General features: G+C 71.9%; 94 protein-coding genes and 2 pseudogenes (1 of these 96 running past the window's edge). 39 read left to right on the plus strand and 57 right to left on the minus strand.

Annotated elements, in window-relative coordinates:
• Window positions 1-771: type VII secretion protein EccB (eccB, locus tag ACZ69Q_RS30670; protein WP_471047851.1), on the minus strand; the 771-nt coding region annotated here is incomplete at its 3' end.
• Window positions 772-811: 40 nt separating this feature from the next.
• On the minus strand, window positions 812-2218 hold the full coding sequence (gene eccD / locus ACZ69Q_RS30675) for a type VII secretion integral membrane protein EccD (protein WP_471047854.1): 1407 nt from the start codon (window positions 2216-2218) through the stop codon (window positions 812-814).
• A 454-nt stretch (window positions 2219-2672) separates the two neighbouring features.
• Here eccD and eccCa point away from each other — a divergent pair, with 454 nt between their 5' ends.
• Window positions 2673-6665 (plus strand): type VII secretion protein EccCa, encoded by a 3993-nt coding sequence (gene eccCa / locus ACZ69Q_RS30680; protein ID WP_471047857.1) that lies wholly within the window; start codon window positions 2673-2675, stop codon window positions 6663-6665.
• Between the two features lie 94 nt (window positions 6666-6759).
• Here the strand turns inward: eccCa and ACZ69Q_RS30685 are convergent, their stop codons facing one another.
• The 4 genes from ACZ69Q_RS30685 to ACZ69Q_RS30700 all read right to left on the minus strand — a co-directional run bounded on the left by ACZ69Q_RS30685 (window position 6760) and on the right by ACZ69Q_RS30700 (window position 13589).
• Entirely contained in the window at window positions 6760-7989 is a 1230-nt protein-coding gene (locus ACZ69Q_RS30685) for a S8 family serine peptidase (protein ID WP_471047860.1), read from the minus strand.
• Entirely contained in the window at window positions 7986-11300 is a 3315-nt protein-coding gene (locus tag ACZ69Q_RS30690; protein ID WP_471047863.1) for a right-handed parallel beta-helix repeat-containing protein, read from the minus strand. The genes ACZ69Q_RS30685 and ACZ69Q_RS30690 overlap by 4 nt, the downstream gene beginning before the upstream one ends.
• A 151-nt stretch (window positions 11301-11451) precedes the next feature.
• Window positions 11452-12306, minus strand: a complete 855-nt coding sequence (locus ACZ69Q_RS30695) for a ricin-type beta-trefoil lectin domain protein (RefSeq protein ID WP_471047866.1) — start codon at window positions 12304-12306, stop codon at window positions 11452-11454.
• A gap of 524 nt (window positions 12307-12830) precedes the next feature.
• Window positions 12831-13589, minus strand: a complete 759-nt coding sequence (locus tag ACZ69Q_RS30700; protein ID WP_471047869.1) for a type VII secretion system-associated protein — start codon at window positions 13587-13589, stop codon at window positions 12831-12833.
• Window positions 13590-14061: 472 nt separating this feature from the next.
• On the opposite strand from ACZ69Q_RS30700, the gene ACZ69Q_RS30705 reads away from it, so the two are divergent.
• The gene (locus ACZ69Q_RS30705) at window positions 14062-15252 is read left to right on the plus strand and encodes a mannose-binding protein (protein WP_471047872.1); all 1191 of its coding nucleotides are present in this window, start codon (window positions 14062-14064) and stop codon (window positions 15250-15252) included.
• A gap of 38 nt (window positions 15253-15290) precedes the next feature.
• On the opposite strand, the gene ACZ69Q_RS30710 is transcribed toward ACZ69Q_RS30705, so the two are convergent.
• The 3 genes from ACZ69Q_RS30710 to ACZ69Q_RS30720 are packed head-to-tail and all read right to left on the minus strand — an operon-like array spanning window position 15291 to window position 18096.
• Complete coding sequence (locus tag ACZ69Q_RS30710) at window positions 15291-16028, minus strand: ATP-binding cassette domain-containing protein (RefSeq protein ID WP_471047875.1); 738 nt, start codon at window positions 16026-16028, stop codon at window positions 15291-15293.
• Window positions 16025-16666 carry a hypothetical protein gene (locus ACZ69Q_RS30715; RefSeq protein WP_471047878.1) on the minus strand — a complete coding sequence of 214 codons (642 nt, stop codon included), beginning with the start codon at window positions 16664-16666 and terminating at the stop codon, window positions 16025-16027. The genes ACZ69Q_RS30710 and ACZ69Q_RS30715 overlap by 4 nt, the downstream gene beginning before the upstream one ends.
• A 50-nt stretch (window positions 16667-16716) precedes the next feature.
• Complete coding sequence (locus ACZ69Q_RS30720) at window positions 16717-18096, minus strand: hypothetical protein (RefSeq protein WP_471047881.1); 1380 nt, start codon at window positions 18094-18096, stop codon at window positions 16717-16719.
• A 247-nt stretch (window positions 18097-18343) separates the two neighbouring features.
• On the opposite strand from ACZ69Q_RS30720, the gene ACZ69Q_RS30725 reads away from it, so the two are divergent.
• From ACZ69Q_RS30725 to ACZ69Q_RS30745, 5 genes are read left to right on the plus strand one after another with little or no spacing between them, the layout of a single operon-like run.
• A complete protein-coding gene (locus ACZ69Q_RS30725; protein WP_471047884.1) occupies window positions 18344-18904 on the plus strand; it encodes an RNA polymerase sigma factor in 561 nt (186 codons plus the stop codon).
• Window positions 18901-19719 (plus strand): zf-HC2 domain-containing protein, encoded by an 819-nt coding sequence (locus tag ACZ69Q_RS30730; RefSeq protein ID WP_471047887.1) that lies wholly within the window; start codon window positions 18901-18903, stop codon window positions 19717-19719. The genes ACZ69Q_RS30725 and ACZ69Q_RS30730 overlap by 4 nt, the downstream gene beginning before the upstream one ends.
• On the plus strand, window positions 19716-20549 hold the full coding sequence (locus tag ACZ69Q_RS30735) for an ABC transporter ATP-binding protein (RefSeq protein WP_471047890.1): 834 nt from the start codon (window positions 19716-19718) through the stop codon (window positions 20547-20549). Before ACZ69Q_RS30730 ends, ACZ69Q_RS30735 begins: the two co-directional genes overlap by 4 nt.
• Window positions 20546-21937, plus strand: coding sequence for a hypothetical protein (locus tag ACZ69Q_RS30740; RefSeq protein ID WP_471047893.1), 1392 nt, complete (start codon window positions 20546-20548; stop codon window positions 21935-21937). Before ACZ69Q_RS30735 ends, ACZ69Q_RS30740 begins: the two co-directional genes overlap by 4 nt.
• On the plus strand, window positions 21934-22509 hold the full coding sequence (locus ACZ69Q_RS30745; RefSeq protein WP_471047896.1) for a hypothetical protein: 576 nt from the start codon (window positions 21934-21936) through the stop codon (window positions 22507-22509). The genes ACZ69Q_RS30740 and ACZ69Q_RS30745 overlap by 4 nt, the downstream gene beginning before the upstream one ends.
• Window positions 22510-22519: 10 nt before the next feature.
• On the opposite strand, the gene ACZ69Q_RS30750 is transcribed toward ACZ69Q_RS30745, so the two are convergent.
• The 8 genes from ACZ69Q_RS30750 to ACZ69Q_RS30785 all read right to left on the minus strand — a co-directional run bounded on the left by ACZ69Q_RS30750 (window position 22520) and on the right by ACZ69Q_RS30785 (window position 33065).
• Window positions 22520-22930, minus strand: coding sequence for a cupin domain-containing protein (locus ACZ69Q_RS30750; protein ID WP_471047898.1), 411 nt, complete (start codon window positions 22928-22930; stop codon window positions 22520-22522).
• Between the two features lie 105 nt (window positions 22931-23035).
• A complete protein-coding gene (locus ACZ69Q_RS30755; RefSeq protein WP_471047900.1) occupies window positions 23036-23722 on the minus strand; it encodes a TetR/AcrR family transcriptional regulator in 687 nt (228 codons plus the stop codon).
• 74 nt (window positions 23723-23796) lie between these two features.
• On the minus strand, window positions 23797-25476 hold the full coding sequence (locus tag ACZ69Q_RS30760; protein ID WP_471048256.1) for an allophanate hydrolase: 1680 nt from the start codon (window positions 25474-25476) through the stop codon (window positions 23797-23799).
• Between the two features lie 5 nt (window positions 25477-25481).
• Window positions 25482-29072 (minus strand): urea carboxylase, encoded by a 3591-nt coding sequence (gene uca / locus ACZ69Q_RS30765; protein WP_471047903.1) that lies wholly within the window; start codon window positions 29070-29072, stop codon window positions 25482-25484.
• Window positions 29069-29884, minus strand: coding sequence for an urea amidolyase associated protein UAAP2 (locus ACZ69Q_RS30770; RefSeq protein WP_471047906.1), 816 nt, complete (start codon window positions 29882-29884; stop codon window positions 29069-29071). Before ACZ69Q_RS30770 ends, uca begins: the two co-directional genes overlap by 4 nt.
• Before the next feature lies 1 nt (window position 29885).
• Window positions 29886-30821, minus strand: a complete 936-nt coding sequence (locus ACZ69Q_RS30775; RefSeq protein WP_471047909.1) for an urea amidolyase associated protein UAAP1 — start codon at window positions 30819-30821, stop codon at window positions 29886-29888.
• Between the two features lie 78 nt (window positions 30822-30899).
• Window positions 30900-32498 carry an amino acid permease gene (locus tag ACZ69Q_RS30780; RefSeq protein WP_471047913.1) on the minus strand — a complete coding sequence of 533 codons (1599 nt, stop codon included), beginning with the start codon at window positions 32496-32498 and terminating at the stop codon, window positions 30900-30902.
• Window positions 32499-32669: 171 nt separating this feature from the next.
• Window positions 32670-33065, minus strand: a complete 396-nt coding sequence (locus ACZ69Q_RS30785; protein WP_471048259.1) for a RidA family protein — start codon at window positions 33063-33065, stop codon at window positions 32670-32672.
• A gap of 136 nt (window positions 33066-33201) precedes the next feature.
• Between ACZ69Q_RS30785 and ACZ69Q_RS30790 the strand changes: the two genes are divergently transcribed.
• Window positions 33202-34179, plus strand: a complete 978-nt coding sequence (locus ACZ69Q_RS30790) for a helix-turn-helix transcriptional regulator (protein ID WP_471047915.1) — start codon at window positions 33202-33204, stop codon at window positions 34177-34179.
• Here the strand turns inward: ACZ69Q_RS30790 and ACZ69Q_RS30795 are convergent.
• The 3 genes from ACZ69Q_RS30795 to ACZ69Q_RS30805 form a co-directional block, all read right to left on the minus strand.
• Window positions 34158-34421, minus strand: a complete 264-nt coding sequence (locus ACZ69Q_RS30795) for an ATP-binding protein (protein WP_471047918.1) — start codon at window positions 34419-34421, stop codon at window positions 34158-34160. The genes ACZ69Q_RS30790 and ACZ69Q_RS30795 overlap by 22 nt on opposite strands.
• Before the next feature lie 287 nt (window positions 34422-34708).
• Window positions 34709-35854 (minus strand): FAD-dependent oxidoreductase, encoded by a 1146-nt coding sequence (locus ACZ69Q_RS30800; protein ID WP_471047920.1) that lies wholly within the window; start codon window positions 35852-35854, stop codon window positions 34709-34711.
• A 7-nt stretch (window positions 35855-35861) separates the two neighbouring features.
• Window positions 35862-36617: a TetR/AcrR family transcriptional regulator gene (locus ACZ69Q_RS30805; RefSeq protein ID WP_471047923.1), complete on the minus strand. Its 756-nt coding sequence runs from the start codon at window positions 36615-36617 to the stop codon at window positions 35862-35864.
• 211 nt (window positions 36618-36828) lie between these two features.
• On the opposite strand from ACZ69Q_RS30805, the gene ACZ69Q_RS30810 reads away from it, so the two are divergent.
• Window positions 36829-38154 (plus strand): ThuA domain-containing protein, encoded by a 1326-nt coding sequence (locus tag ACZ69Q_RS30810; RefSeq protein WP_471047925.1) that lies wholly within the window; start codon window positions 36829-36831, stop codon window positions 38152-38154.
• 34 nt (window positions 38155-38188) lie between these two features.
• Here the strand turns inward: ACZ69Q_RS30810 and ACZ69Q_RS30815 are convergent, their stop codons facing one another.
• The 3 genes from ACZ69Q_RS30815 to ACZ69Q_RS30825 are packed head-to-tail and all read right to left on the minus strand — an operon-like array spanning window position 38189 to window position 43308.
• Entirely contained in the window at window positions 38189-39391 is a 1203-nt protein-coding gene (locus tag ACZ69Q_RS30815; RefSeq protein WP_471047928.1) for a PP2C family protein-serine/threonine phosphatase, read from the minus strand.
• A gap of 9 nt (window positions 39392-39400) precedes the next feature.
• Window positions 39401-41626, minus strand: a complete 2226-nt coding sequence (locus ACZ69Q_RS30820; RefSeq protein ID WP_471047931.1) for an FUSC family protein — start codon at window positions 41624-41626, stop codon at window positions 39401-39403.
• Window positions 41623-43308, minus strand: a complete 1686-nt coding sequence (locus ACZ69Q_RS30825; RefSeq protein ID WP_471047933.1) for an MFS transporter — start codon at window positions 43306-43308, stop codon at window positions 41623-41625. The genes ACZ69Q_RS30820 and ACZ69Q_RS30825 overlap by 4 nt, the downstream gene beginning before the upstream one ends.
• Before the next feature lie 233 nt (window positions 43309-43541).
• Between ACZ69Q_RS30825 and ACZ69Q_RS30830 the strand changes: the two genes are divergently transcribed.
• On the plus strand, window positions 43542-44675 hold the full coding sequence (locus tag ACZ69Q_RS30830) for an AI-2E family transporter (protein WP_471047936.1): 1134 nt from the start codon (window positions 43542-43544) through the stop codon (window positions 44673-44675).
• A 19-nt stretch (window positions 44676-44694) separates the two neighbouring features.
• Here the strand turns inward: ACZ69Q_RS30830 and ACZ69Q_RS30835 are convergent, their stop codons facing one another.
• Entirely contained in the window at window positions 44695-46299 is a 1605-nt protein-coding gene (locus ACZ69Q_RS30835) for an FAD-binding oxidoreductase (RefSeq protein WP_471047938.1), read from the minus strand.
• A 69-nt stretch (window positions 46300-46368) separates the two neighbouring features.
• Here ACZ69Q_RS30835 and ACZ69Q_RS30840 point away from each other — a divergent pair, with 69 nt between their 5' ends.
• The gene (locus ACZ69Q_RS30840; protein ID WP_471047941.1) at window positions 46369-47007 is read left to right on the plus strand and encodes a TetR/AcrR family transcriptional regulator; all 639 of its coding nucleotides are present in this window, start codon (window positions 46369-46371) and stop codon (window positions 47005-47007) included.
• A gap of 68 nt (window positions 47008-47075) precedes the next feature.
• Here ACZ69Q_RS30840 and ACZ69Q_RS30845 read toward each other — a convergent pair whose 3' ends face one another.
• The 6 genes from ACZ69Q_RS30845 to ACZ69Q_RS30870 all read right to left on the minus strand — a co-directional run bounded on the left by ACZ69Q_RS30845 (window position 47076) and on the right by ACZ69Q_RS30870 (window position 53784).
• On the minus strand, window positions 47076-48371 hold the full coding sequence (locus ACZ69Q_RS30845; RefSeq protein WP_471047943.1) for an ABC transporter substrate-binding protein: 1296 nt from the start codon (window positions 48369-48371) through the stop codon (window positions 47076-47078).
• A complete protein-coding gene (locus ACZ69Q_RS30850) occupies window positions 48368-49477 on the minus strand; it encodes a branched-chain amino acid ABC transporter permease (protein ID WP_471048261.1) in 1110 nt (369 codons plus the stop codon). The genes ACZ69Q_RS30845 and ACZ69Q_RS30850 overlap by 4 nt, the downstream gene beginning before the upstream one ends.
• A gap of 22 nt (window positions 49478-49499) precedes the next feature.
• Complete coding sequence (locus ACZ69Q_RS30855) at window positions 49500-50399, minus strand: branched-chain amino acid ABC transporter permease (RefSeq protein ID WP_471047946.1); 900 nt, start codon at window positions 50397-50399, stop codon at window positions 49500-49502.
• The gene (locus ACZ69Q_RS30860) at window positions 50396-51196 is read right to left on the minus strand and encodes an ABC transporter ATP-binding protein (protein ID WP_471047950.1); all 801 of its coding nucleotides are present in this window, start codon (window positions 51194-51196) and stop codon (window positions 50396-50398) included. Before ACZ69Q_RS30860 ends, ACZ69Q_RS30855 begins: the two co-directional genes overlap by 4 nt.
• Window positions 51193-52101 carry an ABC transporter ATP-binding protein gene (locus ACZ69Q_RS30865; RefSeq protein WP_471047953.1) on the minus strand — a complete coding sequence of 303 codons (909 nt, stop codon included), beginning with the start codon at window positions 52099-52101 and terminating at the stop codon, window positions 51193-51195. Before ACZ69Q_RS30865 ends, ACZ69Q_RS30860 begins: the two co-directional genes overlap by 4 nt.
• A 390-nt stretch (window positions 52102-52491) precedes the next feature.
• A complete protein-coding gene (locus ACZ69Q_RS30870) occupies window positions 52492-53784 on the minus strand; it encodes an RsbRD N-terminal domain-containing protein (protein ID WP_471047956.1) in 1293 nt (430 codons plus the stop codon).
• 443 nt (window positions 53785-54227) lie between these two features.
• Between ACZ69Q_RS30870 and ACZ69Q_RS30875 the strand changes: the two genes are divergently transcribed.
• Complete coding sequence (locus ACZ69Q_RS30875) at window positions 54228-62126, plus strand: SDR family NAD(P)-dependent oxidoreductase (protein ID WP_471047958.1); 7899 nt, start codon at window positions 54228-54230, stop codon at window positions 62124-62126.
• A 62-nt stretch (window positions 62127-62188) separates the two neighbouring features.
• Window positions 62189-63661 carry a tryptophan 7-halogenase gene (locus ACZ69Q_RS30880; protein WP_471047961.1) on the plus strand — a complete coding sequence of 491 codons (1473 nt, stop codon included), beginning with the start codon at window positions 62189-62191 and terminating at the stop codon, window positions 63659-63661.
• A gap of 120 nt (window positions 63662-63781) precedes the next feature.
• Here ACZ69Q_RS30880 and ACZ69Q_RS30885 read toward each other — a convergent pair whose 3' ends face one another.
• A complete protein-coding gene (locus ACZ69Q_RS30885) occupies window positions 63782-64273 on the minus strand; it encodes a DUF6194 family protein (protein WP_471048263.1) in 492 nt (163 codons plus the stop codon).
• Window positions 64274-64320: 47 nt separating this feature from the next.
• Between ACZ69Q_RS30885 and ACZ69Q_RS30890 the strand changes: the two genes are divergently transcribed.
• Window positions 64321-65067, plus strand: a complete 747-nt coding sequence (locus tag ACZ69Q_RS30890) for a MerR family transcriptional regulator (protein ID WP_471047964.1) — start codon at window positions 64321-64323, stop codon at window positions 65065-65067.
• A gap of 17 nt (window positions 65068-65084) precedes the next feature.
• Here ACZ69Q_RS30890 and ACZ69Q_RS30895 read toward each other — a convergent pair whose 3' ends face one another.
• Window positions 65085-66491: an alpha/beta fold hydrolase gene (locus ACZ69Q_RS30895; RefSeq protein WP_471047967.1), complete on the minus strand. Its 1407-nt coding sequence runs from the start codon at window positions 66489-66491 to the stop codon at window positions 65085-65087.
• A 409-nt stretch (window positions 66492-66900) separates the two neighbouring features.
• Here ACZ69Q_RS30895 and ACZ69Q_RS30900 point away from each other — a divergent pair, with 409 nt between their 5' ends.
• Window positions 66901-67872 carry an NAD(P)-dependent alcohol dehydrogenase gene (locus ACZ69Q_RS30900; RefSeq protein ID WP_471047970.1) on the plus strand — a complete coding sequence of 324 codons (972 nt, stop codon included), beginning with the start codon at window positions 66901-66903 and terminating at the stop codon, window positions 67870-67872.
• 301 nt (window positions 67873-68173) lie between these two features.
• Here the strand turns inward: ACZ69Q_RS30900 and ACZ69Q_RS30905 are convergent, their stop codons facing one another.
• From ACZ69Q_RS30905 to ACZ69Q_RS30915, 3 genes are all read right to left on the minus strand, one after another.
• Window positions 68174-69571, minus strand: a complete 1398-nt coding sequence (locus ACZ69Q_RS30905) for an MFS transporter (protein WP_471047973.1) — start codon at window positions 69569-69571, stop codon at window positions 68174-68176.
• Between the two features lie 182 nt (window positions 69572-69753).
• Window positions 69754-69981, minus strand: a complete 228-nt coding sequence (locus ACZ69Q_RS30910; RefSeq protein ID WP_471047977.1) for an EF-hand domain-containing protein — start codon at window positions 69979-69981, stop codon at window positions 69754-69756.
• A 97-nt stretch (window positions 69982-70078) separates the two neighbouring features.
• A complete protein-coding gene (locus ACZ69Q_RS30915; RefSeq protein WP_471047980.1) occupies window positions 70079-71068 on the minus strand; it encodes an aminoglycoside phosphotransferase family protein in 990 nt (329 codons plus the stop codon).
• A 193-nt stretch (window positions 71069-71261) separates the two neighbouring features.
• Here ACZ69Q_RS30915 and ACZ69Q_RS30920 point away from each other — a divergent pair, with 193 nt between their 5' ends.
• From ACZ69Q_RS30920 to ACZ69Q_RS30950, 7 genes are all read left to right on the plus strand, one after another.
• Window positions 71262-71951 carry a GAF and ANTAR domain-containing protein gene (locus tag ACZ69Q_RS30920; RefSeq protein ID WP_471048267.1) on the plus strand — a complete coding sequence of 230 codons (690 nt, stop codon included), beginning with the start codon at window positions 71262-71264 and terminating at the stop codon, window positions 71949-71951.
• A 306-nt stretch (window positions 71952-72257) separates the two neighbouring features.
• Window positions 72258-73946, plus strand: a complete 1689-nt coding sequence (abc-f, locus tag ACZ69Q_RS30925) for a ribosomal protection-like ABC-F family protein (protein ID WP_471047982.1) — start codon at window positions 72258-72260, stop codon at window positions 73944-73946.
• Between the two features lie 118 nt (window positions 73947-74064).
• Window positions 74065-75402, plus strand: coding sequence for an MFS transporter (locus ACZ69Q_RS30930; RefSeq protein WP_471047985.1), 1338 nt, complete (start codon window positions 74065-74067; stop codon window positions 75400-75402).
• A gap of 17 nt (window positions 75403-75419) precedes the next feature.
• Complete coding sequence (locus tag ACZ69Q_RS30935) at window positions 75420-76088, plus strand: response regulator transcription factor (protein WP_471047988.1); 669 nt, start codon at window positions 75420-75422, stop codon at window positions 76086-76088.
• Between the two features lie 9 nt (window positions 76089-76097).
• Entirely contained in the window at window positions 76098-77519 is a 1422-nt protein-coding gene (locus tag ACZ69Q_RS30940; RefSeq protein WP_471047990.1) for a sensor histidine kinase, read from the plus strand.
• Window positions 77516-78508 carry a TAXI family TRAP transporter solute-binding subunit gene (locus ACZ69Q_RS30945; RefSeq protein ID WP_471047993.1) on the plus strand — a complete coding sequence of 331 codons (993 nt, stop codon included), beginning with the start codon at window positions 77516-77518 and terminating at the stop codon, window positions 78506-78508. The genes ACZ69Q_RS30940 and ACZ69Q_RS30945 overlap by 4 nt, the downstream gene beginning before the upstream one ends.
• 75 nt (window positions 78509-78583) lie before the next feature.
• Window positions 78584-78979: a TOBE domain-containing protein gene (locus ACZ69Q_RS30950; protein ID WP_030955054.1), complete on the plus strand. Its 396-nt coding sequence runs from the start codon at window positions 78584-78586 to the stop codon at window positions 78977-78979.
• Window positions 78980-79004: 25 nt separating this feature from the next.
• On the opposite strand, the gene ACZ69Q_RS30955 is transcribed toward ACZ69Q_RS30950, so the two are convergent.
• The 4 genes and pseudogenes from ACZ69Q_RS30955 to ACZ69Q_RS30970 form a co-directional block, all read right to left on the minus strand.
• Window positions 79005-80165, minus strand: coding sequence for an NAD-dependent formate dehydrogenase (locus tag ACZ69Q_RS30955; RefSeq protein WP_471047996.1), 1161 nt, complete (start codon window positions 80163-80165; stop codon window positions 79005-79007).
• 105 nt (window positions 80166-80270) lie between these two features.
• A pseudogene (locus tag ACZ69Q_RS30960) lies at window positions 80271-81206 on the minus strand (LysR family transcriptional regulator).
• Window positions 81207-81263: 57 nt separating this feature from the next.
• Window positions 81264-81413: pseudogene (locus ACZ69Q_RS30965) on the minus strand (helix-turn-helix domain-containing protein); the annotation flags it as partial.
• Between the two features lie 146 nt (window positions 81414-81559).
• Entirely contained in the window at window positions 81560-82042 is a 483-nt protein-coding gene (locus ACZ69Q_RS30970; protein ID WP_471047999.1) for a molybdopterin-dependent oxidoreductase, read from the minus strand.
• 138 nt (window positions 82043-82180) lie between these two features.
• Between ACZ69Q_RS30970 and ACZ69Q_RS30975 the strand changes: the two genes are divergently transcribed.
• The 5 genes from ACZ69Q_RS30975 to ACZ69Q_RS30995 all read left to right on the plus strand — a co-directional run bounded on the left by ACZ69Q_RS30975 (window position 82181) and on the right by ACZ69Q_RS30995 (window position 86024).
• A complete protein-coding gene (locus ACZ69Q_RS30975) occupies window positions 82181-82567 on the plus strand; it encodes a TOBE domain-containing protein (RefSeq protein ID WP_471048002.1) in 387 nt (128 codons plus the stop codon).
• A gap of 91 nt (window positions 82568-82658) precedes the next feature.
• Window positions 82659-83486, plus strand: coding sequence for a molybdate ABC transporter substrate-binding protein (gene modA, locus ACZ69Q_RS30980; protein WP_471048004.1), 828 nt, complete (start codon window positions 82659-82661; stop codon window positions 83484-83486).
• A gap of 11 nt (window positions 83487-83497) precedes the next feature.
• Window positions 83498-84370 carry a molybdate ABC transporter permease subunit gene (gene modB / locus ACZ69Q_RS30985; RefSeq protein WP_471048270.1) on the plus strand — a complete coding sequence of 291 codons (873 nt, stop codon included), beginning with the start codon at window positions 83498-83500 and terminating at the stop codon, window positions 84368-84370.
• A complete protein-coding gene (locus ACZ69Q_RS30990) occupies window positions 84367-85452 on the plus strand; it encodes an ABC transporter ATP-binding protein (RefSeq protein ID WP_471048007.1) in 1086 nt (361 codons plus the stop codon). The genes modB and ACZ69Q_RS30990 overlap by 4 nt, the downstream gene beginning before the upstream one ends.
• Before the next feature lie 152 nt (window positions 85453-85604).
• On the plus strand, window positions 85605-86024 hold the full coding sequence (locus tag ACZ69Q_RS30995; RefSeq protein ID WP_471048008.1) for a TOBE domain-containing protein: 420 nt from the start codon (window positions 85605-85607) through the stop codon (window positions 86022-86024).
• 8 nt (window positions 86025-86032) lie between these two features.
• Here the strand turns inward: ACZ69Q_RS30995 and ACZ69Q_RS31000 are convergent, their stop codons facing one another.
• Complete coding sequence (locus ACZ69Q_RS31000) at window positions 86033-86248, minus strand: tautomerase family protein (protein ID WP_471048010.1); 216 nt, start codon at window positions 86246-86248, stop codon at window positions 86033-86035.
• Window positions 86249-86391: 143 nt separating this feature from the next.
• On the opposite strand from ACZ69Q_RS31000, the gene ACZ69Q_RS31005 reads away from it, so the two are divergent.
• On the plus strand, window positions 86392-87261 hold the full coding sequence (locus ACZ69Q_RS31005) for an MmyB family transcriptional regulator (RefSeq protein ID WP_471048013.1): 870 nt from the start codon (window positions 86392-86394) through the stop codon (window positions 87259-87261).
• Window positions 87262-87418: 157 nt separating this feature from the next.
• Here the strand turns inward: ACZ69Q_RS31005 and ACZ69Q_RS31010 are convergent, their stop codons facing one another.
• Entirely contained in the window at window positions 87419-88726 is a 1308-nt protein-coding gene (locus tag ACZ69Q_RS31010) for a helix-turn-helix domain-containing protein (RefSeq protein WP_471048015.1), read from the minus strand.
• Between the two features lie 214 nt (window positions 88727-88940).
• Between ACZ69Q_RS31010 and ACZ69Q_RS31015 the strand changes: the two genes are divergently transcribed.
• From ACZ69Q_RS31015 to ACZ69Q_RS31025, 3 genes are all read left to right on the plus strand, one after another.
• Window positions 88941-89687: a DUF4232 domain-containing protein gene (locus ACZ69Q_RS31015; protein WP_471048017.1), complete on the plus strand. Its 747-nt coding sequence runs from the start codon at window positions 88941-88943 to the stop codon at window positions 89685-89687.
• A gap of 90 nt (window positions 89688-89777) precedes the next feature.
• Window positions 89778-89900, plus strand: a complete 123-nt coding sequence (locus ACZ69Q_RS31020; protein ID WP_471048019.1) for a hypothetical protein — start codon at window positions 89778-89780, stop codon at window positions 89898-89900.
• Window positions 89901-89957: 57 nt separating this feature from the next.
• Complete coding sequence (locus tag ACZ69Q_RS31025) at window positions 89958-90317, plus strand: VOC family protein (protein WP_471048020.1); 360 nt, start codon at window positions 89958-89960, stop codon at window positions 90315-90317.
• Window positions 90318-90340: 23 nt separating this feature from the next.
• Here the strand turns inward: ACZ69Q_RS31025 and ACZ69Q_RS31030 are convergent, their stop codons facing one another.
• From ACZ69Q_RS31030 to ACZ69Q_RS31040, 3 genes are all read right to left on the minus strand, one after another.
• Window positions 90341-91033, minus strand: a complete 693-nt coding sequence (locus tag ACZ69Q_RS31030; RefSeq protein WP_471048022.1) for a M24 family metallopeptidase — start codon at window positions 91031-91033, stop codon at window positions 90341-90343.
• Between the two features lie 117 nt (window positions 91034-91150).
• Window positions 91151-92110: a carbohydrate kinase family protein gene (locus tag ACZ69Q_RS31035; RefSeq protein ID WP_471048024.1), complete on the minus strand. Its 960-nt coding sequence runs from the start codon at window positions 92108-92110 to the stop codon at window positions 91151-91153.
• Window positions 92107-92793: a class II aldolase/adducin family protein gene (locus ACZ69Q_RS31040; protein ID WP_471048027.1), complete on the minus strand. Its 687-nt coding sequence runs from the start codon at window positions 92791-92793 to the stop codon at window positions 92107-92109. Before ACZ69Q_RS31040 ends, ACZ69Q_RS31035 begins: the two co-directional genes overlap by 4 nt.
• Window positions 92794-92850: 57 nt before the next feature.
• Between ACZ69Q_RS31040 and ACZ69Q_RS31045 the strand changes: the two genes are divergently transcribed.
• From ACZ69Q_RS31045 to ACZ69Q_RS31060, 4 genes are all read left to right on the plus strand, one after another.
• A complete protein-coding gene (locus ACZ69Q_RS31045) occupies window positions 92851-93501 on the plus strand; it encodes a TetR/AcrR family transcriptional regulator (protein WP_471048029.1) in 651 nt (216 codons plus the stop codon).
• Between the two features lie 46 nt (window positions 93502-93547).
• The gene (locus ACZ69Q_RS31050; protein ID WP_471048031.1) at window positions 93548-94309 is read left to right on the plus strand and encodes a YqjF family protein; all 762 of its coding nucleotides are present in this window, start codon (window positions 93548-93550) and stop codon (window positions 94307-94309) included.
• Window positions 94310-94418: 109 nt separating this feature from the next.
• On the plus strand, window positions 94419-95168 hold the full coding sequence (locus ACZ69Q_RS31055; RefSeq protein WP_471048032.1) for an SDR family NAD(P)-dependent oxidoreductase: 750 nt from the start codon (window positions 94419-94421) through the stop codon (window positions 95166-95168).
• Window positions 95169-95190: 22 nt separating this feature from the next.
• Window positions 95191-95970, plus strand: a complete 780-nt coding sequence (locus tag ACZ69Q_RS31060) for an aminotransferase class IV family protein (RefSeq protein WP_471048035.1) — start codon at window positions 95191-95193, stop codon at window positions 95968-95970.
• 117 nt (window positions 95971-96087) lie between these two features.
• Here the strand turns inward: ACZ69Q_RS31060 and ACZ69Q_RS31065 are convergent, their stop codons facing one another.
• The 3 genes from ACZ69Q_RS31065 to ACZ69Q_RS31075 all read right to left on the minus strand — a co-directional run bounded on the left by ACZ69Q_RS31065 (window position 96088) and on the right by ACZ69Q_RS31075 (window position 99510).
• Complete coding sequence (locus ACZ69Q_RS31065) at window positions 96088-98109, minus strand: DUF1996 domain-containing protein (protein ID WP_471048038.1); 2022 nt, start codon at window positions 98107-98109, stop codon at window positions 96088-96090.
• A 245-nt stretch (window positions 98110-98354) separates the two neighbouring features.
• Complete coding sequence (locus tag ACZ69Q_RS31070) at window positions 98355-98807, minus strand: flavodoxin family protein (protein WP_471048040.1); 453 nt, start codon at window positions 98805-98807, stop codon at window positions 98355-98357.
• A gap of 28 nt (window positions 98808-98835) precedes the next feature.
• Window positions 98836-99510, minus strand: a complete 675-nt coding sequence (locus tag ACZ69Q_RS31075) for an ANTAR domain-containing protein (protein ID WP_471048042.1) — start codon at window positions 99508-99510, stop codon at window positions 98836-98838.
• 127 nt (window positions 99511-99637) lie between these two features.
• On the opposite strand from ACZ69Q_RS31075, the gene ACZ69Q_RS31080 reads away from it, so the two are divergent.
• Window positions 99638-100003 carry a helix-turn-helix transcriptional regulator gene (locus ACZ69Q_RS31080; RefSeq protein WP_471048045.1) on the plus strand — a complete coding sequence of 122 codons (366 nt, stop codon included), beginning with the start codon at window positions 99638-99640 and terminating at the stop codon, window positions 100001-100003.
• Window positions 100004-100048: 45 nt separating this feature from the next.
• Here the strand turns inward: ACZ69Q_RS31080 and ACZ69Q_RS31085 are convergent, their stop codons facing one another.
• Both ACZ69Q_RS31085 and ACZ69Q_RS31090 read right to left on the minus strand, forming a co-directional pair.
• Window positions 100049-100930 (minus strand): diacylglycerol kinase family protein, encoded by an 882-nt coding sequence (locus tag ACZ69Q_RS31085; protein ID WP_471048048.1) that lies wholly within the window; start codon window positions 100928-100930, stop codon window positions 100049-100051.
• 342 nt (window positions 100931-101272) lie between these two features.
• Window positions 101273-102871, minus strand: a complete 1599-nt coding sequence (locus ACZ69Q_RS31090) for an FAD-binding oxidoreductase (RefSeq protein WP_471048051.1) — start codon at window positions 102869-102871, stop codon at window positions 101273-101275.
• A gap of 73 nt (window positions 102872-102944) precedes the next feature.
• On the opposite strand from ACZ69Q_RS31090, the gene ACZ69Q_RS31095 reads away from it, so the two are divergent.
• A complete protein-coding gene (locus ACZ69Q_RS31095; RefSeq protein ID WP_471048054.1) occupies window positions 102945-103544 on the plus strand; it encodes a TetR/AcrR family transcriptional regulator in 600 nt (199 codons plus the stop codon).
• Window positions 103541-105127, plus strand: coding sequence for a glycerol-3-phosphate dehydrogenase/oxidase (locus ACZ69Q_RS31100; protein WP_471048057.1), 1587 nt, complete (start codon window positions 103541-103543; stop codon window positions 105125-105127). Before ACZ69Q_RS31095 ends, ACZ69Q_RS31100 begins: the two co-directional genes overlap by 4 nt.
• 103 nt (window positions 105128-105230) lie before the next feature.
• Here ACZ69Q_RS31100 and ACZ69Q_RS31105 read toward each other — a convergent pair whose 3' ends face one another.
• Entirely contained in the window at window positions 105231-105869 is a 639-nt protein-coding gene (locus ACZ69Q_RS31105; RefSeq protein ID WP_471048060.1) for a class I SAM-dependent methyltransferase, read from the minus strand.
• A 246-nt stretch (window positions 105870-106115) separates the two neighbouring features.
• Window positions 106116-106907, minus strand: a complete 792-nt coding sequence (locus ACZ69Q_RS31110; RefSeq protein WP_471048063.1) for a maleylpyruvate isomerase N-terminal domain-containing protein — start codon at window positions 106905-106907, stop codon at window positions 106116-106118.
• Between the two features lie 93 nt (window positions 106908-107000).
• Here ACZ69Q_RS31110 and ACZ69Q_RS31115 point away from each other — a divergent pair, with 93 nt between their 5' ends.
• Window positions 107001-107699: a lipoprotein gene (locus ACZ69Q_RS31115; protein WP_471048066.1), complete on the plus strand. Its 699-nt coding sequence runs from the start codon at window positions 107001-107003 to the stop codon at window positions 107697-107699.
• A gap of 72 nt (window positions 107700-107771) precedes the next feature.
• On the opposite strand, the gene ACZ69Q_RS31120 is transcribed toward ACZ69Q_RS31115, so the two are convergent.
• From ACZ69Q_RS31120 to ACZ69Q_RS31145, 6 genes are all read right to left on the minus strand, one after another.
• Window positions 107772-109151 carry a glycoside hydrolase family 10 protein gene (locus ACZ69Q_RS31120; RefSeq protein ID WP_471048068.1) on the minus strand — a complete coding sequence of 460 codons (1380 nt, stop codon included), beginning with the start codon at window positions 109149-109151 and terminating at the stop codon, window positions 107772-107774.
• A 170-nt stretch (window positions 109152-109321) separates the two neighbouring features.
• Window positions 109322-109978 carry an SRPBCC domain-containing protein gene (locus tag ACZ69Q_RS31125; RefSeq protein ID WP_471048071.1) on the minus strand — a complete coding sequence of 219 codons (657 nt, stop codon included), beginning with the start codon at window positions 109976-109978 and terminating at the stop codon, window positions 109322-109324.
• Entirely contained in the window at window positions 109971-110333 is a 363-nt protein-coding gene (locus tag ACZ69Q_RS31130) for an ArsR/SmtB family transcription factor (protein WP_471048074.1), read from the minus strand. Before ACZ69Q_RS31130 ends, ACZ69Q_RS31125 begins: the two co-directional genes overlap by 8 nt.
• Window positions 110334-110414: 81 nt before the next feature.
• The gene (locus ACZ69Q_RS31135; RefSeq protein WP_471048076.1) at window positions 110415-111194 is read right to left on the minus strand and encodes an alpha/beta fold hydrolase; all 780 of its coding nucleotides are present in this window, start codon (window positions 111192-111194) and stop codon (window positions 110415-110417) included.
• A 64-nt stretch (window positions 111195-111258) separates the two neighbouring features.
• Window positions 111259-112398, minus strand: coding sequence for an alpha/beta hydrolase (locus tag ACZ69Q_RS31140; RefSeq protein WP_471048079.1), 1140 nt, complete (start codon window positions 112396-112398; stop codon window positions 111259-111261).
• On the minus strand, window positions 112395-114249 hold the 3' portion of the coding sequence (locus ACZ69Q_RS31145) for a thioester reductase domain-containing protein (protein WP_471048082.1). It continues 503 nt past the right edge of the window; only the last 1855 of its 2358 coding nucleotides appear in the window; its start codon lies off the right edge, out of view; its stop codon occupies window positions 112395-112397. The genes ACZ69Q_RS31140 and ACZ69Q_RS31145 overlap by 4 nt, the downstream gene beginning before the upstream one ends.

A 114249-nucleotide genomic window follows, 5' to 3' on the forward strand; every position in this document is an offset into this window, starting at 1 on the left:
GCGTTGACAACCGTCGCCTCGGCAGTGGCCGCAGAGCCGCGAAAGCGGCGGTGGGGGGGGGGGGGGGGGGGGGGGGGGGGAGGGAGGGGGGGGGGGGGGGGGGGAGGGGGGGGGGGGGGGCCCCCCCCCCCCCCCCCGCCACACCAGGTACTCGGTGTCGTCCGGCCCGACCACCAGCACGCCGCGGTCGCCGCCGATGCCGCTGGAGTCCAGTGGCGCGCCGGCCACCACGGTGGTCGCCCCGGGCTTGTCCACCCCGATGTCCGCCATGGCACCGGAGGTGTCCGGCAGTGCGCCGTCCGGACCGGTGACACACATGTGCCAGGCACCGTCGTCGAGTTGGCCGGGCTCGGGCACGGTGTCGGGGACCCCGGGGATGCCGGCCGGGGCACCCACCGGGACGTCCCGCAGCGAGGCGGTGGCGACGTCCACGGTCTCCAGGTCGGAGCCGCCGATCAGCCGCGCGGAGGCGTAGTTGCGCACCGGGTGCAGCACGCCGTCGGTGTTGGTCCACAGGTAGCGGGCACCGGTGTCGCGGTTGACCACCAGGTGCGCGTCGTCGCGCCAGGCGTCGTTCCCGCCGGGGCGCAGCAGGCCGTAGACGGTGGCGCCCGCACCCACCAGGACGGTGACCAGAACGCCGAAGACCACGCCGCGGGTGGTGCGCCCGAGCGGGCTCTCCGGGGCGTCCGGGTCGGCCATCAGCAGGCCGGAACTGAGCCTGCCCATCATGAAGCTGTGGGCGTGTACCTGGTCGCGTTTGGACTGCACGGCCTCTCCTAGTCGTTCTCTTGCCGCAGTGCGGGTGTACTCAGCCGAACAGGCCGCGCAGCCAGCCGAAGAGTCCCGCCACCCACAGGCTGAGCGGCAGCAGCGCCACGGCGATGCCGGTGTGCGCCACTTCGGCCGCCCGGCCCCAGTACGGCAGCATCCGGCGGCCGGGCACCGTCCAGGCGGCGATCACCAGCGCGGCCGCGGCGCCGAGCAGTACCGCGAAGACCACCAGCCGCCCGTCGCCGTCGCTGTCCTGCGCCCAGCTACGGGAGAGCAGCAGCAGCCCCCAGATCCCGGGCACCGCCAGGGTCAGCCGCTGGCCGATGTGCACCAGGCCCCGGGAGTGCAGAAGCAGCAGAAGGCTCAGCGCGAGCGCGGTCAGCACCTCGGGCAGGTTCGGGTGTTCGGCGAGGACGACCAGGGCGGCCGCGGCGATGACGCCGGTGACGGCGAAGAGGGCGGCGACCCAGCGCCCGGCCAGTTCGGTGCGCTCGGCGACCTCGCTGCCCGCGTAGGGCTCGATGCCTTCCTGGAGCTGGCCGGCGGAAGAGGGCAGGGCGGGCATGCGCATCCCGGCCAGCTTGAAGGCGAAGGGCGCCACGGTTCCGGCCGCGAGTACGAACACCGTCGCCACCAGCGCGACCGCCGCCGGCACGTCCAGATCGGTGTAGCCGATCAGGGCGCCGGCGATGGCGACGGCCACCGACACGACCGCGGTGCCCAGCAGGGCGGGGGCGCCGACCGCCGTGGCGGCAAGCGCGAGGACCGCGCCGCCGGCACCGGCCGCGCCCGCAGCGAGCAGCCGTGCGCCGGCGACCTGGGCCGCGTCCGGGCCGGTCAGATCACCGCCGGGCAGCACCCAGCCGGCGAGCGCCAGACAGGGCGCGACCAGCAGACCGAGCCCGGTCGCGGAGAGACGGTCGCCGACGGCGCGGCTGGCGGTGCCTGCGCCCGCGAGCAGCAGCAGTCCCGACACGGCGGCGCAGGCGGCTCGTACGGAGCCGGAGCCCGCCACCCCCGGCCAGAACACCAGCACCAGAGCGGCCACCACGGTCGCCACCGTGGCACCCACCAGCAGTCCGCGGGATGCCTCGGGGTGCCAGGTGTGCAGCCTTCGTGCGGCGGTCTCGGCTATCCCGTCCACGAGGTCGTCGAGCCGCGCCTCGGGCAGCGCCTCGGTGTGCGGACGCAGATAGAGCACGTCCCCGTCGGCGAGCCCGGCGCGCGCCAGGGTCGTCTCCTCGTCGAGCGGGGCGTCACCCAGCCGCTGCAGTACCCAGCCGGCGTGGTCGAGTCCGGCCTCCTCGGCCTCCTCGCCGACATAACGCAGCAGCGTGGGCAGCAGATCGGCGACCGGCACGTCGGCGGGCACGGCCAGATCGACGGAGACGCTCGGCGCGCGTACGGTCAGGCGGCACAGTTCGGCCACCGCACTGTCGGTCATCAGACTGAACTCTCGTCTTCCGTGGGGGTTTTGGCAGGAGGACTTCCCCGCGAGCGGGGCAGTGCGAAGAGTACGGAAGGTCCGCACGGGCCAGAACACGGGGGTCGCACGGGGGAATTGCGTCCCTGTGCCCGGTAACCACCTCTCCCGCGTGGACAGGTCGCGTCAGGTGAATGCAGACTACTGCCTACGCTCGCCGGAACGTGCTGGGGCCGGGCTCCTTGTCCGGTATGCAGTTGAATGGTGGGAGAGTTGGCCGTTCCCTGCTTTCCGCTCACAACATTCATCCGGCGTTCACCGCGTACCCGGGCTCCCGGAAAATGAGCGCGGTGCGGTCTTTCCGGCTACCGGGTGTCCCGGTATTCGGCGCGGGCCGGAAAGCCAGTGAAACCGGAGGTTCTGTTCCTTGAGTGTGGTGCTGTTTCGCCGGCCGGCCCGCAGGCGCGGACCGGAGATGCCCGAAGGGCAATTGACCCTCCAAGAGCCGCCGGTCCTCGCCGAGACGGTGCCCGACACCTCGGCGATATGGACCTATCTGCCGATGGCGCTGATGTCGGTGTCGATGATGCTGATGTTCCTGCGTCCGGGCGGTGGCAACGGCGTCTTCATCTACCTGGCGATGGGTGTCATGGCGCTGTCCGCCGGCGCGATGCTGCTTGGCCAGCTCATGCGCCGCTCCAGCGAGCGCAAGCAGCGCCTGAAGGGCGAACGCCGCGACTACCTCCGCTATCTGGCGCAGACCCGCAAGCGGGTCCGGTCCACCATCGTGGAGCAGCAGCGGGCGCTCGCCTGGCGCCATCCGGAGCCCTCGTCCCTGCGTTCGCTGGCCCGCACCTCACGGCTGTGGGAACGCCGCCCGGCCGACGAGGACTTCGGCGAGGTCCGGCTCGCGGTCGGCGAGCAGCAGCTCGCCCTCTCCCTCAACCCGGTGTCCACCCGCCCGGTGGAGGACCTCGAACCACTCTGCGCGCACGCCTTGCGCCGTTTCATCCGGGCCTACTCCACCATCCCCGAACAACCCCTCGGCCTCTACCTGCGCTCCTCGGCGCGGGTGATGCTCCGGCCCGAGGAGACACTGGGCGAGGAGCTCGCCGCATCGTCCGGGGAGCGTGAGGGAGCCGACGACGAAGCCGTACGCGCCCTGGTGCGTGCCGCTCTCGGTCAGCTCGCCGTGTTCCACGCGCCGGAGGAGCTGTGGATCGCCCTCTGCGTCAGCGACGAGCGGCGGGCCGACTGGGAGTGGGTCAAGTGGCTGCCGCACGCGCTGCATCCGCACGAGGAGGACGGCGCCGGCCAGGTCCGCCGGATCACCGCCGACCTCACCGAGCTGGACGACCTGCTCGGCGCCGAGTTCGCCGAACGCCCCGGCTTCGACCCGGATGCCCGTCCGGGCCGTGACGAGCCGTACACGGTCGTCGTCCTGGACGGCATCACCGTCCCCGAGGGTCACCGCTGGGAGGGCCACGGCTACCGCAACGCCGTGGTGCTGGACGTCTCGGGCGCGCTGCGCTGGCGGCCCGGCCGCAACACACTGCGGCTGACCGTGGGAGCGGACCAGGTGAGCCTGGTACGCACCGACCGCAGCCGCAAGGAACGCTCGGTGCCGCTCGGCCGGCCCGACCGGCTCGGCCCGCTCGGCGCGGAGTCGCTGGCCCGGCTGCTCGCCTCCCGCCGGATCAGCCTGGGCACCGACATCGCGCAGCCGCTGGACTCCGACGTGGAGCTGACCACCCTGCTCGGCATCCCCGATCTGCACCGGCACGACACCAAGGCCCTGTTCGCGCGGCACACCGGTTCCGCCCGGCTGCGGGTGCCGATCGCGGTCGGCGTGGACGGCCGCCCCGTGGAACTGGACATCAAGGAGTCCGCGCAGGGCGGCATGGGCCCGCACGGCATGCTCATCGGCGCCACCGGCTCCGGCAAGAGCGAACTCCTGCGCACCCTCGTCCTGGGCCTCGCCCTGACCAACTCCTCCGAGACCCTCAACTTCGTCCTGGTCGACTTCAAGGGCGGCGCCACCTTCCTCGGCCTGGAGGAACTGCCGCACACCTCCGCCGTCATCACCAACCTCGCCGACGAAGTGGCCCTGGTGGAACGCATGCAGGACGCCCTGCACGGCGAACTCATCCGCCGCCAGGAGCTGTTGCGCGCGGCAGGCAACTACACCTCCGCCCTGGAGTACGAGCGGGCCCGGGCCGGCGGGGCGGACCTGACCCCGCTGCCGAGCCTGTTCGTGGTGGTCGACGAGTTCAGCGAACTCCTCTCCGCACACCGCGAGTTCATGGACCTGTTCGTGATGATCGGCCGCCTCGGCCGCTCCCTCGGCGTGCACCTGCTGCTGGCCTCGCAGCGCCTGGACGAGGGCCGCATGCACCAGCTCGAGAGCCACCTGTCGTACCGCGTCGGACTGCGCACCTTCTCCGCCATGGAGAGCCGCGGCGTGCTCGGCGTGCCGGACGCCTACGAACTCCCCGCCCAGCCGGGCAGCGGCTATCTCAAGTCCGGCGTGGAAGCCCTGACCCGCTTCCGTGCCGCCTACTCCTCGGGTACGTACCGGCGCCGCACCGGCGCGGTCGTGCAGGCCCGCGTGGCCAGCCAGGTGGTGCCGTGGACCAGTGGCTGGGTGGTGCCGCGCACGCTGGACCCCACGCCCGCCCCGGAGCCGGAGACCGAGGAGACCGGCGACGAGGAGACCCTGCTCGACGTCGCCTTGGACCGGCTTCGCGACTCAGGCCCCGCCGCCCACCAGGTGTGGCTGCCGCCGCTGGACGAGCCGGCCCCGCTGGACGCCCTGCTGCCGGGCATCGCCCCCGACGCCGAACGCGGGCTCACGGCCACCGGCTGGTCCGGCACCGGCCGACTGCGCGTCCCGGTAGGCCTGGTGGACAAGCCCTTCGAACAGCGCCGCGACCCGTTGGTCGTGGACCTCTCGGGCGCCGGTGGCCATGTGGCCATCGCGGGCGGCTCACAGAGCGGCAAGTCCACCCTCGCCCGCACCCTGATCGCCGGCCTCGCCCTCACCCACACCCCCGCCGAGATCCAGTTCTACTGCCTCGACTTCGGCGGCGGCGGACTCTCCCAGTTCGCCGCGCTCCCCCACGTGGGCGGTGTCGCGGCGCGGCTGAACCCCGAGCGCGTGCACCGGGCCGTCGCCGAGGTGATGACGCTGCTCGCGCGCCGCGAGCAGTTCTTCGTGGACCACACCATCGACTCCATGCAGTCCTACCGCCGTCGCCGCGCCGCCGGGGAGTTCCCCGACGAGCCCTTCGGCGACGTGTTCATGGTGGTCGACGGCTGGTCCACGGTCCGTCAGGACTACGACGACCTGGTCCCGAAGTTCAACGAACTCGCCGCGCGCGGCCTGAACTACGGCATCCATCTGCTCATCACCACCACCCGCTGGGTGGAGCTGTCCGCGCAGGTCCGCGACCAGGCCGCGACCCGCCTGGAGCTGCGGATGGGTGATCCGATGGACTCGGAGATCGACACCCGCAAGGCCCGCTCTGTGCCGCGCAGCGGCGGCCGGGGCATCACCGCCGACAGCAAGATGCACTTCCTCGCCGGCCTGCCCCGCCTGGACGGCAGCGGCTCCCTGGAGGACCTCGGCGACGGCGTCGCCCACCTGGTCGGCGAGGTCGCCAAGCACTGGTCCGGCCCGGCCGCCCCGCAGGTCCGGATGCTCCCGCACCGGCTGCCGCTCGCCGAACTCCCCGCGCCCGAGCCCACCGAGGGCGGCGGCATGCGTCTCCCGCTCGGCATCGACCAGGACGCCCTGGAGCCGGTGTGGCACGACTTCAGCCGCACCCCGCACCTGATCGTGGTCGGCGACACGGAGAGCGGCAAGACCAACCTGCTGCGCCGCGTCACCGAGGGCATCACCGCCCGCTACGCCCCGCACGAGGCGAAGATCATCGCGGTGGACTACCGGCGCACGCTGGTGGACGGCATCCCCGAGGAGTACCGCATCGGGCACGTCATCTCCCTGGACAACCTGAAGGAGACGATCGACGGCGCGGCCCGCGCGATGAAGACCCGCGTCCCCGGCGCGGACATCGCCCCCGCCCGGATGCGCAAGTGCGACTGGTGGACCGGCCCGCGTCTGTTCATCCTGGTCGACGACTACGACATGGTCGCCAGTAACTCCTTCCAGAGCCCCTTCGAGCCGCTCTTCGAGCATCTGACCCTCGGCTTCGAGATGGGCCTGCACGTGATCGTCGCCCGCAGCGCCATGGGAGCGGGCCGGGGCCTGAGCGACGCCCTCATCCGCCGTATCGACGAGGCGAACAACCCGGCGATCCTGCTCTCCTGCCCGCCCACGGAGGGCCGCCTCTTCGGCAACGCCAAGCCCGTCAACCTCCCGCCCGGCCGAGCCCTCCACATCGCCCGCCGCAAGGCACGGTTGATGCAGACGGCACTGGTGGAGACGGCCGCCCAGCAGGAGGACTGAGACCGAAGGAGGACGGCGGGGGTCACCTGGTGACCCCCGCCGTCGTCGTTCCCGTAAGCACCGTCAGTGCGCTGCGCGCCCTCGGCGACCCGTGTCAGTCCTCTGCCGATCCCCCGGCCCGCGCCGGGCGCCAGCCCCGAGCGCGCGCCCGGGGCAGCGTGAAGGCGGCCCACAGGACGGTGAGTACGGCGGCGGAGCCGAGGATGACGAAGAGGGTGGCTCGGTCCGTGGCGGCGTCGGCGGCGGAGGTGTCGCGGACGGCGACGCGGTCCGCGGCGCGCCCGGTGCCGGCCGACGTATCCGAGTCGCCGAGGACCGTGGTCACAGCGGCGTACGCGTCCAACTGGGGGATGTCCGCGGGGTAGGCGGTGGCGATCAGGCGGTGTGTGACGGCGGCGGGCGAGTCGTCCGGGTGTGCGGCGCGGACCACGGCGGCCGCACCGGCGACGTAGGCGGCGGCCACCGAGGAGCCGGCGCCGAGGTAGTGGCCGACACCGCGCGGGCCCCCGGAGACCACGCCGGCCCCGGGTGCGGCCAGGTCGATGCCCGTGGTGGGCAGGGCGCCGTCCGGGCGCAGGCCGCCGGGGAGCATGTCGGCGACCGAGAGGACTCCGGGTTCCCCGGCCGGCCAGTACACGCGGGACGGGATGTCGTCGGCGCCGCCCCGCGTCGGCGGGTCGGGGGTGGCAGCGGCGACCACGGTCGCGCCCGCGCGGATGGCGTCGGCGACCGCTCGGGTCAGGTCCGCGTCCTGGCGCGGCAGGGCCACCGTGACCGCGATGACGTCGGCCCCGGCGTCGGTGGCCTCGCGTACCGCGGCGGCGACGAGTGCCGGGCTCGCTTCACCGCGTGTGTCCGTGCCGCGCAGGGCGAGGATCCGCGCGCCCGGGGCGACTCCGGTGAGACGGGCACCGGTCCCGGCGATCAGCCCGGCCAGGAAGGTGCCGTGCCCGACGCAGTCCTCGGCGGCCGAGCCGTCGGCGGTGACCCGGCCGTCGAGGCCGTCGGCGTCGGGGGCGACGCCGGTGTCGATCAGGGCGACGGTCACGCCCGCCCCGATGCCGTGCCCGTGCACCCGGTCCAGGTCGAGGCGCTGGCGTGACCAGTCCTGCTTCTTCGCCTTCTCCCGGGAGGCGGCGGTGCACTCGGCGTCCCCGTCGAGCGTGGAGGGCATCGCGGGAAGTTCCTGGCCCTTCTTCCCGTCGGCCGTCGGTATCCCCGAGTGGGGTGCCGTATGGGCCGGAACGGCAGTGGGCAGCAGCAGGGCGGCCGCGAGGCCGGCGCCGGACAGCAGACGGGCGGCCCCGTGGGCGGGCGGCTTCACAGTCCGGCCGCCTTCGGGGCCGCGGAAACGTCCTCGGCAAGGAGGATGCGCAGGTCGTCCAGGGTCGGCGCGGCCAGCGAACTGAGCCGCCCCGCCTGGCGGGTGACCATCGATTCGAGCACCTGCCGGGCCAGCCGGGCGTTGCCGAACGAGCGGTCCCGGGGCAGCGCCTCGAAGTACGACTTGAGCACCGGGCCGGTGCCGGGCCCGCACTCGTAGCCCATGGCCGCTGCCTGTGCGCGCACGATGGTGACCAGCTCCTCGGAGGAGTAGTCGGCGAAGGTGATCCGGCGCGGGAAGCGGGAGGACAGACCCGGGTTGGAGGACAGGAAGCGCTCCATCTCGCCGGTGTAGCCCGCGACGATGACGACCACCTCGTCGCGGTGGTCCTCCATCAGCTTCAGCAGGGTGTCCACCGCCTCCTGGCCGAAGTCGGCGCCGCCGCCCTGCGGGGTGAGGGTGTACGCCTCGTCGATGAACAGCACACCGCCACGGGCCCGTTCGAAGACCTCGCGGGTGAGCTGGGCGGTGTGGCCGATGTAGCGGCCGACCAGGTCGGCGCGGGCCGCCTCCACCAACTGGCCCCGCTCCAGGATGCCGAGCTGGGTCAGGATCTCGCCGTAGAGGCGGGCGACGGTGGTCTTGCCCGTGCCGGGCGGGCCGGTGAAGACGAGGTGGTGGCTGAGCGAGGGCACCGGCAGCCCGGCGGCGGCGCGGTGGCGGGCCGTGGTGATGAGGTTGACCAGGTCCGCGACGTCGCGCTTCACCTCGGCCAGGCCGATCATGTCGCCGAGGCGGGTCAGCGGGTCGTCCTGAGGCGCACCGGACTCGGCGGCCTTCGCGGCGGCCGTGGCGGACACGTCCTCCGGCAGCAGCAACCGTAGATCGTGCTCGCCGACCTGCGCCTGCGAGGCGAGCCGGACGGCCTGCCGGTCCACCATCTCCTCGAACACCCCGCGCGCGGCACGGCCGTTGCCGAATCCGGCGTCCCGGGGCATCGCCTCGAAGTGGGCCGCCAGCGCGGCCGCGGTGCCCTCGCCCAGTTCGTACTGGTGCTGGCCGCACATGTTCTCCATGATGGCGACCAGTTCGGGCACGGAGTAGTTCTCGAACTCGACGGTCCTGGAGAAGCGGGAGGCCAGGCCGGGGTTCGAGCCGAGGAAGGACTCCATCTCGCGCGAGTAGCCGGCCGCGACCACGACCACGTCGTCGCGGTGGTCCTCCATCAGCTTCAGCAGGGTGTCCACCGCCTCACGGCCGAAGTCGGCACCGCCGTTGCCGCTGTCCGCGGTGAGCGTGTACGCCTCGTCGATGAACAGCACGCCACCGAGGGCCCGTTGGAAGGTCTCGGTGGTCTTGATCGCGGTGCCGCCGACGACCTGTGCGACCAGGTCGGCGCGGGAGACCTCCACGAGGTGGCCGCTGCGCAGGGAGCCCAGTTCGGCCAGGATCGCCCCGTAGAGGCGGGCGACGGTGGTCTTACCGGTGCCCGGCGGGCCTGCGAAGATCAGATGTCTGCTCATCGGCGGTGCGGACATGCCGAGTTGCTCACGGCGCTGGGCGAGCTGGGTCAGGTTGACCAGGGTGCCGACCTGCTGCTTGACGTTCTCCAGGCCGATCAGCGCGTTGAGGGCGCCGAGCGGGCCGTCCACGCGGTCCGGCGGAGGCGCGTCCGCGGCGCCGGAGCCGGCCGGGTCGGTGTTCTCGGCGCTGCCGCTGCCCCAGGCGTCCCGCTTGCCGTTGCCGGTGCTCTTCAGGCCGTCCACGGCGAGCCGTTCGCCGGGCGTGGTCTGCACGAGGCCGCCGCCCTCGTTCTCCCGGGCCAGGCAGTTCACGAGCGAGACAGGGGCGGTGGACTCCACCCGGAAGCCGTCCTGGGCTCCGCCGGAGACCTCGCAGCCGCTGAGCGAGGCCAGCGCGCCCTCGCGGAGCAGGAAGCCGTGGCCCTGCGGGGCGTGCACCGTCGTGCGGTTGGCGGTCAGTTCGCCGCCCGCCGCGACCACGACGCCTTCCTCGCCGGATATCTCGACGCGGAAGTCGCGGACGGTGACGTTGCCGCCGTCCTCCACGACCAGGCCGCTGGTGGCGGTGTCCGAGACGCCGCCGCCGGCCAGGTAGAGGGTGCTGCCGGAGGCCACGCGCACGCCCGCGCCCTTGGGCCGGACGATCTCGCAGTCCTCGGCACGGCCGCGGGCGTCCTTGCCGGCCACGATGCCGTCGCCGGCGGGCTCCACGAGCCGGGCCCGTCGCAGCAGCGGGTTGGCGCCGCCGCGCACCGAGACCGCGGGCGAGCCGCCGATCACCTCCAGGCGGTCGAGCTCCGCCGCCGAGTCCTCCTCCAGGAGCAGGCCCGTCTGCTCGCAGTCCCGGACCGTCAGGCCGGTCAGCGCCGGGGAGGCGGCCCCCGCGACCCGGAGCGCCGCGCCCTGCGCGCCGTCCACCCAGCAGTCCTCGAAGGTGCCGCGCGCCCGGTCGGTGACCAGCACGCCGTGGCCCCGGGTGCGCGAGACGCGGCAGCGGCGCAGCACCGGGTCGGTGCCCCCGGCCAGCGCGATGCCGTTCCCGGAGGCTCCGGTGACGCGGACGTCCTCCAGCGTCGTACGGCCCGCGCTGCTCAGGTGCACTCCGGTGCTGGTGTCGTGCACCACGGTGCGCACCACCGTGAGGGAGCAGTTCTGCTCCAGGGCGATGGAGGGCTTGTCGGTGGATGAGATGTCGCAGTCCTCGACGCTGCCGGTGGCCTCGCCGTTGGCTAGCAGGCCGTTGCCGCGGGCGGCGCGCACCGTGCAGCCACGCAGCCGCGCTTCGCCCTGCTCGGAGATGACCAGACCGCTGGTGCCCAGGTGCTCGAAGGTGCACGACTCCACGGTGGTCGGCGTGGTCGAGGTGACGACGATGCCGGCGCCCTGGGGGTTGCTCACCCGGCAGTCCCGCAGCGCGAGGGAGCCGGTGCCTCCGGCCAGTACCGCGGTCCAGGCGGCGCCGACGATCTCGCAGCCGTCGAGCGCGGCCTGCCCACGGCGCACGTCCACGACGGGCAGTTCGGCGTCACCGCCGCGCAGGGTCAGCTCGGAGAGCATCACGGCGTCGGCGCGCAGGGCTAGCACGCTGCCCGAACGCGGCCGGATCTCGACGGTGCCCCGGCCCTCGGCGGCGGTGAGGGTGACCCGGGTGTGGATCACCAGGTTCTCCGCGTACGTCCCGGGCCGGACGCTGATGAGCGCGCCGGTACGGGCAGCCGAGAGTGCCTCACCGATCGTCCGGTAGCGATCCCGGTCCCCGGGACCGACCGTCAGTACCTGGCGCGACACGCACCAACCTCCTTGCTGGGGCAACGACTTCAGCGTGCCCCCGATCTCCGGGGGCCGGGTGTCGGCGAGCCGACGGTGCCATCATGCCCCGCTGCCGGGGCGGGCAGATGCCGGGAGCGATGCTCTCGGCCGGAAGGCGTCCGACGCGCGGTCAGACACTCCACTTCTGGTTGTCGGTGCCGGCACAGGTCCACAGTTGCAGCCAGGCACCGTTGCCCGTGTTGTTGTCCTTGATGTCTACGCACTTGCCGACGACGGTGTTGACCAGGTCGTGCCGCTCGTTCAGGACGAACTTCTGGGCGGCGTTGCCGCTGCACCGGGCGATCTGGATCGGGGTGCCGTCGTTGTAGTTCGCGTTGGCGACGTCCAGGCACAGGCCCTGGATGCGCATGGTGCCGTCGGAGGCGAACTGCCACTTCTGCGCCACGCCGTTGTTGCAGTCCCACACGAACAGCTTCTTGCCGTCGCCGAAGTCGGCGTTCGGTACGTCGAGGCAGCGGCCGGAGAGGTGGCTGCGCACGGAGACCGGGGCGCTGAACGTCACGCCGGAACCCGGGTTCGCGGGCTGGTTGTCGCCGCCCCCGGACGCCTTTCCGCCGCCCGACTTCGCGGGCTGGTCCTGCTGGCCCGCGTCCCCCTTGGGCTGCTCCTTCTGACCGCCGTCCTGCTTCGGCGTCTCCTTGCCCGAGCCCTTTGCCGCGCCGCCCCCGGGGGCGTGCTTCGCCGGCTTGTCGGGCTTGGCGGAGTTCTTCTCGCCGTCGTCCGGGGCGCCTGTGTCGGGTTTGGTCACCACGAAGTCGCCCGGCGCCTCCTGCCCGCCGCCACCCAGAACGGTTCCTCCCGCCGGGGCCGCCTTGGAGTCCTTGTCGTCGCCCCCGGTGAGCACGAGGAACGGCACCGACACGAGCAGCGCTCCGGCGACCGCGGCTCCGGCCAGCACGGCCTTGCCCGGCCGGCCCACGTGAGCGGTCTGCTGCTGCGGCCGGTCGATGGCGGTCGCGGTCATGGTCCGCACGAGCGCGGGCAGCCGGCTCTTGGCCGCCGCGGCCGCACCGGGGTCGGACTCGGAGTCGGAATGAGGTTCCGCTTCGGACTGGGACCGGCTGCCGGTGGCTGTAACGCTGTCAGGAGCGGCTTCGGACTCGGACCGGCTGCCGGGGGCTGTGGCGCTGTCGGGAGCGGCTTCGGACTCGGGCTCGGTGGTACGGCCCGCAGCGGCAGCTTCGGCCGCGGCTCCGGATGCTTCGACCTCGGCGGCCGTTCCCTCTGCCCCGGTCTTCGCTTGAATGGCCCCTGAGTTCGGTTGCGCGGCCTCGGGGTTCCTTTGCCCGGCCCCTGAGTTCGTTTGCGCGGCCCCTGAGTTCGGTTGCGCGGCCTCGGGGTTCGGTTGCCCGGCCCCGGAGTTCCGTTGCGCGGCCTCGGGCTCGATCTCGGGCCGAGTCTGCGCGACGGCGGTGGCCGGGGCCGTCTCCTCGCCGCCGGAGCCGGACTCCGGCCTCGGGGAGGTGGGGGTGTGGTGGGCCGAACGCGTCACGGGGTCCTCCCTGTGGGGTGGGGCCAGGGTTCAGAAGAGCTGTGGGTCCGGACCTCGGAGGGGGCCACGGGCTCCCGCTCGCCTTCCGGCTCGGGCAATGCGTCGAGGAGCCTGTCCGCCGGGACGAGCAGGGGAGCCACGGCACCGGCGTTGACCATCAGCAGCGCTCCGGAACCGCGCAGTGATCGTGCCAGCTCCTGTGCCGGAACCGTGTCATGTCGAAGTGCCGCGGACATGAACTCATGCGCCGGTGAGGTGAACGAAAGGATCACCGGCGCCCCGTCCAGTCCTGCGGCCGTGAGCGGCCCGCCGTCCGGTCCGCGCACCACAGTGATCTCCGCTTCCGCGAGCGCCGCGAACGCTTCGTCCACCGAGCCGTATCCCGTGGCGGCCCGCTGTGCCGCCGCGTCCACCGGGTCGGTGGGCTCGGGCCATCCGAGCACCCGGGGCGAGGGCCGGTAGGCGAGGTTGGGGCGGTAGTCCGCGACATCCCCGCTCTCGTCCGACCGCCACTCCCCCAACACCGCCCATTCCGGCGGCGTATGGTCCTGTGCCCACTCCGGGTCCACCATCCCGATCCAGTGGCCGGGCGCCCGGCGGGCGGCGTCCCGTACGGCCTCGGGTATCTCCGGAGTGTCGGTGGCCTCGGCGTCGTCGGAGCCGGGTGACTCCACGGTGGCTGGGCCGGGGCTGTCGGGCACCGCGGACGGGACGTCGTGCCCGCCCTCTTGCCGTTGTCCGGGCCGCATCTCCACCTGAACTCTTCGGTCAGTACGAACACTTGGGCGCCGGCGGCGTGCGCACGCGCCGACGATGATCAGATCGGGAGCCCCAGGATGCCACACGAGTACCGCCCGTTGCGGGGCGGGCGGGGTCCGAATGGCGCGTCCGCGTGCCCGTTTGCTGCCCGGTTCGGGGACTTTCCGGGAGCAGCGAGGCCTGAGTGGACAAAGCGCCGGGAGAGTTGAGGGAGGTGGTCGGCTGATCGTCCCCGGTACGGGCTAAGTTGGGCCGTACGGGAAGATCTCGTAGCTCGGCACGGGGTCGGACCTGCCTGCGGCCGCCACCGCGGCAGGTCAGTGCACCTCGACCACTACGAACGGGCCGAACCGTCCGTCCGGCGCGGCACCCGCTCAACGCCCGCCGGGATTCCCGGTGTTCGTCCAGCCGACCACTGCACGGGCCCCGGCCACAACCGACAGCTCCGCCACCGAGGAGGAGTACCGCATGTCTCCCCAGCACCCCACCCCCGACGCGAACGCGGAGGCGGCCGCCGCCCGCGCAGGGGAAACCGGCTTAGCGCCTTCACCCGCCGCACCGGACGAGCCGACGCCGAACCAAGCACCAGCTCCGGAGGCGGAGACGGAGCCCGAGTCCGGGAACACCGGGGCCACGGCGGCCCGCGCCGCAGGATCCGGGGAGCCCACTGCTGCCGGATCCCAGGAGACCATTGGCAACGGAGCCGGGGAAACCGCCCCCGCCGGGGCCGGGGGGACGGCCACCCACGGAACCCGGGAGACTGCCCCCACCGGGGCCAGGGAGGCCGCCGCCCACGGAGCCGGAGAAGCCGCTCCCACCGGGGCCGGGGAGACCGCCGCCGGGCCCGAGGAGTCCGCCGCCACCCCGCCCTCGGCCGCGGCAGCCGCCGGGACCACCGAGGCGCCCGACGGGCGAGTCGCCGTAGCCGTGGCCGTCGGGACGACGCCGCCGGGTGGCAGGACCAACACCGGCGTAGGCAGCGGACGCCCCCGCAAGCCGATCCTGGCGGGGGCAGCGATAGCCGGCGCCGCACTGATCGCCATACCCCTGCTGCTGACCGGCAGCGCGAAGGACGACGGACCCCCGGACTCCGCCAAGGGGTTGGCCGCGGAAGGCTCCGACACCGTCCTCAACCCGACCTCCGCCCCGGCCGCCCTCGACGACTACGTGGCCGAGAAGCCCAGTCCGTCCCCGAAGAAGGCGAAGTCGACGAAGAGCGCGCCTGCGAAGGTCGCCGCCCCTCAACCCGCCCTGCCCACACCGGAGTCCAGCCCGAGCAGCAAGCCCACGACCAAGCCCAAGGCGAAGCCCAAGCCCAAACCGAGCCCGAAGCCGAACTGGAGCACCGAGACGGTCTTCGCGACCAGCGTCCTGGAGGTCAATCAGGCCTGGACGACCAACCGCATCCGGATGGTCATGCAGACCGACGGCAACCTCGTCGTCTACAACGAGCAGGGCAACCCGATCTGGGCGTCCATGACGTTCGGCGCGAACCACCGGGCGATCTTCCAGCAGGACGGCAACCTCGTCATCCACAACGGCGACGACCGCCCCATCTGGGCCTCCCAGACCTACGGCCATGAGGGCGCCCAACTCGTCCTGCGCGCCGACGCCAAGGTGGTGATCGTGCAGAACGGCGGGGTGATCTGGTCGACCTGACACCCTGCGGCTCGGCGGGCCCGCCGGCACTCCGCCCTTTACGGCATTCCCGATGGCCGCCGCCGTGGCCTCATGGACCGGCTCTGGTGCAGGACCGCCGTGTAACCCCCTGCCGTTGCCAGTTCTTCGACGGTTCCGTAGAAGACGAGGCGCCCTTGGTTGAGGACGGTCGCGGTGGTGCACGCTTCGGTGATGTCCTCGAGCTGGTGGGTTGTGAGTACGACGCAGGCGACCTGTCCCATATCGCGCAGGAGGGCGTGGAATTCACTTCGCCGCTCGAGATCGAGCCCGGCCGTGGGCTCGTCCAGGAGCAGCAGTTCGGGGTCGTTGACAATGGCCTGTGCGATGCCGACCCGTTGCTTCATGCCGCCGGACAGGGTCCGTAGTTTGCGGTCGATGCGGTCGGCCAGCCCGACACGGGCAACGGCCTCCTGCACCGCGCCGGGGATGGCGGCACCCGGCATCTCCTTCAGCCATGCGGCATAGGAGAGGAACTCGCGCACGGTGAAGCTGCGGTAGACGCCGAACTGTTGCGGCAGGTAGCCGAGCCGGCGGCGGATCTCCAGGCGTTGGGCGGGGCTGGCCGGGTCGCGGCCCAGCAGCGTGAGGGTGCCCTCGGTGGGGGCGGTTGCGGTGGCAAGGGTGCGGATCAGGGTGGTCTTTCCGGCGCCATTGGAGCCGAGGACACCATGGACACCGGGACCGAGGTCGAGATCGATTCCGTCCACCGCGAGGGCACGGCGCCGCCGTACGCACAGGTTCAGGGTGCGGATCATCGGCGGCCTCCCGCGCGGTCGAAGGCATGTCGGCGTCTTGCGAGCAGGTGGACCAGCACGGCCGCACCGATGGCCCACCACATCTGGGTCGAGCCCCCGATCAGTTCCCGGAGTACCGCGGGCAGCAGTTCGCTGAAGTCCTTGGACCGGTTTCCGGGCTTCTTGTTGACCACCTCGGTGACCGCGCCGACGATCACCATCCAGCCGGTCGTGGTCAGTAGTGCGGCCGGCCAGCAGCCGATGTAGGAGCCGGCCACCAGTGTGAAGAGCGTGAGGGTCAGTGCCGGCAGCAGCCAGGTGGCGGCGCCGGGCGTCCAGCGGTTCTCGGGCAGCAGTTCTGCCACGGCGGTGAGCAGCGGCAGGCAGATCAGGAGGATGTGCCCGCTGCGGATCAGCAGGATCCGCAGGCCGCCAGCCGGGGTCGTACGGGTGACTTCGACGAACGGGTCCGCGCGGCCGCCGTAGCTGCTGGCCACGCACAGCAGAGGCAGCACCGGGGCGGCTGCCAGCAGCACGGGCAGTGCACCTTTGGAGTCTGCGTTGTGGGCGAGCACCACCCCGATCGTGCACACGGCGACGATGGCGAGCAGCCAGGGCAGGCGTGGTCCCTGTGTCGCGTGCAGCCACGGAGCGGACACAAGTCGGTTCAGGGGCGCGGCAGACCGCGGAGCTGAGCGTGATGCTGCCATTACGGTGCTGCCTCGACGTGTTGGGAACGATGGCGCGCGAGGGCCGGCGGACAATCCGGGCCGTTGAAGTAGGAGTTGAGCCATGCGATGCGTTCTCGGCGAGGCAGGACAGCGAGCCTGGAGGTCTCGCTCGGCGGTTCGCCGAGGTAGTAGAACGTCAGGCGGCCGAGCTCCGGGGGGACCAGCCAGTTGTACACCTCTTCGTCCAACTCGCTGTCGCACCTGTACATGGCCGCCTGCCACATGAGTTCCCTGGCGAGCTCGCTCTCCAGGGAGAGGTTCGGCCCTTCGTCGATTCCGCCCACCATGGCCGTGACGGGCCACGGTTCCCCGCGCGGCCAGCGCGTCAAGTAGCCCTCGGTCAACGGGAAGGTTGCGGTGATCACGTAGTGGGTGGGAGTGCCGCGGACTCCCGCCAGTCGCTTGGCGACCTGCCTCGCCCGCTCAGCCAGGTGGTCGTCACCGTCTGCGGCGTCCGCGCCGACGCAAACCCGGGGCCCACTGCCGGCACAGGCCAGTTCCACCGGGGCTGGTGCCATGCGCTGGTCACCGTCAAGGGTCGGAGACACGGCCAGCCAGAGTTTGACCGGGATGACGAGCATCAGCACCAATGCCGCCAGAGCCCACCGACGTGCGCTCAACAGCACCGCTGCCGCCCCCACGGCGAGGAAGCAGGCCGTGACCAACCAGGGAAGCCACGAGGGAGTGGGCGTGCCGTACAGCGCGGTGAGCCGTGGGACGTCCGGACCTGTATACGTCTGACGAGCAAAGCCCTCAGTGATCCCCAGCACTTCCCCGAGGCCTCCGGCACACAGCGCGACGACCGCGAGACCTGTGAGTGGGGCGGCGGCACGCAGCGGAATCACTCGACCCAAGGCGTAGCCGACACAGGCAACAGCGATCAGCGACGCCGCGTTCGAGGCCATCGCGTCAAAGGGAAATGCCCCCTGCAACCCGGCCTGCAGGACCGTCAGCAAGCCGATCACGGTCGCGGTGGCGTAACCGGCAAGCGGCCAGAGCACCGCCGGTGCCAGTCCGTCCGTGATCCAGGCGAGCGGACGTCGCGCAGCGGCGTCGCCGAGCCAGGTTGTGCCGGCACGTGTGTCGGTTCCGCCCAGCCAGCAGGCAAAGGCACCGACGATTGGCAGACCAAGGGTGAAGGTGTGCTCGCCGAGCCGGTTGCCGAAGTTGAGCCAGGCGGTCTCCCGATGAACGCCGGGAAGGATCACGGACAGCAGGGCGACGGCGAGCACCACCGCGCCGAACGGGCCCATCCCGTGCCGCATTCTTGACCAGAGGACGAGCGCATATCCGCTGCCCCTGAGGCTCTGCACGCGCCCTCGCGCACCGCCACGCAGCACATCACGGAAGACCCCCACCGTCGTCACCGTGCCCCCACGCACACTCCATCGCCGAAGGTAATCGTTATACCACTCAGAGTGACGACGAGTGCCGGTCTCTGCGATCTCTTCACAGCAGGCTCGAATCACACGAGCCCTCCCGGCCGCGACTCGCCGGCGGCCAGAGGCCGTTGTCCCAGGCCCGGCACTTCTCGCCGCTCGCCCGCTTGTGGCGGGGATCACATTGAGGGGAAAACCCGCGGCCGGGCTCGGGCGTCTAGTGGGTGTGAGATCAGTCAGAGCAGCGCTGCACGAGTTGGACGAGGAGCGTCTCGTCCGGTTGGTGGCACGTGGCGACCGTGCCGCGTTCGAGGAGTTGTACCGGCGGACGTCGCCGTGGCTGGCGGTGCGGTTGCGTCGGCGGTGCGGGGACGAGCAGATCGTCGCGGAGGTCATGCAGGAGACCTACCTGGCGGTGTGGCGCGCGGCAGGGGCGTTCGCCGGCGCCGCGGCCGGCGGGACGGCCACCGGTTGGGTGTGGACGATCGCGGCGCGCCGTCTGGTCGACGCGTTCCGGCGCAGGGCTCACCACGCGGTGCCGCCTGCCGCCGCCGCTGTGCCCGACGCGGCGCCCGCCGCCGAGGACGAGGTGCTCGCGGCGACCGTCGGCGGTGATGTCGGGGACGCGTTGCGGTGCCTCGCGCCGGAGCTGAGACAGGTACTTCAGGCCATGGTGCTCGACGGGCTGTCCGTCCGGGAGACCGCGGTCCTGCTCGGGCTGCCCGAAGGCACGGTCAAGACCCGTGCCCGCCGGGCCCGGATCGCGATGCGGAGGGCGCTGGCATGAGTGTGGAACACGCGTCGATGCGGATCATCGAGGGTTACGCGCGTGGCGGCGCGGACCTCGCCGCCGACGAGGTATGGGCCGTGGAGTCCCATCTGGAGACGTGCCGGGTGTGCCGTGACCGGTTGTCCGCCGCCGTCGATGCCGGGGTGCCCGCCGTGGCATCACTGGTCGACACCGTGTGGTCGGGCCTCGAACCCCAGTTGGCGGTCACCGCCACGATGCCGCGCGGACGGCGCTGGTCGGCACGGCTGTCGAGGTGGATGACGCCCGCGATGGTGCCCTGGCTGGCGATGGTCCTGGGCGTGACGCTGCTGGCCCTGCTGCTCGACCTGGTCGGCACCGGTACCGGCGAGGTGTCGCTGGTGCTGCTGTTCGCGCCGGTCCTGCCCGTGCTCGGCGTCGCGGCGTCCTGGTCGCGCGGTCTGGACCCGGCGTACGAACTGACCGCCGCGGTGCCCAGGGCCGGGCTCTATCTGGTGCTGCGGCGCACCGCGTCCGTCCTCGGCGTGGTCGTCCCCGCCCTGCTGGTGGGCGGCTGGGCGACGGGGGTGATGGTGGCTCAGTGGCTGCTGCCCTGCCTGGCCTTCACCGCGGCGACCCTGGCGCTCGGCGGTGTCGTCGGTGTGACCCGTGCCGCCGTCGGCCTCGCCGCCGTATGGGCCGCCGTGGTCGTGGCGCCGACCGTGGCCACCAGCCGTATGACCTTCGCCCTGCAGACGGACGGTCTGCCCGTGTGGGGGCTGATCCTTGCGCTCGGCATCGGGGTCGTGATCGCCCGCCGAGGCGCCTACTCCGTGCTGGGAACCCATCGATGACCATCGGAAAGGAACACCACATGACGTCCGCGGTGAGCGCGGCCGACATCACACCGACGGCCTACGCCTGGGAGATCCAGGCCACCGGGCTGAAGGTCAGGGTCGGCAGGAAACGGATGGCCGTCGACGGGCTCGACCTGTCGCTGGGCACCGGCGTACACGGACTCCTCGGCCCCAACGGGGCGGGCAAGACCACCCTCATCCGGACACTGGCCACCGTCCTGCGCCCCACCGAGGGCAACCTGGAGCTGCTCGGCGAGTCCGTCGGCGGCAGGGGCGAGCACCGTGCGCTGCGTCGTCGGATCGGCTACCTGCCGCAGGAGTTCGGCTACTACAAGCGCTTCACCGTGCGCGAGTTCGTCGAGTACATGGCGTGGCTGAAGGAGGTGCCGAAGCCGGACATCCCCGCGGCGGTGCAGCGCGCCGTGGAGCGGGTGGGACTGGCGGACCGAGCCGACGAGAGGATGAAGGCCCTGTCGGGCGGCATGGTCCGGCGGGTAGGCATCGCCCAGGCCATCGTCAACGACCCGACGATCCTGCTGCTGGACGAGCCGACGGTAGGCCTCGACCCGGCACAACGGCTGCGCTTCCGCGAGCTGTTGCAGGAGTTGGGCACGGACACCTGCGTCGTCGTCTCGACACACCTGGTGGAAGACGTCGCCGCCGCCTGCACCGACGTGGTGCTCTTCGCCGAGGGGCGACTGGTCTTCCAGGGCCCGCCGGACGAACTGGCCTCGGTGGGCGGCCCTGAGCACGAGGGCGACAGCCCGCTGGAGCGCGGCTACTCCGCCATGCTGCTCAACCCCAAGCAGGGAAGGGGTACCTGGTGAACGTCCGCGTCCTGCGCATCGAACTCAGGCGCTCCGTCGCCCCATGGGCCGGCGCCGTGGTCCTGACGGCGGCGCTGGGCTTCCTGTACCTGGTGAACGCCGCGTGGTGGAGGGGCACCACGGCGTGGACGGCCCAGTGGACGCCGATGGCCCTGTGGACCCGCGCCATGCTGTTCTACCTGTGGCCGCTCGCCGTGGGACTCGGGGCGTTGCAGGGTCTGCGCGACCACCGCTCGAAGATGTCCGAGCTGCTGACGAGCACGCCCCGGCCCGCCTGGCACCGCGCGGCCACGCTGGTAGGCACGACGGCCGTCACCCTGGCCTCGGCCTTTTCGCTCCTCGTCCTCGTGGGCGCGGTCCAGGTGCTCGCCAACACGGAGTACACGCACCTCGGATGGCTGCCGATCTCGCTGGTGGGGGCACTCTTTCTGGTCGCCGGGGCGGCGCTCGGCATGGGGGCCGGACGGGCTCTGGCGTCCGCGCTCACCCCGCCCGTTCTCGCCCTGAGTGCCTTCGTGTTCACGGCCCTCATGCCGATGTGGTTGGGCCGGAAGGAGACGGACGCGGCGACGGGGGTCGACAGCACGGAGCCGACCCGGCTCACCCTGCTGTCACCCGCGGTGGAGGAGGTGCGCAGTGTGTTCGTCACGCTCTCCGCCTCCGTGCACGTCGGGCAGACGATCTGGCTGCTCGGCATGGCCGCGACCGGCTTCGCGCTGCTGGTCGCCGCGACCTGGCGCACCCGGCTGATCGCCCTGGCGCCCGTCCTGGCGGGTGCGGTGGTCGCCCTGCTGGTCCTCCCCTCCGACCCGCACCGGATCTACGTCGTCGACGAGGCGGCCGCGGAGTTGGTGTGCGACGGCCCTGTGTGCGTGACGAAGACGCATGAGTCACGACTCAACGACCTCGGGCCTCGCGGCAAGAAGGCGCTGATTCTGATGCACGATGCCCTGGGCGGCCAGGCGCCGGACTCGATCCGGGAGAGCGTCACCGTACGGCCGCACGGCTCCGCACCGCAGTGGTCCCGCAAGACCCTGCTCCTCGACTTCGACGACGGCATCATCGCCGACGCGAAGGGCGAGGAACTGACCCGGGCGCTGATCGCCAAAGGCATGGTGCCAGGGTGCTCCCCCCTCGGCTGGACCGGCACGCTCAGTGACGCCGCCGCGCAGAGCATCGCGGCGAGCTGGGTCCTCGGGGACCTCAAGGCGCTCAACGGCTCCCCCCACTCTCCGAATGACCAGATCGCTCTGGCCCGCCCGGTGTGGAAGAAGCTCATGGCGCTGCCGCGCGCCGAACAGCTCTCACGGATCAACGCCATGCACTCCGTCGCTCTCTCCTGCGAGGGCGATGCGTTCGAAGCGCTGTCCGGGGGTGCGTCCCGGTGAGATGGCTGACGCTGTACGCGCGCTCGCGCCAGGTACCCGCGTCGCTCGCCGCGGTGGTGATCAGCGCGTTGGCGGTCTGGGCACTCGCCCGGGACGGGGGCGAGGGGACCGGTGATCCGCGGCCTGCCGTGCTCGTGCTCGCCGCGGGGGCGATGGCAGCCTCGATCGGGCTCAGCGGCCATGACCTCGCGCTGGACCGGACGGCGGCGATCCGCTGGGTGCCTCGCAGAGCGGCGCACGCGCTGCTCGCCGGCGCGGTCGTCGGCACGGTGCTGCTGACACTGCAGACCATGGGCGGGGACCTGGCCACCACCGCGTTCGTCGTGCGGGACAGCGCGGGTCTGATGGGACTGGCCGCCCTGGGAGCGGCCCTCACGGGCGGCCAGTACGCATGGACGCTGCCGTTCGCGTGGCTCACGTTCTCGTCCTTCGCCCCACCCCCGACCAGTAGGCCGATGGAGGTGGCGACCTGGATGCTGCTGCCACCCGGCACGGCATCGGCCACCTGGACGGCCCTGATCCTCACGGTCACCGGCACCGCGGCCTACGCCGTCAAGGGACCCGGACACTGACCGGTGAGACTCACCGCTGAGTCGCGCGCAGGTGTCGCCGTTCGGCCAGTTCCTGCGCGCTGACAACGGTCAGAACCGGGGTTCCCGGCGGCGCGAACATCGTCACCACGAGCTGCGACTGCGCGTCCGGGAGGTTGTTGGCGCCCTGGTAGTGGATCACATCGCCGCCGGGCTCGAACAGGGCGTCGCCGGCCCTGAGCACCCGGGGCACCTGCCCCTCCAGCTCGAAGAGGATCTCGCCCTGGGTCACGTACCCGAAGAGCGGCCCGGGGTGTCGGTGCGGCGGCGCGCCGGGGTCACCGGGCGCCAGGGTGACCCGGATGGTCCTGGCCTCGGAGCCGGCCGGTATCCAGGCCGCCGCCTCCGACCGAGTCGTGATCACCTCGACGCCCGGGGGCAGGTGTGCGTGCTCTGCGCTCATGAATTCCTCCAAACAGGGACTGTCCACAGCAAGGACAGGACAGCCACTCCGTTTGTGACGGCACTGCGACGGCGGGCCGCTTGAGGGCCCACCGCAGCCCGTCGGTCAGGCGAGGCGGCTCAGCAAAACCCGCGCCTCGTCCCTGGCCGCGGTCACCGCCGGCTCGTCCAGCCCGCACAGGCGCAGGCACGACGACGCGATGGCATCGGTGTCGTCCGCGTCCGGCTCACGGGAACGCCGTATCTGGATGACCACCTCCACCAACTGGATCAGCAGTTCCCCGATCCGCTCGGGCGGCAGGCTGCCGGCGACGCCCTCGGTCGCCGCCGCGGCGCCGAGAGCCCCGTAGCTCTCCTGCAACTGTTCCCGGTCGGCGCGGAAGGCGTCGAACCGCTCGGCGGCCAGCACTTCCGGCAGGAGGTAGAGCGTGCCGATGTTGTAGGGCGTGCGGGACAGAGTGCGTACGTCCGTCGCGGCCACCGCGTAGAGCGCCGCGGCGGCACTCGCCCGCTCGGGCACCCATCCCTGGATCCGCTCCACCATCTCCAGACTCGGCCGGACTGAGGTGGCCAGCAGCTCGGCGAGAATGTCGTCCTTGGTGGTGAAGTGGTAGTACAGCGAGGCCTGTCTGATGCCCACCCGCTCGGCGATCATGCGGGTACTGGTGGCGGCTATCCCGTGTTCGACGAAGAGCGCACCGGCGGCGTCGAGAATCTGGTCGCGCGCAGAGGTGTGGGGGTCGGACGACGGCGTGTGCCGGGGTCTGCCTTGGCGGGGCCGCGTCGTCTTCATGATCACATCCTGCCACCTCGATGGCGAACCCCCGGCCCTGGCCCGTACCGGGTGCCCGCTGGTGCCGCCTCCGGTCAGGACGAGGCCAGATAGGCCCGCCAACCCCCGAAGCGGGTGATGTCGGGTGCGTCCTCGACGGCGTGCGGCTCCACCAGGAAGCCACTGATCCGACGTCCGTCGGCCAGTTCGACGGTGCCGATGGCCATCGGCGCGGGAACGGCCGCGGTCAGCGCCCCGAACCCCGCGGCCGGCAGTCTCCAGACCTCGCCCTCGATGCCCGGGCGGCCTGCTGCCTCCGGGCCGGCATGTGTGCCCATCGCCTCGACCCGGACCAGGCCCGGCTTGGGCGGTTCGGTGGCCAGAGCGTGCAGCCGGTAGTTGCGGGCGGTACGCGCGGTGCCCACCAACGTGCCGCCGGCTTGGACCAGTTGGGCGTTCAGGGGCTGCCCGGTCAGGTGGGCCCCGACCACGAACAGGTCGAGTCCCGGGTTGGCGAACCGCTCGGCCAAGGCGGCCAGGGCGCGGTCGGAGAAGGCGGGGCCGGAGAGCATCACGCCGAAGGGCAGGCCGTCCACGAACCCGGCGGGGACGGCGAGCGAGGCGTAGTCCAGGAGATTGGCGAAGTTGGTGAACCGGCCCATGCGGGCGTTGGCGCCGACCGGGTCGGCCGCCACCTCGCCGAGGGTGGGGTGCCAGGTGGTGGTCGGGGTGAGCAGCGCCGCGCAGTCGTCCAGGGCCGCGCGTGCGGCGGCGCCCAGGGCGGCGAGCCGGGCGGTGTCGGCGGCCCAGTCGACGGCGGTCTTCTCGCGGCCGGCCAGCACGATGGACGCGACCGTGGGGTCGAGGTCCGTACCGATCAGGGCCCGGTGCTTCTCCAGGTGCTCACCCACAGCCGCGTACCGCTCGGCCACGAACGCGCCGCCGTACAGCAGTTGAGCGGCATCCAGCAGTGGGGCGACATCGACCTCGACGATCTCCACTCCGGTGCTCGCCAGGCGGGCGACGGCGGCGGCGAAGGCTTCGCGCCAGCCGTCGGCCATGCCCCGCAGGTGCTCCTCGGCCGGGACCGCGACCCTGGGGCGCGCGGCCGGCGGCGGGAGCTGGGTACCGGTGCGGGAGAGCGGGTCGGACGGGTCGGGGCCCTCGACGATCTCCGCGGCTGTGCGGGCGAGCCGCAGGTCGCGGGCGAAGACGGTCACGCAGTCGAGGGTGTAGCAGGCGGGGACCACCCCGGTCACGGGCACCAGGCCCTTGGTGGGCTTGACGCCGACAACACCGTTGAGGGCGGCGGGCACCCGCCCGGAGCCGGCCGTGTCGGTGCCCAGTGCGATGTCGGCGATGCCCAGCGCGACCGCGACGGCGGAGCCGGAGGACGAACCGCCGGAAATACGGGCCGGATCCCAGGCGTTGCGCACCGCACCGTGAGGGCTGCGGGTGCCGACCAGGCCGGTGGCGAACTGGTCCAGGTTCGTCTTACCGAGCACCACCGCGCCGGCCGCGCGCAGCCGTGCCACCGCGGGCGCGTCGGCGTCCGGCCGGTAGGCGTAGGACGGCGCGCCGGCGGTCGTGGGCAGGCCGGCCACGTCGATGTTGTCCTTGACCGCTGCGACCAGGCCGGCCAGTGGCAGCGTCGGATCGATTCCGGCGGCCTCGGCGAGCACCTCGTGGCGGGGCCTGAGGTGGATCCAGATCTCGGGCCGGTCGGCGGACTCGATGCGGTCGTAGGCGGCCTCGACTCGGGCGGCCGGCGTCATGACGCTCATGGCCGCACCGCCGCGAGGACCTGACCCGGGGCGACCTGTTCACCGGGTTTGACGTAGATCGCCAGGAGGGTTCCGGCGGCGGGGGCGCTCACTTTGGACTCCATTTTCATCGCCTCCAGCGAGAGGATCGGGTCGCCCTCGGCGACGGTGGTGCCCGGCTGCGCGACGGTCTGCCAGACGGTGGCGGTGAACGGCGCGGTGACCGGGACGGCACCCTCCGGGACGGTGACGGCGTCGGCGGCCGGGGGTTCGGGATCGTCGTTCCGGTCGAACTCGCCGGCGGCCCGCCAGCGTTCCTTCTCGGCCTCGAACGCGGCGCTCTGCCGCTGCCGGAAGACCGCGATCGAGTCGGCGTTGGCGCTCAGGAAGGCGTTGTACTCGGCTATCGAGAAAGTGCCTTCCTGCGTGTCGCGGGGTCCTCGGCCGGCGTCGGTCTCGGCGCGCAGTTCCAGGAGTTCCTCAGCGGTGACGGGGTACCACTCGATCCGGTCGAAGAAGCGCAGGGCCCACGGTGAGTCCTGGAACAGGCCGCCTTTGCGGAACCGGTTCCAGATCTGCACGGTGCGGCCGACGAACTGGTAGCCGCCGGGGCCTTCCATGCCGTAGATGCACAGGTAGGCCCCGCCGATGCCGACGGAGTTCTCCGCGGTCCAGGTGCGGGCCGGGTTGTACTTGGTGGTCACCAGGCGGTGCCGTGGGTCGAGCGGGGTGGCCACGGGGGCGCCGAGGTAGACGTCACCGAGGCCGAGGACCAGGTAGGAGGCGTCGAAGACGGTGCGGTAGACGTCGTCGGGGGTCTCCAGGCCGTTGACCCGGCGGATGAACTCGATGTTCCAAGGGCACCACGGGGCGTCGTCTCGCACCCCCGCCATGTACCGCTCGATGGCGAGGCGGGTCGCCGGGTCGTCCCAGCTCAGCGGCAGCCGGACCGTGCGCGAGGGGACCACCAGCTCGTTGGTGGGCGGGACTTCGTCCTCCAGTTCGCGCAGCAGCGAGGTGAGGTCACGGGCCTTCAGCCGGCGGGCGTCGGTGTGGATCTGAAGTGACCGGATGCCCGGGGTGACGTCGACGATGCCGTCGGGCGCGTGGGCGGCCAGGGTCTCCTGGAGGGCGTGTACGCGCATCCGCAGGCCGAGGTCGAGCGCCATGGGGCCGTACTCGACGAGGACGTTGTCGTCTCCGTCGCGTCGGTAGGTGACGCCGGGGCGGGTGTCGGTGGGTTCCAGGCGGCCCAGTATGCCGTCGTCGCCGTCTCCGCCGGTGCTGGTCAGCGTGGGCGAGGCGCGGCGGGCGTCGAGGGCGGCCGCCTCGGCCTCCTTGACGGGTACGAACCGGACGGTGTCGCCGGGGCGGAGCTGGCCGAGCTTCCACAGTTCGCCGCTGGCGACCACCGCCGGGCAGACGAACCCGCCGAGGGACGGCCCGTCGGGGCCCAGGATGATCGGCGTGTCGCCGGTGAAGTCGAGCGCGCCGACCGCGTACGGCGTGTCGTGGATGTTGGAGGGGTGCAGTCCGGCCTCGCCGCCGTCCTGCCGGGCCCAGCGCGGTTTGGGGCCGATCAGGCGGATGCCGGTGCGGGCCGAGTTGTGATGCACCTTGTAGTCGGTGGCGTAGAGGGTGTCGATGTCCTCGCGGGTGAAGAACTCCGGTGCCGCGTGCGGCCCTTCGGTGACACCGATCTGCCAGGACGAGGTGATCGCGGGGCGGCGCCCGGACGGGGTCGGGCCACCGGTGGTGGCACTGGAGGCCGCGGGACGCAGCACGTCTGCGGCGAGCAGTGCCCGGCCGCCATGGCCGCCGAAACCGCCGAGGGTGAACGTCGAGGCGCTGCCCAGGTATTCGGGTACGTCGATGCCGCCCCGGACGGCCACATAGCTGCGCAGGCCGGGCCCCGGTGCGGTGCCGAGGGCCAGGGTGGCGCCGGCCGGGACCGGCACCGGCTCCCACAGGGCCGCCGCGGTGCCGTCCACGGTGACCGGTACGGGGGCGCCGGTCACGGCGACCACGGTGGCGGCGGAGAAGCGCAGGGTCAGGCCGCCCGCCGTGACCTCCAGCGCGGGAGCCTCTGCCGGGTTGCCGACGGCCAGGTTGGCCTCGGCGAAGGAGACGGGGTCGAAGGGGCCGCTCGGCGGCACGCCGACGTGCCAGTAGCCGAGCCGGCCGGGCAGGTCCTGGACGGTGGTCATCGCTCCGGGCACCAGGACGTCGATGCGCGGCTCGGGGTCGGCGGTGCCGGCGAGGGTGCTGGTGCTGTGCACGGCCTCGCGCACCTCGCCGCGCACGGTCAGCGAGCGCAGCAGACCCAGGTTGGTGACGATGCCGTCGACGCGGCTCGCGCCCAGGGCCTCGCCGAGTACGTCCAACGCGGTGTCGCGGGTGGCGCCGTGCGCGATGACCTTGGCGAGCATGGGGTCGTAGTACGGCGAGATCTCCAGGCCGGTCTCGGCGAAACCGTCGACCCTGACACCGGGCATCCCGTCCGTGCCCTGGCCGGGGAAGAGCGCCTGGGTGATCAGGCCCGAGGAGGGCAGGGAGTCCTTGCCGGGGTCCTCGGCGTAGACCCGGGCCTGAACGGCGTGTCCGGTGGGCGTCCAGTCCCGCTCGAACACCGCGTCGTCGACCCGGCCGTCGCGGGCCAGGGCGAGCATGAGCTCGACGAGGTCGACGCCGTACACCTCCTCGGTCACCGGGTGCTCGACCTGGAGCCGGGTGTTGACCTCCAGGAAGGCGGCCTCCTCGCGCACCGGGTCGTAGACGAACTCCACGGTCCCCGCGCCGCGGTAGCCGACCGATGCGAGCAGCCGGCGCGAGCAGTCGTGCAGCAGTGCGCGGACACGGTCGGGCAGGGCCGGGGCCGGGGCCTCCTCGATCACTTTCTGGTTGCGGCGCTGGAGCGAGCAGTCGCGGTCCCCGATGACGGCGATCCGGCCGGTGCCGTCGCCGAAGACCTGCACCTCGACGTGCCGTGCCGGGCGCACCAGGCGCTCCAGGAACACTCCGGCCGATCCGAAGTTGGACTCGGCGAGCGCGGCCACCCGGGCGAAGGCCTCGCGCACCTCGGCGGCGGTGGCGCATGCCTGCATGCCGATGCCGCCGCCCCCGCCGGTGGCCTTGACCATCACGGGCAGCCCGATCGACTCGGCTGCCGTGACGGCCTCCTCGGCGCTCGCCAGCAGTTCCGTGCCGGCCAGCAGCGGCACTCCGGCGGCCTTGGCCAGGGCGCGGGCGGTGTGTTTCTCGCCGAAGGCGGTGATCTGGTCGGCGGTCGGGCCCGCGAAGCGCAGGCCGGCCTCCTCGACGGCGCGGGCGAAGGCGGCGTTCTCGGAGAGGAATCCGTAGCCCGGGTGGATGATCCCGGCACCGTGGTCGAGCGCGGCCTCGACGATCACGTCACCGCGCAGATACGAGTCGCGGGCGGGCGCCGGACCGAGGCGGACCGCGTGGTCGGCCTCGCGGACGTGCGGGGCGGCCCGGTCCGCGTCGGAGAAGACGGCGACGGTGGCCAGGCCCATCCGGGTTGCCGTGCGGATGACACGGCGGGCTATCTCACCACGGTTGGCGACGAGGACGGTGGCGGAGCGGGTCACGCGGCGCCCTCCGGGATGCTCTGCGACGTCGCTCCGCCGGTGCCCGAGGTGCCGCGCGGATCCACGACGATCATCCGCAGCGGGGTCGGGTTGAAGTCGTTGCACGGGTTGTTCATCTGCGGGCAGTTGGACACCATCACCAGGACGTCCGTCTCGGCGCGCACGGCCACCCGGCGGCCGGGTGCCGACATGCCGTCCACGATACCCAGCGCGCCATCCGCCTCGACCGGCACGTTCATGAACCAGTTGAGGTTGGAGACGAGGTCCCGCACCCCCAGGCCGCGCCGGGAGGCCTCGGCGAGGAAGTTCTCGCGGCAGCCGTGATGGAACATCACATGGTGGCCGTAGCGAAGGGTGTTGGACTCCTTGCCGCAGGCACCGCCGATGGTGTCCTGGCGGTCGATCTCGTTGGCGACGACGGTCATCAGCGGGCGCCCCTCGTTGCTGCGCAGGGTGGTGCCGGTGCGCACATAGGCGTTGCCCTGCCAGGCCAGGGTGTCGGGGACGCTGTAGCGCTCCTCGGGGTCGTCGGCGTTGTAGATCAGGCAGTCGGCGGACTGGTTGCCGCCGACGTCGACGATCGTCAGGACGTGTCCCTTGCTCACGACCGCCGACCAGGGCGCGTTGGGTGCCACGTCCTCGTCCAGCACCACGGCGCCCTCGACCAGGCTCGCTCCCCGGTCCAGGGGGGAGCCCTCGGCGTACACGGCGCCGACCGGGACGGTGGAGACGACGGTGCCGCCCGAAGCGGTCGGGTAGGTGTTCACCGCCTTCGCGCTGCTGCCGGTGTTCTCGGCCTGAGTGGTCGCCATGTCACAGCCCCCGGGCTTCGCAGTAGTCGACGGTGTTGAGGTACGCCCGGTGCAACTCGGGTGTTGCGGTGAACCGCGGGTCGTCGGGGCCGGTGGCGGTGCCACGCCAGGCGTGCACCCGCAGCGGTCCGACGATGTAGTCGGGGCGCGGGTCCAGCGGATGGGCGACATTGGCGACCAGCACCAAGAGGGGCATTTCCGCTACGAGTTCGACGTACGTGCCCGGCCCCGCACTCCCCCGCCAGGCGAGGGTGCCGTCCGACTCGACGCGTACGCCCTGGAAGAAGGACACGCCGGGCGGCAGGTCGCGCCGGCTCAGGCCGTGCTTGGCGGCCGCTTTGACGAAGAGTCCGCGGCCTGACGGGGAGGGCCCTTCGGGGCGGGCGTCACCGTACTTGCGTTCGTTCCAGGCGTCGGTGGTGGTGCCGCAGAAGGCGTCGTGCCGGCCGGAGGAGTCGCCGGTGACGACGGCCATGACCCGGCCGTCGCCCGACAACAGCGGGTGGTTCTCGCCCAGATAGGCCTGCCAGGGGATCTTCAGGGTGTCGGCGACGTTGAGCCGCTCGATCGGCTCCAGGGCGTTGAAGAGCAGCAGATGGGCACAGGCGTCACCGGTCGGGTCGTCGAAGCGCAGCCGGCTGCCGCGGGCGAGGACCTTGTGGGTGTAGCCGCCCGGGGCCACGGTCTCCGCCCACACCAGGGCGGCCGGGTCGACCTCCGGTGGGCGGTGCGGACTGCCCGATGCCGGAAGGTACGGCATCCATTCGCCCGCCTGTCCGCCCTGGGCACGGGCGTCGTCCCGGGCGCTGCGGACGCTGTCGGTCAGGTGCTGGTCACGAACACTCGTGGAGGGCTGGGTGGCGGCCTGCCTGCGGGCGTTTGTGAGGGGGGTTCGGCCGTGCGGCTCGATGGCTGTCGGTCCTTCGGTCGCGGTCATGGGTGTGCCGTGGTCCCTTCGTCGGTGCGTCCCTCATCGCGTCGGGTTGTGCGGTGGCCGGGGCCGGCCGCCAAGCCGTCAGGCGGGCTCGGCGACGGCCTCGGCAGGCGGCTCGGAGTGCGTGTGGGGTACGTGCTTCAGCTCGATCCGCAGGTGCAGCCGTCGGGCGAGGAAGTAGCCGGCGCCGAGGGCGAAGCCGGCCCCGATGAAGAGCAGAGCGCTCCATTGCAGCCACCAAGTGCCGCCGGTGAGGTCGTAGATCTCGGCGCGGGGCCACAGCAGGTTGACCGTCATGCCGACCTGGAAGAGCACGGCGAGCGTGTTGACGACGATGCCCCAGCGGCCGAGCGAGAACAGCGGTCTGCCCGTCTCGTCGACGCCGTCCGGGAGCCGGTCGGTGCCCCGGTGCCGGATCCGGGTGACCAGCAGCGGAATTGTCACGCCCAGGTAGGCCAGGTAGAGCATGGCGATGCAGAGGCTGGACAGGGCGGTGAAGATCGCCGACTGACGGACGTTCACCAGGAGCGCGACCGCGGCGCCCACGCCCACCACGATCGACGTGATGATCGGCGTACCGGTGCGGGCCGAGACCTTCGCTAGGTGCCGGTGGAAGGGCAGGGCGCCCTCCCGCGCCATGGAGTAGATCATCCGTGCGCCGGAGGTCTGCACGGCGAGGGTGCAGGCGAACACGGCGACCGCGACGCAGCACAGCAACAGCCGCCCCAGAACGCCTCCGAGCCGGTCCGTGAGCACCCAGGAAAGACCGCCGGAGGCCAGGTTGCCGTCGGTCAGACTGCTCGCCGCGAGCAGCCCCGAGAGGATCAGCAGCGCACCGCCCACACCCGAGATGACCAGCGCCCGCAGGATGGTCCGGGGAGTGGTCCGGCGTGGGCTGTGCGTCTCCTCCGCCAGCTCGCCCGCCGAGTCGAATCCGACCATGACGTACGCCGCCATCAGCGAGGACGCGAGGAAGGCGCCGATATAGCCGCCGTCGCCGGCCCAGCCGGTGTTGTGGACCACCACCTGTGGACCCCGCTCGGGCAGGGAGAAGAGCAGCAGTACCAGCACGATCACGCCGACGATCTCGATCATGACGCCGACGCTGGTGGCGGCGGCCATCTGGCGGATGCCGAGGATGTTCACCACCGTGGTGATCACCAGCAGGAGGCAGCCCAGGAGGACCGCGTTCTGGGCACCCGTCGTGGAGGCGACCGTCGGATCGGCGTCAGGTCCGCCGACGATCTGGAAGCCGGACCAGATGCCCGGCAACACCGCCTGCGCGGCGATCGCGGCCGCCGCGACGGTGAGGATCTGCCCCAGGATCATGATCCAGCCGGTGAACCAGCCGACCGTGGTGCCGGCCAGCCGGCTCGACCACTGGTAGATCGCGCCGGAGATGGGCCAGCGCGCCGCCAGTTCGGCGAAGCAGAGCGCGACCAGCAGTTGGCCCACGAAGACCAACGGCCAGGTCCAGAAGAACGCCGCCCCGCCGAGGCCGAAACCGAGGCCGAAGAGCTGGAAGACGGTGGTGAGTATCGACACGAAGGAGAATCCGGCGGCGAAGGACGCGAAGGTGCCCATGCCGCGGCGCAGTTCCTGGTGGTAGCCGACGGCAACGGGACTGGTCGTGACGCCGTCGGCGGGACGTGACGCAGGGGTGGACTCTGATCGGCTCATCAGCGCACCTCGATCGATGATTACCTATCGGCTGACAGGTATTGCGATGGTGGGACCGAGTGGTCTCGCGGCTGAGTCACAGGCGTTAACGTCAGGTAACCTGCCCCTCTCACAGGGGAGTTAGCGGTTTCGCCGCAGAGTGTCCGTCCCCGCGCGATGAGCGAGGTCGCATCATCCGACGGCGGTGCCTTCGAGCTCGACCATCTGGCCGGGGATCGCCAGTCGCGTCACCCCGAGCATCGTGGTGGTCGGCGCCACTCCGGCAGCGCCCAACCGCGCCGCCAGCACTGCGTAGTGCTGGAACAGCAGATCGACGTCGGTCGTGTAGACGTTGAGCCGGACAAGGTTCGCGAGGGACATGCCGGCCTCGCCGAGCACGGCCTCCAGGTTGTCGATGCTCAGCGTCAACTGCGCCGCCATGTCACCGTCGTGCCGGGGCTTCCCGTCGCCGCTCATCGCGGTCTGTCCCGAGATGTACAGGGTCCGTGTGTGCCCGGAGACAACCTCACCCTGGTTGAAGCCCATGTCCACCGACCACGTCACCGGGTTGACCGCCGTTCGTTCCACTGCCACATCGACTCCATTCGATTCATCGGGAGTGCGTACGTCCATCGCCTCGGTAGCCGCCGGCTTTGACGTCGCGGCAACGAGCCTCGCAACAAATCACGACACCCTCAGTCACGTATTCCGTTAGCGTTTTCGAATGCGTGCCGACCGATTGGTCTCCCTGGTGCTCCTGCTGCGCCGGCGCGGTCGCCTGACGGCGAACACGCTCGCCCGCGAGCTGGAGGTCTCCACGCGCACCGTGCTGCGCGACATCGAGGCGCTGTCGGCGGCCGGCGTCCCGGTCTACGCCGAACGCGGCAGGCACGGCGGTTTCGCGCTGTTACCCGGTTTCCAGACCGAGCTCATCGGGCTGAACCACGAGGAGACCCTCGCCCTGCTGACCGCCCGGACAGGGCGCGGCGAGCAGGTATTCGGCCTCCGCCCGGCGCTCGCATCGGCCGTCCGCAAGGTGGTCGACGCGCTGCCCGAAGGCCATCGGGCCTCCGCGAACGACGCGGCCCAGCGCTTTCTCGTCGACCCGGAGACCGACCTGCTCTCACGCCGACTGGGCGCCGACGAGGTTCCCGACGCGACAATGATCGAGGTCAGGCGCGCGGTGCTCGCCGGACACAAGCTGCGCATCCACTACGCGGCCACAGACCGGCCACCTCAGTGGCGCACGGTGGACCCGATCGGCCTGGTGACCGTACGCGACCGGGGCTATCTGCTGGCCACGAGATCCGGCGCGGACCGCACCTACCGGCTGTCGCGAGTGCTGGCCGCCGAGGAGCTCCCCGAAGCGGCGCAGCGACCGAACCGGGTCGATCTGGACCGGATATGGCGGGAACGCTCCGTGCAGTTCCTCTCCGGTAGCGACCACATCATCGTGCTGGTACGCGTGAACCCGGCGCGGCGGGAGGACCTGCTGGACACCGCGCTGGCTGTCCGCGCGGAAGAACCCGACGCGGACGGCCGACTGCGGCTGGAGGTGACCTTCCAGGATTTCCGGCACGCCGAGTGGGCGCTGTGGCAGCTCGGCACGGATGCGGAAGCCCTGGCCCCGCAGTCGTTGCGCACCGCCCTGCGCAACCGTGCCGCCGCGATCGCCGCCCGCTACGCGGACCCGGCCGGCTGAAGTGGCAGCGTCAGGTCGGGTTCGGGGATACCGGGACGGTAGTCGCGGACCTCGACGGCCAACGCATGCCCGGTGCGGACCACTTCGACGGTCACGGCGCTGTGCGCGTGGCGCAGGGCGTTGTCGAGGAGGTTCGTGAAGAGGCGGGTGAGTGCTGTACGACTGCCCAGAACCGCTTCATCGGAGTCGGTGCCGGTGCCGGGGTGGGGGTGGGCGATGAGGACGACGGGCTGACGGGGCATGGCGCTCGGCGATCGTGCGCCACAACAGGTCGCTCACGCACAGCGGTTGGAGTTTCAAGGGCCGGCGCGCGTCCAGGCGGGCGAGGGTGAAGGCGGCGACCCGGTGCGGAGCCGCCTCAAAGCCTGGCTGTGGACCCGACCGAGGCACCCCCCAAGGCCGTCTGCACGGGCTGGCGGCGCCCCCAAGTCTCCGTGTGCACCGCCTGGTTGCCACGTCGCCAGAGCAGAGCCACGGCCGGTTGCCGGTGCGCGGTACGCGGTTCGCGCAAGCCGCGAACGTACGCCTTTCAGCCCGTCGCAAAGGAAGCGAACATGTCGATCAGCGGCTGCGGGGCCCGGTCGTTGAAGATCGTCTCCAAGCCCTCCGCCGACTGCCGGGCGGTCTCCTCGCTGCGCGGAAAGAGCGCCTTCTCGTAGGCCGCCAGTGCCGTCTCGTGGTCCCCGGGGTGCGCGGCGAGCGCCTGGCCGAGTTCGGCGCCGTCGATCATGGCCAGGTTGGCGCCTTCTCCCGCGAAGGGGGACATCAGATGGGCCGCGTCACCCAGCAGAGTTACACCGGGCGTGCGCTGCCAGTCGTGTCCGATAGGCAGTGCGTGGATGAGTCGAGGGGTGAGCGGGCCGTCGCATTCTGCGATCAGCTTCCGCAGGCCGGGCGCCCAGTCGGCGAAGCACTCCGACAGGGCGGCCTTGACCGCGCCGGGGTCGGTGAAGTCGAGGGTGGACAGCCAGTGTTCCGCGGCCCGCAGGGCGGTGTAGACGTGGAGACCGCCATCCGTCTCACGGTGCGCGAGGAAGCCCTTGTTGTCGCCGAGCGCGAAGAACATCCCGCCGCCGATCAGCTCGGCGCACTCCGGGTGGCGGGTGTCGGCATCGAGGAGATCCAGTTCGACGAAGGAGATGCCGCAGTACTCGGGGGTGGCGGCGGATACCAGCGGCCGGATACGGGACCATGCGCCGTCCGCGCCGATGAGCAGGTCGGTGGTGAGGACGGTTCCGTCGGCGAGGGCCACCTCGTGCCGTCCGGCGCCGAGTGACCGCGCGCCGATGACCTTGCTGTTCCAACGGATCGCGTTCTCGGGCAGCGAGCGGAGCAGGATCTCGCGCAAGTCGCCGCGGTCGATTTCCGGACGGCTTCCCATACCGTCGTCCTCCTCTTCCAGCAGGACCCGCGCGCCCTTGTCGAGGACCCGCAGCGCCTGCCCGCCGGGATGCACCTCGGCGCGGAACTGCTCATGGAGCCCCGCGACGCGCAGCGCCGTCTGACCGGTCTCCTCGTGAAGGTCGAGCATGCCGCCCTGGGACCGCATGCGGGCGCTCGACTCCAGGTCGAGGACGACGACTTCAAGGCCGTTGACGTGCAGAACCCGGGCCAGTGTCAGGCCGCCGAGACCGGCGCCTACGACGATGACAGGGTGGTGGGTGGTGGTGCTCATGGTGGGCCTACTCTCTCCTCGGTGCGGGTGATCCCCGGTCCGACGGCTCGCCGGGGCTCTCGTCAGGAGCGGTGCGTGCTGGGGTGGGGGTCGTCCGGGTCCCCTGGATGACCGAGCGGAAGATCCAGGTCAGACGTTCCTGAGGCGTGCCGGACACGAGCGCGTCACCCACCGCCGCGATACGCGGGTGCGTCTCGGACGACGCCCTGCGCAGGGCCGTGGTGAGGGACCGGAAGTCATCCTCGGCGGCGCTGTCGCGATCCCGGGCGGACTGTTCGGCGGCGGTGGCGGTCGCCACTTGCAGCAGGACGTCCACGCCCCAGGCTGCTTGCGCGTCGGGCACCTCGCCCTCGTGCAGGAGGCCGAGGATCGCCTCCACCAGCGCCAGGTAGTTGGGGCCCGAGGGACGGGCGACCAACGCGGAATGAGCGAGACTTGGATGCTCGAACAGCACCTGTGTATAGGAACCGAGCACCGCGATGAGCCGGTCCGTCCACTCCCCCTCGTCGTCGACCGGCGTGCGGTCGACGACGCCGAGAAGGTCTTCCAGGACCGCGGCGTGCAGCTCCGCCGTGTTGGCCACGTACACATAGAGCGACGCCGGCCCGGTGTCGAGTTCCTGCGCCAGCCGCCGCATTGTGACTCGCTGGAGTCCCTCGGACTTCATCAGGCGTACGGCCGTGGCGACGATGCCTTCGTAGGTGAGGGCCGGCTTGGCAGGCCGCTCGCGGCGGCTGCGTGGTGTGGAGCTTCCTTCGGACACGCTCACAGGCTAACGAACATGTTCGTCACGAACAAGTTCGTCAGCCTCCGGTCGGAGTGACGCCCAGGGCGCCGGCACTCCACGACTGAGGCACTCCAGGTGCAGATTGGCCTATACCAACGCCTTGACAGAGCATTTCCATCACTTCTTAAATCATGGTGTGAAATAAGATCCATCCCCCACATGCCGCTTCGCCGGCGCAGGAGAAAACATGCCTCACCCCCCACGACGCCGGCTCGGTGAATCACCCGTGAGGCGGCTCGCAGTACGGCTGTTGGCGGGACTCGCGATGGTGCTGGGGCTCACGGTCGCCCCGAGCCCCGCCGCGCCCACCGCCTCCGCAGCGCCCCAGGCCGCCCCCTTCAAGGTCATCGCCTTCTACAACGGCACCTGGGACGCCGCGCACATCGACTTCGTGAAGGAAGCCAACGAGTGGTTTCCGCGCACCGGAGCCCAGAACAACTTCACCTACACCGCGACGACGAACTGGGATCTGCTCGCGAACGGGGGCGTGAACGACTACCAGGTCGTCCTCTTCCTCGACGACGCGCCGGACAGCGCGGCACAGCGAGCCGGCTTCGAGCGGTACGTGCGGGCGGGAGGCGGCTGGATGGGCTTCCACGTCTCGGCGTTCACCACGGACGCGGGATCGTGGCCCTGGTACTACAACACCTTCCTCGGCAGCGGAAACTTCCGTTCCAACACCTGGGGGCCGACGACCGCGGTGCTGCGCACCGAGGACCGTACCCACCCCTCCACCACCGGTCTTCCCGCGACGTTCACCTCGGCGGTCAGCGAGTGGTATAGCTGGTCCAACGACCTGCGCAACAACCCGAACATCAAGATCCTGGCGTCCGTCGATCCGTCGAGCTTCCCCCTGGGTACCGACCCCAACCAGTCCTGGTACAGCGGCTACTACCCGATCCTGTGGACCAACACCCAGTACCGGATGCTGTACGCGAACTTCGGCCACAACGCCATGGACTACGCCACCAACACACGGCTGTCGTCCACGTTCGCCAGCCCCACCCAGAACCGCTTCCTCATCGACGGGCTCAAGTGGCTCGCCGGAGTGAGCGGCACTCCCACACCCACCGATCCGATCTCGGACACGGCCTGGTACTCACTGGCCAACACCGCGAACGGCGCGTGCGTCGACGCCCGGGCGGCGGCCACGGCCAACGGCACCGCGATCCAGCAGTACACCTGCAACCAGACCCAGGCCCAGCAGTTCCAGTTCCGGCCCACCGACAGCGGCTACGCCCGCATCGCGATCCGCGGCAACCCCCAGCAGGTCGTCGACGTCACCGGTGTCTCGACCGCCGACGACGCGCCCTTGCAGTTGTGGTCCTACGGCGGTGGCACCAACCAGCAGTGGCGCCCCGAGCGGGAGGCATCGGGGAACTACCGCTTCGTCGCCCGGCACAGCGGCAAGTGCCTGAGCACCACGGGCGGTTCGGCGAACAGCGTGCAGTTGGTCCAGCGCCCCTGTGACAACTCGACCGCGCAGTCCTTCCGGCTGACCGAACACCCCTGATCGGGTGCCACGCCGTCGCGCGAGGGCCGTGTCGTCACCACGACTCGGCCGCCGGCGGGTCTGTCGGGCGCCGGCGACGCGGCCTGGGGGTGGCGTCGCCGGTGGCCCGCGGGCCCTTGCGAGGGCGTGTCGCGGCATCAAGGGAGAGGGCGAGGACCGCCCGGTCGTCGTTGTCGGCCTGCGCCGACCAGCATTCGGCGTCGGTGCGGACGAACGACACGACCGTCTCCGGGTCGGGTGGGCGCTCCCCCGAGAACCGTTCACCGAGCCGTTCGAGGACCGGGTAGAAGACGCCGTCCGCGTCGCGTGCCTCGCTCACTCCGTCCGTGTGCAGGACGAGCACCTCCGATGCCGCGAGGGGGTGCACCGTCGTGTCGTCCCCGTCCGGCGCCAGTCCGCCCAGGCCGAGTGGCAGTCCGGGTTCCGTGGGCAGTCGTCGGGCGCCGTGCGGGCCGACGGCCAGGGGCGCGGGATGGCCGCGGTCGACGATGCGCACCTCGCCGCCGTCCGGCGGGAACTCCAGGACCAGTGCGGTGACGAACAGTTCGGGGTCGCCGTCGTCGCCGGCCGGGCTGTTGCGGGCGATGCTGAGCTCAAGGCGGCCGGCCAGCGCGCTCAGGCTCTGCCATTCGTGGGCCGAGACCCGGAAGCTGCCCAGCACCGCGGCGACGGTCTGTACCGCGCCGAGCCCCTTGCCGCGGACGTCGCCGATGATGGCCCGCACCCCGAAGGGTGTCTCGCACATGTCGTACAGGTCGCCGCCGACGAGGGTGCCGCCCTCGCCGGCCTCGTAGAACCCGGCGGCGCGCACCGGGCCGAGTCTGCGCGGCACGGGGCGCAGCAGGGTTCGCTGCATGGCCTCGGCGACCGAGTTGGCGCGGATGAGGTGTTGCCGGGTCCGCTCCCGCTGCGCGGCGAGCGCGACGCTGGCGATGCCGATGAGGGCGGTGGCGAGGTACATGGCGATGTGGTGCTGCTCGTCGAAGTGGCCGGGGCGGCGGGCGGCCATCCACATCTCCAACCCCAGGCACACGACCGCCGACAACGCCGTGCCCCGTGGCCCACGGGTCGCGGCGGCCAGCGGCGGGACCGCGATGAGCATGAAGCTCACCGGCTCGCGGCCCCTGACGACGAATTCGGCGGCCACGTCGACGAGCACCGCGACCATCGGCAGCCACCACACCCAGCCGCGGAGCGTGGGGGCCCGCAGTTCGTTGCGGAGGCTCCCGCCGGACACGGCGCGCCCCTAGCTTCCGCGGCCGTCGGAGCCGGACCCCGACCCGGAGGCCGGGGTGCCCGCGACCGGCGTGGCGCGTGGTGGTCGTCGGATCGCCTCGGGCAGTCCGGCCTCGATGCGGGTGAGTTGGGCGGTGAGGCTGCGCAGCCACATGTCGAGGTCGACCAGCGCGGGCAACGGCGGCCCGGCCGGCCGCACGGGCGGCGGTGCCGTGTCGGGTGACGAGGGCCGTCTGCCGCTGCACAGGTCGGCGAGCCGGTCGGTGGTCTGTGCGAGTGTGCGGGCACCGGCTCGGGCCCGGTCGGCCGCCTCCGGGGGCAGGGCGGCGGTGGGCAGGTCGAAGCGCGGCAGCCACTGGGCGCCGAGCAGGATGTGGTGGGCGGTGAGAAGTACTGCGTGCCAGTCGGCGCGCACGTGCGCGTCGCTGCCGGGTTCGCTGCGGAACTGGGCGTAGGCGGACTCGGCCAGGCGCATCCGGTGCAGCGCGGGGAGCGAGGCCGGGGCCGGCACCGAGCCCGGTGGCACCGCGGCGAGCATGCCGACGGTGCCCCTGATCAGCGGGCCGCACTCGTACAGGAGGCCCGCCATGGTTCTGCGCACCTCGGCGCGGGCGCCGGCGGGCCAGGCGAGCATCCCGCACAGCAGACCGATGGCGCTGCCGGTGACCACGTCCACGATCCGCGCCTCGGCCAGCCGCCAGGACGCCGGGGCGATCTGGGCGAACGCGGTGGCCACCACCAGCGTGAACAGGCCCTGCGCCCAGGCGATGCCGAGCAGCGGCCCGACCGCGAAGGCGATCAGCATGGCCGGTGCCAGGATGGCCGCGTACGCCTCGGTGTGCCGACCCAGACCGGTGAGCAGCGCGCCCGCGGCGATGGCGCCCACCAGGTTGCCGGTGACGCCCTGGCGGATGGCCGTCCACGCCTCCCCCACGGTGGTCCGACTGAGCGTGAGCACCGCGAGCAGCACCCAGAAGCCGTGCGTCAGATCCAGCGAGCCCGCCACCAGGCGGGCGGCGGCCAATGCCGCGGCGATCCGCAGGGCGTTGTGGAACTGCACCGAGCGCAGTGAGATGTTGCCGGTAATCCGGCGCAGCCACAGTTGGGGCGTGGTGGCGTGGGTGTACCAGAACAGCTCCGTGGGTTCGATGGGCGGGGTGCGCCGTCCGTCGAGGCCGACCCGTACGGAGATCTCCAGGGCGCGCACCGACTCGGCGACCGCCAGCAACGCCGCCTGTCTGCGCAACACGTCCGCCGGAGGCACCTCGTCGGCGGGTCCCGCCGCCTGCCGTGCGCGCATCCCCTGGAAGTCGTCGATGGCCTCGTCCATCCGCTGCGGACCCGGAGCGGCCCGGCCGGTGCGCAGGGCGGCGGTGGTCTCGTCGAGGAGGGACACCACGCGTGGCAGCAGCGATCGGAGCGCCGTGTCCTTGCCGTCTTGGCCTGCCTCGACGCCCGTCCGGGCGCCGTCAGTCCCGGTCCCCTTTCCCGCCCCGCCCCGGACGAGTTCGCGCAGCTCGCCGATCTCTGCAAGATGGGCCAACTGTTCGAGCAGCCGTCGGGCGGCGGACCCCGCCTGGGCCAGACCGCGGGCCGCGCGGCCCGGGCCTGCGGGACGCTGGGCGGGCGAGGTGTTGGACAGCCGCAGCCGAGCGCCCGCCTTCCTCAACTCCTGCGGTGAGAGGCCGCTGTCCCCGGTGATGGTGTCGCGCGCCGTCGCAAGGGCCCGCGCGAGCGCCGCCCGGTACGTCGGATCCGATGGATCCGGCAGCAGGAACAGCTCACACAGCACCAGCGCGACCACGCCGAAGGTGAGACCGGCCAACCGCAGCCCCAGCGTGTCGGGTTCGTACGGTGGGAAGCAGGCCAGGATGTAGAAGAGCTGGAGTCCGGGTGCCGCCCCGGCAGGGCGCGGGCCCGCGATCGCCGCGAAGGCGAGGAGGAACCCCACGACGAGCATGCCCAGCACCGCTGCCCACGTGTGCACCGCCAGCACCGTCCCGAGGGCCACAAGACCCAGCCCCACGGGCAGCGCCTTCAGCATCACCTCCGCCCGCTGCCGCCCGGATCCGGGGATCGGGGACAACAGGCCCAGCGAGATCGGCCCGAAGAGCGCGTACAGGGCGAGCACGGGTTCGTCGAGCCCGTACACGAAGGTGTAGAAGCCCAGCGACGCGGCGAGGGTCACCCGCACCGACCGGTGCAGGATCCGGGCCCGCTCCGCCGCGCCCGTCACGGCCGACGCCCACCGCGTGACGGCCGCGAGCCCGGCCGGCCGGCAACGCCCGGAGTCCGCGCGCGGCCCGAACCGGGCGAGTGGTGCGGGCCGGGTGAATCGCCCAGGCCGGGCGAGTCGTACGGGCCGAGTGAATCGCCCAGGCCGGCCGAGCCATCCGGGCCGAGTGAATCGTCCAGGCCGGCCGAGCCATCCGGGCCGAGTGAATCGTCCAGGCCGGGCGGACCGTCCAGGCCAGGCGTGTCATCCAGGCCGGCCGAGTCGGCCAACCCTCCCGAGCCGGAGGCACGAGGCGGGCCGGCCGACGGGACGCCCCCGGTGGCCGCGAGCCGGTGGCGTACCACCAGGACGACGGCGGCCGCCGCAAGGATCACCGCACCTCCGCAGCGCAGGATCGCGTCGTACGCGGCTTCCGGCGACCGCTCCGGCACCATCGCCGTGATCGCGGACGCGGCGGCCGCCAGCGCGACGCCGCCCAGCGTGACCAGGAACGTCAGCAGTACACCCGAGGCCTCACCGGCCCGCTCGGGCGCCACGACCTGCTGGGTGGCCACACTCGCGAACGTCCAGCCCAGCCCCAGGCCCAGCCCGCACCAGGCGAACACCGGAACGTACAGCCACCAGGCCGTCACCAGGCTGAGCACGATCATCCCCGTACCGGCGACCGTTCCGGCCAGCGCCATCACCGACACCGGTCGCATGCGCCCGGACAGCCTGGCGCCGAGCGGCCCGCTGATGGCCACCAGCGCGGCGGGCGCCAGGAACACCACGCCCGCCTCCAGCGGTGACAGCCCCCGCACCTGCTGGAGGTACAGCGTCGAGACGAAGACGGTGACCGCGTAGCCCATGTTGGTGACGGTTCCCGTGCCGGTCACCAGGACATAGGGCGTGTTGCGGAAGAGCCCGAGGTCGATGAGCGGATGACGGGCGCGCAGCTCCCGCCGTACGAACAGGGCGCCCGCGACGACGGACAGGGCCAGCAGGGTGAGGGTGCGGGCGTGGTCCCAGCCCCAGGCGCTGCCGCGTTCCACGGCCAGCGTGAGCGCCGCGAGCGCGCACACCACGGTCGCGCAGCCGGTCAGGTCCAGTTGGCGCGGTGCTGTGGGATCCCGGGAGTCGGGGACGTACACGTACGCCACGGCCAGCGCGAGCACGCTCAGTGGAGCCAGCAGCCAGAAGATCCAGCGCCAGCCGGGCCCTTCGGTGAAGCCGCCGCCGACGAACGGCCCCAGCGCCGTACCCACGTTGGCGATCCCGAAGACCGCTCCCAGCGCGCGGGCTCGCGTCGTGTCCGGGAAGGCGTTGGAGATCACGGCGACCGACACGGGGAAGACGAAGCCCGCCCCGACACCCTGCACGACCCGCGCCCCGACGAGTGCCCACAGCCCGGGGGCGAGCGCGCACCCGACCGAGCCGGCCGCGAACAGGGCCGTACCGCCGAGCAGGGCTCCTCGCCGTCCGAAGACGTCGCCGACCCGGCCGCCCACGATGAAGCAGCAGCCGATGGCGAGCATGCAGGCGGAGAGCGTCCACTGGCCGGCCGAGGCGGTGACACCGTATTCGTCGGCGATGCCGGGCACGGCCAGGTTAAGCGCGAAGAAGTCGAGCTGGATGCAGAACAGGGCGACCGCCACCGCGATGAACGCCCCCGTCCGCGCGGCCCGCGAAGACTCAGCGCCCATGAGCACGTTCCTCTCGGACCGACACCACCACGGCAACGAACCACGGCACGACGCGGCCGGCCGGACATGCCCTCCGCTGGGCAATTGTCGGCCGCCCCCGCAACGCCCGCAGCCCGACGCTCCGCCACCCGGCGGCACTCCGCCGGGGTGAAGGCCGGGACCGGTACCGGCCTTCGGGCGAATTCCGGGCCGGCTCCGCGATGCGACGGGGGGCGGGTGGTACGGGCATGGGGATGGCCATGCCCCCCGATCCGCCCTCCTCCTCTGCCGGCCGCCCGAGCGGCGCGGAATCGCGCGTGCCGGAGTGGCTGCGGACGTGGGCCGCGTACGCGTGGCGGATCATCGTCGTGGCGATCGTCGTCCGCGCCGTGTTCTCCGTGCTGGGGCAGTTTCACCGGATCGCCGTCGCCGTGTTCCTCGGCCTGGTCCTCACCACCGTGCTCCGTCCCGTGGCCGGACTCCTCGCCCGCAAGCTGCCTCGTCCGCTCGCCGTTGCCGGCGCGGTCGTCGGCGGCATCGTCATCGTCTTCGGGGGGCTGGCCCTGGTCGGTGAGATCGTGGCGGGTCAGCGAAGGGGGCTGCAGAGGGAGTTCGTGGCGGGCATCGACCGGATCGAGCGCCAGTTGGAGGAGCCTCCCTTCCGGCTCCCTCCGGACACGTTCAACGACCTCCAGTCCCGGATCGGCAAACTCCTCTCCAGCCACCGCTCCACCCTCATCAGCGAGGCGATGAGCGGCGCGAGCCGGCTGCTCGAAGTGCTGACCGTCATCGCCCTGGCCCTGTTCTGCGCCGTGTTCTTCACCCACTCCGGCGACCGGCAGTGGCAGTGGATCTGCGACCAGCTCCCAACGACGGCACGGCAGCACCTCATGGTCGCCGGCCGGGCCGCCTGGCGGACCTTCAACGGCTACACCCACGGCATCCTGCTCGTCGCGGCCACCAACGCCGTCCTGGTCTGCATCGCCCTGCTCGTGCTCCGCGTCCCCCTCGCCGTTCCGCTCGCCCTGCTGGAATTCGCGGCCGCCTTCATCCCGTTGATCGGCTCGCCCATCGCCCTGGCCGTCGCGGCCGTCGTCGCACTGGCGACGAAGGGACCGGTGACCGCTCTCATCGTCGTGGCCCTGATCGTGATCATCGGTCAGATCGAGGGCCACCTCCTGCATCCCATCGTCATGAGCTGGGCCGTGCGCCTGCACCCGGTCGTCGTGGCCCTCGCCGTCGTCGGCGGAGCCATCGCGGCCGGATTCATCGGCGCGGTCGTGGCCGTCCCCTTCGTGGCCGTCCTCTGGTCCGTCCACCAGGCACTGCGTGACCGCGCCGACGGTTCGGAAGGGAGCGGCGCGCGACCCGCGAGGGCCAGTCCGTAGGCAGTCGACCCACTCGCCGTCAGTCCAACAGAACCCCCGGATTGAGGATGCCGTGCGGGTCCAGGGCGTTCTTGGTGGCGCGGAGCGCCAGCGCGAAGGGGGCCGGTCGCTGGAGGTCGTAGCCGGGGCGGTGGTCTCGGCCTACCGCGTGGTGGTGGGTGATGGTGGCGCGGTGGCGGTGCAGGACGTCGGTCGCGGCGGCCTTGATGTCGTCCCAGACGGCGACCTCGTCGCCGGGCCGGCCGGCGACGGCCACGGTGAAGTAGGGGGCGGCGCCGTCGGGATAGACGTGGGTCAGGCGGCAGTTGATGGTGGCCTGGTGTCCGGTGGCCTTGAGGGCGGCGGCGCCGACCTCCGTGCGGATGCCGTCGATCAGGTCGGGGATCTTGTCCCAGGTGGCGGCCGTCTCGAAGGTCTCGACGACGGCGCCCATGCGGGCCAGGCCGTCGCGCAGGTAGGGCATGCGCAGGAACGCCGAGCGCCAGGCGCCGACGGCCGCGTCGGCCGGGGCGTCGCCGTCCGTTCTCGGTGCCGTGCCGATGCCGCCGTGGGCGCGGGCCATGTCCAGGGCCGTCGCGAGGCGTTCGTCGACGGGGGCGGCGGCGGACTCGAAGCCCAGGACCAGGACGGAGGAGCCGTCCTTCGAGGCGCCGGACAGCAGCGCCTCGCCGGAGTCGAGCAGGCGGCAGTTGGCCGGGCTGAGGTCGGACTGGGCGATGGCGCGCACCGCGTCGAGGGCGCGGTGGAAGTCGGTGAAGGCGACGGACGCGGAGGCCTTGTACCGGGGGCGTTCCTGAAGGCGCATCCACGCCTCGGTGATGACGCCGAGCGCCCCTTCGGATCCGAGGAACAGCCGGTCGGGCGACGGTCCGGCGCCGGATGCGGGCAGGCGCCAGGACGCACCGGCCGCAGCGGGGGTGACGACGCGCAGGGACTGTACGAAGTCGTCGATGTGGGTGTGGACGGTGGCGTAGTGGCCGCCGGCCCGGGTGGCGAGCCAGCCGCCGAGGGTGGAGAACTCGAAGCTCTGCGGGAAGTGGCGCAGGGTCAGGCCGTGCGGCCTGAGCTGGTCTTCCAGCACGGGGCCGAGCGCTCCGGCCTGGATGAGCGCCGAACGGCCGGCAGTGTCGATCTCCAGGACCCGGTTCATCGAGGTCAGGTCCAGTGACAGCACGGCCCGGTGGGCGTCGCCGCGGTACTCCACGCCGCCGACGACCGACGAGCCGCCGCCGAAGGGGATGACGGCCACGTCGTGCTCGCCGGCCCAGTCCAGCAGGTCGGCCACCTCCTGGTCGCCGGTCGGGCGGGCGACCAGGTCGGGTATCCGGCCGGGCCGGCCGCGCAGGGCCCGGATGACGTCACGGTAGGCCTTGCCCATGGCGTGGGACGCGCGCGCCTCGGGATCGGCGGTGACCAGGTGGGCGAGAGAGGGCGGGGGCGTCACGGCGGGACGGCCGATGGCGAGGTCGGCGACCCGGGGAATGGACATCGGGAGCGCCAGGGTTCCCGGCAGCAAGGCGCCCATGGCGGCGCACTCGGTGTCGTCGGGATGGGCGTCGGCGTACCCCCAGCCCCACCAGGAGCGGGTGCGGGAGGTGCCGGAGTCGGTCGCGGTGGCAGGCATGAGTGTGCTCCCAGCGAGGGGCCAAGAAATTTACCCTACGGTAAATTACCGTAGGGTAAGATCGATCTCATGACAACGCTCCCCTCCAAGGCCGGCACCAAGGGCGTGCCGAGGGCCGCGCGCGAACGGCAGGTTCTGGCCGTCGCCACCGAGGAGTTCGGCCGCCACGGCTACGACGCCACCACCGTGGCCGCCATCGCCTCGCGCGTGGGCGTCACCAAGCCCCTGCTGCACCAGTACTTCGGCAGCAAGCAGGATCTCTACCTCGCTTGTCTCGATCCCGTCGGCGAACGCCTGCTGGATGCCGTCCGCACCGCGATGGCCGAGGAGGCCACCGGCGCGCTGCCCACTTCCCTGCGTGTACTGGACGCCCTGTTCAACGCCCTGGACGGGCAGCGCGAGGCGTGGTTCGTCCTGTACGACGCCACACTGCCGCCCGACAGCGACGCCGCCCTCCGCGCGAGGTACTACCGCGGCGCCATCGACGACCTCGCCGCGACGGGTACCGCCGACCTCCTGCACACGGCCGGGTCCGGCGACCCGCTCGACGCCGACGCCCTCAAGTACGCCTGGCGCGGCCTGTGCACGGCCCTGGTCCGCTGGTGGATCAACCACCCGGAGCAGTCACCCGAGGCCATGACGCGACGCTGCGCACGGATCCTCGCCGCCGCCCGCTCCCTCGTCCCCGCCGACGGCGACGACGCTTAGGCCGCCCCGCAGGGCATGCTGCCGCGGGGTCGAGGCCGTACTCGGCCTCGACCCCGCGGGTCATGGCGTCACGAGCTGCGGGAGGCGAGGTACTCCTCGACGCCGGGCGCGGTGTGCGCCTCCTCCAGGTTCACCGCGGCGCCGACGGCCTTGGCGTCCGGCTTGTGCACGTAGGTGGAGGTGCTGGCCGGCTGCCCCTTGTCGGAGAAGTTCTGCGCGCTGCCGAGGCCTACGTCGACGTTGGTCTGGGCGCGGTGCGCCTTGACGACGTCCTCACGGGCGAGACTGCCGCCCTCGCAGGCCTTCTTCAGGTCGGCGCCCATGATCTGGGCGGCGTTGTAGCCGGAGAGTACGCCGGCGTCGACCAGGGAGTCCGGGTACTTCTTCTTGTACGAGGCGACCATCTTGCGCACCCCGGCCAGGTCGGAGCTGGCGGCCGGGGCGGCGCTGACGATGTTCAGCATGGCGGTGAGCGCGGGCGCGGCCGGTGTCTTCATCAACTGCGGGGCGTAGCCGGGGGCACTGCTGACGACGGGCACCTTCAGTCCCCGGGAGGCCGCGACTCCGACCAGCGAGGCGGTCTGAGCCGGTCCGGCGCTGATCAGGATCGCCTTGACGCCCTCCTTGCGCAGCGCCGAAACCTGCGCGGACAGGTCGGTGTCGGTGGCCTTGATCTTCTGGCCGACGACCTTCAGGCCCGCCTTCTTCGCGGCCCACTGCGACCCTTCGAGCGCGTTCGCGCCGTAGTCGCCCTCGAAGTAGACGTGGCCGATCGTGTCGCCCTTCGCCAGGCCCTTGGTGCGGGTGAGGAAGTCGACGGCGGCGATCATGTCGATGTCGTACGTGGTGCCCAGGACCTGCACGGACTCCCGGTCGAGCAGCGACGCGGCCCAGGCCTGAGGGAAGGTCAGCACCTTGTCCCGGTCGATGTCGTCGAGCAGCGCGGCCATCACCGGCGATCCGATGACCTGGGGCAGGGCCACGACGTCCGCGGAGATGTCGGCGTAGGCGGTGACGGCCTTCTGGACGTCGTAGCCGTGGTCCTTGACCACGATCTCCACCTTCCGGTCGCAGATGCCGCCGCGGGCGTTGACCTCGTCTGCCCACATCTGCTGCGCCTGCACGATGCTCTTGCCGAGGGTCGCGTACGGGCCGGTGAGGTCCGTCAGGGCGCCGAGCTTGATGGTCTTGTCGGTCACTCCGGGGCCGGTCTTGACGCCGTCGGCGCCGTCGCCGGCGCTGTCGGAGGAGTTGGCCTTGGAGCTGCATCCGGTGCCCGCGAGCAGGACGGCGGCGAGGGCCGCGGCCAGGAGTGTCTTGGTGCGCGGTACGGCGCGGTGCGTGTGGTGGTGCGAGGGGTTCACGGGGTGGGCTCCTTGGCTCGTACGGCTGGCGCGGGTGATTGGGAAGGGGAGGTGGCGTTCGGGGGCGGTGGCGCGGTCCGGGGGCGGCGCAGGCGGACCCGCAGGCGCCGGACCAGGCCGTGCAGTCCGTCGGGGGCGAAGAGCAGGATGAGGACGATCGCCGCGCCGTAGAGGTAGCGGGCCGCCTCGGTGGGCCCGACCGTGCCGTCGGTGGTGCCGGGGGCGGCCACCAGCGGGAGTTGGTCGGCGTAACGCGTCATCAGCAGGGGCAGCGCGGTGACGAAGACGGCACCGGCGGTCGCTCCGGCCACCGACCCCAGCCCGCCGATGACGATCATGGCGAGGTAGTCGACCGACAGCACGAGGCCGAAGTAGTCGGGCACCACGCGGCGGAAGGAGAGGGCGAGCAGCACTCCGGCCAGGCCCGCGTACATCGACGACACCACGAAGGCCGCCGAGCGGTAGCGGGAGACGTCGACGCCCATCACCGCCGCCGCGGTCTCGCTGTCGCGCAGCGCCACCAGGGCACGTCCGGGACGGCCGCGCAGCAGTCCGCGGGCGGTGAACCAGGTGACCGCGAACAGCGCGAGCCCCAGGTACCAGAGCCGCTCCTCGGCGCCGAACGGCACGCCCAGCAGGGTCAGTTCGGACTCGGCGGAGAAGGAGAAGCCGCCCACTTCCAGCGGTGGTACCGAGCGGCCGTTGAAACCGCCGGTGACGGAGTCGGCGGTGAGCAGGACGTGGTGGCCGAGGAAGACCAGGGCCAAGGTGGCGACACCCAGATAGATGCCGCGCACCCGGCCGGCGACGGGGCTGAACAGTCCACCCGCCGCCCCGGCCAGCAGCACCGCGAGTACGGCGGCGACGACGGTCGGCAGGCCGGGTCCGGGCTCTCCGGCCAGCCATACGTAGCCGTAGGCGCCCACCGCCAGGAAGAAGGCGTGGCCGAGGGAGAGTTGGCCGGCGGTGCCGGACAGCAGGCCGAGGCCCACCGCACCGACGGCCGCCGCCATCGAGAACAGGCCGATGCGCAGCCAGAACGCGTCGAGATAGAAGGGCAGCGCGCACAGGACGGCGACGGCCGCGAAGGTCCAGCCCAGGCGGATCGCGCGGGCACGGGAGAGTCGCTCAGACACGGACCGCCGCCTTTCCGCCGAACAGCCCGGTGGGCCGTACCAGCAGCACCAGAACCATCACGGCATAGGGCGCTACATCGCCGAACCCTTCGCCCAGGACATGGAGGTCGGACTGGTAGCCGGCGACGAGCGCCTCGGTCAGGCCGATCATGAGACTGCCCGCGAGGGCGCCGGGCGGTGACGCCATGCCGCCGAGGATCGCCGCCGGGAACGCCTTCAGAGCGATCTGCCCCGTCGTACGCTCCAGGCCGGGCGCGGGAAACGCGGCGAGGAAGACCGCCGCCAGTGCCGCCAGCGCTCCGGCCAGGCACCAGGCGAGCATGCGAACCCGCACCAGCCGTACGCCCATCAGGGCGGCCGCCTCGACGTCCTCGGCCGACGCGCGCAGCGACAGGCCCCAGTCGGTGTACCGGAACAAGGCGAAGACACCGGTGATGACCACGGTGGAGACCACGATCGCGGCGATGCGGCTGTCGGCGACGGTCACCGGCCCCAGCCCGCTGACCGAGTCGCCCCAGGGGTCGCCGAGCGAGAGCAGGTCGCCGCCGATGCGCCGCGACAGGTCGGTGAGGATGACGATGTCGACGCCGATGGTGACGATGGTCTGCACATGGGCGGCCTGCGGGTCCGCTCCCCCGCCGGCCTGGAGCAGGAAGCGGTCCATGGCCCCGGCCACGGCCGCGGTCACCAGGACGGACACCGCGAGGGCACCTGCGAAGCCGAGGTCGTCGTGGAGTACGGCGGTGACGTAGCCGCCGAGCAGGAGCAGCGAGCCGTGGGCGAAGTTCATGACGCCGGACGCCTTGAAGATGATGACGAAGCCGAGGGCGACGAGGGCGTAGACCGCGCCGAGGGCGAGCCCGTTGAAGACGTTGTCCAGGAAAGTGGTCATGCCGCGTCCTCCTCTTCGGCCCCGGTGCCGAGATAGGCCCGCAGCACTTCCGGGTCGCGGCGGACCTCGTCGGGGGTGCCGTGGGCGATGACACGGCCGAAGTCGAGGACGGTGACCTCGTCGGCGAGACGCATCACCAGCCCCATGTCGTGCTCGACCAGCACCACGGACAGGCCGAGTTCGGCGCGTACGGCGTGCACGACCTCGACGGTGCGGACGCGTTCGGCCGCGTTCATCCCGGCGACCGGCTCGTCCAGCAGCAGGACCCGGGGTTCCAGGCAGAGGGCGCGGGCGAGCTCGACGCGCTTGCGGTCGCCGTAGGACAGCAGGGCGACGGGGCTGTCGAAGTGCGGTGCCAGGCCGGTGAGTTCGGCGATCTCCCGGGCGCGGGCCAGGTGCTCGCGCTCCTCGCGCCGCGCGTGCGGCAGACGCAGCGCGCTGGCGGCGAATCCGGCCCGGGACAGGGCGTGCCGGCCGAGCATCAGGTTGTCGGCGACGGTGCCCTGGGTGGTGACGATGTTCTGGAAGGTGCGGGCGACGCCGAGGGCGGCGAGGCGGTGCGGGGCGAGCCGGGTCAGTTCGGCGTCCCCGAGCCGTACGGCGCCGGTGGCCGGGCGGCACAGGCCCGACAGGACGTTGAAGCAGGTGGACTTGCCGGCTCCGTTGGGGCCGATGAGCGCGTGGACGGTGCCCGGGACGACGGTGAAGGACACGGCGTCCAGGGCCGTGAGCCCGGCGAACCGGACGGTCACGTCCGTGACGGCCAGTTCGGGCGGTGCGGTGGTACGGACGGTCACGCGGCTCCCTGCCCCTCGGTAGTGCCGGTGGTCTTGGTCGTGTGCGCGCTCTGGGTCGTGTGCGTGGTCCCGGCGGCCTCGGTGGTCTCAGTCGTCTCGGCGGTCTCGGTCGTCTCGGTGGTCTGAGTGGTCTCGGTGGTCTCGGTGGCTTCGCCCAGGTAGAGGCGCCGTACGGCGTCCGTGCCGGCGAGTTCGTCGGCGGGGCCGGAGAGCCGGACCTCGCCTACCTCCAGGACGTGGGCGGTGTCGGCCAGGGACAGGGCCATGCCCGCGTTCTGCTCGACCAGGAGGACGGCGGTGCCCTGGGCGTTGATCTCCCGGATGACCTCGGCGATCCGGTAGACCATCTGCGGGGCGAGGCCCAGCGAGGGCTCGTCCAGCAGGAGCAGGCGCGGGGCGGCCATCAGGGCGCGGCCGATGGCGAGCATCTGCTGCTCGCCGCCGGAGAGCAGTCCGGCGGCCTGCCCGGTGCGTTCGGCCAGCCGCGGGAAGAGCGCGAAGACCCGGTCCCGGGCCTCGGCGACCTGGGCGGGCCGGCGCCTGCCGAGGCCGAGGCCGCCGCTGCGGAGGTTCTCGTCCACGGTGAGCCCGGCGAAGACCCGGCGCCCCTCGGGGACCTGCACGACTCCGGCACGCACGGCGGCGACCGGGTCGCGTCCGTCGAGTTCCGTGGCGCCGTAGCGGATGCGGCCGGCCGTGATCGCTCCACGATGCAGGCGCAGGGTGCCCGACACCGCCCGCAGCAGGGTCGTCTTGCCGGCGCCGTTGGGGCCGAGCAGGGCGACGACCGAGTCGTGCGGGACGGTCAAGGACACGGAACGAAGGGCGGACAGGGCGCGGCCGTAGGTCACGTCGAGGCCCTCGACGTACAGGGCGGCCTCTTCGTCCGGTGGTGCTTCGGGCATCACGGCTCCTCGGGTCCGTGCCGTCGGGCACGGGGCTTCGGGGGAAGGGCAGCCCACGACAGCACGGGCGCGGGCGGGCGGTACAGGTGTTCGGGCGAGGACGCTGCGCGGTCCCAATGCGGGCGGGGTGGGGTTGTGCGGGTGCCCAGGGGTGGCGCGGAAAGCGCCGGTCGGGGGCCTGTGGTCGGCTGCAGGAGGGCAGGAGGGCAAGCCGGCACGGCGGGGGTGAGCCGGGGGGCGGCGAGCCCGGTGGCGAGGGTGGCGACGGCGGTCACCGCGGTGATGCGTCCTGGCTCACCCGAGGTGCTTGGGACGGCTGTCGGCAGAGGCCAGGAGCCGCCGTTCAGCCACAAGATCCGGTCGACGGTTGCCGACGGCGCGGAGGTGCCGTCAGCCGCGCAGCAGCCGGCGTGCCGTGAGGGCGAGGCTGATCTGCACCACGTCCACCGGGCGCGCCAGGGAGCGGCCGGTGAGCTGCTCGCAGCGACGGAGTCGGTTCAGGACGGTGTTGCGGTGGCAGTACAGCCGCTCGCCCGCCCGCTGGGCGGAGCCGTCGCAGGCGAACCAGGCGGCAAGGGTGTCCAGCAGTACGTCCCGGTCGGCCGGTTCCAGCCGCAGCAGGGGGCCGAGCACCTGCTCGGTGAGGGTCGCACCGAGTTCCGTACAGGAGGCCACAAGGGCTTCGGGCAGATGCTCGGTGAGCCGGACCGTGCCGCCCTCGGACGGGCAGATGCTCAGGGCGAGGTCGGCCAGACGCCGGGCGTCGCCGACCGCGGCCAGCCCCGCCACGGCACTGCCGACGCCGATCCGCCCTTCGGACACGCCGTCGCCGCAAAGCCCCAGCGCCGCCACGGGGTCCTGGTCGTCCTCCCCGTCCGCCTCCTCGCCGACGAGGACGATGCCGTAGTCCACTTCCACTCCCGAGTGCCAGTAGACGCTCGTGCCGGGTGGTACGGGGGCGCTGCGCAGTCCCGTCGGACCCTGCGGCCGGCCGCCGACGACCGCGACGACGCAATACCGGCCGTGCTCCGGCAGGCGCAGCCCCTCGGCGGTCTCGGGCAGGTCGGCGATCCGGCTCGTGCCGTCGAGGAGGGCTGCCGCAAGGAGCCGTACCCGGTTCTCGCGCCGCCAGGCCAACTGCCGTTCGGCCTGCCGATAGGCGTCCGCCACGAGGCTGCAGTGCTCGTCGACGAAGTTCCACACATCGGTGGCGACATGGACGAGGAGCCGGATGTCCTCGGGCGCCGAGCGGGAGGTCTCCTCCACCAGCCGCTGCCAGACCAGGGATCCGCCCAGCCGGAAGGCGTGCAGCAGAGCGTCCAGCGGCAGTCCCTGCTCGGCTCGGGTGACGCCGATGCGCCAGGTGCAGCGGTGGGCGGCCTCGCGGGTGCCGCGCGGGTCGAGCAGCGAGGTCACGCTGTGCCGCAGGGAGCGGTGCACCTCCTCCCAGGTGGTGACGGGGTCGTTCTCCAGCGCGGTCCGGTACGCCGGTTCCTGCTCGCGCAGCACCGCCACGAGCCGGTCGGTCAGTTCCGGGAGGTCGTCGATCAGGACCCGGGCCGCCCGGTGCAGGACACGCAGCGCGTCGGCGTCGATCAGCGACCGGATGCGTCGTGTCCGCGGCTGCGGAACGGGCGTCGGCCCGGTGCGGTGCGTGGCGCGTGTGCGTACGGCAGGTCGCATCGCGGTCCTCCCCCAACCTCGGCTTCCCGGCAGCGCCTGGCCGGCGGCTCGACGGAGTCCGACGGGGCGCGCTGCCCGTGCGGCAGCAGCCACCCGGCTCGTCGTCCTGCCCCGAAGGATGACATACCGTCCGGTCGGTCCCTAGGGGTGTGCAGCGGCATTCTTCCGAGCGGAGCACCGGGATCCTGCTGCTGCCCTCGCGATACGGACGGCTGGCGCCCGGAGGGCGGGGCTTCTTCGACGCACGCGGTCGATACGTCCCAGGCGGCGCGCGGGTCCTCTCCGATGCGCGCTGCCGCCCGTCGGAGGGCAGCCGGGGCCGGCGCTCGCGAGCGGACCGGCGACGTCACCGGACTTGTCGGCCTCCCCCGCTTCCGCGCCAGGGCCGTACGCTGATCAAGGAGCCGACGGGGGCGCGGGCGTGTGAGCGAGGGGGACAACTGGTGGGTGTGGCGGGAGTGTTCGAGGTACGGCCGGTCGCGGAGTTGCTCGTCGAGAACGCCTTACGCCATGGCGACAAACCCGCGTTCACCGATGACCGGCGTGCCGTGAGCTGGGCCGGACTGGAGCACCGTACCGCTCGGTTGGCGACTGCTCTGGCGGTCGGCCGAGGTGCCAGGGTCGCTTTCTGCCTGGACAACTGCGTGGAGCTGGTCGAGGGGCTCCTCGCCACCGTGCGGGCCGCCGCGGTCGGTGTGCCGCTGAGTTCACGCGCCACCGACTCCGAACTCGCGGCGCTGCTCAACGACTGCGATCCGGCCGTACTGGTCACCGACCGGCGGAACCTGCCGCGGATCGCCCGGCTGACGGCGGACCGGTCGATCCGGCTGGTCGTGACCGGCGACGAGGGCGGGGACGAGGGCGGGAGCCAACTGCCGGCACCGGGCGCCACGCGCTTCGAGGATCTCGTCACCGGACCCTCGACCGCGCCCCCCGACGATCTCGGCCTGGACGAACCGGCCTGGCTGCTCTACACGTCCGGCACCTCGGGTACCTCCAGGGCGGCGGTGTCCAGCCAGCGTTCCGCGCTGTGGTCCCCCGTCGCCTGCTACCTGCCACGACTCGGTCTGTCGGCGACGGACCGAGTGCTGTGGCCGCTGCCGCTCTCCCACACCTACGCCCACTCGATGTGCGTCCTGGGCACCACCGTTGCCGGCGCGAGCGCACGGATCACCGCGACACCGGAGCCGGCCGAGCTGGTCCGGCTGGTCGAGGAGTACGAGCCGACCGTTCTGGGCGGAGTGCCGCTCACCTACCGGCAGTTGCTCGACGCCGGGCTGGGCGCGGTGCCCTCGCTCCGCTTCTGTGCCACCGCCGGCGCCCCCAGCGAGCCGGAGCTGCGGGAACAGGTCGAGACGCGGTTCGGTGCCCCGCTCCTCGACGGCTACGGCAGCACCGAGACCTGCGGCAAGATCGCCATGGAGACGCCCGACGGCCCCAGGACACCCGGCAGCAGCGGGCCGCCGCTGCCCGGGACGGACGTCCGGCTGGTCGATCCGGAGACCGGACAGGACACCGCCGCCGACGGCGAAGGCGAGATCTGGGTACGCGGCCCCGGCGTCATGCTCGGCTACCACAACCGTCCCGAGGAGACCGCCCACGCCCTGCGCGACGGCTGGTTCCGCACGGGTGACCTGGGCCGGATCGCCGAGCACGGCTCTCTGACCGTCACCGGCCGGCTGAACGACCGGATCGTGCGCGGCGGCGAGAACGTCGACCCCGCCGAGGTCGAGCAGGTGCTGCGCGGCCTGCCCGGCGTACGCGACGCGGCCGTGGTGGCGCGGGCCCATCCGTTGCTGGGCGAGGTTCCGGTGGCGTTCGTGGTTCCCGCACAGCAGACGCTGGACGCGAAAGGGCTTCTGCGGGCGTGCGCCGCGGTGCTCTCCGCGCACAAGGTGCCCGACGAGGTCCTCTTCACGCCGGCCGTTCCACGCACCGCAGCGGGCAAGCCGCGCCGGGCCCTGCTGCGCGAGGCGCTCGCCGCACGTCCGGCCGAGCCGACCGTCGAGGGGCTGGCCGACCGGACGCCCGGCGAGCGGCAGGCCGCGCTGACCGACCTGGTGTGCACGGAGACAGCGGCGATCCGCGGGACGGCCGCCGACTCCGACACCGCGTTCGCCGACCTGGGCCTGGCCTCCATGGACGCGATGACGCTGTGGCACCGGCTCAGCCTGCGTACCGGACTGCAACTGCCGGCGACGCTGGTCTGGGACCACCCCACCCCGGCCGCGGTCGCCGCCTATCTGGACATCCGGCTGCACGGGACGGCCGTGCCTGCGACGGACAAGGCCGCTACGGCCGTACGCGCGACAGCGACACCGCGGCGCGGTCCGGAAGCCGAGCCCATAGCGATCGTGGCCGTCGGCTGCCGCTACCCGGGCGGCGTGAGTGCGCCCGAGGACCTGTGGCGCGTGGCGGCCGACGGGGTGGACGCCACCGGCGACTTCCCCACCGACCGGAGCTGGGACCTGGCGTCCCTGCACCATCCCGACCCCGACCGGCTCGGCACGACGTACACCCGCCGCGGCGGCTTCCTCGACGACGTGGCGGACTTCGACCCGCTGTTCTTCGGCATGTCGCCCCGCGAAGCCCTGGCCACCGACCCCCAGCAACGCCTGCTGCTGGAGGTCGCCTGGGAGACGCTGGAACGCGCGGGGATCCCCGCACCGGCGCTGCGCGGCTCCGGCACGGGCGTGTTCGTCGGACTGATGCACGTCGGCTACGGCAGCGGTGTCCCGGCGCACGAGCTGGAGTCGCACATCGCCATCGGCTCCTCGGGCAGCGTGGCATCAGGGCGTGTCTCCTACGTCCTGGGTCTGCGCGGCCCGGCCATGACCTTGGACACGGCCTGCTCGTCGTCGCTGGTCGCGATGGACCTGGCCGCCAAGTCGCTGCGGGCCGGAGAGTGCACACTGGCGCTGGCCGGCGGAGTGACGGTGCTGTCGAGTCCGCAGCCGTTCATCGCGTTCAGCCGTCAGCGCGGCCTGTCGCCGGATGGCCGCTGCCGTTCGTTCGCGGCAGGCGCGGACGGCACCGCGTGGGCCGAGGGCGTCGGTCTGGTGCTGCTGGAGAAGCTGTCGGACGCCCGACGCAACGGTCATCCGGTACTGGCCGTACTGCGCGGGTCCGCCGTGAACTCGGACGGCGCCTCGAACGGCCTCACCGCCCCCAACGGCGAGGCGCAGCGGGAACTCATCCAACTTGCCCTGGCCGACGCGGGGCTGAGGGCGGCCGACGTCGACGCGGTGGAGGGGCACGGCACGGGGACCGCGCTCGGCGACCCGATCGAGGCCGGCGCCCTGTTGGCCACCTACGGGCAGGACCGCGACCCGGCCGACCCGGTGTGGCTCGGCTCGGTCAAGTCGAACCTCGGGCACACCCAGGCCGCGGCCGGGATCGCCGGCGTGATCAAGATGATCGAGGCGATGCACCACGACGAACTGCCCGCATCGCTGTACGCCGAGGAACCGTCGCCGCACGTCGACTGGAGCGCCGGCGCGGTACGTCTGCTCGACCGGGCACGGCCATGGCCACGCCGCCCCGACCGTCCGCGACGCGCGGCGATCTCGTCCTTCGGCATCGGCGGGACGAACGCCCACGTGATCATCGAAGAGCCCTGGGCCGGCGATTCCGATGCCGATGCGGGGGCGGCGGGTCCAGCGCTTGGATCAAGTGCCGCCGGACAGGGTGCCGTCCACTGCCCGGCCGCGCCCCGGCTCCCGATCTCCCCCTGGCTGGTCAGTGGCGGCGACGAGGCCGGTCTCCGCGCCCATGCCGCGACCTTGGCGGCCGCCCTGGCCGACGTGACCGACACCTCGGCGGCGTTGGATGTCGGCTACTCACTGGCGACCACCAGGGCACCGCTCTCCCGCCGAGCGGCCGTCCTGGCCACCGATCCCGAAGGCCTGCTCGCCGGACTGCGCGACCTGGCCAACGGTGTCGATGGCCCGTCCCTGCTCCGCGGCACCGCACGCCCCCGCCCGACGGTGGCCCTGCTCTGCACGGGCCAGGGCGTCCAACGCCCCGCAATGGGCCGCGAACTGCGTACCGCCTTCCCTGCCTTCGACGCCGCGTTCACCGCGCTGTGCGAGGAGTTCACGCCGTACCTGGACCGCCCGCTGCTGGAGGTGATCGACGCACCCGACGACACCCTGCTGGACCGCACCGACTACGCGCAGCCCGCGCTCTTCGCCTTCACGGTCGCCCTGCACGCACTGCTCGCCGACTGGGGCGTGCGGCCGGACTTCCTGGTCGGCCACTCGATCGGTGAGCTGGCCGCCGCCCATGTCGCGGGCGTGTTCTCCCGTGCCGACGCGGTGCGCCTGGTCGCGGCCCGTGGCAGGTTGATGGCGGCGCTGCCCACCGACGGCGCGATGATCGCGGTGCGCGCGCCGCTGGCCGAAGTAACGGACAGGATCGACGAGTTGCCCGACCAGGTCTCGGCGTCGCTCGCGGTCGCGGCGGTCAACGGACCGACGTCGGTCGTGCTGTCCGGTGACGAGGACGCCGTCACCACGCTCGCCACGCGCATCGGCCGGCCGTCCCGGCGACTGCGTGTGAGCCACGCGTTCCATTCGCCGCTGCTGGATCCGATGTTGGCCGAGTTCCGTGCGGTCGCCGAGTCGGTGACCTTTCACCGGCCCTCCGTTCCGGTGGTGTCCACACTGACCGGACGTCCCGAGCCGGACGCGCTCGCCGGCGCCGACCACTGGGTGCGGCAGGCACGGGAGACGGTCCGATTCGCCGACGCGGTGCGGTGGCTGGCCGACGAGGGCGTCACGGCGTTCGTCGAAGCCGGTCCGGCCGCCTCGCTCTCGGTGGCGGCCGAGGAGTGTGTCGCGGCACGGGGCACGGATGCGGTGTTCATGTCGTGCCCCGACCCGCGTACGGCAGTCGAGGCGCTGGCGTCGCTGCATGTGCACGGCGTGGCGGTGGACTGGCGGTCGGTGTACGCGGACAGCGGTGCTCGCCGCCGTCCGCTGCCCACCTACCCCTTCCAGCGCCGGCGCTACTGGCTGAACGCCGTCCGGCACCGGACCCCGGCCGGCCACCCCCTCATGGGGCGCGCCCAGCCCGACGCCGACGGGCCCGGGATCAGGCACACCGCCGTACTGTCCACCACCGAGCACCCCTGGCTCGCCGACCACACCATCGGCGAGCGCGTGGTGGTGCCCGCGACGCTCTTCGCCGAGCTGGCCTGCCGGGCCACCGGCACCCCCGGCACCGTCCGGCTGGCCGAACTGGCCTTCCACGAGCCGCTCGTGCTGTCCGCGGCGGACCGCACGCAGGTGCAGGTGGTGGCCGGGGAACCGGACGAAGCGGGCGGGCGACCGGTCACCGTGTGGGCCCGCACGGCCGACGCCGTGGGCGGCACCTGGCACCGGCACGCCACGGCGAGGACCGCCCCGGCCGAGGCGCCGCCGGCCGATCCGCCCGGCGCCTGGCCGCCGCCGCACGCCGAGCGGCTCCCGGTCGACTACGCCCGACTCACGGCGTACGGCCATCACTACGGGCCCGCCTTCCGGGCGGTGACCGCTCTGTGGCGTCGGGACGGCGAGGTCTTCGCCGAACTGGCGCTGTCGCCCGGGGAAGCGGCGACCGCGAGCTCGTACACCTTGCACCCCGCCCTGTTCGACGCGGCTCTGCACGCCGCGCTGCTGGCCGAGGAACCGGGCGAGCGGCCGCGTGAACCCCGTGCCCCGCTCGCCTGCACCGGCGTCACGGTGTACACCACCGGTGCCTCCGCCGCGCGGGCCGTCGTACGGCGGCTCGGCCCGGACGAGTTCCGGGTCACCCTGACCGACCCGGCAGGCCGGCCCCTCGCCTCGGTCGAGTCCCTGGTCACCCGTGCGATGCCGGCTGCCGCCACACGTGCCGAGACCTATCGCCTCACCTGGCGGCCCGCGGAGCAGGTCCACGACGCGAGCCCGGAGCACGAGCTGCTCGACGTGGCTCAACTGGCCGCCGCCCTGCCCGAGGACGCCACCCGGCCCGACCAGGTCCGCGGGCTTTTGACGGCTGTGCTGGAGGCGGTCCGCGACTGGACCGCCGACGCGCGGCCGGGCCGTCTTCTGGTGCTCACCGACAACGCCACCGGCGAGGATCCGGACCTCGCCGAGGCGGCTGTCGCCGGTCTCGTGCGCAGCGCGCAGTCCGAACACCCCGGCCGGATCGTGCTCGTCGACCGGCGCGGGGTTCCGACCTCAACCGAGGAACTGGAGAGGGCGCTACGGACCGGTGAACCCCAGATCTCCCTACGTCACGGTCTGCCTCTGGCACCCCGGCTGACCTCCGCGCATCCGCCCACCGCCGAGCCGCCCGGCCTGGACCCCGAGGGCACCGTGATCGTCACCGGCGGCACCGGCGCGCTCGGAGCGAGCCTCGCCCGGTACCTGGTCTCCGAACGCGGGGTCCGGCACCTGCTGCTGACCGGCCGTAGTGGCCGGGTTCCCGACTGGGCGGCAGACCTGCCCGCCAAGGTGCGTGTGGTGGCGTGCGACGTGGGCGACCGTACGGCCGTCGACGCGCTGGTGGCGTCCTGCCGTCCGGCACCGACCGCGGTGTTCCACCTTGCCGGGGTGGTGGACGACGGCGTGGTGGACGGCATGACCCCGGACCGGCTGGCGAAGGTACTCGCGCCGAAGGCGGACGGCGCCTGGCACCTGCACGAGGCGACGAAGGCCCTCGGTCTGTCCGCCTTCGTGCTGTACTCCTCGGCCGCCGGCGTACTCGGCCGGCCGGGCCAGTCGAACTACTCGGCGGCGAACGGCTTCCTCGACGCACTCGCCCGGCACCGGGTGGCCCGCGGGCTGCCTGCCCAGGCCCTTGCCTGGGGCCCGTGGTCCACCGCCGGCGACGAAGGAATGGCCGCTCGCGTCGCACCGGCACGCCTCAACGAAGGCGGCGTCATGTCGGTCACGGAGGAGGAAGGCATCCGTCTCCTCGACACGGCGATGCGTATACCGGAGCCCGTCCTGGTGCCGATCCCGCTGGACCTGGCGGCAGCGGCCGGTCCGGCGGCCCCGGCCGTCCTGGCGGATTTGCTGCCGCGGCCCGCGCCCCGGGCCGAGCAGCCCCTTGCGCACGATCAGGCGGGCGGAACGGTGGAAGCTGTCGCGGCCGTGGGGCAGGCACCCGGCGCGTGGCGCGAGCGGCTCGCCACCGTCGCCCCGGACGAACGCGAAACGGTCCTCGAGGGGCTGATCCGCATCGAGGTCGCCGCGGTCCTGGGCTTCCCGGACCCGGCCGCGCTCCCCGCCGAACGACCCTTCACCGAACTCGGCTTCGACTCCCTGACGGCCGTGCAGGTCCGCAACCGGATCAGCGCGTTCACGCGGGTTCGGCTGGCTCCGACGGTGGTGTTGGAGTACCCCACGTCGACCGAGCTGGCAGCGCACGTCCATGCCGCCCTGATCGACGCGGGAGCGCTGCCGCCGGCGCAGGACGGCTCCGCCACGCCTGAAGTGACCGGCGCCGGAGTCACGGCCGTACCCGGCCCGCGCGACGCGCACGCCACCCCCCACAACTACCGCTTCAGCACCGTCTACCACCAAGTGCTGCGCGAGCAGGGCCCCCTGGAGGCGATGGCACTGCGCTACCTCGCGTCCTACGCCCTGCCGACCATCCCCGAGGACGACCACGCCCGCCATACGATCCCGCCGGTACGACTCGCCCAAGGCGACGGCACCCCGATCGCCTACATCCCCGACTACCTCACGCCGCTCCACCGCATCCCCACCGCTCTTGCCGACCAGTTCCGAGGCGAACGCGACCTGTTCCTGCTGGAGCACCCGGGATTCGGAACGGACAGGGCCGCCGTGCCGCGCGACATGGCCGCGCTGGTGCAGGCACACGCCGAGACCGTGCGCTCGCTCCCCACGGACAAGGCGCCGGTCCTCGTCGGCTACTGCGCGGGCGGCGTCATCGCACACGCCGTGGCCCGCCATCTCGCGCGCACGGCGCAGCCGCCTGCCGGGGTGATCCTGATCGACACCCATGCGGGGGTGCTGCGCCGCGACGACCCCCGCGGGCTGGCCCTGATGTCCGCCGGCGCAGCCCTGCCGGAGGAAGTGGTCGCCGAGTTGGACGACGCACTGCTGATCGCCGGAGGCGGCTACGCCCGCGTGCTGGAGAACTGGCAGCCCGAACCGTCACCGGTCCCGACCCTGCTGCTCCGCGGCCGGCCCACCGCGCACATGCTCCAGGCGGCCCCCGACCGCGACTGGCAGCCGCACTGGCCACTGCCGCACGACAGCGCGGACCTCGCCGGCGACCACTACTGCGTACTCAACAGGAACGCCGACAGCACGGCAGCAGCGATCCGCACGTGGCTGACCAGGTGACCCTGCCGGAAGAACCCATGTGGCCACCACATGCCCACAACACCTTGGAACAGGAGCCCTTGATGACCTCGGACTACGACCTCATCGTCGTGGGCGGCGGGCCGGCCGGCTCGACCGCCGCCACGGCAGTGGCCCTGCGGGGTCACCGGGTGCTGCTGCTGGAACGGGAGACCTTCCCCCGGTACCAGATCGGCGAGTCGCTGCTGCCCGCCACGGTGCACGGCCTGTGCCGCATCCTCGGAGTCGCGGACGAGGTCGCCAAGGCGGGCTTCACTCTCAAGCGGGGTGGGACCCTGCGCTGGGGCCGCGCCAAGGAGCCCTGGCAGTTCTCCTTCGCCATGACACCTCGCCTCCCCGAACCCACGGCGACGGCGTTCCAGGTGGAGCGGTCCCGGTTCGACGAGATCCTGCTGCGCAACGCGGAGCGCGTCGGCGTCGAGGTTCGCGAGGGCAGCCCCGTACGTCGTGTGCTCACCGAGGGCGAGCGGGTGCACGGCGTCGACTACACCGACCCGGACGGAACGGCGCGCACGGCGCACGCACGGTTCGTGATCGACGCGTCCGGCAACACCAGCCGGATCCACGGCCAGGTCGGCGGAGCTCGCGTGTACTCCGACTTCTTCCGCAACCTCGCCGTGTTCGGCTACTACGCAGGCGGCCGTCGGCTCCCCGAGCCGAACAGCGGCAACATCTTCTGCGCCGCGTTCGACGCCGGCTGGCTCTGGTACATCCCGCTGCGCGACGACCTGACCAGCGTCGGCGCGGTGATCTCGCCCGAGCACTACGGGGCCGTCCAGCAGGACCCGCGCGCCGCCTGGCAGGACATGATCAAGGCGTGCCCGGAGGTCGCCGGGCTCCTCACGGACGTACCGGTCGCGACCGAGCCGCCGTACGACCAGGTACGCGTGCGCAAGGACTACTCCTACTGGAAGAAGTCGCTGTGGACGCCGGGCATGGCCCTGGTCGGCGACGCCGCCTGCTTCGTCGACCCGGTGCTCTCCTCGGGCGTCCACCTGGCGACGTACGGCGCGCTGCTGGCCGCCCGCGCGGTGAACTCGGCCCTGGACGGCAGCGTCCCCGAGGAGCGCGGCTTCGCGGAGTTCGAGGCGCGCTATCGCCGCGAGTACAGCGTGTTCTACGACTTCCTCATCGCCTTCTACGACATGGAGCGCAACGAGGACTCGTACTTCTGGGCGGCGAAGAAGGTCACCGAGGTCGACATCGACGAGGCCGCCGCCTTCGCCGAACTGGCCGGCGGAGTGGCCTCCGGCGACGAGGCGGTGGGCGCGACCGGCCGACTCGGCACCTACTGGAGCGCAGCCGCAGCCGAACTCAACGCCGCGGTGGACCACCTGACGGCGACCGGCGAGTCCCGAGCGAACCCCCTCCTGACCACCCAGGTCGTCACCGACACCTTCCGCAGCGGCAACGCCCTCCAGGAACAGGCCCTCTACGGCGGCCCCCTCGACGACCCGACCCCACCCACCCCCGACGCCCTCACAGTCACCGCGGACGGCCTGTCCTGGGTCGTGTGAGCGGGACGGGGCTGGTCGGAATCCCGCCGCGACCGGACCAGAAGACGTAGGGTCGCCGACCGCTGCCGGGTGGCGGGGTGCATGGCAGCCTCGCGGCGCATCGGATACGGCGGTCCGCGATCACGGAGTGAGGTCGGCGCCGCCGTCAGGGGTTCGCAGCTCCTGTCGCCGTTCGCCTCGGGCGCGAGCCGCCTCGTGGGCGTCTTGTAGGAGTTGGACAACCTTGTCCGCTGTCCGCTCGCCGGGATTGACGACACAGATCCAGCCGAGGGCGCCGTAGACCGGATGCGGCAGGACGGTGTCGGTGGACGTGTGGTCGCGCGGGCGGCTGATGCTGTGGGGCTCCTCCCCCGTGAGTTCCTGGAATGTGGCACGGTCGACGTGGATGTTCACGCGCCAGCGGCCCGGAGGGTCGAGGTCGCAAGCCGTGTCGTCGGGGTAGTCCTTCGTGACGATCGTTCCGTAGGGCTGGATGTTGTGCGGGATCCGGCCGTCGGGGCTGTAGTAGAAGAACGCGTCTCCCCACGCCACCTCGGGAAACTCGCCTTCCGGTCCCGGGACGAGCACGAGGGCGCCGTCGAAGCCGCGCACCCTGGCGATGATCTGTTCCATACTCATGGTTCAAGCATCACCTTCAAGTGCTTATGTGGGGTTCATCGATGAGCGAGGCTTCGAGCGCCGCGCGGCGAGCGCCACTCAGAACGGTCGATGTGGCCAAAGCCTCGGGATACTCGTTGCAACAGGTCCGCGACCTGGAGCGGCTGGGGGTCATCCCCCCGGCCGCTCGGTCGGGCAACGGCTACCGCGCCTATACGTCCGTGCATGTGGATGCGCTTCACGCCTATCGAGGGCTCGCGAGCGCCGTGGGGCCGGTTACCGCTCGGGAGGTGCTCAGCCGGCTCCGCTCTCAGACACTCGCCGAGGCCGCCTCGGCGATCAGCACACTGCACGTACAACTCGCGCGCGAGCGCGAGGAGGCACTGCGTGCTCAGCAGGCGCTGCGGGCGATCCGGACCGAGGCGGACGCACCCGAGGACGAGGACGAAGGTGACGCGATGACCATCACGCAGCTCGCCGGCGCACTCAACGTACGCGCCTCGACCCTGCGGTTCTGGGAGGAGGAGGGACTTGTCGTCCCCGAGCGGGTGACGTCCCTGCGAGCACGGCGCTATGGGCTTCCGGCCATTCGAGCGGCCCGAATCGTCGCGGCCCTGCGCAGCACCGGACACGGCATTCCCGCAGTCCGCGAGATCATCGATTCGCTGCATCGGCTCGACGGCCAGGAGGAGACGCAGCGCGTCCTGCGAGAACGCCTCGATCAGATCGCCACCCGCACCGTGGCGCTGCTCCGGGCGGGCGCGGATCTGGCAGCCGTCGTCACTTCCGCAGAGGAGCAGAGAAGCTGACGCCCGCAACACGATGCCTAGCAGCGGCTCCCGGGTGCTGGGAGGACGAGCGCCGCCAGGTAGTCGTCCACGGCGTCGCGTGTGCAGTCGTTGCGCCGGTAGACGCTGTGCCCTGCACCCTCGTACGGCAGCAGAACGGTCGTATCGCGGGTCTGCTGCTGCACGTTGGCCGCCCAGGAGAAGTGATTCGCCGGGTCGTGTCGCGAATGCAGCAGGAGGATCTTGGGTGCCTCGGTGATGTGGAGAGGGTGCTGGGGGTTGTTCACCTGGTTCGGCCAGCCGATGCAGCCGGCCACCGCTTCGTGCACGCGAGGCGTGCCGCGCATATGGGGTGCGGCCTCGAGCTCGGCTTGGGTGAGGGAGGCGTACTCCCGGTAGTTCTTCGGCCGCATTCGCCAGTCCTGGCAGAACACCGCGTGGAAGGGCTGCGCCTGGGTCGGCCCAGCGGTCCGGGACGTTCGGGGCCGGGCCGGCTCGCGGTCGGTCCGCCGGGTTCGGTCTCGGTACTGCTGTCCTTGCCTTGGCTTCTGGCCGTCCAGTTGCGCCACGAAAGCGGCCAGCTCGGCCCGGTCCGGGCCGTAGAACGCCTTGAAGGCGAACAGGGTGACCTCGTTCGCGGTGAGCGTCCGTTCCGGGTGTTCCGGGTCGTGCAGTTCGCCTCGGTCCGCCCGGGCGAGCACACCGTCCCATACGGCGGTGACGTCCCGGCCGTACAGGGCGCAGGCGGCGGTGGTCTCACACCACCTCACGAACTGGTCGAAGGAGTCCTCCGCCGCGACCGCCGAGGACGTCATGAACTCCTTGGTGCCGAGGCTGTGGTCGACGTTCGCCGTGAGGGCCATGGCCCGGATGCGGTCGCCGTACTCCTCCGCGTACTGCTGGCCGATCAGTGTGCCGTAGGAGTGCCCGAAGTAGTTGATCTCGCTCTCGCCCAGGGACCTGCGGAGGGCGTCCATGTCCCGGACGACGCCCAGCGTGTCGGCGTGGTCGAAGACGGGGCCTGTGTGTCGCCGGCAGTCCGCTCGTAACGCGCGGTTGTACTCGGCGAGTCGGTCGAACTCCGCCTGGTTTCGGGGGTAGGGCGAGGGCCGTTCGGCCAGCAGCTCGGTCGAGCACATCACTGGCTGGCTGCCGCCGACGCCTCTCGGGTCGAACCCGACGATGTCGAACCTCGCCAGGGTGTCCGCGCTGAACTGGGCCGGAGCGCGCCGTACGGCGAAGTCGACACCCGAGTCGCCCGGCCCACCCGGGTTGACCAGCAGCACACCCACCCGGCGAGCCGGATCGGCCGCTCTGCGACGGGCCACCGCGAGATCGAACGTCTCCCCGCCCGGGCGAGCCCAGTCGACCGGCAGTCGCAGGGTCCCGCACTCCGCCGTCGCGTCCTGAGTGCAGGGCGTCCAGGCGATCGGAGCAGTCGGCACCTGCGCAGGATCGTGCATCGTCATGGTGTCGGGGGGAGTTGAGGCATCCCGGGCTTCGTCACCCGAGGCCGGTGTTCCGCCGGCGAGCACTCCGGTGGCGAGTAATCCGACGGCGAGCGCTCCTGTGAGTGCTCTGAACAGCGGTTGCATGCAGTTCCTTTCCCAGGCGTCTCTGACGGATCACGGGGCGGTTCTCGATCAACCGTGGCGGGGGTCGGAAAGGGTCACAAGCGTGAAGGAGAGGAATCAGGGGAGAGGCAGGGGCCGTGGTCAGGGGTTCCTCCGGGCGACGCCTAGGGGTTGCGCCGCACGGACCCGGAGCCGGGCCCGTGCCGTGCGGCGGCTTGGAGTACCTGTCCGTCCTCGATCGGCCGATGTGGAACGAGGGCATTGCCGCTACGGTTCGCCCATGAAGGCAGCAGTGCGCAGCCGGTACGGGCCGCCAGACGTGGTTCGGGTCGCCGAAGTGGACAAGCCGTCGGTCGGTGAGGACGACGTACTCGTCAGGGTGCACGCGACCACCGTGAACCGTACGGACTGTGCCTACCGTGCCGCCAAGCCGTTCTTCATGCGTGCGCTCACCGGCCTGGCCCGTCCGCGGCGGGTCGTGCTCGGGACCGAGTACGCGGGTGTCGTGGAAGCGGTCGGCAGCGGTGTCGCGTCATTCGGCGTCGGCGACCGGGTGTTCGGATACAACGAGGGCGCGTTCGGCGCCCATGCCGAGTATCTGGCGGTCCCGCAGGGCGGTGCGATCGCGGCGATGCCCGAGTCGGTGACGTTCGAGGAGGCAGCGCCCGGCACCGAAGGAGCGCACTACGCCCTGTCGTTCCTCCGGGTCGCCCGAGTGCGCGCCGGGCAGGACGTCCTCGTCCACGGCGCGACGGGTGCCATCGGTTCGGCGGCCGTGCAGTTGCTCAAGCATCAGGGGGCCAACGTGACCGCGGTGTGCGACACGGCCCGCCTGGAGCTGGTGAAGGGCCTCGGGGCGGACCGGGTCGTCGACTACACCGCGCAGGACTTCACCAAGGACGAGCAGCGATACGACGCCGTGTTCGACGCGGTCGGCAAGAGCACCTTCGGCCGATGCAGGCGGCTGCTGAAGCCCGGCGGACTGTATCTGTCATCGGAGCTCGGCCCCGGCTGGCAGAACGTGCTCCTGCCGCTCATCACACCCCTGTTCCGCGGTAGGAGGGTGAAGTTCCCCCTTCCGCAGCAGAATAAGGAGATCGTGCGGCACATCGGCAGCCTCATCGAGGAGGGCGGCTTCAAGCCGGTCGTCGACCGGCGCTATCCCCTGGAGCAGATCGCCGACGCCTATCGGTACGTCGAGACCGGGCAGAAGATCGGCAACGTCGTCATCAGCGTCGTACCGCCGCACTGAAGACCGAGCCGCCCGACGGTGTTCTCCGTGGCGGGCGGCTCGCGTCGCAGGTGTTCAGAGATCGAGGTCGGCGACGGCGCACTGTAGGCGTCCTGGGCCGCTGGACGACACCGGCCGGTAAATGCCGGTGGCGGGATTCGAACCCGCGTTACCCGCTTGAGAGGCGAAGTAGCCGCAGCCTGCGCACCTGAACACCCCATACGCTAGCTCCGGTTGCGGGGGCGTGCATCTGGATTTACCGGCGGGCGGCGGGGGGTCGTGGTGTGTGTACGCGTGCGGTGGTCTGCGGCACCGTCCGCCTTCAACGCGTCCGCGTTGTCCGGGGCTTCGGCGGCACGCACAGCCAGGCGAGGACTGCGGCCATGAGGTAGGCGAGCGCGCCGATGGCCATGCTGGTGCGCAGTCCGGTGCCGTGGTCGCCGGCCGTGGCGAGCAGACTGCCGCCGAGTGCCACGCCGGTGGCGCTGCCGATCTGACGGGTGGTGTTGAACAGGGCCGAGGCGGTGCCCGAGTAGGCCGGGGGCGCGGCGCCCATCACCGTGGCGGTCGAGCCGGTCAGGGCGAAGGACGTGCCGAACCCCGCCGCCATCATCGGCGCCACCAGCAGCGCATACGCGGGGTCGGATCCCGCGGCGGCCCAGCCGGCCAGGCCCAGCGCGCCCAGGAGCATGCCGGAGACCACCAGTGGACGGTCGCCGGTACGGCGCGTCAGTCGTCCGGACAGGACGGAGGCGAACATCGTCATCGCCACGGCCGGGAACAGCGCCAGGCCGGTTTCGAGGGCGCTGTAGCCGCGCTGGTGCTGGAATTCCAGACTCGCGGTGAAGACCATGCCGTAGAAACCGAAGTTGAACAGCAGGCCGATGACGGCACCGCCGCTCATCGCGCGTGAGTGCAGCAGGTTCAGCGGGAGGGCGGGGGTGCGGGCGAGCCGCTCACGTACCACGAACGCCGCGGCGGCCAACACGGCCAGGCCCAGACCGGCGAGTACGGCCGGGTCGGACCAGCCGCGCCGGCCGGCCTCGTTGAGCCCCGCCGTGAGGAGGGCCACCGATGCGACGACCGCGCACTGGGCCGGCCAGTCGAGCGCCCGGTCGGCGCGCCGGGGCGAGCGGGACACGCGTCGTAGCGTCAGGGCGAGGCAGGCCGCGCCGACCGGGATGTTGATGAGGAACACCCAGCGCCAGCCGACCGTGGAGACGAGCAGGCCGCCCAGGAGCGGGCCGGCGGAGGCCGCGATGCCCGCCATCGAACCCCACAGGCCGAAGGCCCGTGCGCGGGCGGCCGGTGCGGGGTAGGCCTGCTGGAGCAGGGCCAGGGATCCGGGCACGATCAGCGCCGCGCCGAGGCCTTCCACCAGTCGGGCGGTGACCAGGAAGGGGGCGTTCGGTGCGAGCGCGCACGCGGCCGATGACACCGTGAACACCGCCACGCCCGAACAGAAGACCCGGCGGTTGCCCAGCCGGTCGCCCAGCGCGCCGCCCGTCAGCAGGAACCCGGCGAAGACCAGGGTGTAGCCGTCGGTGATCCACTGGATGCCGGTGAGCGAGGCCGACAGTTCGCGGCCGATCACGGGGACGGCGACGTTGATGATCGTCACGTCCAGGATCACCATGAAGTACCCGGCGCAGACCGCGAGCAACGGTGCCCAGGAGCGTTGCCGGGGCTCGCCCTCGCCGGTCGACTCCGCGAACGCCACGGCTCGGTCTCCCTCTTGTCCGCGGAAGTACGACGTCGAGAGTCACGGTAAGGGATATAGGCCGCATATCGCTGGATCACGGTCATCGATCGACATGGAGACCTTGAGCGCGACCAGGCACGGCCGGGGCATATCGGATCCGTCGGTCGAGCCGGCGAACACCCCGCCGCCCAGGCCCTGTTCTACTTCAAGGCCTTCCGCGCGGCCGTCACGGCCTCCTCGTACCCGAGGGCCCCGTCGCGGTCCTTGTCGGCTTCCTCGAACGCCCTTCGGGCGTGAGCCGTGTCGATGCCGATGCCTCTGAGGGCCGCCAGGAATTCCTCGATGTCTATCCGACCGTCGCCGTCCGCGTCGCCGATGATCCTCATCTGGTCGGTGACGGCCTTGAGTGCCGGGTCCAGCGTGGTCATCTCGTCCTCCAGCCGGTCGTCTGGATGTGACTCCTGCCAGGCTGGGTGATGACCGGGCCGCTCGCGTGTCCGGGCGGCCAATCGAGTGACGGTCGCCTCACGCGCCCTGTGTCCCGGCTGCCTCCGCCCCACCATTGCCCGACCCGTCCCGCCGGCCGCTCGTGACGCGGTTCAGCAGCGCCTCCGAGATCGCCACGGCGGACGGGTCGAGCGCGGTCTCACCGTCCTCGACGTCCCACAGCGCGTTCTGAAGCAGTCGCCCGAGCGTCCAGCCGGTCGCTCGTGCGCGGTCGAGGTCGAGGGCCGAAGTGAGGAGGTCGAAGCGGCGCCGCACCACCCGCGAGATGTCGCCCTTCACGGCCGGCTCGTCCCACCTGCTGTTCAGGGCCGGCCACAGGTCGAACCCGGGGTCGCCGGCCAGCGGCTCGGGGTCGATGGCGAGCCACGGCTCGCGCTCGGCGGCGAGGACGTTGTCGTAGTGCAGGTCCCAGTGCAGCATCCGGTCTCCGGGCTCGTCGACCAGCTCGGCCACGGCCGACGCCCAGTCGAGCAGGAGCCGTCGATCCGCGGGGTCGGCCAGGGCCGTCACCGCCTGAGGGGCCTGTTCCAGCATCTGCGTGGCGATATCGCCGAGGCTGCGCAGTCCCGGCGGCGCCGGTACGCGGACCAGCCGGGACTGGAGCTCGGCGAGGATGCCCATCGCGACGTCGTCGTCCTCGACCGAGGCCAGCGGGCGGGCGGCGTCCAGGCGCTCCAGGAGCATGGCGGAGCCCTCCGGATCATGGTCCAGCAGCCGCACCATGCCCTCGCCGTTCCAGGTACGCAGCCCCACGAGCGCGGCGGCGACCTCCTCTCTCGGCATCTGGAGCTTGAGGACCGCATGTGTGCCGTCCCTGCGCAGCACCGGCAGTACCAGCGAGGCCTCCCCGGATCCGGGCACGCCGTCGCCTCTCAGATCCCAGCGCTCCAGGACGTCCGCGGCGAGAGCCGGCAGTCCGGCGATCCAGGCCCTCCCCTCGTCCCCGAAGGCTCTGGCGTACGACGTCGAAAGGGTCTGAGGGACCTCGACCGCTGATAAGGGGCTCAAGCCGGGCTTCCTTCGATGCGGACGGTGGGATCGCGCATTTCGCCGCAACCTATCGGAGCGCCGAGGACACGCGCGGCCCTCGCCCCTCGCTTCTGGTTCCCCACCTGTCGTCATCCGTCTCGGGACCCGCCGCGCCCTGCATGACATGCTGGGTACAGGGCCGACCGAGGCGAGCCGAAAGGTGGCGTACGCGATGGACTGGGCTCGGTTCGCACAGCAGATGGCGTCGATGGCGCGCGATCTGCTGGCTCAGGAGTCGGTCGACGCCACCTTGGAACGGATCACCGCCTCGGCGATCGAACTCGTGGAGGGGTGCGACGCGGCCGGAATCCTGGTGCTGCACGGCAAGCAGGTGCAGACGCTGGCACCCACGGACCAACTGGTCGTCGACAGTGACCAGTTGCAGGAGCAACTGGGCGAGGGGCCCTGCTTCGACGCCGCCGACACGAGGAAGGGCGAGCGGGTGTTCCGTATTCCGGACCTCACCCTGGAGCAGCCACGGTGGCCCTCCTTCGCGCCCGCGGCCCGCCGGCTCGGCGTCGGCAGCATGATGGGCTTCCTGCTCTACACCGAGGACGAGGAGCTCGGTGCACTGAACACCTACTCGCGCGAGGCCGGAGCCTTCACCGAGGCGAGCGAACTGGCCGGCTGGCTGCTGGCCTCTCATGCCGCGGTCGCCTTCTCCAGCGCCCGCACGAACGCGCAGATGGAGACCGCCGTCGCCACCCGCCACATGATCGGTGAGGCCATGGGCCTCATCATGGGCAGACACGACCTCACCGAGGAACAGGCCTTCGACGTGCTGCGCCGTTACTCGCAGGAGAACAACGTCAAGCTCCGTGAGGTCGCCCGCCTGATCTGCGAACACGGCAGGCTGTCCTGACAGGAAGGCGGCTCCCCCGGCTCGTGGTCTGAACCAGAGGAGCCTGGCTGGACCCGACCCCCAGGGGAACGCCGCCGAGCCCTGCCTCTTATGCCAAGTCCCCAGACCCACCCGTTTCACGCCGCATCGGCGGCGATATATCGGTTCCCTTGCGCGAACAGAGCGTCCAGGATAACGAGTGGAGACGAGACGGTTCGTTTTGTTATGGTGGACGCGTGACTTTCTACTACTTCCGCTGAGTCCGGGCACGGCCCTCGCCGCCGTCTCCGCCGCCCGTCGACACCTCGCATCCCCAGGGAAAGTCACATGCGCGAACGCGCCCACACCTCCACGCCCGCTGCCGCGGCGCAGCTCTCCGTCAAGGACGTCACCAAGTCCTACGGCACCCGGACCGTCCTCGACCAGGTCGCCTTCACCGTCCGCCCGGGTGAGAAGGCCGCCGTCATCGGCGAGAACGGCTCCGGCAAGTCGACCCTGCTGCGGCTGCTCGCCGCGGCCGAGGAGCCGGACGCCGGGGAGCTCACCGTGCGCTTCCCCGGCGGCATCGGCCACCTCGCCCAGACCCTCGACCTCGACCCGGACTGCACCGTGCAGGACGCCGTCGACCTCGCCCTCGGCGAACTGCGTGACATGGAGGGGCGGTTGCGTGCGGCGGAGGAGAGCCTGGGGCAGGCATCCGCCGACGAACTCGCCGCGTACGGTGAGCTGCTGATCGCATACCAGGAACGGGGCGGCTACGAGGCCGACGCGCGTGTCGAGGCGACCCTGCACGGCCTCGGGCTCGCCGCGATCACCCGTGACCGCGTGCTCGGCTCGCTGTCCGGCGGGGAGCAGTCCCGGCTCGCGCTCGCCTGCGTGCTGGCCGCCGCCCCCGAACTGCTGCTTCTCGACGAGCCGACCAACCACCTCGACGCGGCGGCCGTGCACTGGCTTCAGGAGCACCTGCGTGCGCACCGCGGCACCGTGGTCGCGGTCACCCACGACCGTGGCTTCCTGGAGCGCGTCACCACGACGATCCTGGAGGTGGACCGGGACACGCACACCGTGCGCCGCCACGGTGACGGCTGGTCCGGGTACCGCGCCGCGAAGGCCGCCGCCCGGCGCCGCGCGGAGCAGGATCACATCGAGTGGCTCCAGGAGACGGCCCGTATCGAGGAACTGCTCGGCGCGGCCGGGAAGCGGCTCGCGGGCACCGGCAAGGACCCGCGACAGGGCTTCGGCAAGCACCGCCGCTCGCACGAGGCGAAGCTCGGCGGGCAGGTGCGCGCCGCTCGGGAGCGGCTCGCTCACCTGCGGCGCAACCCGGTGGCGGCGCCGCCGCAGCCACTGCGGTTCACTGCGGCACTGCCGGCGACGGGCGAGGAGCGTCCGGCCGGCGGCGAGCAGGACAGCACCCACGATCAGGGCCACGACCGCGATCGGCCCCTCGCCGAACTCGACGGCGTGGTGGTCGGCACACGGCTCCGCCTGGACGGGGCGCTGACCGTCGCACCCGGTCAGCGCCTGCTGGTCACAGGCGAGAACGGGGCCGGCAAGACGACTCTGCTGCGCGTCATGGCCGGTGACCTCGATCCGGACGCCGGCCGGGTACGCCGTCCCGCCCGCATCGGGTACCTGGCACAGGAGCTCCCCGCCCGCTCCACACGACTGCCGTTGCTCGCCGCCTTCGCGGCCGGGCGGCCCGGCGTACCGGACGAGTACGCCGAACAGCTCCTGGCGCTGGGCCTGTTCCGCGAGGAGGACCTGCACGTCCCGGTCGCGGCACTGTCCGCGGGTCAGCAGCGGAGGCTTCAGATCGCCACGCTGGTGACGCGGCCCGCCGACCTCCTCGTACTCGACGAGCCCACGAATCACCTCGCGCTGGACCTGGTCGAGGATCTGGAAGCGGCACTCGCGGCCTACCCGGGAGCAGTGGTGGCGGTCTCGCACGACCGCACCTTCCGAGAACAGTTCCCGGGCGACCGGCTCGAGCTGCGCGGCGGCCGCAGGCGCTGACGCGAGGAGGGACGCCCCTCCGTCCTAAGGGACTGTTAGGTCTTCGTTCGCGCTGTTGAACGGGGCTGTCGGGCCATCGACTCTGTGTGCCTCCGGGCCGCAGACAAGGGAGTTCTCGATGGCCACACAGACCACGTCCGCGGATGCGCGCAAGTCGCGTCAGGGCGAGCGCAGGGTTGTCAGCAATATCGTCCGTGGATCGATCGGCAATCTGATCGAGTGGTACGACTGGTACGCGTACACCGCGTTCAGTGTGTACTTCGCCGCCGCGTTCTTTCCGTCCGGCGACCAGACCGCCCAGTTGCTGAACACCGCCGCCGTGTTCGCCGTCGGCTTCCTGATGCGGCCGATCGGCGGCTGGGTGCTGGGGCGGTATGCCGACCGGCGTGGGCGGCGCTCGGCGCTGACACTGTCGGTGACGCTGATGGCGGCCGGTTCGCTGATCGTGGCGCTGACACCGTCGTACGACGCGATCGGCGTCGCCGCACCGGTGCTGCTGGTGACCGCGCGACTGCTGCAGGGGCTGTCGGTCGGCGGGGAGTACTCGACCTCGGCCACCTATATGTCGGAGGTCGCCTCGCCCGGCCGGCGCGGCTACTACTCCAGCTTCCAGTACGTCACCCTCATCGCCGGCCAGTTGACCGCGCTCGGCCTCCAGATCATTCTCCAGCAGCTTCTCAGCGGCACGCAGATGGAGTCGTGGGGCTGGCGGATCGCGTTCGTCGTCGGTGCCGCCGGGGCGATCGTCGTGCTGTGGCTGCGTCGCGGCATGGACGAGTCGGAGAGCTTCGAGCGCGTGGCCGCCGAGGCCGAGAAGGGTGCCGGTCCGGCGCGGGGCAGCCTTCGCATGCTGCTGTCGTACCCCCGGCAGTGCCTGATCGTGGTCGGCCTGACCATGGGCGGCACGCTGTTCTTCTACACGTACACGACGTACCTGCAGAAGTTCATGGTCAACACCAGCGGCATCGCCAAGCCGACGGCGGCCTGGATCAACTTCTTCGCCCTGCTGGTGTTCGTCCTGCTCCAGCCGGTGATGGGGCTGCTTTCCGACCGGATCGGACGGCGTCCGATGCTGATCGGGTTCGGCGTGCTGGGCGCGATCGTGGTGGTGCCCTCGCTGACCCTCCTGTCGCACACCAGCGATCCCGTGTACGCGTTCCTGCTCATGGTCGGTCCGCTGGCCGTCAGCTCCCTGTACACGTCGATCAGCGCGGTGGTGAAGGCGGAGCTGTTCCCGACATCGATCCGGGCGCTGGGCGTCGGTCTGCCCTACGCGCTGACCGTGGCCCTGTTCGGCGGGACCGCCGAGTACGTCGCCCTGTGGTTCAAGGACGCCGGCCACGAGAGCTGGTACTTCTACTACGTCACCGCCTGCGTCCTGGTCTCGCTGCTCGTCTACATTCGGATGCGCGAGACGTCGGACGGATCGCCGCTGGAGAGCGAGGCGAAGGACTGACCGGGAGGGTGGCGAGCGTGCGCGTACTGCTGGCCGAGGACGACGACGGGGTGGCGGGTGCGCTGACCGAGGTCCTGTACGAGCACGGTCATCTGCCCACCCGGGTGCGGCGCGGCGAGGACGTCCTCGCCCGCCACCGCCAGGCCGACCTGCTGTTGCTCGACCTCGGCCTGCCCGACCTCGACGGGCTGGAGGTCCTGCGCAAGCTGCGCGCGGTGAGCGGCCTTCCGGTCGTGGTCCTCACCGCGCGGGGCGACGAGCGGTCGGTGGTGCGGGGCCTGCGGCTGGGCGCCGACGACTACCTGGTCAAGCCGGTGCGGCTGGCCGAGCTGCTGGCCCGGATCGAGGCAGTCACCCGCCGCGCCGCCACCCCGACCGCGCCGGCGGCGCCTGAGTCGCGTACGGTCCGTGCCGGTGACGTCGAGGTCGATCTCGACGCACGCCGGGTGACGGTGGGCGGTGCGGAGGTGCGGCTGACCACGAAGGAGTTCGCGGTGCTGGCGGCGCTCGCGGGCCGGGCCGGTACGGCGGTCAGCCGCCAGCAGTTGATGGACGAGGTGTGGGGCGACGCCTATCTGGCGGTGTCCCGCTCGCTCGACGTCCATCTCACCCAGTTGCGGGCCAAACTCGGCCGCCCGCAAGTGCTGACGACGATCCGCGGCTTCGGCTACCGGTTCGGCTGCTGATCCCGGCCCATGCGCACTCGGGTGCTGACCGTCGTCCTGGCCTTCGCGGTACTCGCGGTGGCCGGTTTCGCCGTGCCCCTGCTCGGCGTCACCGCCACCCAGCGCACCGAGCAGCTCGTCGCGGCCCGCACCGGCGACCTCGACCGTTTCGCCGGTCTGGCCGAGCAGGCCGCCGAGAGCGGCGACACCGGGGCGCTGACCGCCGAGGTGAGCAGGTACGCGGAGCTGTACGGCGAGGGGGTCGTGGTCGTCGACGCCCGCCGCGAACCCGTGGTGCAGGCGGGCGGTCTGCGCGCGGCGGACCCGGTCGTCGCCGGGCTGGTCGACGCGGCGTTGCGCAACCAGCGCGTGTCGCCCGGGGGTACGCTGCGCCCCTGGTCCCGGGGCGACCAACTGCTCGCCCGCCCGGTGGGCACCGGCACCCGGGTGTCCGGCGCCGTGGTGCTGCGGGCCTCGGTGCGGGCGGCCGCCGACGACATCGCCCTGCGCTGGGCACTGGTCCTGGCCGGGGCGGGCCTGTTCGCCGTGGCCTGCGTGCTGCTCGCCCGTGCCGCCACGCGGTGGGTCGTACGGCCCCTGCACCATCTGGACCGTGCGGTGGGCGCGCTCGCGGCGGGGCTGCCGGCCGAGCACGCCCGGGGCGGCGGTCCGCCCGAGCTGCGGCAGCTCGCCACCGGCTTCAACCGCATGGCCGACGCCGTGACCACGGCGCTGGAACAGCAGCGCCGTCTGGTCGCCGACACCTCGCACCAACTGCGCAATCCGCTCGCCGCGCTGCGCCTGCGCATCGACTCCCTCCAGCTCCGCCTGCCCGACTCGGCCACCCGCACGTACACGGGGGTGACCGCCGAACTGGAACGCATGGAGCACCTCCTGGACGACCTGCTCGCCCTCGCGAACGCCGAGCACCGCGCGGGCGAGCTGGCCGTGACGGACGCACCACAGGCGTGCTGCGACGCGACCGGGGTCGCCGAGGCCCAGGGTCGGCTTTGGCACCCGGTGGCCCGACAGGCCGGCGTCCGCCTCGACCACGTCCCAGGCCCTCTCGTCCTCATGGCCTGCACGGAGGGTGAACTGGCCCAGGTCGCCGACATCCTCCTGGACAACGCGATCAAGTACGCCGGGAGCGGCGCCCGCGTCGAGACGCGCTGCTTCACCGAGGGCCCGCAGGCGGTGTTCGAGGTGCGGGACGACGGTCCGGGGCTCGGCGCGGCGGAACTGCCGCAGGCGGGAACCCGGTTCTGGCGCTCGGAACGCAACCGCGACGTTCGCGGCAGCGGCCTTGGCCTCGCGATCGCCGAGCAGTTGGTGGCAGGGCGTGGCGGACACGTCGAGTTCACGTCGGCCGAACCGCAGGGCCTGCGGGTCAGGGTCGTACTTCCACGCGCCGATGAGCGGACGACATCCACGGCGAAGGGCCGTACGCCATGACCGGCCCGGCCCGCCGCACGGCCCTGCGCGCCGCCGTCGGCATGGCCTGCACGGGACTGCTCGCCGCCGCCGGGACGGCCGACACCCGGCGCACGGACCGTGGCCCGCAAGGCAGGCTGCGCATCGCGACCGGCGAGTCCGGCAACCTCTACGCGGCCTTCGGCCGACTCCTCGCCGACCAGGTGCGGGCGGCCTACCCCCGGCTGTCCTGCGAGGTGATGAACAGCGAGGCCAGCGTGGACAACATACGCATGCTTCAGGCGCGCCGGGCCGACGTGGCGCTGTCCCTGGCCGACATCGCGTGGGCGGCGTACGACGGTTCGGCACCGTTCGGCCGGCCGGTCCCGCTGCGGGCCATCGGCCGGGTGTACGAGAACTATCTCCAACTCGCGGTGCGTGCGGACGCTCCGATCCGCACGGTCGCCGACCTGGCGGGGCACACGGTCTCGCTGGGCGCGCCCGCGTCCGGCGGTGCCGTCCTCGGCGACCGCCTGCTGCGTGCCGCGGGACTGACCCCCGGCTCCGACGTGCAGGTCCGCCGCCTGCTGCTGCCGCAGGCGGTGGGCGCGATGCGCGACGGCACGATCGACGCCCTGCTGGTGTCGGGTGGCCTGCCGCTGCCCGCGCTCTCCGGGCTCGGCGCCCGGCACGGCATACGCCTGCTGCCGCTGGCCGCGCTGCTCCCCCGCCTGCGTGCCGGCGCGGAACCCTCCGGACCGGGCCTCGAAGCGGTCACGGTGCCGGCGGGCGCGTACCGGGGCACGCCCGAGGTGACCACCATCGGCGTCGCCAACCTGCTCCTGTGCCGCCCCGACCTGCCCTCCCCCATCGCAGCCGCCCTCACCGACGTCCTGGTCCGCCGCGCCACCCACCTCGTCCCCACCTCGGCCCTCGGCACCCAGTTCCTGGACGCCCGCAGCCTGATCTCGACCGGCCCCGTGCCACTGCACCCCGGGGCCGTCGTCGCGTACCGCGAGCTGCACGGCTAGCCACAGGCGGACGCCCCCGCCCGTGAGAGTCCCTCCTGCACAGACCACCCACGCCCCTGACCTATCTTGGCCTGCATGCAGGCATACACGATCGGCCAGGCCGCGCGGCTGCTCGGCGTCAGTCCGGACACCGCGCGGCGGTGGGCGGACGCGGGGCGGGTGGCGACCCATCGCGACGAGAGCGGCAGGCGGCTCATCGACGGGAAGGACCTGGCCGCCTTCTCGGTGGAACTCGCCAAGGGCGGCAGCGGTGAGGAGGACGCCTCCTACACCTCGGTCCGCAACGCCTTTCCGGGCATCGTCACCGCGATCAAGCTGGGTGACGTGGCGGCCCAGGTGGAGATCCAGGCCGGACCGCACCGGCTGGTGTCGCTGCTGACGCGGGAAGCCGTGGAGGAGTTGGGGCTGGAGGTGGGGATGGAGGCCACCGCCCGGGTGAAGTCGACGAACGTGCACATCGACCGCGTGTGAGGGCGCCGGGAGGTGGCCTCCGGGGTCACTTGGCGACCGAGTAGGAGTGTGCGCCGGTCCCGGCGAGGGCTCCGCCGTCGACGATCAGGTACTCGTCGCGGATCGGGCGCTGCGCGAACCAGGACTCCAGGATCTCGCGTGTGCCGGCGGCGTAGCGTGCCTGCGCCGACAGGGAGGAGCCCGAGATGTGCGGGGTCATGCCGTGGTGCGGCATGCTGCGCCACGGGTGGTCGGCGGGAGCGGGCTGCGGGTACCAGACATCGCCCCCGTAACCGGCCAACCGGCCGCTGCGCAGGGCGCGGTCCACGGCGTCCCGGTCCACGATCTTCGCCCGGGCCGTGTTGATGAGATACGCGCCGCGCTTCATCGTCGCCAGCAGCTTGTCGCCGAACAGGCCCTCCGTCTCGGGGTGCAGCGGTGCGTTGATCGTGACGACGTCGCAGTGCGGCACCATGTCGGCGGTCGTCGCGTGGAAGGTGAGCCCCAGCTCCTCCTCCACCTCGCGCGGCAGCCGGTGCCGGTCGGTGTAGTGCAGCTTCACATCGAAGGGGGCCAGCCGGCGCAGCACCGCCAGGCCGATCCGCCCGGCGGCCACCGTGCCGACGTGCATGCCCTCCAGGTCGTACGAGCGGGCCACGCAGTCGGCGATGTTCCAGCCGCCGTCCAGCACGACCTGGTGGGAGGGCAGGTAGTCGCGCACCAGGGACAGCGTCGTCATCACCACGTGCTCGGCGACGCTGATGCTGTTGCAGTACGTCACTTCGGCGACCGTCACCCCGTGCGCGATGGCCGCGTCGAGGTCGACGTGGTCCGAGCCGATGCCCGCGGTGACAGCCAGCTTGAGGTTCCTGGCGGCGGCGATCCGCTCCGCGGTGAGGTACGCCGGCCAGAAGGGCTGCGAGATGACCACGTCCGCGTCGGCCAGTTCACGGTCGAAGACGGACCCGTCGCCGTCCTTGTCCGAGGTGACGACGAGTGTGTGGCCGGCCCTCTCCAGGTAGTCGCGCAGGCCCAGTTCGCCGGAGACGCTGCCGAGGAGGTGGCCGGGCGTGAAGTCGACGGCCTCAGGGGTGGGGGTGGTCTGGCCGCCGGGGTAGTGGTCGATGGCGGGGAGGTCGTCGCGGGCGTACGTCGTCGGGTATCCGTCGGCGGGGTCGTCGTACAGGACGCAGAGCACCTTGGCCATGTCACGGCTCCTCAACTGGCGTTGCTAGAAGGTGCGGTTCACGATCCTCGCCGCGGAATGCCCTGGTCAAAGCGAACTTTGCTATGCCTGTACAGCCGACGGCTATCAGCGGTCGTGAGCATCGAGATACGTCCGCAGCAGTGCGTCCAGCGCCTCCCGCACTCCGGCCTCCCGCGCCACCGCCAGCAGGGCTCCGGCGAGGACGGAGGGCGGGTCGTCAGGGCCGGTCACCAGCCCCACCCTCGGTCCGTGCGCGGGCCCTGCCAGCGGAACCACCCGCATCCCCTCCGGTACGCCGAACATGTGCAGCCAGGCGTGCGAGATCACGCTCGACCAGCGGCCCCGGGGAAGGTGCGCGTACAGGCCGGCGACGGTGTCCGACTCGATCGCGGGGGCGGCGGTGGCGCCGTCGGCGGCGAAGCACTCGTCCATGATGCGGCGGTTGCGCATACGGGAGTTCAGCAGGCACAGCGGGAGGGCGGCGGCCTGCGACCAGCTCGCCGCACCGGCGCTCGCGAGCGGGCCGTCCAACGGCGTAAGCAGCACGTACCGCTCCTCGTACAGGGGTAGTCGACGCAGGTCGCCGAGCGTGTCGTCGTCGAGGTACGTCATCGCCGCGTCCAGCTCGAACTCGGTGAGCCCGTCGGTGATGTCGGCCGAGGACAGCGACTCGATGCTGACGCGGGCTCGGGGGTGCCGTTCGCAGAAGGGGGTCGTCAGGAGGGAGGCGGCGGGCAGTGCCGTGGGAACGACGCCGAGACGGAGCGTGCCGGTGAGGCCGCCGCGCAGGGATGACAACTCCTGGCGCAAGCCGTCCCGTTCGGCGAGCATGCGGTGCGCCCAGGCGAGCACCACCTCGCCCTCGGGAGTCAGGCCCTCGTAGCGTCTGCCCCGGCGCACGATCGGCACGCCCAGTTCGTGCTCCAACCGCCGTATCGCCGCCGACAGGGAGGGTTGGGAGACGTAGCAGGCGGCGGCCGCGCGGACGAAGTGACGTTAGCGGGCGAGGGCGACCAGGTATTCGAGCCGGCGTAGTTGCATGCGGGTCCTCCCGGGGTTCCGATGGGCCTACCCACCGGGCCCGCCGGTCACGACCGGCAGCAGGGCCGCCCACAGGTCGAGGCGGTCGGCGAGGCGGGACAGGTCGCGGCCGGTGAAGTACTCGATGCGCTGGATGCGGTAACGGACGGTGTTGACGTGCAGGTGCAGCGCCTGCGCGGTGCGGGCCCAGGACCCGTCGCAGGCGAGGCAGCGGGGCGGCCGAATCGTTCGCCAACGCCCTGCGCGACGCGACGGGCGTCCGCTTCACCGAGGTCCCGCTGACCCGGGACCGGGTGTGGCTGGGGTTGCGGGACGCGGGCGTGACCTGAGCGAGGGGCCCTGCTGCATCGCCGTCAGCCCCAGGCTCGGTAACCGCCGTCCACGTGGATCGCCTCGATGCCGCTGATGTAGCGGGCGCCGCAGCGGTCCTGGGGCAGGACGAGCTGGGACCCGGCCCGGTCGAGCGGGGTGTCGTCCATGGCGACCGCCAGCAGGACGGGGGCGCGGCCGAGGTCCGGGTCGATCTCCGCCCAGGACAGCAGGGCGCGGTGGCCGTCGGCGCCGCGCACCGCGATCAGGAAGCGCAGCCGGTCCTTGCGGCGCGCGGCGTCGAAGACGGGACGGGCGTCCATGAGCACGTCGTGCAGGAGCGGTCCGGTGAAGCGGTGGCGCTGGATGCCGCTGGTCGCGCACTCGAAGGCGACCTCGGCCCGATGCTGGGGCCAGCCGCGCAGATCGGACACCGTCAGCCGGGCCGGCCGGTCCAGGTCTCCGGCGAGGACGAGTTGCGCCGCCGGTCCGGCGGTCGTACAGGCAGCGGCGAGGGACTGACTCACGGGCTACCACCTCCTGGATGACCGTACCCAAGCAATGCTCCCGTACAAACGCACATGCCATGCCAGTCCATGGATGATCCGGCTCATGCAAAGCGACAAGAGACTTTCCCCTCGCATCTGCGGCAGTATCATCAGCGCATGCACACCTACCGGATCGGTGACGCGGCAGCGTTACTCGGCGTGAGTGCCGACACCGTGCGGCGTCTGGTGGACGGCGGGAAACTGACCGCCGCACGCGACGGGCTGGGCCACCGGATCATCCCCGGCCCGGCGCTCGCCGCCTACGCCCGGCAGTTGCACCGGGCCGAACGGGAGTCCACCGGCTCCTCGGCCCGCAACCGGTTCGCCGGCATCGTCACCGATGTGACCCTCGGTGATGTGTCGGCTCAGGTGGAGATGCAGGCAGGGCCGTTCCGGGTGGTGGCGATGGTGAGCCCTGAGTCGGCCGAGGAGCTCGGGCTGGAGCCCGGCATCCCTGCCGTCGCCGTGATCAAGTCGACCAATGTGGTCGTCGAACGGCCGTAGACACCGCAGGACCCGAACGAGGTCGTAAGGCCTTGAACAAGGTCGCAAGACCGTGGCTGAGTCCGTCAGGACCAGAGGGAGTGGACCCGTGATGACCCGTTCCGTGCGCCGGACCCGCCGGATGCTGAAGGTGACCGGCGCAGGCGCCGCCGCGCTGCTGGCCCTGAGCGCCTGCTCGTCCTCCGACTCGGACCCCTCGTCCTCGTCGGACTCCGCCGCGTCGGACTCCGCCTCGGCGAAGCCGTCCGGCGAGGTGACCGTGTTCGCGGCGGCCTCGCTGAAGGAGAGCTTCACAACGCTGGGCAAGGAGTTCGAGAAGGAGCACCCGGGCACGAAGGTGACCTTCAGCTTCGGCGGCAGCGACGCGCTCGCCGCGAGCATCACCGGCGGCGCGCCCGCCGATGTCTTCGCCTCCGCCAGCCCGAAGACGATGAAGATCGTCACGGATGCCGGGGACGCCTCCGGCACGCCCGCGACCTTCGTGCGCAACCAGTTGGAGATCGCGACCCTGCCCGGCAACCCCGACAAGATCACCTCCCTGAAGGACCTGACCGGGTCGGACCTGAAGGTCGTGCTGTGCGACAAGACGGTGCCGTGCGGTGCCGCCGCCCAGAAGGCCATCGACGCCGGCAAGCTGAAGCTCACACCGGTCTCCTACGAGGAGGACGTCAAGTCCGCCCTGAACAAGGTGGTACTCAAGGAGGCCGACGCGGCGGTCGTCTACAAGACCGATGTGAAGGCGGCCGGTGACAAGGTGGAGGGCGTGGAGTTCCCCGAGTCCGCCGACGCCATCAACGACTACCCGATCACCGTGCTGAAGGAGTCGCAGAACACCGAGGCCGCCAAGGCGTTCATCGCGCTGGTGCAGTCCGCCCAGGGCCAGAAGGTCCTGAACGAGGCCGGGTTCCTGAAGCCGTGACCGGCCCTTCCATGGACAAGGCCGACGCCGCGGACACCCTGACCGGTGGCCCGCGGCGCGGCCGCGTCCGCGGGCACCGAGGACTCCACGAGGGCCGTCGCGTTCGCGGGGGCGCCCCGTTGCCGCTCCTCCTGCCCGCCCTGATCGGCCTGGCCTTCCTGGTCCTCCCGCTCGTCGCCCTGCTCATTCGCGCCCCGTGGCGCAACATGCCCGACCTGCTGACCAGTTCCGAGGTGTGGCAGGCGCTCCAGCTCTCCTTGCTCTGTGCGACGGCGGCGACCGCGGTGAGCCTGGTGATCGGGGTGCCGCTGGCCTGGCTGCTGGCCCGGGTGGAGTTCCCGGGGCGCGGTCTCGTACGGGCCCTCGTCACCCTGCCCCTCGTCCTGCCGCCGGTCGTCGGCGGTGTGGCGCTGCTGATGGCGCTCGGCCGCAACGGCGTCGTGGGCAGGTGGCTGGACGACTGGTTCGGGGTCACACTGCCGTTCACGACGGCGGGTGTGGTGGTGGCGGAGGCGTTCGTCGCGATGCCGTTCCTCGTCATCAGCGTGGAGGGCACGCTGCGTGCCGCCGACCCGCGCTACGAGGAGGCCGCCACGACTCTGGGCGCCTCCCGCTTCACCGCGTTCCGCCGTGTCACCCTGCCGCTGATCGCCCCCGGCATCGCCGCCGGTGCCGTCCTCGCCTGGGCCCGCGCGCTCGGCGAGTTCGGCGCGACGATCACCTTCGCCGGCAACTTCCCGGGCCGTACCCAGACCATGCCGCTAGCCGTGTACCTCGCCCTCCAGAACGACCCCGAAGCGGCGATCGCCCTCAGCCTGGTGCTGCTCGCCGTGTCGATCGCGGTGCTGGCCGGGTTGCGTGACCGATGGATGACCGCCTCATGACCGACACCGAGCAGACCACCGTCGAGGCTCCCACCGGGACCGGTGAGGGCCTCCACGCCCGACTGGTGGTGGAGCGTGGCACCTTCCGACTGGACGTGGCCCTGACCGCCGCACCCGGCGAAGTGGTCGCGCTCCTCGGTCCCAACGGCGCGGGCAAGACGACCGCGCTACGGGCCCTTGCCGGTCTCGTGCCGTTGTCCGACGGTCACCTCCGACTGGACGGCGCCGAGTTGCAGCGGACGCGGCCGGAGTCCCGGCCGGTCGGGGTCGTCTTCCAGGACTACCTGCTCTTCCCGCATCTGTCGGCGCTGGACAACGTGGCCTTCGGGCCGCGCTGTCACGGAGCCACCAAGGCGGAGGCCCGCGCCCAGGCCGCCGAGTGGCTGGAGCGCATGGGTCTCGCCGCGCATGCCGCGAGCAAGCCGCGCAAGCTCTCCGGCGGCCAGGCCCAGCGTGTCGCCCTCGCCCGCGCGCTGGCCACCCACCCCCGGCTGCTGCTGCTCGACGAGCCGCTCGCCGCACTCGACGCCCGCACCCGCCTCGACGTCCGCGCCCAGCTCCGCCGCCATCTGGCCGACTTCGAGGCGGTCGCCGTACTCGTCACGCACGACCCGCTGGACGCCATGGTGCTGGCCGACCGGCTGGTCGTCATCGAGGACGGCCATGTCGTCCAGGAGGGCACGCCGTCGGACATCGCCCGCCATCCGCGCACCGACTACATCGCGCACCTGGTCGGACTCAACCTCTACCGGGGTGAGGCGGAAGGGCATGTGGTCCGGGTCGACGGCGGTGCCGCGATCACGACCACCGAGAAACTCACCGGCCCGGCCTTCGTCGCCTTCCCGCCCGGTGCCGTCACCCTGCACCGTGACCGCCCGACCGGCTCCAGCGCCCGCAACCTCTGGCGCTGCGAGGTCGCCGGCCTGGAGACCCACGGGGACCAGATCCGCGCCGACCTCACGGGCGGACTGCCGCTGGCCGCCGACCTGACGACGATCGCCGCCGCCGAGCTCGACCTGCGTCCCGGAGCCACGGTGTGGGCGACGGTGAAGGCGACCCAGACGCACGCGTACCCGGCGTGAGAGGTGGCGCGCCCGGTTCTGCGAGGGCGGGCAGCGCCTTCGCCTCGCGGTTGCGACGGGGTTCCCGTAGGCCGCGTGCCTGCCGGACTACCGTTGACCGCACATCATCCCCAACGGGGAGAAACACCCCATACCCTGCGAGGCGTACGACCATGAGCCTGAGCATCCGCAACCAGATCCCCGGCACCGTCACCTCCGTCACCCCGGGGGAGGCCATGGCGACGGTCAAGGTCCGCCTCGACGGGGGTCAGGACGTCACCGCCGCCATCACCGTCGACGCGGTCAGGGATCTGGGCCTCGCGGCGGGCTCCGCCGTACAGGCCCTGGTCAAGGCGACGGAGGTCGCGCTGGCCACCGGCCCGGTGGAGGGGCTGTCCATCCGCAACCGGCTGCCCGGCACTGTGCGCGAGGTCGCGAGGGGTGCCGCGATGGCCTCGGTGCGGGTCTCGGTCGACGGCGGCGAGGTGACGGCCGCGATCACCGCGGACGCGGTCGGAGAACTGGGACTGGCAGCCGGCTCCGCCGTCACCGTCCTGTTCAAGTCGACCGAGGTGTCCCTCGCCACCGTGTGAGACCGAGGTCAGCTCCCCGGGGCCTGCTGAAGCCCGGCGAGGGTCAGGACCTCCCCGCCGATGCCCCACCCGCCGTCGGGAACCTCCTCGACGAGCACCAGGGTGGTGGCCCGGGCCCGCTCGCCGTAGATGTCGACGTACAACTCGGTGGCGGTGGTGACGATCTGCTCCATCTGCTCGGTGGTGAGTGTCCCGGCGGGGACCTTGAAGTTCGCGAACGGCATGGTCGGACTCTCTCGACTCGGTTTCCACAAACAGCACTTGCGAGCTCCACCCTCGGCCGAGTGCACGCCCGCGACCAGGGCTGCGCTCACCCAGGGGTCGCCATCCCCTGGGTGAGCGGGGCGGGCGAAGGCAGGATGGGGGCGTGAACCTCTCCGAACTCGCCGCGTTCCTCAAGTCCCGGCGGGCCCGCGTGCGGCCCGGCGATGTCGGGCTCACGGCCGGGCCTCGGCGCCGGGTGCCCGGTCTGCGCCGCGAGGAGGTGGCGCAGTTGGCGGGCTTGTCCGCCGACTACTACACCGAGTTGGAGCGCGGCCGTGGCGCCCAGCCCTCCGACCAGACGCTGGCCGCCCTGGCCCGCGCGCTGCGGCTGCACAGGGATGAGCGCGATCACCTGTTCCACCTGGCGGACCGCCGCATACCCCCAGCCGCGCACGGCCCCGCCGCTCACGTCGAACCGGGTCTGCTCAGCCTCCTCGACCGGCTCACCACGACGCCGGCGATGGTCATCACCGCTCTGCACGAGACCTTGGCGCAGAACGCGCTGGGCATGGCCCTGGTCGGAGCGCACCCGGCGGCGGGAGGTCCCACGACCGGGTTCCTCTACCGCTGGTTCACCGAGCCGGCCTCGCGGGACCTGTATCCGGCCGAGGACCACCCGCACCACTCCGCCGTCTTCGTCGCGGACCTGCGGGCGGTGGCCGCCCGGCACGGCCGGGACGCGGAGATCGACCGGATCGTGACCCGCCTGCGGCGCGCCAGCGAGGAGTTCGCCACGCTGTGGGACACCCGTGACGTGCGCGTACGTCGCGCCGACCACAAGCGGATCGTCCACCCCACCCTCGGCGTGATCGAGGTGGACTGCCACAGCCTGTTCAGCGAGGACGGCCACCAGCGGCTGCTGTGGTTCACGGCGCCACCGGGCACCGAGGGCGCGGCCCGACTCGAACTGCTCTCCGTCGTCGGACGCCAGGACATGTCGTCGGGTGAGGGACGAGCCGGGCGAGCCGTCTGAGAGGCGGGACACCGGCGGGTTCGGCACGCACCGGCACGGACCGCCGGGCGGGACACCGGCAGATTCGGCACGCACCGGCACGGACCGCCGGGCGGGACACCGGCAGGTTCGGCACGCACCGGGGCCGTCCGCCGCGCGCCGTTGGCCGGCTCCTCGCTCATCCTCCCGCGGACTTCAGCCACTCCTCGCCGCCGAGCGGGAACTCGTACGCCGGGCGCCCGTTGTTGCCGCTCGTCCGGAACGGCCTCCCGTCGTCGTCGACGACCAGCGTGCCCTTGCGGTCGCCGCTGGACCAGGCCAGCTCCAGATACCACCGCACGTCGTACGCCGAGGCGTCCGCCGTGACCTCGAAGACCTCCGGGTCCGACTCGCTCACCTTGAACGGGAAGTCCCGCTGCCCGGCCCCGGCGACGACGGTGGGCCGGGCGCCGTCGAGTGCCACCGTGAAGGGCCGGGTCGGCACATTGCCTCCGCATCCGACGCCCATCACGTAGTCGTTCCAGGCCGGTGGCGTGTCCTTGCCGACCACGCGGACCTTCAGGCCGTCGACGACCACCGTGTCCTCCCCCGTGCCCTGGACGGTCAGCCTCAGCAACTGCTCTCCGGCCGACACCGCCTTGTGGGCCCCGACCCAGGCCGGCGCGTCCTGCTCCACCGGCGGCGGGCCGACATCAGTCGCGGGCCGGTCGATCAGGTAGTGCTGGGAGCAGGGGCCCTCCCAGGCGTACGGCTTGGTGTTCACGGTGAGTGGAGGCTTGGTGTCCGGCTTGTCGGCCGTGCCGGCGCCGCTGTTGCCGGTGCTCCGCCTCGGAGTCGCTGAGGGAGACGGGGAGTTGGCTTCGTCGGGCTCGGTGCTCTTGGAGGGCGACGCCGACGCACTCGGCTCGGTCTTCGTCGGACGGCTGGAGGGACCCTTCGAGGCCGCGGCGCCGACGGCACTGCCCCGGCCCTCGTCGCCCTGCTCCCCACCCGACGGCACACTCATGGCCAGCGCGACGGCGCCCAGGACGACGGCCAGACCGGTCCCTGCGAGGACGGCGGTGCGGCGGTGGAGGCGGGGGCGGTCCGGAGGGTCGGACTGAAGGGGGCCAGGGGTTTCGCGAGTGTCGGGGTTGTCGCCGGGAGCGGGCACGATCTCAGGGGCGGCGTCGGGGACAACCGCCGGATCATCGGACGGAGTCGGCGCACCCGGCGCGTTCTCCGCCCCCTTTCTCCCCCGCAGCGCATCCGCCAGCACCCATCGCCGATGCAGCTCCACCAACTCGTCCGGCGAGGCTTTGCACAGCCGGGCGAGCCGCTCAACGGGCGCGTAGTCCGTGGGCACGGCATCCCCGTTGCAGTACCGGTGCAGCGTCGACGTGCTCATGTGCAGCCGTTTGCCGAGGACGCCGTAGCTGAGCCCCGAGCGGTCCTTCAACTGCCGTAGAAGTGCCGCGAAATCGGCCGCCGCAGTGCCTTCCGACACCGTTCCTCCATCCCCCATGTCCCATTCCCCCGTTCCAGGGGACGGACGTTTGTCCAGGTCAGACGCGTTCCAGCCGTTCCAGTGTCCCTGATCGCCGGCCGGACGTGGCGGTTGGGACGGGACACGGATCATGCTCTGGTCATCCAAGCACGCCGCTCCCGGCAACCGGTCGAGCGGCTGCGTTCAATCCCTTTGCACGGACAAGGAATCAGCCATGCGCACGCTCCGCCACGCCCGCCTCCTCGCCGCCACCGGCGCCGCCCTGACCGCTCTCGCCCTCACCGCCTGCGAGAACGGATCCGGCACTCGCGACGAGGGCTCCGCGCAGTCGGGGTCGCCGACCGCGACGTCGGACGTGTCGAAGCCGGCTGAGGACCAGTCGTCAAAGGACCAGTCGTCCCAGGGCCAGTCCTCCGGGAACACCGGTTCCGGTTCCGGACAGTCCTCGGGCCAGTCGTCCCAGGCCGGCGGCTCGACGCAGAACGGCTCCGGTGGCAGCGCCGGCAAGAGTGGCGAGGACGACGACGCCCCGGGCGACTTGGCCATCTGCAACGGCTCCAACACCCGTACCAAGGCCCAGCCGGTGTCCCGTCCGCTCAACCACATGCTGCTCACGGTCACCAACACCGGCTCGAAGCCGTGCGGCCTGATGTACTACCCGGTGCTGCGCTTCGACGAGATGCAGTGGGTGCCGCAGGCGATCGAGGACACCAAGCCGCAGGCCGTGACGACGCTGGAGCCCGGGGCCTCCGGTTACGCGGGCGTCCTGCTCAGCGCGGCCGACGGCAGCGGCACGGGCGGTGACACCGGCCGCAAGCTCACGATCGCCTTCCAGGCGAGGACCCCGAACAGCGACGGCGGCCCGTCGGCCACGCCCTCCCTGCCGGCCAAGGGCGTCTACTACGACAGCGCCCTGAGCGTCACCTACTGGCAGGCGGACATGGAGACGGCCCTCAACTGACCGTCGAATCAAACTGATTCCGGCGGCCTCCGGGTCACGTCGGTGGCCTTTCCGCTGTGTCACCCGGCCGTCGCGGGCATCGTGGTCGGCATGCGAACCGCGGACGAGGTACGGCGCGATACGGCGGCGTTCGACAGGGAGATCCCGGCACAGGTGTGGAGCGGGCCGCGCGACGAGGGCCTGCTCGACGAGCGGGCGCCGGTCCACGCCTGAGGGGCGGCTGAAGCGTAGCGTCGGGGGCACGCCAGACAGGCCCGGAAAGGAACCACGATGGAGCCCACCGGCATCACGCCCAACCTCCACGTCCCCGACATCGCCGCCGCACGCGACTTCTACACCGGCTATCTCGGCCTGAGCGTCGAGGACTTCGACATGGGCTGGGTCGCCCGCTACCGGACACCCGACGGGCGGGCGCAGATCCAGCTCGTGACCCGCGACGCGACCGCGCCCGAGCTCGCCGCGGTCTCGGTCCGCGTCGGCGCGGGCGTCGACCCTGCCTACGCCGAAGCACTCCGCCAGGGATACGAGATCGTGCACCCGCTGACCGACGAGCCCTGGGGCCTGCGCAGGTTCCTCGTCCGCGCGCCCGACGGCAACGTCCTCAACATCGTCAGCCACCGGGACGACTGACGGCACCGGGCCGCCGCAGCAGGTCAGCCGAGGGTGAGGAGCTCCTCGTGGAAGCCGCCGAACTCTCGCTCGCGGTCGATGAGATGGATCTCAAGGATCCAGTGGCAGGCACGGCCGGCCTTGTCGGTCCGGCGCAGCGGTGTGTCGTTGCCGGGTGCGATGTACGACTCCACGTCGGCGCCGTCGATCCACTCGTGCGGGAACTCGCCGACCAGATGCCCGGCATGCCAGCCGCCCAGCTCCCAGCCGGCCTCGGCGGCCAGCCGCTCCACCTCGGCGTACAGCCCCTTGCCGGTGATGTCGGCGTCATCGGCGAAGAAACGCTTGCCGGACGCGAAGATCTCCGGCAGGTCATCACGCAGCCGGTGCTTCACCGGGTCGCCGCCGAGCACGAAGGTCCGGCCGAAGTCGGCCTCGTACTCCTCGAAGATGGGGCCGAAGTCGGCGAACACGATGTCGTCCGCGCCGATCACCCGGTCCGGTGGGTTCTCCCGGTACGGCATCAGCGTGTTCGGTCCCGACCGGACGATCCGCTTGTGCCAGTGCCGGGTGGTGCCGAACAGCTCGTTCGCGAGATCCCGGACCCGGTCGCTGACCGCCCGCTCACGCTCGCCGGGGGCGACGAGCCCGCGCTCTTCGATCGCGTGGAAGAGCCGCTCGGCTTTGGCCTGAGCGTCCAGCAGTCGCGCGGCGCGCGTGAGTTCGTCATCCGCCATGACGCCGAACCTAACCAGCCGGATCGTCTCCGGCAACGGGCTTCCAGCAGACCGGCCGATCAAGTTCTTGGTCCAGTTCCCGGAAGTCACCCACGTCATGGCCTGGGCCGAGTACGACTACTCCGCCAGGCTCGGCCTGGTCGACTGCACCACACCGCCGGCACCGCCGGCCGCGAAAGCGTCCGCGGCGGCGAGGTCGAAGTCCCCGTGATCGCTGCCGAGCCCCTGCGCCACCAGGGCGGCCGCAGCGCAGCCCAGCACGGCCGACTCGTGCGGCGTGCGGCCCAGGCCCATGCCGCGGACGAAGCCGGCCGAGAACGCGTCGCCGCAGCCGGTGGTGTCCACGACGTCGATCGCGAAGGCGGGTACCTGCTCGGAGCCGTCCGGGGTCACCAGCAGCGCTCCGTCCCCGCCCCGCGTGACGGCGACGAGGCCGGCCCCGGCGGCCAGGAGCTTTCGCGCGCCCGTGATCAGGTCCTGCTCGCCGGTGAAGCCGAGGACCTGGTCCTCGTTGGGCAGCATGTGGTCGACGTACGGCAGCGCGGCCTCGATCTGCTCGAAGCCACCGAGCACGCCGGGTGCCAGCAGGTCCACCGAGGTGGCCACGCCGTGCTCCTTGGCGTGCGACAAAATGCGCGTGGCGGTGTCGACGCCGATCAGCTCGGGGCCGCCGAGGTGGAGGTGGTCGACCTCGGCGATGGCGTCCCAGGGCACGTCGTCGGGGCCGTAGGTGATGTTGGCGCCGAGGAGGTGCAGGGAGGGGCGGTCGCCGTTGGGGCGGATGGGCAGGACGCTCGCCGAGGTGGCGGTGTCCGTGCGGCGGACGAGGTGGCGGGTGTCGACGCCGGCCGCGCCGAGGAGCTGGACCAGCATGTCCCCGGTGGGGTCCGACCCGATCGCCCCGGCGCTGTGTACCGAGGCGCCGAGCTTGGCGAGGGTGAGCGCGGTTCCGCCGGCCGTGCCGGCCGCGGTCATCCTGATGTCCTCCACCAGCGTGGCGCCCTGGCCCTCGGGTATGGCCTCGACCGGCCGCACCAGCACGTCCAGCACATGCACGCCCAGCGTGACGACCTTCATCGGTTTCCCTCCTGCACGGGTGGTACGGGGTGGGTGGTGCCGTAGTTCCGGGCGAGCGCGGCCTCGATCACCGCGAGTTGCTGGTGTTCGTCGAGGACTCGGGGCGTGCCGAGGGCGGCCGCGCGCTGGTAGACACCGCACGCCCACTCCAGCAGCAGCGCGTGCTCTACGGCCTTGTCCAGGGTCGGGGCATGGGTGAGCGCGCCGTGGCTGGCCATCAGTGCGGCGCTGCGTCCGTCCAGTGCCGTCAGCACGGACTCGGCGAGTTCCGGGGTGCCGAAGGTCGCGTACGGCGCGACGCGCACCGAGCCGCCGAGGGCGAGCAACTGGTAGTGGATGCAGGGCAGTTCGTCGAGTACGCAGGACAGTGCGGTCGCCATGGGCGCGTGGGTGTGGACGACGGCGCCGGTGCCGTAGCGGCGGTAGACGCCGAGGTGGAGGTCGAGTTCGGAGGTGGGTTCGAGCGTCCCGGCCACGACGTTTCCGTCAAGGTCGACCACGGTCACCTGGTCCGCCGTGAGGTCGGCGAGCACCGCGCCGGTGGCCGTGATCGCGACCCGGTCGTCCACCCGTGTGCTGACGTTGCCGGCAGTGCCGATGAGCAGGCCCTCGGCCCCCAGTTTGCGGCACGCCTCGGCCACGGCGGCGCGCTCCTGACCCAGCACCGAGCTTGAGCCTGTCATGTGCGCGACGCTAGCCTAAAGCTGAAACAAAGTCACGTTCACATTCGGAGGCCGCACATGGGCGATCCGCCCCCGGAGCCCGGCGGCACCTGGCAGGTACCGCTGCGCCGAACTCCCCAGCAGGCGCGCAGCAGGGCCCGGCTGGCCCGGGTCCTCGAGGCCGCGGAGCGGGTCCTGGTCCGCGAGGGCGCACAGGCGCTGACGACGACCCGGATCGCGGCGGAGGCCAAGGTCTCGGTCGGTTCGCTGTACCAGTACCTGCCCGACCGGGACGCCATCGTCGACGCCCTCGCCGCGGGCTACTTCGCCCGACTGGAGGCGACCATGGACGACCTGGTGCGTGCCGCGCCGGCCGAGCGCTGGGAGGACCCGGTCGGCGTGCTGATCGACACCTACGCCGCGATCTACCGCACCGAGCACGGCTTCCGGGCCCTGTGGTTCGGCAGCAGTCTCACCGAGCAGATCCGCGCGGCGGACCGCGAGCACAAGCGCCGGATGGCGGAGGGCATCCGGACCATCCTGCTGTCCCTCGGCCTCGCCCACGACGACGAGGCGCTCCCCCGCGCCTGCCATGCCGCGGTCCTCACCGCCGACGCCCTCGCCCAGGCGGCGTTCCGCCAGGACCCCGAGGGTGATCCCGGTCTGCTCGAAGAGGCCCGGCTCATGCTCCGCGGCTACCTCGCCGGCGTCACCGCGCGCTACCGCTGACCTGGGGTTCCGCGAGCCACGCAGTCGGCTCTGTCATCCTGGCGTCGTGCTGAAACCCACGCCCGTCACCCCGGACGCCCCCGCCGGCATACGCACCCCGCTCCTCACCCAGGAGTGGCTGGACCTCACGTTCATCCACTGGGCGGTCGACCCCGGCGTGGTGACGGCGCTGCTGCCGCGGGGCACCGTCGCGGACACGCACGACGGGGTCACGTACATCGGGCTGGTCGCCTTCCGGATGCATCGCGTGGGCTGGCTACGGCTGCCGGGGGTGCCGTATCTCGGGACGTTCCCGGAGACGAATGTGCGCCTGTACTCGGTGGACGAGCACGGGCGGCGCGGGGTCGTGTTCCGGTCGATGGACGCCTCGCGGCTGATCCCGGTCGTGATGGGACGCGTGGGCTTCCGGCTGCCTTATCTGTGGTCACGGATGAACGTCCGCACGTCCGGCGACACTGTCACCTACACCAGTTCCCGGCGCTGGCCCGGCCCGCGCGGCACGTCCAGCCGCATCACCGTGCGCACCGGCGAACGCATAGAGGAGCCGACCGAGCTGGAGCACTTCCTCACCGCCCGCTGGGGCATGCACAACGCCTTCTTCGGCGGGCCCGAGCCCCTGGCGTTCCTGCCCAACCACCACCCCCGGTGGCCGCTGTACCGCGCCGAGCTGCTGGCTTGCGAGGAGAACCTGATCACGGCGGCCGGACTGCCGTCCCCGAGCAGCGCCCCGGTCAGCGTGCTGTACTCCCCCGGCGTTCCCGTCCGTCTCGGCCGTCCGGCGCGCCCCGCGGGCATCCCCACACCTTGATCCGCCCGCGCGTGTCGAATTCCGGATCCCGGCGCCGACGTATCGGATGAGAGGGCTGGGGCCGCATTGCGCGGCCGCGGCCGGCAGCCGGTGAGAACGGAGATCGATCATGCTGCTCAGGGACAAGGTCGCGGTGGTGTACGGCGCGGGTGGCGCCATCGGCGGGGCGGCGGCGGGCGCCTTCGCCCGTGAAGGTGCGCGGGTCTTCCTCGCTGGACGGACCGCCGCGCCGCTCGACAAGCTCGCCGAGGACATCCGTGCCGCGGGCGGGGACGCGGAGACCGCCGTGGTCGACGCGTGCGACGAGCCGGCGGTGGACGCCTTCGTCGACGGCGTCGCCGCGCGGGCGGGGCGCATCGACGTCTCGTTCAACGCCATCGGCTACGGAGACGTCCAGAAACCGCTGATGGAGATCTCGGAGGCGGACTTCCTCCAGCCCGTCGTGACGGCGATGCGGTCGCAGTTCCTGACGACCCGGGCGGCGGCCCGGCACATGACCGCGCGCGGCACGGGAGTGATCCTCGCCTTCGGCGGCGGTGGGCCGCAGACGCTGCCCGGCCTCGGCGGTTTCAAGATCGCGCTCGACGCGCTGGAGGGGCTGCGCCGCCAGTGGGCCGTCGAGCTGGGCCCGCACGGCATCCGGGTCGTGACCCTGAAGTCGGGTGGCGTGCCGGAGTCCCTGCCGGCGGGGTTCCCCGGCGCGCAGGCCATCGTCGACAGCCTGGTCGACGCGACCCAGCTCGGCCGGACCGCGACCCTCGCTGACGTCGGCGACGTGGCCGCCTTCGTCGCCTCCGACCGGGCCCGCACGCTCACCGCGACGGACGTGAACATCTCCTGCGGCGCGATCGTGGACTAGTACCGCCTGACATCCTGGCGGCATGGCGACACTCAACGGAAAGCCAGTCTCTCCCGATGAACTGCTGTCCCTGGCCCTGGTCAACGTCGGCCACTTCACGACCATGCGCGTGGATGAGGGCGGCATTCGCGGCCTGCCGCTGCATATGGAACGCCTCACGAAGGACTGCAAGGCCGTGTGGGGTGCCGACCTGGACACCGGACGCGTCCGCGACTACGTCCGCCAGGCCCTGGACGGACACACGCAGCCGTGCGTCGTCCGCGTGACCGTCTACGACCCCGAGGTCGACATGGGACACCTGGCGGACGCCGCGGAACCACAGGTCCTGGTCACCGTGCGCGGTGCCGGCGCGATGCCCCCGGCCCCGCTGCGCGCCAGAAGCATGCCGTACGAGCGGGACCTGCCCGAGGTCAAGCACGTCGGTCTCTTCGGCACCCTGCACACCCGGCGCGGCGCCCAGCTCGCCGGATTCGACGACGCCCTGTTCATCGGACGCGACGGACTCGTCAGCGAAGGCAGCACTTGGAACGCCGGATTCGTCGACCAGGACGGCACGGTCGTGTGGCCACAGGCTCCGGTACTGCCCGGAGTCACCATGGCGTTGCTCCAGCAGCGCGCCGAACACCGGATCGCCCCCGTCACCCTGGAACAGGCCAAGGGCATGGCAGCCGCGTTTGCGACGAACGCGGCTATCGGCGTGCGGGCCCTCGCTGCCATCGACGACGCCGAACTGCCCACCGAGCACCCCGTGCTGGACCGGCTGCGCGAGACCTACCTGTCCGTCCCCGGCGAGAGGCCGTAGGGCGATGGAGCGAGGTCCGGGAGCCAGGAGCCGGTGAACGCGAGGGGCCCGGACCGGGGAAGACCGGTCCGGGCCCCTGCGGGACATCAGCGCCTCACGCGCCGTTCCGTTGTTGCCTCATCGGGCACTGCGCCTGGCGCGAACCAGCACCAGGAGACCGCCCATGAGGAGCACGGCGCCGCCGGCGGCCGGCCACAGCGTGGTGCCCGTCTCCGCCAGGTTGCCCCCGACCGCCTGCGGCTTGGTGCCCAGGCTGTCCTCCGTGTCGTCGCCGGGGGGCGGGGTCTGCGCCGCGCCGCCCGACGCGTTCGCGTCGTCGTCTCCGGAGCCGCCCTGTTCCTGACCGTTGCCCGTGGCCGCCGACGGGGTTCCGTCCGACTTGGGCGCCACCGTGCTGGACACGGTGGGCTTGTCGTCGTTCGCCGGGTCGGTGGCGGGCGCCTCGTCACCGGGGTCGTCGGTCGCGGGGTCCTCTGTTGCCGGGTTTTCGGTGGCCGGGTCCTCGGTGGCGGGGGCCTCGGTCGCCGGGTCGTCGTTCGCCGGCGGGTCCGTCTGCTCGTCCCCTCCGTTACCCGGCTCCGGCTTGTCGTCATCGGCCGGCGGAGTGGTCGGAGCCTGCGTCGGCTCCTCGGTGGGCTCCTCCTGGCCCGGGTCGCCGCCCTCGTCGGCGCCGACACCGCACTTGCGGCCCGCGTTGATGCAGTCGACCATCTCGCCCATCAGGTCCTCGTTGAAGACGTTGATGAAGTCGCCGTGGTCGGTGACCGGCTTGTGCAACTGCTCCGGGAAGGAGTCCACCGCGAACAGCGGGGTCGTCTTGCCGCCGTCCTGGAGGCTCGGCGCGTTGACGTCGTACACGATCCGCTGCACCAACTGCGGAATGGCCTTGAAGCCGTTCGCGCAGCTACCGTCCGCCGCGGCGAACGCCACGTGAGTGCGGTGGTTGGCGCTGTCGATGTTCTGTCCGTCCCAGCAGCTCTGGAACTTGAAGGTGCGCACCACGTCGCTGCCCTGCGGGCACAGCGGGTACTTGTCCTTGAGCTGCCGGTCCTCGAAGCCGGTGCAGCTCCAGGAGGCGTTGGCGTTGGCGGTGCCGTTGATGAACGCCTTGGCGTCACCGGTGATGATGCGCAGCAGGCGCGGCATCTCGGTGACCTTGCTGCGGGGGTTGCCCACGAAGTTCAGCGTCACTTCCTTGGGAGTGACGATCTCACCGGCGTTGCCCTCGATGCCGCCGCCGGGCGAGTTGGCGTCCTGTTCCTGGCTGCCGTTCTGGAGCCGGATCACGGGCCAGTAGTACGTGGACTTGTCGCCCTGGTTGACACAGCTCGTCTCGGCGTTCGCCAGGTCCTCGTCGCTCGCGAAGGCGTCGTTGGACTGGTTGCCGATGTAGTCGTGGAAGTGGTGGGCGCCGTTGGAGACGCCGGGGGCCACGATCACGTTGTCCGAGTTGAACAGGCCGTTCTCGTTGACGCCGCAGCTAGTGGCGAAGGTGCCGCGGGAGGCGTCGGACGTCAGGGCCGGGCTCTGGACGTTCGGCTGTACGGACTTGATGTCCACGTAGTCCGCGGCCACGGGGCCGTTGCCGGCCTGTCCGCCGTTGCCGTTCTGGCCGCCTTCGCCGTTCTGCGCGCCGTCGCCCTGCTGTTCGTCGCCCTGGCCGGCACCGTCCTGGTTCTCGCCGCCGTTGTCCTGGGCGCCGTCCCCGCCGTCGGCTCCGTTCGCCTGGTCACCGCCGCCGCTCTCGGGGGCGCGCAAGGTGCAGGAGGCGAGGGAGTCCAGGCCCTCGGGCCGGTCACCCTCGCGGTCCACGGCGATGGCGATCCGCTCGATCGTCGCGCCGCGCTTCTCCTTCAGAGGATTCATGATCGCGTTGTCGGCGAAGCCGGGGTCCGATTGGATCGCCTGCGCCGCCTCCGTCAACCGCTGGTAGGCGTCTGCGATCTGCTGGTCCAGGAGGGCCAGCTCCTTCGCGACGTCCTCCTTGGCCGAGTCCGGCACATCCGTCAGCTTGTCGCCGACGTCCGGGCAGTCGATGGTGCCTGCCGGGGAGGACAACGTCTGAGCGGAGTCCGCTCCACCGTCTTCGGTCGCCGAGGCATAGACGTTGGCCCCCACCAGGCCGCCGCCGCCCAACATCAGCGCGACCGCTGCAAAAGTCGCGCGCCGTGCGCCCGTTGGGCGTCTTCGCGTGCTGCGTCCCAAGGAAGTACTCCTACGCCTCGTGGTCGGTCAGGGCATGAAGATCCCCCGCTCCTATACGGAGGCCGACCGCGTGGTGTTCAACCGCCTCAGAAATTCTCAGAAATATCTTATGAGCCTCGTAAACCTCGTATGAGCCGCGGTGTTCGGCCCGTCCGCCACGCACGCCGGGTGACCCGTGGTCAGTCCGTCAGACCGGCGGCGAGTGTCGCCCCCAGTTCCCAGCACGCCTCGATGTCGGCCTTGCCGGGCTCGCCCGTCACCGTCACGGGCTGCGCGGCGCGTCGCCAGTCGAGGCCGGTCGTGATGGAGTCGACGGCCCGCACCGCTCCGGTCACGTCGCTGCCGCCGTGCACGTAGTAGCCGAAGGACCGGCCCCGGGTCGCGTCCAGGCACGGGTAGTAGATCTGGTCGAAGAAGTGCTTGAGGGCGCCCGAGATGTACCCGAGGTTCGCGGGGGTGCCCAGAAGGTAGGCGTCGGCGTCGAGCACGTCGGACGCCGTGGCCGACAGCGCCGGCCGCCGTACCACGTCGACGTTCTCGATCTCGGGCGCGGTCGCACCGGAGACGACGGCTTCGAGCATGGCCTGGCAGTTGGGCGAGGGCGTGTGATGGACGATCAACAAGGTAGGCACACCCCGAACCCTGCCGTCGCGCCGCCGGTCAACGCAACCGCGAGGCTCCAGCGGCAGAGCCGGCGGAGCCGACCTTTGCGACGGCGGACGACAGTTGCTCCCGCACCGCTTCGGGCAGCGGGTCGCCCTTCACGGCGGCGACCAGGTCGTCGGCGAGGGTGTGCAGTTTGGTGTTGGTGTTCTGGGAGGTCTCGACCAGCACCGTCCAGGCGTCCTCGGAGCTCAGACCGAAGGAGGCCATGAGGATGCCGCGGGCCAGGTCGATGGTCGGCCGGGTCTGCATCGCCCGGCGCAGTTGGGCGACCTCGATCCGCAGGTCCTGCACGAAGTCCTCGGACACCTGCGCCGCTGCGCGCACGTCCCGGATCGCCGCGTCCTGCCCGTCGGGGTCCGGGGCGGCGAACAGCTCCCGTGTCCGGGTCAGGGCGAGCAGCCGGTCGAAGGCCGTACCACTGGCGCAGATCACGACCGTCTTGCCCTGCTTGAGCGCTCGCAGGCGCAGTGCCAGCAGGATGTTGAGGGCGGCGCAGTCGCAGAACGTGACGCCCTTCAGGTCGAGATCGATGCCTCGAACCGAGCGGCGCAGGGCTTCGCGCAAAGCGCCGCGCAGCCGCTCGCTGGTGTCGAGGTCGAGTTCCCCGCGTACCTCCACACTGACCCGGTCGCCGTCCGGGCCGGGCACAGAGGAAGTGAGCTCGGACATGTCGGCCTCTCCTCAAGTGCTCCCCGTCTCCACACCAGAGTGACCCGAACTCGCGAACACGTCAACAGATACATGAAATCAAGTGCGTGTATTTGTATACGTGAACACCCAGCCGTATTGTTGGCACATGGACGGAGTCCCTGAGCCGCACACCGGATGGACATTTCTCACCAACCACGCGCGCGTACTGGCGGTGATCGCCGACAACCCGAACGTCCGCATCCGCCAGATCGCAGCGCACTGCCGGCTCACCGAACGGGCCGTCCAGAAGATCATTTCCGAGCTGGAGCGGGACTGCTATCTGTCCCACGTCCGCGAGGGCCGGACCAACATCTACCGGATCGAGCCGGGCAAACTGCTGCGGCACCCCGCCGAGGCCGGGCTGCCCGTGGCGGCCCTGCTCGCCCTGCTCATCCACGACGAGGCCGATCGCGGCGACGCCGCCGATCAGCTCATCGCCACGCGACAGCGAATGCCGCTGGACCGCGGATGAGCCCTCTCCGGCCCCGTTCGCGGACATGACGGCCGCCGTTCGTGCTCAGCACAGGACGCGCAGTGCCCCCGGCAGGACTCTGAGCGTGACCGGGAGGTTCGCCTCGACCTCGCCGTCGGCGCCGTAGGGAACCTCGCGGTCGGCCGAGATGCTGATCTCCTTGCCCCGCAGGATCTCCACCTGGGGGCGGTGGACGTGGGCCCCCGTCTTGAGGTCGTTCATCAGGGCGAAGAACAGCCGGCGCGGGGCCTCACGGATCATCACGACCTCCAGCACGCCGTCGTCCACACGGGCGTCGGGCGCGATGAGCCGACCGGAGCCGTAGTAGCCGGAGTTGGCGGCCACGACCGTGTAGCCGATGTGCAGATGCTCCCGGCCGTCGACGGTGACCCGGTAGCGCGCGGCACGCCAGGTGGTGACGGCGCGCAGCCCGCCCGCGTAGTAGGAGGCGGCGCCGCGCAGCAGGGTGGCGTTGTTGGCGTGCCGGTTGGCGAGCGCGTCGACTCCGGCGTACACGCTCCCCAGGACCACGGTGCGGTCGTGGACGGCCGACTCGACCTCGATGGTGTCGACCTTCCGGGGCTCGTGGTGGAGCAGTACCTCGGCGAGCGCCGCCGGGTCGGTGGGCAGGTCGAGCGCGCGGGCGAAGTCGTTGCCGCGGCCTGCCGGGACGAGGCCCAGCACCATGTCGGTGCCGCTGAGGGCGCCGCCGATGCCGCCGGCCATCCCGTCGCCGCCGACGGCGAGCACCACCCGCCCCCGCTCTCCGGCGTCCAGGGCCAGTTCCCGGGCGTGGGCCAGGCTGCGGCTGTACTGGGTCTCCAGGTCGGCCCCGGCCTCCCGCAGCGGCCGGGCCACATCCAGCAGCGCGGCCGCGGAGGCGGATCCGCCCGCCGTGGGGTTGACGATGGCGGTGAACTGTCGCATCGGTGTGCCTTTCGGGCCGACGGGAGGGAGCTGCCGGAGGCGGGCCCGGACGGGAGGGCCGGGGAGCGGGTGAGCGAGGACGGTGGTGGAGCGGGCACTGTGGGCGCCGCGTCCGGTCGAGCGGGGGCGGTGATACCCGGGGGTTGAGCAGGGAGCGGTGGTACCCGGGCGGTTGAGCAGGGAGCAGTGGTACCCGGGCGGTTGAGCCGGGAGCAGTGGCACCCGGCCCGGTCGAGCCGGGAGCAGTGGTACCCGGCCGGGTCGGGCGAGAGCGGTGGCGCCGGGCTCCATGCGGGAGCGGTGGCGCCGGGCTCGGTCGAGCGTACGGCGGGTGGGCCGGGCTCAGTCGAGGGGCAGGAGGACGCCGGGGTTGAGCAGCCCCGCCGGGTCCAGCTTGCGCTTGACGGCGCGCAGTGCCTCGACGCCCAGGGGCCCCGCCTCACGGACGTACCAGTCCCGGTGGTCGGTGCCCACACCGTGATGGTGGCTGATGGTGCCGCCCGCGCCGAGGATCGCCTCGTTGGCGGCGTGCTTGGCCTTCTCCCAGTGGGCGATCGCGTCGTCGCCCTGCGCCGAGACGACGGTGAAGTACAGCGAGGCGCCGTTCTCGTAGACGTGGGAGATGTGACACATGATCAGCGGCGGGGTGCCGGCCTCGGTGAGCGTCGTCGCGAGGGCGTCGCGGACCGACGCGTACAGCTCGGGCACGCGTGACCAGAAGGCCGCCGTCTCCAGCGTCTCGACGAACGCCCCGGCGTCCAGCAGGGAGTCCCGCAGGTACGGGGCCGAGTAGCGGCCGTGCGCCCAGCGCTCCCCCGGTTCCTCGCCGAGCGGCGTTCCGCCGCAGTCGCGCAGGACGGCCGCGGCGTGCTCGCTGCGGTGGGCGACGTCCTCGTCCGTGCCTTCGTACCCGGCGATCGCCATGCAGCCCGCGGCCTGTTGCGCGGCGTCGGAGCCGCCGATGGCGTCGGGCTGGGCGAGGCCGATCAGGGTCTCGGTCTCGTCGGACAGCCGCAGCACCGTCGGGCGCGGTCCGTCCTGGGCGAGGCGGCGCAGCGCGGCGGAACCCTCCTCGAATGAGGCGAACCGCCAGCCCTCGTACACACAGGCCCGGGGGACGGGCCGGATCCGCACGGTCACCGAGGTGATGACGCCGAACGCGCCCTCCGAGCCGAGCAGGAGCTGGCGCAGGTCGGGGCCGGCCGCCGAGCGAGGCGCCCGGCCGGTGTCGATGGTGCCCTCGGGGGTGGCGACGGTCAGGCCCAGGACCATCTCGTCGAAACGGCCGTATCCGGCGGACGCCTGGCCGCTGGAGCGGGCGGCGGCGAATCCGCCGATGCTCGCCCACTCGAAGGACTGGGGGAAGTGGCCGAGGGTGAAGCCGTGTTCGGCGAGCAGCGCCTCGGCCTGCGGCCCGCGCAGTCCGGGCTGCAGCGTGGCGGTGCGGGAGACCGGGTCGACGGCGAGCAGCGCGTCCATGCGGCGCAGGTCCAGGGCGACGAAGGCGCCGCGCCGGGAGGGGGCGAGTCCGCCGACGACGGAGGTGCCGCCGCCGAACGGGACCACGGCCAGGCCGTGTTCGGCGCAGGCGCGCAGCACGGCGAGGACGTCGTCGTGGGTGGCGGGCAGGACGACGGCCGCCGGCACGTCGTCCACCTCGCCGTCACGGATCCGCAGCAGGTCGGGCGTGGACTTGCCGCGCGTGTGCCGGATGCGGGTCTCCGCGTCGGTGCGGACGTGCTCCTCGCCGCCGACCGCGGCCGACAGAGCCTGGCGCGCGGCGGGTTCGAGTCCCGGCTGAGGTACGGCGATGTCCTCCAGGGCGACCGGACCGGCGGTGCGCGGCTTGACTCCGAGAAGATCGCGCAGCAGGCCGATCACGGTCTCGGGCAGCGGCGCCGCCTTGGCCGGGTCGCCCCAGCCGCTCCACAGCATGTCCATGACTGTCGTCCTCACCGGTCGATTCGAGCGATGCCGTGTCCCGGACGGCCTCGCAGGCGTTACACTGTGACACATGACGCCTATTCGTCACAACCACTCGGACAGCGACACGGTGCTCGACGCGGTGCGCGACTGTGTCCTGGCCGTCGGAGTCCGCCGTACGACGCTGACCGACGTGGCCCGCCGCGCGGGCGTCTCCCGGATGACGCTGTACCGGCGGTGGCCCGATGTGCGCTCCCTGGTGGGGGACCTGATGACCCGCGAGTGGGTCGCGGTGGCCACGGGAGCCATGCCCGAACGACGGCCCGGGACGGACACGCGCGACCTGATCGTCGAGGGACTCGTGGCCGGGGTGAGGTCCTTCCGCGCCCACCCGCTCTTCCAGAAGATCGTGGACGTCGATCCCGAACTGCTCCTTCCCTACGTCCTCGACCGCCGGGGCGCGAGCCAGGAGGCGCTTCTCGCCCTGCTCGCGGACGCCGTGCGGGAGGGCCACACCGACGGCTCGGTGCGCGCCGGCCATGTGGAACGGCAGGCGCGGTCCCTGCTGCTGATCGTCCAGTCCTTCACCCTGTCGCTGCGGACCATGACCGACGAGGACGACGCCGACCTGAGCAGCGAGGCCTTCCTGGCGGAACTGCGCAGCATCCTGGAGAGGACCCTCACGCCATGACCCCTGTCACTCCCCCGGCCTCCAGATCGTCGCTGTCCGCCGCCCGGCGCTCGCGCGAACTCACCGAGACGGTCGGCGGTCCGGCCGTGGACGTCCTGGTCGTCGGCCTGGGCGCGACGGGTGCCGGGGTCGCCCTGGACGCCGCCGCCCGGGGTCTGACGGTGGCCGCCGTCGACGCCCACGACCTCGCCTTCGGCACCTCGCGCTTCAGCAGCAAGCTCATCCACGGCGGGCTGCGCTACCTCGCCTCGGCCCAGCTCGACGTGGCCCACGAGAGCGCGGTCGAGCGCGGCGTGCTGATGGAGCGCACGGCACCGCATCTGGTGCGTGCCCAGCCGTTCGTGCTGCCGTTGACGCCGCTGGTCTCCCGCGCCCAGTCCACCCTGGCCTGGGCCGGGTTCCGGGCCGGTGACGCCCTGCGCCTGGCGGCCCGCACGGCCCGCGCCACCCTGCCGGCCCCGCGCCGCCTGTCCACGGTGGAGACCCGGCACCTCGCCCCCGCCCTGCGCACCCAGGGCCTGCGCGGCGGCCTGCTGTCCTGGGACGGCCGGCTCACCGACGACGCCCGGCTGGTGACGGCGGTCGCCCGCACCGCCGCCGCACGCGGCGCCCGGATCCTGACCCACGTCAGGGCCCTGGAGCTCACCGCGTCCGGCGCCCGCATCCGCGACGAACTCACCGGCGAGGAGGGCGAGATCAGGGCCCGCGCCGTGATCAACGCGTCCGGCGTCTGGGCGGACGGCCTGGTGGACGGCATCCGGATCCGCCCCTCGCGCGGAACCCATCTCGTGCTGCGCTCCGACCACCTCGGTCCCCTGCCCGCAGGGCTGCACGTCCCTGTCCCCGGGGAGACCAACCGCTTCGTCCTCGTCCTGCCGCAGGGCGACGGCCGGGTCTACGTCGGCCTCACCGACGAGCCCGTCGAGGGTGACGTCCCCGACGTGCCCGAAGTCCCCGAGACGGACATCGGCTTCCTGCTGGACGTCCTCGGCTCGGTCCTGGACGTCCCGGTCCGGCGTGACGACGTCGTCGGCGCGTTCGCCGGCCTGCGCCCCCTCCTCGACACCGCGTCGGCGGCCGGCTCCGGGGCGCCGCGGACCTCCGACATCTCCCGCCGGCACGCGGTCCTCACCTCGTCGGAGGGCGTGACCACGGTGGTCGGCGGCAAGCTCACCACCTACCGGCGAATGGCCGAGGACGCCGTCGACGCGGCGGTCGCCACCCACCGGCTCACGGCCGGTCCCTCCCCCACCGCCTCCCTGCCCCTCGTCGGCGCCGCGTCACCCGACGCTCTGGGCTCGCTGCGCGCGCCGCGCCGACTGGTCCAGCGCTACGGCACCGAGGCACCGGCCGTCCAGGCGCTCGGGGCGGAACATCCCCGTCTCGCCGAACCCGTGCTGGCGGGCCATCCCGTCACCGGCGCCGAACTCCTGTGGGCCGTACGTCACGAGGGTGCGCTGGACGAGTCCGACCTGCTCGACCGGCGGACCCGAATCGGGCTGGTGCCGGCCGACCGGGAGGCCGCGCTGGACGTCGCGCGCGAGGTGCTGGACGAGGTGTCGGCGCAGGCGGGGGGCATGTAGCCCCTTGAGGGGCGCGGGAACTGCGCGACCAGTCACCGGCGGCCCGCAGTCGCCGACGGACCCGAGGGCCCGCGCCCTGCGGCGCACGCCCTTGGGGGCCGGGTCAGCCGTTCCCGCGCCGCGCGCGCCAGACGTTGTCGTCCCGGAAGCCCTCCACGCCCTCGGGCGACACGCTCACACTGCGCACCGCCTCCATGGTCTCCACGGTCCAGTCGGTCTCCGGCAGGGCGAGTTCATCGAGGACGCCGTCCAGCGTCGGGAACTGCGCCTCGAAGGGCGGCTCGCTCTGCCAGGACGGCCAGCCGGCGTGCATGACGATCAGCAGGGTGCCGCCGGGCGCGACGGCCTGTGCCGCCCGCCGCAGGACGCGCCGCTGGTCGAACTCGACCGGCGACTGGAGGAACTGTGCGTTCACCAGGTCGAAGGAGCCCTCGGGGAACGTCTCGCCCAGCACGTGGCGTTCCCAGGCGGAGCGGTCGCCCACCCCGGCTTCGACGGCATGTCCGGCGGCCCGCTCCAGGGCGGTGTGGGAGACGTCGACGCCGGTGACCCGCCAGCCGCGCGAGGCAAGCCATACCGCGTCCGCCCCTTCGCCGCAGCCGAGGTCGAGCGCGCTGCCCGGGGCGAGGTCGGCGGCTTCACGGACGAGCAGCTTGTTGGGGCGGCCGCTCCACAGCCGGCCGCCGTCGCGGTAGCGGGCCTCCCAGAACTCGGCGGCCGTGAGGGGGTGGGTCTCGGTCATGTCGCCTCCCGATGCGCAGGTGTAGTGGCGGGACCCGGACGGGCGCGGGGTCCGTCCGGTCCACGTCCATGAAGCCTGCGGGACCCTGGCGAACACGACAAAGCCTCTTGCCGGTTCGGCAAATCCGCCGGGGGCCGGGACCTCGGGGCTACGGCCTTGGTACGCCGCCCCGGGGATGGTCTCCGTGGAGCGTCTGCACTCCACTCCACAGTGACGTCAAAGTGGTCACGCGGTCCGCCGGCCGGCTCACTCGTCGGGCGCCTCCAGCCAGAAACCCGCGCGGGTCCGCCACAGGTCGAGCAGCGCGGTGTCGCCCTTCGTCTGCACGGCGGGCGCGGGCCGCTTGTAGAAGTACAGCAGCAGGTCGGCCACCGGGCCGCGTGCGGTCGCGGCCGCCCCGTCGGCGCCCGGGTGCCAGACGGGCCGTTCGCCGGTGAGGTCGACGACCCATGCACCGGCGTCGGTCGCGTCGAAGCGGAGCGTACGGCCGGGGCCGAGCAGGTCGGGCAGGTCCGGCCGGGGCTCGAACGCCTCGGGGAAGGTGGAGTACTCCAGCCACTCCTCGACCGCCTCGACGGCGAGATCGCCGTCGAGCCCGAACCGGGCACCGGCCGCCAGGGCCGCGTCGGCCCGGTGCACGACGGTCTCGTACGTCATGCGCCGCGCCCAGAACGCCACCGGCGCCGGCCGGTCCGCCGAGGGGTTCCACGCCCGGGCGTCGGGCCCTGCGGCGCGGAGGGTGGCGCTGAGCCGCAGTGCGCCCTCGGTGAGCCACGGGATCAGGACGGACTTGTCCTCGTCGGTGTACGCGCTGAGGTCGTTGACCAGGTCGTCGGGGACCGGACCGGCGGCCCGGGTCCGCACGACCTCCTCCGCCCAGCGGTGGTCGCCACCCACGTGCCGCAGCAACTGGCCCAGGTTCCAGCCGGGGCAGGTGACCACCGGGGTGGTCAGGTCCGCGCCGCGGACATGGGCCGTGAGCCGTTCGGTCTGGGAGACGATCTCGTCGCAGTGGCGCTCGAAGGTCAGCGAGGTCATCACCTCATGATGCCGCGGGGCGAGGGCCTGCCCTGTCGGTGGCTCTCGGATACTGTGTGCCGCCTGAGCAAGATCGGGAGGGGAGCGACAAAGATGCTGGTGGGGGCGGGACCCGTACGACGTCGGCTGGCCCAGGTGGCTTTGCTGGCCGGGGTGCTGACGGGTTGTTCGGGGGCGACGGAGGACGACGCGCGGACGTCGGCGAGCGCTTCGGCGTCGGCCGACGCGGCGGCGGACGCGAGCGATACGGCGGTCAAGAGCGGGGGCACCATCGGCGCGGCCGGGTCGGCGTGCCCGCTTCCCGTCACCTTCGACATCGCGAAGGACTGGGAGGCGGAGGCCATCGACTCCGGGACGGACGGCGGTGACGGCTCGGCGGAGCCCGACAGCGAGCTGGCCCAGGAGATCGCCGATGCGCTCCTGCACCAGGGCCCGGTCACGGCCGCCTGTGAGGTCGACGCCAAGCCGGCGGGGAACATCGGCTTCCTCCGCGTCTGGACGGGCGAGCCCGGTGACGACGACGCACGTGGTGTCCTGGAAGCCTTCGTTGCGGCGGAGAAGGGCGCGAGCAAGGCGAAGTACAGCACCTTCGAGGCGGGCGGCCTGTCCGGCGCGGAAGTGAAGTACCTCGTCACGAGCGAGCTCCTGGAGGAGACGAAGGAGGAGTCCGCGCTGGCCGTCACCACGAAGCGGGGGCCCGTCGTCATCCACCTCGGCGGGATGGACACCGACGAGCACCGGGCGATGCTCCCGGCGTACGATCTCGCCAAGCGGACCCTGCACGCCGGCTGAGCGGGCCGGCGGTCCGGCGCGGACGCCATGAGCGGGCGGCACCCGCGCCGGACCCGAACCACCCGGTGCCGGTCAGGACGCCGTACAGGAGCCGATCACCGGGGCCGCGCTGTTGCCGTTCTTCATGACGGTGAAGCCGAAGCTGGTGGACGCTCCGGCGGCCAGGCTGCCGTTGCCGTTCGGCCTCATCGTCATGACATTGCCGCTGCTGTCCCAGCTCGGAGTGCCGTTCCAGGTCGTGGAGACCTTCTGCGGAGAGGTCACCGTGACGTTCACGGTCCAGGTGCTGATGGCCGAACTCCCGGCGGTGATGGTGACCTTGCCGTTGAAGCGGTCACTCCACTCCTCGGCCTTGCTGTAGGTCGCCGTGCAGCCGGCGCCGGGGGTGCCGCCGCTGGAAGAGCCGCCGAGGGCGGTCAGTGCCGCTGTGTACGCGGGCTTCTTGACGTAGTTGCCGTCGAACAGCAGGGGCGTTCCGCTCGCGCGCCAGGAGTACTTGTCGGTGACGCCCCAGACGGTGATGCCGGTGCAGCGCGAGACGGCCAGGCAGGCGCGGACCACATTGGTGTAGTTGTTGGCCTGTGCCGTGCCCGAGCCCTCGATGTCCAGTTCGGTGATCTGCACGTCCACGCCGAGGTCGGCGAAGCGCTGGAGGTTGGCCTGGTAGTCGGACGGGACCGGAGAGGCGCTGTTGAAGTGGGACTGGAAGCCCACGCAGTCGATCGGCACGCCACGGGACTTGAAGTCCCTGACCAGGTTGTAGACGGCATTGCTCTTCGCGTTGACGCCGTCGGTGTTGTAGTCGTTGTAGCAGAGCTTGGCGGCCGGGTCCGCGGCACGGGCGGTGCGGAACGCCTCCTCGATGAAGCCGTTGCCGAGCTTGTCCTGGAAGGGCGAGCTGCGCCGCGCACCGCTGCTGCCGTCCTGGAAGGCCTCGTTGACGACGTCCCAGGAGTGGATCTTGCCCTTGTAGTGCTGCATGACCTGGGTGATGTGGTTGTTCATCGCCGATCTGAGGTCGGCGGTGCCAAGTCCGGAGACCCAGCCCGGTAACTGGGAGTGCCAGACCAGGGTGTGGCCGCGGACCTTCATGCCCCGGCTCTGGGCGTGGTTCACGACCTGGTCGGCGGAGCCGAAGGTGAAGGTGCCGCGGGTGCCTTCGGTGGCGTCCCACTTCATCTCGTTCTCCGGGGTAACCGAGTTGAACTCGGTGTTGAGCGTCGAGACGTACGCGCTCTCGCCCAGGTGGTTCGCGGCGACGGCGGCGCCGAAGTAGCGGCCCTTCTCGGCCGCCGCCGCGCCGAGGGTGCTCGCGGCCTGGGCGGTGCCGGTGAGGGCGCCGACACCGGCCGCGCCGAGCAGGCCGGCCAGGCCGAGAGCCAGTGCGGTGCGGACGCGCGAGCGCCGGGGCAGGCGCTCGGGAGGCGGATCGATGGATGTGCGGGTCACCATCTCGTCCCCTTCTTCGAGGTCGAAAGTTTCGGAGTCATTTCCGAATTTCGCGGCAGACCCTAGGAGCACCTCACCCAGACGTCAACAGACGCCACATCCACAAAATGCGATTGGCTCAAGAAAAGCTGCCTAAATACCCGGCATCGCCCCATCGAATGTTTCGATGACTTCTACGACTGATCGCCGGCACCCTCGGCGGCCCCTGTGTAGAACGCGATCGTCGCCGCGGTGGTCGATGCCACCGTCTGCTCGTCGACACCCGAGGCGGCATAGGCCTCGCCCCACAGCTCGCCCGAGCGCGTCGCGTACGCCTTCCCCTCGTCCGAGAGCTGCCAGGCTTCGCCCTCCTCCTTGCTCATCCCGCCGCCGGCGAGGTGCATACCGAGCCCCAGGAGCCCGAGGTCCCAGCCGACGCCGACCGCACCCGGGCCGAACCGACCCCAGAAGCCCTCCGGCACCACGGCCACATGCTCCAGCTCCAGTACGGTCCGCTCCTCGCCCTCAGGCGTGAGCCGCACCTCGACCTCGCTGAACCCCGGGTCGGGCCCGTACAGCCAGCTAACCCTCAGCCGGGCCGGCTCCTGGCAGTCCAGGATCTCGCCACCGGCGTTGCCCTCCAACTGGTAGCGCCCGCCGACCTTGAACTCCCCGCTGACGGGCAGGAACCAGCGGCTGATCCGCTCCGGCGACGTCACCGCGTCCCACACGTCGGCGACCTCGGCGTCGTAGGTGCGCCGCAGCAGCACCGTGCGGGCCTCGCCCGCCTCGACCTGGCGCACACCGACCCGCCGGTGCAGGCGGTTCAGCTCGTCGACGATCTCACTCATCCTCGTTCGCTTCCCTTCTCAGTCTGCGTTCGCGCTTGCCTCGCGCGAGTTCGGTTCCGAGGGCGTCGAGCCGCTGTTCCCAGAAACCGCGGAATCTCTCCAGCCATGCGTCCACCTCCCGCAGCGGTGCCGCGTCGACGGCGTACAGCCGCCGCGTGCCCTCCGCCCGTACGGACGCGAAGCCGCTCTCGCGCAGCACCCGCAGGTGTTGCGACACGGCGGGTTGAGAGATCCCGAACTCGTCCTGGATCACGGCACTGATGTCGCCCGACGCCTGCTCACCCGAGGCGAGCAGCTCCAATATCCGGCGTCGTACCGGATCACCCAGCACATCGAAAGCGTGCACGGACCTCACTATGCCAGCTCCTGCTTATATAAGGCAACACTTAAATAAAGCACGTGCGCGGGCCGGGGCCCGATCGCCGCGGCCGGCCGCCTATGCGTGCCCGGTGAGGAACCGGTCGAGTGCCGTCGTCAGTTCGGCGGGCTTCTCCAAGGGCAGTTCGTGACCGGCGTCCAGGACGCGGACCACCGCGTCCGGATACGCCTTGGCCATGCGCAGCATCTGGGCGAGGGGAAGCTGGATGTCGTGGTAGCCGTGCACCATGAGGGTCGGCACCTGTATCTCCCCGACCTTGTCCAGCACGTCGAAGGCACGCATGGCGCCGTAGAGCGTCATGACGACTTCGCGCGGGGTGTCGGCCGAGGCGCGGATGTACTCGCGGATCTCCTCGCGCGGGTAGCCGGGGGCGAAGGCGCGCTGGATGTTGGTGGCGACGAACAGCTTGAACGGGACGAGGGTCGAGGCGGCCATCAGCAGGGCGCGGCCGCGGTTGTAGGCCATCTTCCCGATGGAGTTCACCAGCACCATGCGCTCGACCCGCTCAGGGTGGGCGAGCGCGATGGTCTGGGCGATCATGCCGCCCATCGAGTGGCCGACGATCGCGAACCGCTCGATCTTCAGGTGGTCGAGGAGGGCGAGGACGTCCTGGGCCAGGTCGTCGACCCTGCGCGCGCCCGCCCCGGTGCTCTCGCCGTGCCCGCGCAGGTCGAGCCGGACCACGCGCCGCTTCTCGGCGAAGTGGGCCATCTGGTGGTCCCAGCGGTGCCGGTTGGCCGTCCAGCCGTGGACGAACACCAGGGGCACACCCTCGCCGTCGCGGGGGCCCTCGTCGTCGTACGTCAGCGTCGCGCCGTCGACTTCGAGCTGCGGCATGGGTGGCCTCCTGGAATGCGTCTTGGTTACCGACCGGTACGGTATCCGGCCGCGCGTGCTGCCGTCACCGTCGTTCGCCGAGGAAATCGAGGATGTGACCGAACACGTCGAGGGCCGCTCCCCTGCCGAGGAACGTGTCCAGGTGGCCGTAGCCGGGGATCTCGGTGTACGTCACGTCCAGCTCGGGCCGGCGGCGGGCGAGGACGTCGTGGCAGAGCCGCTGGGAGTCGAGCCACAGGCCGTTCTCGCTGCCGGCCAGGAGCAGGACCGGGGTGTCGATGCGGGCCGCGGCGTCGAGGGCGTTCTGCGGCAGCGCCCGGTAGCGGTGATCGGTGTCGTGCCAGCGCACGACGGTGCGGGCCAGTTCGATGCGGCGCAGGTGCGGCAGGATCCACAGCGGGGCGGGGCCGAGGAGTTCGGCGAGCCTGCCGTGGGTGGTGTCGGTCAGGTGCTCGTGGACGAAGAGGGAGGCGCCGGTCCCCCAGGCCGAGTTGTGCAGGATCTGGCAGGTGGGGTCAGGACAGCTCGCCTTGCGGGAGGCCAGGGCGAACAGCGGGGTGTACTTCGACCACAGGCCGACCTTGCGGAAGTCGACGGGGATGTGGTCGATGCGGGACTTCAGCAGTTCCCCTGCCAGGGTCATGGTCAGGGAGGTGCGGCCCGCGAGCTTCGGAGTGAGGAAGACGCCCTGGGACACCACACCCGCGAGGCCCGGCACCAGGCCCGCCGTCATGCTCAGCGACAGGGTGAGCGAGCCGATGCAGTGGGCGACCACGAACAGGGGGCGGTCGCCGATGCGGGTGCGGATGTGGGCGACGGCCTCGGGGATGTCGTAGAGGGCGACGTCGTCGTAGGTGTAGCGGCCGCCGGTCTCGTTGTACGGCAGCCGGCAGCTCCCGCGCCAGTCGAGCAGCCAGGGTTCGTAGCCGTCGTCGAGGAGGACGTCGACCATGTTGCGGGTCTCGGGCAGCAGGAACATGTCGGCCGAGGCGGTGTGCCCGTGCAGGAGCAGGACGGCGGGGCGGTCTCGGTCGCCCGGGTCGACGCGGGTCAGGCCGAGGCGTACGCCGTCGCTCGCGCGGAACGGGATCTCCTCGACCTTCGCCGGGTCGAGCCGGTGGCGCAGGGGGCGCAGGGCGGGGGTGGACCTGACCTTGCGCAGGGCGGGCCGGGCGGCCCTGGGGTTCGTCGTCCGGAAGATCATCGGTGCTGCTCCGTGGGGGTCTGGGTGCGACGCAGGTCGAGCAGGTCCGCGGCGGCACGGGCGAAGGGGCCGACCAGTCCGCGGCCCATCTCCAGGCCGAACCAGGCGAGCCAGGTGAGCTTCGCGGCGCGCTTCTCCTGGCCGGTCAGACGCGGGTCGACCTTGATGCCGTCGATCTGGTCGCGTACGTAGGAATCCGCGGGGACGACGACCTCCCCCGCCAGGCTCGCCGGTTCGCCCTCGCGGCCGAGTTCCACGGTCAGGGCGCGGGTCTGACGCCAGACGTCGCGGCGGGCGCGTGCGTACTTATGGCCCTCCAGCCACCAGCGGCCGCCTTCGCGGTCCGTCAACTCCAGTCGGTAGCGAAGGAGTTGGTGGCGCAGGCCGTGCCGGTGCGGGATGCCTTCGTCGGGGCGGATCCAGATGTCGCCGTGGGTCACGGTCAGCGGCTCGGGGTGCAGGGCCGGGCAGGTGACCTCGCCGCTCACGTCGACGCGGCGGTCCGTCACGAGCTGGTGCATGCTCGCGATGGAGAGGGTCAGGGACATCGAGCAGGGCGTGTCGGGGCTGCCGTCGATGGGGCCGACGCCGCCTCGGGTGGTCTCGGTGAACCACAGGTAGGGCTGGTCGTCCTTGTGCGGGAGGCGGGCCAGGCCGTCGCCGGCGAGTCGCTCGAACGTCTTGAGCTGGGCCCGGGCGTCGTAGCGGACGGCGGGCGGCAGGCCGAGGGCCTCGACGAGGGCGTCGGTGCGGTCGGCGACGGAGGCCGGGCCCTTCAGGGTGGCCTCGCACAGCTTCAGGGCGGTGGGGCTCTGCAACACGCGGCTGAGGAAGGTCAGTTCGGGGATCGGGTCGGCCTCCAGGCGGGCCAGGGCGTCGACGCGCCACTCGTCCCAGTCCTGGACGCGCACGTGCATGCCGCCGAACGCCATGTCCCGTACGACGTCGTCGAGGGTGTTGGGGACGCCGGTGAGGTTGTAGTCGAAGCCCCAGGCGTCCGGCTCGCACACGACGGCGACCGCGACGCGGCTGACCCAGTCGACCGGGGCGGCGTTGAGGTAACGGAAGGCGGGGACGGTACGGAAGCGGCCGAAGGCCGAGATGAGACCGCTGCTGAGGTCCTGGGCGTTGTAGGCGCCGGTCTTGGTGTGGCCGCCGATGCCGCCGGGGCGCATCGCGGTGACGATCAGGCCGTGGTCGCGGGCGCGGCGCAGAGCGACCTCCGCGGCCCACTTGGTCTGGTCGTAGCCCGCGATGAGGCGGTCGATGTGGGCGAGGGGGTCGTCCTCGCCCATGGACGGGATGCCGACCTCGTTGAAGACGGCGATGGAGGAGATGTGGTGCAGCGGCTTGGGGCGTCCGGTCGCGGCGAGTTCGGCCAGGGTGAGGGCGCCGAGGACGTTGCTGGTACGCAGCGACTGGTAGCCCCGCAGGAAGTCCACGGCGGCGGCGACGGAGACGACGCTGTCCAGCTCGTGGGTGAGGGTGTTCCAGACCTCGTCGGACAGACCCAGGTGCGGTTGGCGGATGTCGCCCGGCAGCACGGTGACGCGGCGACGGACCTCCGACGACCAGGGCAGCGCATAGCTCTTGAGCGCTTCACCGAGCCGGGCCACGGCCGCCTCCTCGTCGGCGGCCCGGACCAGGCAGTAGACGTGCGCGTCGCTGTGGCGCAGAAGGTCCAGGAGCATATGGCTGCCGAGGAAGCCGGTGGCGCCGGTCAGCAGGATGCGGCTCGGGGGGAGCGGCTCGGGCGAGGCGACGAAGGGGAGGCGGTCGGCGAGCGCCAGGTCGGCCAGGATCTGGGTGAGATCCTCGGGGCGGGCCGTGGCGTCCGACGAGGTGGCGAGC

The sequence above is a fragment of the Streptomyces sp. NPDC036764 genome (assembly GCF_055609385.1).

What these genes read in the sequence shown, in the direction of transcription:
- eccD (WP_471047854.1), bottom strand. Translation starts at nt 2,218, where the DNA reads ATGACCGACAGTGCGGTGGCCGAACTGTGCCGCCTGACCGTACGCGCG.
- eccCa (WP_471047857.1), top strand. Translation starts at nt 2,673, where the DNA reads ATGCCCGAAGGGCAATTGACCCTCCAAGAGCCGCCGGTCCTCGCCGAG.
- ACZ69Q_RS30695 (WP_471047866.1), bottom strand. Translation starts at nt 12,306, where the DNA reads ATGACCGCGACCGCCATCGACCGGCCGCAGCAGCAGACCGCTCACGTG.
- ACZ69Q_RS30705 (WP_471047872.1), top strand. Translation starts at nt 14,062, where the DNA reads ATGTCTCCCCAGCACCCCACCCCCGACGCGAACGCGGAGGCGGCCGCC.
- ACZ69Q_RS30710 (WP_471047875.1), bottom strand. Translation starts at nt 16,028, where the DNA reads ATGATCCGCACCCTGAACCTGTGCGTACGGCGGCGCCGTGCCCTCGCG.
- ACZ69Q_RS30730 (WP_471047887.1), top strand. Translation starts at nt 18,901, where the DNA reads ATGAGTGTGGAACACGCGTCGATGCGGATCATCGAGGGTTACGCGCGT.
- ACZ69Q_RS30735 (WP_471047890.1), top strand. Translation starts at nt 19,716, where the DNA reads ATGACCATCGGAAAGGAACACCACATGACGTCCGCGGTGAGCGCGGCC.
- ACZ69Q_RS30750 (WP_471047898.1), bottom strand. Translation starts at nt 22,930, where the DNA reads ATGAGCGCAGAGCACGCACACCTGCCCCCGGGCGTCGAGGTGATCACG.
- ACZ69Q_RS30755 (WP_471047900.1), bottom strand. Translation starts at nt 23,722, where the DNA reads ATGAAGACGACGCGGCCCCGCCAAGGCAGACCCCGGCACACGCCGTCG.
- ACZ69Q_RS30760 (WP_471048256.1), bottom strand. Translation starts at nt 25,476, where the DNA reads ATGACGCCGGCCGCCCGAGTCGAGGCCGCCTACGACCGCATCGAGTCC.
- ACZ69Q_RS30770 (WP_471047906.1), bottom strand. Translation starts at nt 29,884, where the DNA reads ATGGCGACCACTCAGGCCGAGAACACCGGCAGCAGCGCGAAGGCGGTG.
- ACZ69Q_RS30775 (WP_471047909.1), bottom strand. Translation starts at nt 30,821, where the DNA reads ATGACCGCGACCGAAGGACCGACAGCCATCGAGCCGCACGGCCGAACC.
- ACZ69Q_RS30780 (WP_471047913.1), bottom strand. Translation starts at nt 32,498, where the DNA reads ATGAGCCGATCAGAGTCCACCCCTGCGTCACGTCCCGCCGACGGCGTC.
- ACZ69Q_RS30790 (WP_471047915.1), top strand. Translation starts at nt 33,202, where the DNA reads ATGCGTGCCGACCGATTGGTCTCCCTGGTGCTCCTGCTGCGCCGGCGC.
- ACZ69Q_RS30795 (WP_471047918.1), bottom strand. Translation starts at nt 34,421, where the DNA reads ATGCCCCGTCAGCCCGTCGTCCTCATCGCCCACCCCCACCCCGGCACC.
- ACZ69Q_RS30800 (WP_471047920.1), bottom strand. Translation starts at nt 35,854, where the DNA reads ATGAGCACCACCACCCACCACCCTGTCATCGTCGTAGGCGCCGGTCTC.
- ACZ69Q_RS30810 (WP_471047925.1), top strand. Translation starts at nt 36,829, where the DNA reads ATGCCTCACCCCCCACGACGCCGGCTCGGTGAATCACCCGTGAGGCGG.
- ACZ69Q_RS30825 (WP_471047933.1), bottom strand. Translation starts at nt 43,308, where the DNA reads ATGGGCGCTGAGTCTTCGCGGGCCGCGCGGACGGGGGCGTTCATCGCG.
- ACZ69Q_RS30830 (WP_471047936.1), top strand. Translation starts at nt 43,542, where the DNA reads ATGGCCATGCCCCCCGATCCGCCCTCCTCCTCTGCCGGCCGCCCGAGC.
- ACZ69Q_RS30835 (WP_471047938.1), bottom strand. Translation starts at nt 46,299, where the DNA reads ATGCCTGCCACCGCGACCGACTCCGGCACCTCCCGCACCCGCTCCTGG.
- ACZ69Q_RS30840 (WP_471047941.1), top strand. Translation starts at nt 46,369, where the DNA reads ATGACAACGCTCCCCTCCAAGGCCGGCACCAAGGGCGTGCCGAGGGCC.
- ACZ69Q_RS30855 (WP_471047946.1), bottom strand. Translation starts at nt 50,399, where the DNA reads ATGACCACTTTCCTGGACAACGTCTTCAACGGGCTCGCCCTCGGCGCG.
- ACZ69Q_RS30865 (WP_471047953.1), bottom strand. Translation starts at nt 52,101, where the DNA reads ATGCCCGAAGCACCACCGGACGAAGAGGCCGCCCTGTACGTCGAGGGC.
- ACZ69Q_RS30870 (WP_471047956.1), bottom strand. Translation starts at nt 53,784, where the DNA reads ATGCGACCTGCCGTACGCACACGCGCCACGCACCGCACCGGGCCGACG.
- ACZ69Q_RS30880 (WP_471047961.1), top strand. Translation starts at nt 62,189, where the DNA reads ATGACCTCGGACTACGACCTCATCGTCGTGGGCGGCGGGCCGGCCGGC.
- ACZ69Q_RS30885 (WP_471048263.1), bottom strand. Translation starts at nt 64,273, where the DNA reads ATGGAACAGATCATCGCCAGGGTGCGCGGCTTCGACGGCGCCCTCGTG.
- ACZ69Q_RS30890 (WP_471047964.1), top strand. Translation starts at nt 64,321, where the DNA reads ATGAGCGAGGCTTCGAGCGCCGCGCGGCGAGCGCCACTCAGAACGGTC.
- ACZ69Q_RS30900 (WP_471047970.1), top strand. Translation starts at nt 66,901, where the DNA reads ATGAAGGCAGCAGTGCGCAGCCGGTACGGGCCGCCAGACGTGGTTCGG.
- ACZ69Q_RS30910 (WP_471047977.1), bottom strand. Translation starts at nt 69,981, where the DNA reads ATGACCACGCTGGACCCGGCACTCAAGGCCGTCACCGACCAGATGAGG.
- ACZ69Q_RS30920 (WP_471048267.1), top strand. Translation starts at nt 71,262, where the DNA reads ATGGACTGGGCTCGGTTCGCACAGCAGATGGCGTCGATGGCGCGCGAT.
- abc-f (WP_471047982.1), top strand. Translation starts at nt 72,258, where the DNA reads ATGCGCGAACGCGCCCACACCTCCACGCCCGCTGCCGCGGCGCAGCTC.
- ACZ69Q_RS30930 (WP_471047985.1), top strand. Translation starts at nt 74,065, where the DNA reads ATGGCCACACAGACCACGTCCGCGGATGCGCGCAAGTCGCGTCAGGGC.
- ACZ69Q_RS30940 (WP_471047990.1), top strand. Translation starts at nt 76,098, where the DNA reads ATGCGCACTCGGGTGCTGACCGTCGTCCTGGCCTTCGCGGTACTCGCG.
- ACZ69Q_RS30945 (WP_471047993.1), top strand. Translation starts at nt 77,516, where the DNA reads ATGACCGGCCCGGCCCGCCGCACGGCCCTGCGCGCCGCCGTCGGCATG.
- ACZ69Q_RS30950 (WP_030955054.1), top strand. Translation starts at nt 78,584, where the DNA reads ATGCAGGCATACACGATCGGCCAGGCCGCGCGGCTGCTCGGCGTCAGT.
- ACZ69Q_RS30955 (WP_471047996.1), bottom strand. Translation starts at nt 80,165, where the DNA reads ATGGCCAAGGTGCTCTGCGTCCTGTACGACGACCCCGCCGACGGATAC.
- ACZ69Q_RS30975 (WP_471048002.1), top strand. Translation starts at nt 82,181, where the DNA reads ATGCACACCTACCGGATCGGTGACGCGGCAGCGTTACTCGGCGTGAGT.
- modA (WP_471048004.1), top strand. Translation starts at nt 82,659, where the DNA reads ATGACCCGTTCCGTGCGCCGGACCCGCCGGATGCTGAAGGTGACCGGC.
- modB (WP_471048270.1), top strand. Translation starts at nt 83,498, where the DNA reads ATGGACAAGGCCGACGCCGCGGACACCCTGACCGGTGGCCCGCGGCGC.
- ACZ69Q_RS30990 (WP_471048007.1), top strand. Translation starts at nt 84,367, where the DNA reads ATGACCGACACCGAGCAGACCACCGTCGAGGCTCCCACCGGGACCGGT.
- ACZ69Q_RS30995 (WP_471048008.1), top strand. Translation starts at nt 85,605, where the DNA reads ATGAGCCTGAGCATCCGCAACCAGATCCCCGGCACCGTCACCTCCGTC.
- ACZ69Q_RS31000 (WP_471048010.1), bottom strand. Translation starts at nt 86,248, where the DNA reads ATGCCGTTCGCGAACTTCAAGGTCCCCGCCGGGACACTCACCACCGAG.
- ACZ69Q_RS31015 (WP_471048017.1), top strand. Translation starts at nt 88,941, where the DNA reads ATGCGCACGCTCCGCCACGCCCGCCTCCTCGCCGCCACCGGCGCCGCC.
- ACZ69Q_RS31020 (WP_471048019.1), top strand. Translation starts at nt 89,778, where the DNA reads ATGCGAACCGCGGACGAGGTACGGCGCGATACGGCGGCGTTCGACAGG.
- ACZ69Q_RS31025 (WP_471048020.1), top strand. Translation starts at nt 89,958, where the DNA reads ATGGAGCCCACCGGCATCACGCCCAACCTCCACGTCCCCGACATCGCC.
- ACZ69Q_RS31030 (WP_471048022.1), bottom strand. Translation starts at nt 91,033, where the DNA reads ATGGCGGATGACGAACTCACGCGCGCCGCGCGACTGCTGGACGCTCAG.
- ACZ69Q_RS31035 (WP_471048024.1), bottom strand. Translation starts at nt 92,110, where the DNA reads ATGAAGGTCGTCACGCTGGGCGTGCATGTGCTGGACGTGCTGGTGCGG.
- ACZ69Q_RS31040 (WP_471048027.1), bottom strand. Translation starts at nt 92,793, where the DNA reads ATGACAGGCTCAAGCTCGGTGCTGGGTCAGGAGCGCGCCGCCGTGGCC.
- ACZ69Q_RS31045 (WP_471048029.1), top strand. Translation starts at nt 92,851, where the DNA reads ATGGGCGATCCGCCCCCGGAGCCCGGCGGCACCTGGCAGGTACCGCTG.
- ACZ69Q_RS31055 (WP_471048032.1), top strand. Translation starts at nt 94,419, where the DNA reads ATGCTGCTCAGGGACAAGGTCGCGGTGGTGTACGGCGCGGGTGGCGCC.
- ACZ69Q_RS31060 (WP_471048035.1), top strand. Translation starts at nt 95,191, where the DNA reads ATGGCGACACTCAACGGAAAGCCAGTCTCTCCCGATGAACTGCTGTCC.
- ACZ69Q_RS31065 (WP_471048038.1), bottom strand. Translation starts at nt 98,109, where the DNA reads ATGTTGGGCGGCGGCGGCCTGGTGGGGGCCAACGTCTATGCCTCGGCG.
- ACZ69Q_RS31075 (WP_471048042.1), bottom strand. Translation starts at nt 99,510, where the DNA reads ATGTCCGAGCTCACTTCCTCTGTGCCCGGCCCGGACGGCGACCGGGTC.
- ACZ69Q_RS31080 (WP_471048045.1), top strand. Translation starts at nt 99,638, where the DNA reads ATGGACGGAGTCCCTGAGCCGCACACCGGATGGACATTTCTCACCAAC.
- ACZ69Q_RS31085 (WP_471048048.1), bottom strand. Translation starts at nt 100,930, where the DNA reads ATGCGACAGTTCACCGCCATCGTCAACCCCACGGCGGGCGGATCCGCC.
- ACZ69Q_RS31090 (WP_471048051.1), bottom strand. Translation starts at nt 102,871, where the DNA reads ATGGACATGCTGTGGAGCGGCTGGGGCGACCCGGCCAAGGCGGCGCCG.
- ACZ69Q_RS31095 (WP_471048054.1), top strand. Translation starts at nt 102,945, where the DNA reads ATGACGCCTATTCGTCACAACCACTCGGACAGCGACACGGTGCTCGAC.
- ACZ69Q_RS31100 (WP_471048057.1), top strand. Translation starts at nt 103,541, where the DNA reads ATGACCCCTGTCACTCCCCCGGCCTCCAGATCGTCGCTGTCCGCCGCC.
- ACZ69Q_RS31105 (WP_471048060.1), bottom strand. Translation starts at nt 105,869, where the DNA reads ATGACCGAGACCCACCCCCTCACGGCCGCCGAGTTCTGGGAGGCCCGC.
- ACZ69Q_RS31110 (WP_471048063.1), bottom strand. Translation starts at nt 106,907, where the DNA reads ATGACCTCGCTGACCTTCGAGCGCCACTGCGACGAGATCGTCTCCCAG.
- ACZ69Q_RS31115 (WP_471048066.1), top strand. Translation starts at nt 107,001, where the DNA reads ATGCTGGTGGGGGCGGGACCCGTACGACGTCGGCTGGCCCAGGTGGCT.
- ACZ69Q_RS31120 (WP_471048068.1), bottom strand. Translation starts at nt 109,151, where the DNA reads ATGGTGACCCGCACATCCATCGATCCGCCTCCCGAGCGCCTGCCCCGG.
- ACZ69Q_RS31125 (WP_471048071.1), bottom strand. Translation starts at nt 109,978, where the DNA reads ATGAGTGAGATCGTCGACGAGCTGAACCGCCTGCACCGGCGGGTCGGT.
- ACZ69Q_RS31135 (WP_471048076.1), bottom strand. Translation starts at nt 111,194, where the DNA reads ATGCCGCAGCTCGAAGTCGACGGCGCGACGCTGACGTACGACGACGAG.
- ACZ69Q_RS31140 (WP_471048079.1), bottom strand. Translation starts at nt 112,398, where the DNA reads ATGATCTTCCGGACGACGAACCCCAGGGCCGCCCGGCCCGCCCTGCGC.